The sequence below is a fragment of the Blautia acetigignens genome (assembly GCF_025566865.1).
GTDB classification, from domain to species: Bacteria; Bacillota; Clostridia; order Lachnospirales; family Lachnospiraceae; genus Blautia_A; species Blautia_A acetigignens.
Genome location: NZ_JAOQJM010000004.1, coordinates 119189 through 234531 on the forward strand (window position 1 = coordinate 119189; position 115343 = coordinate 234531).

At 46.4% G+C, this 115343-nt stretch carries 102 protein-coding genes, 1 tRNA gene, 1 other RNA gene, 1 pseudogene, 1 riboswitch and 2 other annotated features (1 of these 108 cut by a window edge); of the genes and pseudogenes, 16 read left to right on the plus strand and 89 right to left on the minus strand.

Translation table 11 applies throughout. From position 1 onward, the window contains the following. Positions 1 to 234 precede the first annotated feature (234 nt). From OCV70_RS07125 to OCV70_RS07135, 3 genes are all read right to left on the minus strand, one after another. Entirely contained in the window at positions 235 to 774 is a 540-nt protein-coding gene (locus OCV70_RS07125) for a DUF2284 domain-containing protein (RefSeq protein ID WP_262579479.1), read from the minus strand. A 17-nt stretch (positions 775 to 791) separates the two neighbouring features. Continuing rightward, positions 792 to 1733 carry a tRNA dihydrouridine synthase gene (locus tag OCV70_RS07130; RefSeq protein WP_195587322.1) on the minus strand — a complete coding sequence of 314 codons (942 nt, stop codon included), beginning with the start codon at positions 1731 to 1733 and terminating at the stop codon, positions 792 to 794. A gap of 122 nt (positions 1734 to 1855) precedes the next feature. After that, entirely contained in the window at positions 1856 to 3049 is a 1194-nt protein-coding gene (locus OCV70_RS07135; protein WP_195587321.1) for an ATP-binding protein, read from the minus strand. A 360-nt stretch (positions 3050 to 3409) separates the two neighbouring features. Between OCV70_RS07135 and OCV70_RS07140 the strand changes: the two genes are divergently transcribed. Then, complete coding sequence (locus OCV70_RS07140; protein WP_021924385.1) at positions 3410 to 4567, plus strand: pyridoxal phosphate-dependent aminotransferase; 1158 nt, start codon at positions 3410 to 3412, stop codon at positions 4565 to 4567. Positions 4568 to 4855: 288 nt separating this feature from the next. Here the strand turns inward: OCV70_RS07140 and rlmH are convergent, their stop codons facing one another. The 18 genes and pseudogenes from rlmH to OCV70_RS19670 all read right to left on the minus strand — a co-directional run bounded on the left by rlmH (position 4856) and on the right by OCV70_RS19670 (position 23939). After that, positions 4856 to 5335 (minus strand): 23S rRNA (pseudouridine(1915)-N(3))-methyltransferase RlmH, encoded by a 480-nt coding sequence (gene rlmH / locus OCV70_RS07145; protein ID WP_021924384.1) that lies wholly within the window; start codon positions 5333 to 5335, stop codon positions 4856 to 4858. Between the two features lie 6 nt (positions 5336 to 5341). Continuing rightward, positions 5342 to 5644: a Dabb family protein gene (locus tag OCV70_RS07150; RefSeq protein WP_021924383.1), complete on the minus strand. Its 303-nt coding sequence runs from the start codon at positions 5642 to 5644 to the stop codon at positions 5342 to 5344. 40 nt (positions 5645 to 5684) lie between these two features. Next, positions 5685 to 8624 (minus strand): FtsK/SpoIIIE family DNA translocase, encoded by a 2940-nt coding sequence (locus OCV70_RS07155; RefSeq protein ID WP_243280739.1) that lies wholly within the window; start codon positions 8622 to 8624, stop codon positions 5685 to 5687. A gap of 18 nt (positions 8625 to 8642) precedes the next feature. Further along, the gene (locus tag OCV70_RS07160; RefSeq protein ID WP_021924381.1) at positions 8643 to 9518 is read right to left on the minus strand and encodes an undecaprenyl-diphosphate phosphatase; all 876 of its coding nucleotides are present in this window, start codon (positions 9516 to 9518) and stop codon (positions 8643 to 8645) included. 212 nt (positions 9519 to 9730) lie between these two features. Next, positions 9731 to 11128 (minus strand): NADPH-dependent glutamate synthase, encoded by a 1398-nt coding sequence (gltA, locus tag OCV70_RS07165; protein ID WP_117849778.1) that lies wholly within the window; start codon positions 11126 to 11128, stop codon positions 9731 to 9733. Then, positions 11128 to 12015, minus strand: coding sequence for a sulfide/dihydroorotate dehydrogenase-like FAD/NAD-binding protein (locus OCV70_RS07170; protein WP_195587320.1), 888 nt, complete (start codon positions 12013 to 12015; stop codon positions 11128 to 11130). The genes gltA and OCV70_RS07170 overlap by 1 nt, the downstream gene beginning before the upstream one ends. Positions 12016 to 12177: 162 nt before the next feature. Next, positions 12178 to 12969: a ClpP family protease gene (locus OCV70_RS07175; RefSeq protein ID WP_195587365.1), complete on the minus strand. Its 792-nt coding sequence runs from the start codon at positions 12967 to 12969 to the stop codon at positions 12178 to 12180. Positions 12970 to 13070: 101 nt separating this feature from the next. Continuing rightward, positions 13071 to 13799: a YebC/PmpR family DNA-binding transcriptional regulator gene (locus OCV70_RS07180; RefSeq protein ID WP_195587319.1), complete on the minus strand. Its 729-nt coding sequence runs from the start codon at positions 13797 to 13799 to the stop codon at positions 13071 to 13073. Next, positions 13769 to 15106: a hemolysin family protein gene (locus OCV70_RS07185; protein WP_021926627.1), complete on the minus strand. Its 1338-nt coding sequence runs from the start codon at positions 15104 to 15106 to the stop codon at positions 13769 to 13771. Before OCV70_RS07185 ends, OCV70_RS07180 begins: the two co-directional genes overlap by 31 nt. Positions 15107 to 15253: 147 nt before the next feature. Continuing rightward, entirely contained in the window at positions 15254 to 15604 is a 351-nt protein-coding gene (locus OCV70_RS07190; protein ID WP_021926628.1) for a type II toxin-antitoxin system PemK/MazF family toxin, read from the minus strand. A gap of 94 nt (positions 15605 to 15698) precedes the next feature. After that, a complete protein-coding gene (gene alr / locus OCV70_RS07195) occupies positions 15699 to 16865 on the minus strand; it encodes an alanine racemase (RefSeq protein WP_021926629.1) in 1167 nt (388 codons plus the stop codon). Between the two features lie 69 nt (positions 16866 to 16934). Further along, entirely contained in the window at positions 16935 to 18485 is a 1551-nt protein-coding gene (locus OCV70_RS07200; RefSeq protein ID WP_186901865.1) for an NAD(P)H-hydrate dehydratase, read from the minus strand. Positions 18486 to 18605: 120 nt separating this feature from the next. Beyond that, positions 18606 to 19253, minus strand: coding sequence for a redox-sensing transcriptional repressor Rex (locus OCV70_RS07205; RefSeq protein ID WP_021926631.1), 648 nt, complete (start codon positions 19251 to 19253; stop codon positions 18606 to 18608). 254 nt (positions 19254 to 19507) lie between these two features. Next, a complete protein-coding gene (locus OCV70_RS07210) occupies positions 19508 to 19876 on the minus strand; it encodes a hypothetical protein (RefSeq protein ID WP_021926632.1) in 369 nt (122 codons plus the stop codon). A 132-nt stretch (positions 19877 to 20008) separates the two neighbouring features. Beyond that, positions 20009 to 22834, minus strand: a complete 2826-nt coding sequence (locus OCV70_RS07215; protein WP_021926633.1) for an ATP-binding protein — start codon at positions 22832 to 22834, stop codon at positions 20009 to 20011. A 33-nt stretch (positions 22835 to 22867) separates the two neighbouring features. Then, positions 22868 to 23118 (minus strand): annotated as a pseudogene (locus OCV70_RS07220) (response regulator); the annotation flags it as partial. Beyond that, entirely contained in the window at positions 23103 to 23345 is a 243-nt protein-coding gene (locus OCV70_RS07225) for a hypothetical protein (RefSeq protein WP_021926635.1), read from the minus strand. The gene OCV70_RS07225 and the pseudogene OCV70_RS07220, both read right to left, overlap by 16 nt. Before the next feature lie 391 nt (positions 23346 to 23736). Beyond that, positions 23737 to 23812, minus strand: a riboswitch (cyclic di-GMP riboswitch). A gap of 46 nt (positions 23813 to 23858) precedes the next feature. Then, complete coding sequence (locus OCV70_RS19670; protein WP_317259456.1) at positions 23859 to 23939, minus strand: DUF6783 domain-containing protein; 81 nt, start codon at positions 23937 to 23939, stop codon at positions 23859 to 23861. Between OCV70_RS19670 and OCV70_RS19675 the strand changes: the two genes are divergently transcribed. Continuing rightward, a complete protein-coding gene (locus OCV70_RS19675) occupies positions 23910 to 24014 on the plus strand; it encodes a DUF6783 domain-containing protein (protein WP_317259455.1) in 105 nt (34 codons plus the stop codon). The genes OCV70_RS19670 and OCV70_RS19675 overlap by 30 nt on opposite strands. A 215-nt stretch (positions 24015 to 24229) precedes the next feature. Here the strand turns inward: OCV70_RS19675 and OCV70_RS07230 are convergent, their stop codons facing one another. From OCV70_RS07230 to OCV70_RS07245, 4 genes are all read right to left on the minus strand, one after another. Further along, positions 24230 to 25561 carry a threonine/serine exporter family protein gene (locus OCV70_RS07230; protein WP_186901868.1) on the minus strand — a complete coding sequence of 444 codons (1332 nt, stop codon included), beginning with the start codon at positions 25559 to 25561 and terminating at the stop codon, positions 24230 to 24232. A 27-nt stretch (positions 25562 to 25588) separates the two neighbouring features. Next, positions 25589 to 26395 (minus strand): DUF4866 domain-containing protein, encoded by an 807-nt coding sequence (locus OCV70_RS07235; protein WP_117849759.1) that lies wholly within the window; start codon positions 26393 to 26395, stop codon positions 25589 to 25591. 166 nt (positions 26396 to 26561) lie between these two features. Next, the gene (locus tag OCV70_RS07240) at positions 26562 to 27035 is read right to left on the minus strand and encodes a DUF2284 domain-containing protein (protein ID WP_117849756.1); all 474 of its coding nucleotides are present in this window, start codon (positions 27033 to 27035) and stop codon (positions 26562 to 26564) included. Between the two features lie 56 nt (positions 27036 to 27091). Next, positions 27092 to 27985, minus strand: a complete 894-nt coding sequence (locus OCV70_RS07245; RefSeq protein ID WP_117849752.1) for a LysR family transcriptional regulator — start codon at positions 27983 to 27985, stop codon at positions 27092 to 27094. Positions 27986 to 28161: 176 nt separating this feature from the next. On the opposite strand from OCV70_RS07245, the gene OCV70_RS07250 reads away from it, so the two are divergent. The 4 genes from OCV70_RS07250 to abc-f all read left to right on the plus strand — a co-directional run bounded on the left by OCV70_RS07250 (position 28162) and on the right by abc-f (position 33564). Continuing rightward, on the plus strand, positions 28162 to 29463 hold the full coding sequence (locus tag OCV70_RS07250; protein WP_117849750.1) for an adenylosuccinate synthase: 1302 nt from the start codon (positions 28162 to 28164) through the stop codon (positions 29461 to 29463). Further along, positions 29460 to 30401 carry an aspartate carbamoyltransferase gene (gene pyrB, locus OCV70_RS07255; RefSeq protein WP_117849748.1) on the plus strand — a complete coding sequence of 314 codons (942 nt, stop codon included), beginning with the start codon at positions 29460 to 29462 and terminating at the stop codon, positions 30399 to 30401. Before OCV70_RS07250 ends, pyrB begins: the two co-directional genes overlap by 4 nt. Next, positions 30401 to 30826, plus strand: a complete 426-nt coding sequence (locus tag OCV70_RS07260; RefSeq protein WP_117849746.1) for an aspartate carbamoyltransferase regulatory subunit — start codon at positions 30401 to 30403, stop codon at positions 30824 to 30826. The genes pyrB and OCV70_RS07260 overlap by 1 nt, the downstream gene beginning before the upstream one ends. An 824-nt stretch (positions 30827 to 31650) precedes the next feature. Continuing rightward, the gene (abc-f, locus tag OCV70_RS07270; RefSeq protein ID WP_117849743.1) at positions 31651 to 33564 is read left to right on the plus strand and encodes a ribosomal protection-like ABC-F family protein; all 1914 of its coding nucleotides are present in this window, start codon (positions 31651 to 31653) and stop codon (positions 33562 to 33564) included. A 79-nt stretch (positions 33565 to 33643) separates the two neighbouring features. Here abc-f and OCV70_RS07275 read toward each other — a convergent pair whose 3' ends face one another. The 3 genes from OCV70_RS07275 to OCV70_RS07285 form a co-directional block, all read right to left on the minus strand. Then, a complete protein-coding gene (locus OCV70_RS07275) occupies positions 33644 to 34849 on the minus strand; it encodes an NADP-dependent isocitrate dehydrogenase (protein ID WP_021924537.1) in 1206 nt (401 codons plus the stop codon). Between the two features lie 237 nt (positions 34850 to 35086). Then, positions 35087 to 36478, minus strand: a complete 1392-nt coding sequence (locus OCV70_RS07280) for a hypothetical protein (protein ID WP_021924538.1) — start codon at positions 36476 to 36478, stop codon at positions 35087 to 35089. Positions 36479 to 36635: 157 nt separating this feature from the next. Continuing rightward, complete coding sequence (locus OCV70_RS07285; RefSeq protein WP_195587364.1) at positions 36636 to 37472, minus strand: S8 family peptidase; 837 nt, start codon at positions 37470 to 37472, stop codon at positions 36636 to 36638. A gap of 163 nt (positions 37473 to 37635) precedes the next feature. Here OCV70_RS07285 and OCV70_RS07290 point away from each other — a divergent pair, with 163 nt between their 5' ends. Continuing rightward, entirely contained in the window at positions 37636 to 38919 is a 1284-nt protein-coding gene (locus OCV70_RS07290; protein ID WP_021924540.1) for a chloride channel protein, read from the plus strand. Between the two features lie 40 nt (positions 38920 to 38959). Further along, positions 38960 to 40336: an NCS2 family permease gene (locus OCV70_RS07295; RefSeq protein ID WP_021924541.1), complete on the plus strand. Its 1377-nt coding sequence runs from the start codon at positions 38960 to 38962 to the stop codon at positions 40334 to 40336. Between the two features lie 98 nt (positions 40337 to 40434). On the opposite strand, the gene eno is transcribed toward OCV70_RS07295, so the two are convergent. Beyond that, positions 40435 to 41733, minus strand: coding sequence for a phosphopyruvate hydratase (gene eno, locus OCV70_RS07300; RefSeq protein WP_021924542.1), 1299 nt, complete (start codon positions 41731 to 41733; stop codon positions 40435 to 40437). A 519-nt stretch (positions 41734 to 42252) separates the two neighbouring features. Here eno and OCV70_RS07305 point away from each other — a divergent pair. Both OCV70_RS07305 and OCV70_RS07310 read left to right on the plus strand, forming a co-directional pair. Further along, positions 42253 to 42930 (plus strand): DUF6198 family protein, encoded by a 678-nt coding sequence (locus OCV70_RS07305; protein ID WP_021924543.1) that lies wholly within the window; start codon positions 42253 to 42255, stop codon positions 42928 to 42930. Positions 42931 to 43037: 107 nt separating this feature from the next. Beyond that, a complete protein-coding gene (locus OCV70_RS07310) occupies positions 43038 to 43190 on the plus strand; it encodes a hypothetical protein (RefSeq protein WP_021924544.1) in 153 nt (50 codons plus the stop codon). Between the two features lie 82 nt (positions 43191 to 43272). Here the strand turns inward: OCV70_RS07310 and spoIVA are convergent, their stop codons facing one another. The 22 genes from spoIVA to OCV70_RS07420 form a co-directional block, all read right to left on the minus strand. Further along, a complete protein-coding gene (gene spoIVA / locus OCV70_RS07315) occupies positions 43273 to 44742 on the minus strand; it encodes a stage IV sporulation protein A (RefSeq protein ID WP_195587313.1) in 1470 nt (489 codons plus the stop codon). A gap of 118 nt (positions 44743 to 44860) precedes the next feature. Further along, positions 44861 to 46549, minus strand: a complete 1689-nt coding sequence (locus OCV70_RS07320; RefSeq protein WP_195587312.1) for a [FeFe] hydrogenase, group A — start codon at positions 46547 to 46549, stop codon at positions 44861 to 44863. A gap of 14 nt (positions 46550 to 46563) precedes the next feature. After that, the gene (locus OCV70_RS07325) at positions 46564 to 48435 is read right to left on the minus strand and encodes an NADH-quinone oxidoreductase subunit NuoF (protein ID WP_021926214.1); all 1872 of its coding nucleotides are present in this window, start codon (positions 48433 to 48435) and stop codon (positions 46564 to 46566) included. Further along, positions 48432 to 48911 (minus strand): complex I 24 kDa subunit family protein, encoded by a 480-nt coding sequence (locus OCV70_RS07330; RefSeq protein ID WP_117849724.1) that lies wholly within the window; start codon positions 48909 to 48911, stop codon positions 48432 to 48434. The genes OCV70_RS07325 and OCV70_RS07330 overlap by 4 nt, the downstream gene beginning before the upstream one ends. 284 nt (positions 48912 to 49195) lie before the next feature. Further along, complete coding sequence (gene moaA, locus OCV70_RS07335) at positions 49196 to 50170, minus strand: GTP 3',8-cyclase MoaA (RefSeq protein WP_021926212.1); 975 nt, start codon at positions 50168 to 50170, stop codon at positions 49196 to 49198. Beyond that, positions 50163 to 50591: an MOSC domain-containing protein gene (locus tag OCV70_RS07340; protein ID WP_021926211.1), complete on the minus strand. Its 429-nt coding sequence runs from the start codon at positions 50589 to 50591 to the stop codon at positions 50163 to 50165. Before OCV70_RS07340 ends, moaA begins: the two co-directional genes overlap by 8 nt. A 312-nt stretch (positions 50592 to 50903) precedes the next feature. Continuing rightward, positions 50904 to 51758 carry a bifunctional 5,10-methylenetetrahydrofolate dehydrogenase/5,10-methenyltetrahydrofolate cyclohydrolase gene (locus OCV70_RS07345; RefSeq protein ID WP_021926210.1) on the minus strand — a complete coding sequence of 285 codons (855 nt, stop codon included), beginning with the start codon at positions 51756 to 51758 and terminating at the stop codon, positions 50904 to 50906. A gap of 29 nt (positions 51759 to 51787) precedes the next feature. After that, entirely contained in the window at positions 51788 to 52417 is a 630-nt protein-coding gene (locus OCV70_RS07350; protein WP_021926209.1) for a cyclodeaminase/cyclohydrolase family protein, read from the minus strand. Positions 52418 to 52434: 17 nt separating this feature from the next. Continuing rightward, the gene (locus OCV70_RS07355; RefSeq protein ID WP_173767585.1) at positions 52435 to 54120 is read right to left on the minus strand and encodes a formate--tetrahydrofolate ligase; all 1686 of its coding nucleotides are present in this window, start codon (positions 54118 to 54120) and stop codon (positions 52435 to 52437) included. A gap of 183 nt (positions 54121 to 54303) precedes the next feature. Next, positions 54304 to 54975, minus strand: coding sequence for a DUF3786 domain-containing protein (locus OCV70_RS07360; protein WP_117849714.1), 672 nt, complete (start codon positions 54973 to 54975; stop codon positions 54304 to 54306). Positions 54976 to 54981: 6 nt separating this feature from the next. After that, on the minus strand, positions 54982 to 56925 hold the full coding sequence (gene acsV, locus OCV70_RS07365) for a corrinoid activation/regeneration protein AcsV (RefSeq protein ID WP_117849711.1): 1944 nt from the start codon (positions 56923 to 56925) through the stop codon (positions 54982 to 54984). 167 nt (positions 56926 to 57092) lie between these two features. Beyond that, the gene (gene acsE / locus OCV70_RS07370) at positions 57093 to 57878 is read right to left on the minus strand and encodes a carbon monoxide dehydrogenase/acetyl-CoA synthase methytransferase subunit (protein ID WP_021926205.1); all 786 of its coding nucleotides are present in this window, start codon (positions 57876 to 57878) and stop codon (positions 57093 to 57095) included. 33 nt (positions 57879 to 57911) lie between these two features. After that, positions 57912 to 59258 carry an acetyl-CoA decarbonylase/synthase complex subunit gamma gene (gene acsC / locus OCV70_RS07375; RefSeq protein WP_021926204.1) on the minus strand — a complete coding sequence of 449 codons (1347 nt, stop codon included), beginning with the start codon at positions 59256 to 59258 and terminating at the stop codon, positions 57912 to 57914. A 24-nt stretch (positions 59259 to 59282) separates the two neighbouring features. Continuing rightward, the gene (gene acsD / locus OCV70_RS07380) at positions 59283 to 60224 is read right to left on the minus strand and encodes an acetyl-CoA decarbonylase/synthase complex subunit delta (protein WP_021926203.1); all 942 of its coding nucleotides are present in this window, start codon (positions 60222 to 60224) and stop codon (positions 59283 to 59285) included. A gap of 49 nt (positions 60225 to 60273) precedes the next feature. Beyond that, positions 60274 to 62400, minus strand: a complete 2127-nt coding sequence (acsB, locus tag OCV70_RS07385; protein WP_262579487.1) for an acetyl-CoA decarbonylase/synthase complex subunit alpha/beta — start codon at positions 62398 to 62400, stop codon at positions 60274 to 60276. 256 nt (positions 62401 to 62656) lie between these two features. Continuing rightward, on the minus strand, positions 62657 to 64786 hold the full coding sequence (acsB, locus tag OCV70_RS07390; RefSeq protein WP_117849706.1) for an acetyl-CoA decarbonylase/synthase complex subunit alpha/beta: 2130 nt from the start codon (positions 64784 to 64786) through the stop codon (positions 62657 to 62659). Between the two features lie 18 nt (positions 64787 to 64804). Continuing rightward, on the minus strand, positions 64805 to 65578 hold the full coding sequence (locus OCV70_RS07395) for an ATP-binding protein (protein ID WP_117849704.1): 774 nt from the start codon (positions 65576 to 65578) through the stop codon (positions 64805 to 64807). Between the two features lie 24 nt (positions 65579 to 65602). Further along, on the minus strand, positions 65603 to 67495 hold the full coding sequence (gene cooS / locus OCV70_RS07400) for an anaerobic carbon-monoxide dehydrogenase catalytic subunit (RefSeq protein ID WP_117849702.1): 1893 nt from the start codon (positions 67493 to 67495) through the stop codon (positions 65603 to 65605). 216 nt (positions 67496 to 67711) lie between these two features. Then, a complete protein-coding gene (locus OCV70_RS07405; protein ID WP_021924410.1) occupies positions 67712 to 68482 on the minus strand; it encodes an ATP-binding protein in 771 nt (256 codons plus the stop codon). A gap of 48 nt (positions 68483 to 68530) precedes the next feature. Further along, positions 68531 to 69463 carry a methylenetetrahydrofolate reductase gene (locus tag OCV70_RS07410; RefSeq protein ID WP_021924409.1) on the minus strand — a complete coding sequence of 311 codons (933 nt, stop codon included), beginning with the start codon at positions 69461 to 69463 and terminating at the stop codon, positions 68531 to 68533. A gap of 103 nt (positions 69464 to 69566) precedes the next feature. Continuing rightward, positions 69567 to 69749 (minus strand): CooT family nickel-binding protein, encoded by a 183-nt coding sequence (locus OCV70_RS07415; protein WP_021924408.1) that lies wholly within the window; start codon positions 69747 to 69749, stop codon positions 69567 to 69569. A gap of 39 nt (positions 69750 to 69788) precedes the next feature. Then, the gene (locus tag OCV70_RS07420; protein WP_021924407.1) at positions 69789 to 70184 is read right to left on the minus strand and encodes a DUF8180 domain-containing protein; all 396 of its coding nucleotides are present in this window, start codon (positions 70182 to 70184) and stop codon (positions 69789 to 69791) included. Positions 70185 to 70731: 547 nt separating this feature from the next. Here OCV70_RS07420 and OCV70_RS07425 point away from each other — a divergent pair. Then, positions 70732 to 71556: an aldo/keto reductase gene (locus OCV70_RS07425; RefSeq protein WP_021924406.1), complete on the plus strand. Its 825-nt coding sequence runs from the start codon at positions 70732 to 70734 to the stop codon at positions 71554 to 71556. A 190-nt stretch (positions 71557 to 71746) separates the two neighbouring features. Here the strand turns inward: OCV70_RS07425 and OCV70_RS07430 are convergent, their stop codons facing one another. The 4 genes from OCV70_RS07430 to OCV70_RS07445 are packed head-to-tail and all read right to left on the minus strand — an operon-like array spanning position 71747 to position 76085. After that, positions 71747 to 72748, minus strand: coding sequence for an NAD(P)H-dependent glycerol-3-phosphate dehydrogenase (locus tag OCV70_RS07430; protein ID WP_021924405.1), 1002 nt, complete (start codon positions 72746 to 72748; stop codon positions 71747 to 71749). A 10-nt stretch (positions 72749 to 72758) separates the two neighbouring features. Beyond that, complete coding sequence (gene plsY / locus OCV70_RS07435; protein ID WP_021924404.1) at positions 72759 to 73397, minus strand: glycerol-3-phosphate 1-O-acyltransferase PlsY; 639 nt, start codon at positions 73395 to 73397, stop codon at positions 72759 to 72761. 2 nt (positions 73398 to 73399) lie between these two features. Continuing rightward, positions 73400 to 74725, minus strand: a complete 1326-nt coding sequence (gene der, locus OCV70_RS07440; protein ID WP_021924403.1) for a ribosome biogenesis GTPase Der — start codon at positions 74723 to 74725, stop codon at positions 73400 to 73402. After that, the gene (locus tag OCV70_RS07445) at positions 74688 to 76085 is read right to left on the minus strand and encodes a DUF512 domain-containing protein (protein WP_173767246.1); all 1398 of its coding nucleotides are present in this window, start codon (positions 76083 to 76085) and stop codon (positions 74688 to 74690) included. Before OCV70_RS07445 ends, der begins: the two co-directional genes overlap by 38 nt. Positions 76086 to 76410: 325 nt before the next feature. Here OCV70_RS07445 and OCV70_RS07450 point away from each other — a divergent pair, with 325 nt between their 5' ends. Continuing rightward, entirely contained in the window at positions 76411 to 77583 is a 1173-nt protein-coding gene (locus OCV70_RS07450; protein ID WP_021924401.1) for a ribose-phosphate pyrophosphokinase, read from the plus strand. A 76-nt stretch (positions 77584 to 77659) separates the two neighbouring features. On the opposite strand, the gene pgeF is transcribed toward OCV70_RS07450, so the two are convergent. The 9 genes from pgeF to OCV70_RS07495 form a co-directional block, all read right to left on the minus strand. Continuing rightward, positions 77660 to 78523 carry a peptidoglycan editing factor PgeF gene (pgeF, locus tag OCV70_RS07455; protein ID WP_021924400.1) on the minus strand — a complete coding sequence of 288 codons (864 nt, stop codon included), beginning with the start codon at positions 78521 to 78523 and terminating at the stop codon, positions 77660 to 77662. A gap of 108 nt (positions 78524 to 78631) precedes the next feature. Continuing rightward, positions 78632 to 78991 carry a YraN family protein gene (locus OCV70_RS07460; RefSeq protein ID WP_021924399.1) on the minus strand — a complete coding sequence of 120 codons (360 nt, stop codon included), beginning with the start codon at positions 78989 to 78991 and terminating at the stop codon, positions 78632 to 78634. 52 nt (positions 78992 to 79043) lie between these two features. After that, positions 79044 to 79799: a ribonuclease HII gene (locus OCV70_RS07465; protein WP_021924398.1), complete on the minus strand. Its 756-nt coding sequence runs from the start codon at positions 79797 to 79799 to the stop codon at positions 79044 to 79046. Between the two features lies 1 nt (position 79800). Further along, positions 79801 to 80655 carry a ribosome biogenesis GTPase YlqF gene (gene ylqF / locus OCV70_RS07470; protein ID WP_021924397.1) on the minus strand — a complete coding sequence of 285 codons (855 nt, stop codon included), beginning with the start codon at positions 80653 to 80655 and terminating at the stop codon, positions 79801 to 79803. Between the two features lie 80 nt (positions 80656 to 80735). Next, positions 80736 to 81374 (minus strand): signal peptidase I, encoded by a 639-nt coding sequence (gene lepB, locus OCV70_RS07475; RefSeq protein WP_021924396.1) that lies wholly within the window; start codon positions 81372 to 81374, stop codon positions 80736 to 80738. Between the two features lie 200 nt (positions 81375 to 81574). Beyond that, positions 81575 to 81922 (minus strand): 50S ribosomal protein L19, encoded by a 348-nt coding sequence (gene rplS / locus OCV70_RS07480; RefSeq protein WP_021924395.1) that lies wholly within the window; start codon positions 81920 to 81922, stop codon positions 81575 to 81577. A 178-nt stretch (positions 81923 to 82100) separates the two neighbouring features. Next, on the minus strand, positions 82101 to 83033 hold the full coding sequence (locus tag OCV70_RS07485; protein ID WP_021924394.1) for a hypothetical protein: 933 nt from the start codon (positions 83031 to 83033) through the stop codon (positions 82101 to 82103). Positions 83034 to 83342: 309 nt separating this feature from the next. Continuing rightward, positions 83343 to 84218: a methionyl aminopeptidase gene (locus tag OCV70_RS07490; protein ID WP_117849691.1), complete on the minus strand. Its 876-nt coding sequence runs from the start codon at positions 84216 to 84218 to the stop codon at positions 83343 to 83345. A gap of 331 nt (positions 84219 to 84549) precedes the next feature. Further along, positions 84550 to 85326 (minus strand): ZIP family metal transporter, encoded by a 777-nt coding sequence (locus tag OCV70_RS07495; protein WP_117849688.1) that lies wholly within the window; start codon positions 85324 to 85326, stop codon positions 84550 to 84552. A 482-nt stretch (positions 85327 to 85808) separates the two neighbouring features. Between OCV70_RS07495 and OCV70_RS07500 the strand changes: the two genes are divergently transcribed. After that, positions 85809 to 87179 carry an MATE family efflux transporter gene (locus OCV70_RS07500; protein WP_021924593.1) on the plus strand — a complete coding sequence of 457 codons (1371 nt, stop codon included), beginning with the start codon at positions 85809 to 85811 and terminating at the stop codon, positions 87177 to 87179. A gap of 98 nt (positions 87180 to 87277) precedes the next feature. On the opposite strand, the gene OCV70_RS07505 is transcribed toward OCV70_RS07500, so the two are convergent. From OCV70_RS07505 to OCV70_RS07585, 17 genes are all read right to left on the minus strand, one after another. Next, on the minus strand, positions 87278 to 88255 hold the full coding sequence (locus tag OCV70_RS07505) for an OmpA family protein (RefSeq protein ID WP_021924592.1): 978 nt from the start codon (positions 88253 to 88255) through the stop codon (positions 87278 to 87280). 12 nt (positions 88256 to 88267) lie between these two features. After that, positions 88268 to 89890, minus strand: a complete 1623-nt coding sequence (locus OCV70_RS07510) for a MotA/TolQ/ExbB proton channel family protein (RefSeq protein WP_021924591.1) — start codon at positions 89888 to 89890, stop codon at positions 88268 to 88270. A 413-nt stretch (positions 89891 to 90303) separates the two neighbouring features. Further along, positions 90304 to 90915: a histidine phosphatase family protein gene (locus OCV70_RS07515; RefSeq protein ID WP_021924963.1), complete on the minus strand. Its 612-nt coding sequence runs from the start codon at positions 90913 to 90915 to the stop codon at positions 90304 to 90306. After that, complete coding sequence (pheT, locus tag OCV70_RS07520) at positions 90915 to 93332, minus strand: phenylalanine--tRNA ligase subunit beta (RefSeq protein WP_021924964.1); 2418 nt, start codon at positions 93330 to 93332, stop codon at positions 90915 to 90917. Before pheT ends, OCV70_RS07515 begins: the two co-directional genes overlap by 1 nt. Before the next feature lie 53 nt (positions 93333 to 93385). Further along, positions 93386 to 94405, minus strand: a complete 1020-nt coding sequence (pheS, locus tag OCV70_RS07525) for a phenylalanine--tRNA ligase subunit alpha (protein WP_173767240.1) — start codon at positions 94403 to 94405, stop codon at positions 93386 to 93388. Between the two features lie 272 nt (positions 94406 to 94677). Further along, positions 94678 to 94896 (minus strand) — a binding site (T-box leader). Positions 94897 to 94930: 34 nt separating this feature from the next. Next, positions 94931 to 95911 (minus strand): YihY/virulence factor BrkB family protein, encoded by a 981-nt coding sequence (locus OCV70_RS07530; protein WP_021924966.1) that lies wholly within the window; start codon positions 95909 to 95911, stop codon positions 94931 to 94933. Positions 95912 to 96084: 173 nt separating this feature from the next. Next, positions 96085 to 97344 (minus strand): SpoIID/LytB domain-containing protein, encoded by a 1260-nt coding sequence (locus OCV70_RS07535; protein WP_207743284.1) that lies wholly within the window; start codon positions 97342 to 97344, stop codon positions 96085 to 96087. A 161-nt stretch (positions 97345 to 97505) separates the two neighbouring features. Further along, complete coding sequence (locus OCV70_RS07540) at positions 97506 to 98564, minus strand: aldose epimerase family protein (protein ID WP_021924968.1); 1059 nt, start codon at positions 98562 to 98564, stop codon at positions 97506 to 97508. A gap of 21 nt (positions 98565 to 98585) precedes the next feature. Further along, a non-coding RNA gene (gene ssrS / locus OCV70_RS07545) (6S RNA) lies at positions 98586 to 98763 on the minus strand. 77 nt (positions 98764 to 98840) lie between these two features. Beyond that, the gene (gene thrC, locus OCV70_RS07550; RefSeq protein WP_021924969.1) at positions 98841 to 100331 is read right to left on the minus strand and encodes a threonine synthase; all 1491 of its coding nucleotides are present in this window, start codon (positions 100329 to 100331) and stop codon (positions 98841 to 98843) included. Positions 100332 to 100528: 197 nt separating this feature from the next. Then, positions 100529 to 101455 carry a cell wall hydrolase gene (locus tag OCV70_RS07555; protein WP_021924970.1) on the minus strand — a complete coding sequence of 309 codons (927 nt, stop codon included), beginning with the start codon at positions 101453 to 101455 and terminating at the stop codon, positions 100529 to 100531. A gap of 273 nt (positions 101456 to 101728) precedes the next feature. Then, positions 101729 to 103384, minus strand: coding sequence for a 2-isopropylmalate synthase (locus tag OCV70_RS07560; protein ID WP_173767228.1), 1656 nt, complete (start codon positions 103382 to 103384; stop codon positions 101729 to 101731). 153 nt (positions 103385 to 103537) lie between these two features. Next, positions 103538 to 103807: a binding site (T-box leader), on the minus strand. 57 nt (positions 103808 to 103864) lie between these two features. Then, entirely contained in the window at positions 103865 to 104272 is a 408-nt protein-coding gene (locus tag OCV70_RS07565; RefSeq protein ID WP_021924973.1) for a serine hydrolase, read from the minus strand. 618 nt (positions 104273 to 104890) lie between these two features. Then, positions 104891 to 104964 (minus strand) — tRNA-Pro (locus tag OCV70_RS07570). Positions 104965 to 105371: 407 nt separating this feature from the next. After that, on the minus strand, positions 105372 to 105881 hold the full coding sequence (locus tag OCV70_RS07575) for a Uma2 family endonuclease (protein ID WP_021924974.1): 510 nt from the start codon (positions 105879 to 105881) through the stop codon (positions 105372 to 105374). Between the two features lie 70 nt (positions 105882 to 105951). Beyond that, positions 105952 to 106260, minus strand: a complete 309-nt coding sequence (locus OCV70_RS07580; RefSeq protein ID WP_021924975.1) for a DUF2442 domain-containing protein — start codon at positions 106258 to 106260, stop codon at positions 105952 to 105954. Between the two features lie 14 nt (positions 106261 to 106274). After that, on the minus strand, positions 106275 to 106535 hold the full coding sequence (locus OCV70_RS07585) for a DUF4160 domain-containing protein (protein ID WP_021924976.1): 261 nt from the start codon (positions 106533 to 106535) through the stop codon (positions 106275 to 106277). A gap of 190 nt (positions 106536 to 106725) precedes the next feature. On the opposite strand from OCV70_RS07585, the gene OCV70_RS07590 reads away from it, so the two are divergent. After that, a complete protein-coding gene (locus OCV70_RS07590) occupies positions 106726 to 106923 on the plus strand; it encodes a hypothetical protein (RefSeq protein ID WP_021924977.1) in 198 nt (65 codons plus the stop codon). A gap of 2 nt (positions 106924 to 106925) precedes the next feature. Here the strand turns inward: OCV70_RS07590 and OCV70_RS07595 are convergent, their stop codons facing one another. The 4 genes from OCV70_RS07595 to leuC all read right to left on the minus strand — a co-directional run bounded on the left by OCV70_RS07595 (position 106926) and on the right by leuC (position 109528). Continuing rightward, positions 106926 to 107393 (minus strand): hypothetical protein, encoded by a 468-nt coding sequence (locus tag OCV70_RS07595; protein WP_021924978.1) that lies wholly within the window; start codon positions 107391 to 107393, stop codon positions 106926 to 106928. Between the two features lie 93 nt (positions 107394 to 107486). Next, the gene (locus tag OCV70_RS07600; protein ID WP_207743283.1) at positions 107487 to 107639 is read right to left on the minus strand and encodes a hypothetical protein; all 153 of its coding nucleotides are present in this window, start codon (positions 107637 to 107639) and stop codon (positions 107487 to 107489) included. Between the two features lie 116 nt (positions 107640 to 107755). Further along, entirely contained in the window at positions 107756 to 108244 is a 489-nt protein-coding gene (gene leuD / locus OCV70_RS07605) for a 3-isopropylmalate dehydratase small subunit (protein ID WP_021924979.1), read from the minus strand. 15 nt (positions 108245 to 108259) lie between these two features. Then, positions 108260 to 109528: a 3-isopropylmalate dehydratase large subunit gene (gene leuC, locus OCV70_RS07610; RefSeq protein WP_021924980.1), complete on the minus strand. Its 1269-nt coding sequence runs from the start codon at positions 109526 to 109528 to the stop codon at positions 108260 to 108262. Between the two features lie 240 nt (positions 109529 to 109768). Here leuC and OCV70_RS07615 point away from each other — a divergent pair, with 240 nt between their 5' ends. Then, a complete protein-coding gene (locus tag OCV70_RS07615) occupies positions 109769 to 110650 on the plus strand; it encodes a LysR family transcriptional regulator (protein WP_021924981.1) in 882 nt (293 codons plus the stop codon). 127 nt (positions 110651 to 110777) lie between these two features. Here OCV70_RS07615 and ilvC read toward each other — a convergent pair whose 3' ends face one another. The 3 genes from ilvC to OCV70_RS07630 all read right to left on the minus strand — a co-directional run bounded on the left by ilvC (position 110778) and on the right by OCV70_RS07630 (position 113644). Further along, positions 110778 to 111797: a ketol-acid reductoisomerase gene (gene ilvC / locus OCV70_RS07620; protein ID WP_117855136.1), complete on the minus strand. Its 1020-nt coding sequence runs from the start codon at positions 111795 to 111797 to the stop codon at positions 110778 to 110780. Positions 111798 to 111908: 111 nt separating this feature from the next. Continuing rightward, positions 111909 to 112406 carry an acetolactate synthase small subunit gene (gene ilvN / locus OCV70_RS07625; RefSeq protein WP_021925577.1) on the minus strand — a complete coding sequence of 166 codons (498 nt, stop codon included), beginning with the start codon at positions 112404 to 112406 and terminating at the stop codon, positions 111909 to 111911. 158 nt (positions 112407 to 112564) lie between these two features. Then, positions 112565 to 113644, minus strand: coding sequence for a tyrosine-protein phosphatase (locus OCV70_RS07630; RefSeq protein WP_021925578.1), 1080 nt, complete (start codon positions 113642 to 113644; stop codon positions 112565 to 112567). Between the two features lie 287 nt (positions 113645 to 113931). Between OCV70_RS07630 and OCV70_RS07635 the strand changes: the two genes are divergently transcribed. After that, entirely contained in the window at positions 113932 to 114876 is a 945-nt protein-coding gene (locus tag OCV70_RS07635; protein ID WP_021925579.1) for an AEC family transporter, read from the plus strand. A gap of 236 nt (positions 114877 to 115112) precedes the next feature. Here OCV70_RS07635 and OCV70_RS07640 read toward each other — a convergent pair whose 3' ends face one another. Continuing rightward, on the minus strand, positions 115113 to 115343 hold the 3' portion of the coding sequence (locus OCV70_RS07640; RefSeq protein WP_021925580.1) for a M20 metallopeptidase family protein. It continues 969 nt past the right edge of the window; only the last 231 of its 1200 coding nucleotides appear in the window; its start codon lies off the right edge, out of view; its stop codon occupies positions 115113 to 115115.

The window sequence follows — 115343 nt, forward strand, 5'->3', positions numbered from 1 at the left end:
TGTTTTCCCGGAAAGTGTAGGGATTTCGGGATGAATCCCTCTCTTTCTCAGGATTTTTGCGCACTCTTTTTCCAGACATAAAAAAATCCTCCCGGCCTTTATAACTAGCTTATGCGGGAGGATTTTTTTTATGCCGAAGCAGCCCCGTCAGGTATCCACACAGAAACAAACACCTGGCGTTTGACCTAAATTTTTTTCAGACGCTACTATTGTTTTTGACAATCATAATCTTTTTTACCGGAAAAGTACCAGGGAAAACCAGAGTATGGTGTTTCCGCCAAGATTGTATTCCATGGAATGTTTCTCTACCAGCTCGTTGGCGACTACGCCGTAGCTTTCCAGGCAGGGGTGCATTTTTTCCGGGAAACGGCAGGGCTTGCCGTCTAAGTAAGCGCAGTGTTCGCACAGGTCGCAGGATTCTGTGGAAAGGGTAAAGGTCTCGAAACCTTCGCCTTTCAGAAACTCTGCAACTTCGCAAGTCAGCTGTTCGTGTGCGTCCCGGGTGGACAGCATTTCTTCCATGTTCATAAGGTCGGAAACCTCTGCCACGCTGGAAAAAAAGATGCCGCTCTTGTAGCTGTGGATCCGGGCGGCGCATTCCTCAAGGGTGCCTACCGCAGGGGGACAGGCCCAGGTGGTGCCGTAGCGCTCGCACTCCTGTTTGCAGATGGTACGCACCCGCTCCCGCACTTGGATTTCAGCAGCATCCAGCACGCGGTATTCGTAAATGGGATACTGGGATATAAATTCTTCAAAACGATTTGTGTCTAACATGTTGTTCCTCTTTGTATTTAATCAACCAGATCCTGCTCTGCAAACAGACTGGATACAGCAGCCTGATAGTCGGACAGATGCTGGGATTTCTTGATTTTCTTTGCGTATTTTTCGTAGTTTGTGAAGCTGACTGCCATGTAGCTCCAGAGCTCTTTCATGCGGAAAAGCACGTTTCGCTCGCCAGATAAAAGCTCTTTGTATTCTTCCAGCAGACAGTCGTGGAACTGGCGGAGCACTGCTTTGCCCGGCTGCACGCCATCCCGGATCTCACTTACCAGGCCTGGGTTTGTGATCAGGCCTCTGCCATACATAAAACAGTCTGTGTCCGGGAAGCGCTGGGTAATGCGCTTATAATCTGCTGTGGAAAACAGGTTGCCATTGTAGCACAGGGGCATTTGCAGCCGGCTGACTGCCTTTTCGTAAGCACCAAGACGGGGGACGCCCCGGTACATATCTGTCTGGATCCTGGGGTGGATGATCAGCTCGTGGATGGGATATTTCTCGTAGATGGCAAGAAGGTAATCCCAATCCTCCTCGTAATGGGTGCCGATCCTGGTCTTGATGGAAATCTTCATGTCCAGTTTGCTAAAGATCTCGTCCAGAAAGGCATCTAATTTCTGGGGCTCTGCCAGAAATCCGGCACCTTTGCCTTTGGCGGTTACAGTGCCGGAGGGACAGCCAAGGTTTAAGTTCACTTCCTGGTGTCCGTAGTCCTCCTTCAAAAGCTGGGCTGTGCGGATGAAGTCCTCTGCATTGCAGGTCAGGATCTGGGGAACCACGTACATCCCCTCGTTCCGTTCCGGCGACACCTCGCAGATTTCCTGGAAGCTTAAGTTCTTCTTGGGTTTGGCGGAAATAAACGGGGTGAAGTATTTGTCCATAGGATGATAAAACCTGTGGTAGGCACGTCGGTATACAAAATTGGTCACTCCCTCCATGGGAGCCATGTAATCTTTCATTTAAGTCCTCGCATGTATTAATTTCTGAAATTTGTAGGGCACAAAAGCCACTGGGAACGAAATTTTCATAAAACCAATTATACACGTTTCTATCTTTTTAGACAATGGCTGATTCCTCAATATCAGCGGATTTTGTTCTCCTTTTTCCATTCCTGGTATTCTTCCAGTCTTCGCACGTATGCATCAAATTCCGGAACTGTGAAATCCAGTTCCTTATACCGCACGGAATAAATAATTCCTTTGCTGATCAACTGGGCCCTTGAGGTAGAAATAGAGTTTACCGTCTTGTTCATTATTTTTGCCACACTGGAAATCGTACAGGGAAGTTCCCCACAGGCTGTCATTGCAAAAATAAATTTCTTATCAGCCTCAGAGCACCGCTCATACCTGACTTTAAAAAAAACTTTATCCAGCGTTTTCAAAAACTCCTCTACATTTTTTTCCACGCATTTTCCGTCAATTACATCTGTGCTGGTATTTTGGTAAACGATCTGGCATAGCTGCTGGATAAAAAACGGATACCCTTTGGTAAGCCTGATAATCTTTGTTACTGCGTCATCTGTATAACGAACATGCATCTTCTCCGCCGGCTTCTCAATTGCCTCTCTCGCCTGTGTTTCTTCCAATGAGCCAATTTCTTTGTAAACAAATAATCTCTCCGAATAGGATTTCTCCTCGGAAAGCATGGAATAGATCTTCGGAAGTCCTGCTCCCACGATCATTACCGGATAGCCCAGCTGATTGGCCCGGTGAAGCGCCGCAATCAGTGCGCCAAGCTCATTGGATTTCATATACTGAATTTCATCTATGAAAAAACAGATGGGTGTTTCCGCTTTGCCAGCGGCTTCCCCGATGGTACAAAAAACGTCCGTCAGGCTCTGGGTCAGATTAACGGTTGTATACAGTTCTCTTTCCTGCACAGAAAGGGAAAAGGTATTTTCACCAGGGTCGAAAGACACCACCAGAGCTTTAATAGCATCCAACGGTTTCTGGATCAAATGTTTAAATTTCTCAACTGTACTTATTTTCCTTAAAAAGGCCTGGGAACAGCTTGCAATCTGAGAAATAAAGTCATTCCGCTCTTCTACCTCTATATGTCTGCAGAAAATCCCTTTTTCTTCCGCAATGGTCTGAAGCCTGTTGATCAGAACAGTTTTCCCCACACCGCGAAGTCCGCTGAAAATCACGGATTGTGTGGGAATATTCAGCATCAGCCCATCAAATAAATTCTCAATATTTTTTATATCTTCGTCACGGCCAGCCAGATAAACAGGCATCAATCCTGCACCAGGTCTGTATGGATTTACTTTAAACATTTCAGCACCTCCAAGCATAATGATGTTAGGGGCAAAAAATAATTCCCCCAGAGCTTTTTAACACGCTCTAAATTGCTCTATCACATATTATTCCATTAACCACCGTCTTCGTCAACACATTTCCGTGTAAAAGTATAAAAAAGTATGGTATATCTCAAATATAACCAGATAAGCATCATCTATTCCACCACAGACCTTAAAGTGCTATATTTTTCACAAATACATATGTCTTTCCCAGAAAATACAGTTTCCTGGCAAATTTCTCTTGCCACCTATACTTTGCCGTGCTAAAATGCAAAAGAACCTTTTCCTGTAATTGGAAGGGAAGGTTATTTTGACAGAAAGAAGGCATACAAAAAGATGAAATTTTCCAAGCGACTGGATTTATTTGGAGATGAAATTTTCGCTGCGCTGAATGAGAGGCGGCTTGAGCTTGAGAAACAGGGAAAGAAAATATACAACATGAGCGTGGGAACCCCGGATTTTCACACACCGGACCACATTAAAAAGGCACTTATGGAAGCGGCAGCCGACGACCAGAACTGGCGTTACAGCCTCCGTGACCTGCCAGAACTTCTGGACGCGGTCTGTGCTTATTACAAGAAGCGTTTCCAGGTGGACATTACACCGGATATGGTAATGTCTGTTTACGGAAGCCAGGAAGGTATGGGACATCTGGGCATGACCCTGTGTGATGAGGGAGATGTGGTGCTTCTTCCGGATCCCTGCTATCCGGTTTTTGCAGCGGGAAGCAAGCTGGGCGGCGCAGTGCCTTACTACTATCCGCTGGTTGCAGAGCATGATTTCCTGCCTTATGTAAAAGATATCCCGGAGGACGTAGCAAAAAAAGCACGCTACATGGTAGTTTCCCTTCCGGCGAATCCGGTAGGAAGCATTGCTACTCCCGGACTTTATGAAGAAATTATTGCATTTGCAAAAAAATATGACATTCTGATCATCCATGACAACGCATACAGCGACATTATTTTCGACGGCGTAAAAGGCGGAAGCTTCCTTGCCACTCCTGGAGCCAAGGAAGTGGGTGTTGAATTTTTCAGCCTTTCCAAATCTTTCAACGTAACCGGTGCCAGAATCAGCTTTCTCATCGGACAGCCGGAAGTAATCGCTGCCCTTAAGAAGCTGCGCAGCCAGATTGATTTCGGTATGTTCCTGCCCATCCAGAAAGCTGCCATTGCCGCACTGGAAGGACCTCTTGACAGCGTGAAGGAACAGTGCATCCAGTACCAGGCACGCCGCGATGCCCTTTGTGACGGGCTTGCCTCCATCGGCTGGGAAAAACCAAACGGCAAGGGAACCATGTTCGTATGGGCCCGCATCCCAGGCGGCCGCACAGACAGCATGGCATTCTGCATGGAACTGATGGAAAAAGCCGGCGTCATCGTCACCCCAGGCGCAAGCTTCGGACCTCACGGGGAAGGATATGTGCGCTTCGCACTGGTACTTCCGCCTGAGAAAATCAAAGAGGCGGTTGAGGCAATCCGTACAAGCGGAATTTAATGCATAAAAAACCGCCTAAAACAGCCAGCAGGAAGGGAGTTTTCCATTACAGATTTGAACCTCGAAACCAGGCTCACAATCCACAAGGCAGAAAATTTTCTGACTCATATTTGGTTTGTGCATTCAAACATAAGTACCAAAATCCAAAATAACTCAAGAAAAGAAAGGGCTTTTATAACTCATTCAAGTTATAAAAAGCCCTTTCTTGTTTCCAGAGCATGTTTGCAAAAGGCCTTCTGCAAGATGTACGTTACAATTTGCGGAAAGATTTTGGAGACACACTCTAAATTATTTGTGGTAGGGTTCGTGGTTCATGATGCGGTAGCCGCGGTAGATCTGCTCCAGGAGGATCATCTGCATCAGCTGATGGGGGAAGGTCATTCTGGAGAAGCTAAGCTTGTAGTCGGCGCGCTTTAACACTGCATCGGAAAGGCCCAGGGAGCCGCCGATCACAAAGACGATGCTGCTTTTTCCCTGTACCCCTAATCTGGCGATCAGGTCGGAAAGTTCTACGGAATCCAGCATTTTGCCGTCTATGGCAAGGGCGATCACATAGTCCTGCTCCCGGATGTGGGAAAGAAGACGGTTGCCTTCTGTCTCCTTGATCTGACGGTTCAGGGCATCGGAGGCCTTGTCCGGGGTTTTCTCGTCCGGCACCTGAATGAAGTTCAGCTTGCAGTAGCGGCTAAGGCGCTTGGCGTACTCGGCGATCCCGTCATTTAAATATTTTTCTTTTATTTTTCCAACTGTGAGAATACGAATTTCCATAGCAGATTACATTTCAAAATCCATTGCCACGCGGTCGCAGGTGTTTGGTCTTACGTAGGTGTCGGCAACTTTTACGTGATTTGGGTTTACAGCGTAGGCAGCAAGTGCCTCGGCGCTCTCAAGCTCTGTGATCAGGCACAGGTCACGGGAGCTGGATGTCAGGGGATCGGTGACTACCTTTGCGCTGATCAGGCCTGGAACTACGCCTACAAGACCTTCTAAGTGCTCTTTGATCTGTGCTTTTAATTCCGGCTTCTTCTCCTCCGGAATCTCCTCTTTAAATGACCACATTACCATATGTTTTACCATGTTTCTCTTCTCCTTTACTATTAGATTTTACCCGTTTCCATTACAAATGTTCTTCCACATAGGTCTGGAATTCTTCCATGGACATCAGGACTTTACGGGGCTTGGTGCCTTCTTCGGGGCCTACGACTCCGGCGTCGCAGAGCTGGTCCATGATCCTTGCGGCACGGTTGAAGCCGATCTTGTACATTCTCTGCAGCATTCCGATGGACGCTTTCTCCTTCTCGATAATGAATTTGCCGGCCTGCTCGAAATAAACGTCACGTTCCTCTCCGCCGGAGCTTCCTCCTGCTGTGAGAACCGCATTGTTCATCTGCTGCTCGATCTTGCTGTCATAGTCAGTCCTTGGGTTCTTGTCTGCTAAGAAGTTCACAATATCACTGACTTCATCATCCGAGACAAAAGCTCCCTGCAGTCTGGCAGGCTTCTGATAGCCCTGCGGATAAAACAGCATATCTCCTTTACCAAGCAGCTTCTCCGCACCGTTCATATCCAGAATAGTTCTGGAGTCCACGCCGGAAGTAACCGCAAATGCAATACGGGACGGCATGTTCGCCTTGATCAGACCTGTGATGACATTGACAGAGGGTCTCTGGGTTGCGATAACCAGATGAATGCCTGCTGCACGGGCCAGTTGTGCCAGACGGCAGATGGCATCCTCCACATCTCCAGGTGCCACCATCATCAGGTCGGCAAGCTCGTCTACGATAATGACGATCTGACACATTTTCTCCGGGCGCTGTTCGCCCTCCGGGAAGGTCATCTTGTCCAGCTTGCGGTTGAACTCCTCTAGATTACGCACGCCATACTCTGCAAAGGTATTGTAACGGTTGCTCATCTCATTTACCGCCCAGTTCAGAGCACCAGCTGCCTTCTTCGGGTCTGTGACAACCGGAATAAACAGATGGGGAATTCCATTGTAGACACTAAGCTCCACCACCTTGGGGTCGATCATGATCAGCTTCACCTCATCCGGTTTGGCTTTATATAAAATACTGATGATCAGCGTATTGATACATACGGATTTACCGGAACCAGTGGAACCAGCGATCAGAAGGTGAGGCATTTTCGCGATATCCGCAACCACAGTCTTGCCCTCAATGTCCTTGCCAGCTGCAAAAGCAAGCTTGGATTTGGCATTCTGGAACTCCGGTGACTGGATCAGATCGCGGAGCATCACGGCACTGTGCTCCTTATTGGGAACCTCGATTCCAACGGCCGCCTTGCCTGGAATAGGTGCCTCAATACGAATGTCCGGCGCTGCAAGATTCAGCTTGATATCATCAGCAAGGCCTACGATCTTGCTGACCTTCACGCCCATTTCCGGCTGAAGCTCATAACGGGTGACGGTAGGTCCGCAGCTTACATTGGTTACCTTGGCATTGACGCCGAAGTTGTATAAAATCTCCTGAAGTTTCTGCGCTGTCTTCCTTAAGTGAGCATCGGAATCTCCCTGGGATTTGCCGTTGCCCCTCTTCAGAAGGTTCACAGACGGGTACTGATATTCCCGCTTCACGGCTGCTTCCTGGGTGCTGATCTCGTGCTGGATATTGACGATTCCGCTCTCAATCTCCTGCCTGGAGGATTTGGGATTCTTGGCAGGCTGGCGGGATGCTCTCTCCTCTCCTGCAGAGGCGACACCATGAGAACCATCAGCTGTGCCAGACGAACCAGAAGTACTGGCAGCCCCTCCAGAGCCATGAGAACCTGAAACATCAGCTCCCGTGCCGGAACCGCCGGCACTTGTTGCCTGCATGGTTCTGGCAGTTGCCATGGCTTCCTTGAAATCTACGCCAGCGTAGCTGTCCTCATCTTCTGCATCCTGCACTGGATTCACTGCCTGAGGCTGCATTTCTTCTCCAAAATGCGCCAACTGCTGCTGCTCTTCCATCACAGTCTCTGGCAAAACTTCTTCCGTATCCACAGTCTCTGATCTGTGAATGGCAAAATCCAGTCCTGTATCCTCCGGAAGGGAAACCTGGTCATCCATTCCATCCCCGTAAGCCTCCATATCACTGAACAGATCCGTTCCCACAAGAAATCCAGTGGTCTCTGCCTCTGCTCCTCTTCTTGCCTGGCGTCTCACCGGCTGGCTGGCTTCTGTCAAACTGTCTCTGTTTTTCTGCTTCTTTTTCCCAAAGATGGAAGAAGTTTTCTTCGAACCGTCTTCTGACTCCAATTCTTCCTCTTCCAAATCCAGATCCTCTTCCGCCAGCGCAGCCTCCAGCTCCTTCATTCTTCTCTCCCGGCGTTCCTGGGCTGCCATCTGGCGCTGCTGGGCCTTCACCTGACGTCTTAACTCCCGCTCCGGTGCTCCCTCCTGGTAACGCTCATGAGTTCCCTTCAGCATCTCCAGGAGCTTATCGTAAAGCTTATAGAGAAATCCCAGAAAAGAATGCTGGGTGATCAAAATCAGGCAGACTAAGATCACAAGCACAATGATCACATAGGCTCCTACCGTTCCAAATGCGGAAATGGTAGAAATGCAGATGGCTCCTCCAATGGCGCCTCCGCCCGTGTGATACTGGGAACTAACCTTGTAGTACTCTGCCAGAGTGGTGCTCTCTGCGTACCCCTCTGTCAACAGCTGGAACACGCCGCAGAGCACCAGAAACAGAACAGCTGCTGCCGCGGTCTTCTTATAGGCAAGCACATTGCCCTTATTGGAAATCAGAAACACGGACACCCCAAACAAAACGAATGGAAATGCATAGGCCATCAGCCCCATCACTCCCATCAGTGCCCTGCTGATGCTTCCACCCACACTGCCTCCAAAGCCCAGGCAGCTTACCATCAGGATAATGGAAGCTGCGATCAGCACAAGAATCACGATCTCTGTCTGGAAACCGCTGGATATGGACTGCTTGGTATTTACATTTTTCCTGGTGGAAGGCCGTCCGGCGGTTTTCTTTTTGCCAGAGACATTCCCTTTAGCGGTTGATTTTTTCCTCGTATTAGATTTCTGCGTTTTTGACGCTGCCATTTAAAAGCTCTCCCTTCATCAGGCAAAATTACTGATCAGCGCTACCGCACCAGCCACAAAGCAATAGAATGCAAAATAGCGCAATTTCGTATGCTGCACGATCTGAAGCAGAAAGCGGATCATAAAATAGCCTACTACTCCTGCCGCAACCATGCCAAGAACATATGTAAATCCAAGTGAAACCGTCATCTTCGGTGTGGTAAACTGGCCAAGCTCCAGAATCAAGGAGCCAATTACAGCCGGAATACTGATCAGATAAGAATATTTCACCGCAAATTTCCTTCTGAAGCCGCACATCATACCGGCGCAGAGAGTCATACCGCATCTGGAAAGTCCTGGAAATACAGAGATTCCCTGGCAGATGCCGATCCACATGGCATGATCGTAGGTTGCGTCCTTCGGTGTCTTAATTCCGCCGATGTTGCTCAGATCGGTCACAAGAAGAAAAATTCCGGTGATCAGAATGCAGATGCCCGGAAGAAGCGGGGAAATGGCCGCCTTGGTCACCAGTCTTCTGCAGATGTAGCCAAGCATGGCTGTGGGAATAGATGATACCAGTATCAGCACCGTAAGCTTCCGATAAGTACCGGACACCAAACGGGCATACCCAAGCTGCTCTCCTGTCCTGCGGTTATGAAAATAGATGTTCAGATTGCCGATCACGTCCATAACCATTCCCAAAAGTTCCTCGCCGATCCTGCGGATATCCTCGTGAAATGCGAAAAAAATCGCCGCAAGGGTTCCCACATGAAGAAGCACCTCAAAAAGCACTGCCGTATTCCTGGTAATTCCCATGGCATTCTCTATGGCTGCCAGATGTCCAAAACTGCTGACAGGGAGAAATTCCGTGATTCCCTGCACGATTCCCAATAAAATTGCCTGTAAAACTGACATAACACTCAATTCCTTTTCTATTGTTAAGATCCGGCAGGCAAAAGCCCACCAAGTATTCCCATTATATCACAAACCCGCAGAAGATACAACTTTTAATCGAACAGCTGTTTATGGGGAAATATGGAACTAAGCATTTCCGCGCATAAAAAATCCCCGTCTGAAATCCCATAATGGAAAATCAGACGGGGAAAGCATACTCAAAGGAGTATTACTTATTTCGCATATTTGCTCTTAATGTACTCATCGATACCGCGGGCACCTGCTTTACCTGCTCCCATTGCAAGGATAACAGTTGCAGCACCTGTAACAGCATCTCCACCTGCATATACACCCTCTTTGGATGTCTTTCCAAACTCTTCATCAGCGATGATACATTTTCTCTTGTTCACATCAAGGCCGATTGTTGTGGAGGAGATCAGCGGGTTCGGGCTTGTACCAAGGGACATGATAACAGTATCAACGTCAATGGTAAACTCAGAACCAGGAATCTCTACAGGACGTCTTCTTCCAGATGCATCCGGCTCACCAAGCTCCATGCGGATACACTTGATTCCGGTTACCCAGTCCTTGTCATCTGTAAGGATCTCAACCGGATTGCAAAGAAGATCAAACTGTACGCCCTCTTCCTTAGCGTGATGTACTTCCTCCTTACGTGCCGGAAGCTCAGCCTCGGAACGACGATAGATGATATGTACCTCTGCGCCAAGACGAAGTGCAGTTCTTGCAGCGTCCATGGCAACGTTACCACCGCCTACAACTGCAACTTTCTTGCCGTGTGCGATCGGGGTATCATAATCCTCGCGGAATGCTTTCATCAGGTTGTTACGTGTCAGATACTCATTAGCGGAGAATACGCCGTTTGCCTGCTCACCCGGGATTCCCATGAACATAGGAAGTCCGGCACCGGATCCGATAAATACAGCCTCGAAGCCCTCATCCTTAAGAAGCTCGTCGATAGTTACGGATTTACCGATGATAACGTTGGTCTCGATCTTAACACCGAGAGATTTTACGTTCTCTACCTCAGCAGCAACGACTTTGTCTTTCGGAAGACGGAACTCCGGAATACCGTAAACAAGAACGCCGCCTGCTTTGTGAAGAGCCTCGAAGATAGTTACATCATAGCCCATCTTTGCAAGGTCTCCGGCACAGGTAAGTCCGGAAGGACCGGAACCGATTACAGCTACCTTGTGTCCGTTCTTCTGTGCTGCAGGAACTGGCTTGATGCCGTTCTCTTTCGCCCAGTCAGCAACGAAACGCTCCAGCTTACCGATGGAAACAGCCTCGCCCTTCATACCGCGGATACATCTTCCCTCACACTGTGTCTCCTGAGGACATACACGTCCGCAGACAGCCGGAAGAGCACTGGACTCACCGATGATCTGGTATGCTTTCTCGAAGTTTCCTTCTTTTACTTCATGAACGAAGCCCGGGATATTGATGGAAACCGGACATCCTTCCATACATTTTGCTTTCTTACAGCCAAGGCAGCGGTTCGCTTCTTCCATTGCCTCTTCTTTATTATAACCAAGGCAAACCTCTTCAAAGTTCGTAGCACGTACCTTAGGAGCCTGCTCTCTGACTGGTACCTTCTTTAATACATCTGCCATTATTTGTCACCTCCACACTGTCCGCATCCGCCGTGATGGGTATCGCCCTCCTGAAGCTTCAGAAGCGCACGTCCTTCTTCGGTCTTGTACATCTGCTGTCTCTTCATGGCAAGGTCGAAGTCAACTTTGTGTCCATCAAACTCCGGTCCGTCAACGCAGGCAAATTTTACTTCGCCGCCAACCATCAGACGACAGGCACCGCACATACCAGTTCCATCTACCATGATCGGGTTCATGCTGACAACGGTAGGAATATTCAGTTCTTTGGTTAACAGGCAGACAAATTTCATCATGATCATCGGTCCGATCGCAACGCACAGATCATACTCTTTGCCCTGGTTCTGTACAAGGTCGCGAAGTACGTCAGTACCCATACCTTTGCGTACATAAGAACCATCATCTGTAGTTACATACAGATTACATACTTCTTTCATCTTGTCCTCAAGGATAAGGAGATCCTTTGTCTTGGCACCAACAATGGCATCTGCAGTGATGCCATGCTCATGAAGCCATTTTACCTGAGGATATACAGGAGCTGTACCAACACCGCCGGCTACGAATACGATTTTTTTCTTCTTAAGCTCTTCAATGTCTTCATGGCAAAGCTCAGATGGCTGTCCAAGAGGTCCAACGAAGTCTTCGAAGTAATCTCCGGCTTTCAGCTCGGACATTTTGGTGGTAGATGCACCAGCCGGCTGGAATACGATTGTTACAGTTCCTTTCTCTGCGTCATAATCGCAGATTGTAAGCGGAATTCTCTCGCCTACTTCGTCCATCTTTACGATGACGAACTGACCAGGCAGACAATGCTTAGCCACGCGGGGTGCTTCCACGTCCATAAGAAAAACATTTGCAGAAAGTTTCTCTGCGTTGAGAATCTTATACATAGTTCCCTCCTGAAGTACTATATTTAACAAGCGCTAAAAATGTGCGTCCCCAGTGAGGACACATGTACGCTAGTCATATCCTATACCACTATAGCACAAAAAGATGGGTTAGTAAAATGAAATTCTACAGTTTCTCTTATATTTTTTCAAAAAAATGCCAGATCAGCTGTTTTTTTCCTTTTTTTCACCAATGAGCTGGTATAACTTCCCCAGAGCTTCCCGCATTCCGCCTACTTCATCGATCAGGCCCTCCTTTACTGCCTCCGGGCCTTCCAACATAGTTCCCACATCCTTTACCAACTGGGTGGTGTCCAGCATCAGCTCCTCCAGCCGCTTCTGAGAAGTATGGGAATGGGTGGAAATAAAGGTGGTGATCCGGTCCTGGATCTTTTCCATGTTGCGGTAGGACTGGGCCACGCCGATGAACATGCCGTTGGAGCGCACGGGATGGATCACCATGGTAGCGCTTGGGACCACAAAGGAATAATCTGCAGAAACTGCCATGGGAACGCCGATGGAATGTCCGCCTCCAAGAACCAGAGAAACGGTAGGAACGCTTAAGGAAGCGATCATCTCCGCAATGGCAAGGCCCGCTTCCACGTCACCTCCTACGGTGTTCAGAAGAACCAGAAGGCCGTCCACGGATTCGTCATCCTCGATCATGGCAAGCTTGGGCAAAACGTGCTCATATTTGGTGGTTTTGCTGTGGGACGGGGCAGACTCGTGGCCTTCCACTTCCCCGATGATGGTCAGAAGCTCCACCTTGTATCTTTTGGAATTCTCATGCAGGGTCACTTGTCCCATATCCCGGATCTGTTTATTCTGCTGCTCTTCCTGATCCAGGTTTTCCTTTTTTTCTGCTTTTTCCTGCTGCTGTTCTTTCTGCGGCTCTTCTTCCTGCTTTTTTCCTTTTACATAGCTCTTTTGCCCTGCTTTTTCCTGGCCTTTCCCCATGTTTTCTTCTGATTCTAATGGGTTTTCCTCTATTATTTCCAGCATAAAAAAATACCTCCACACATTCTTGTATGGAGGTATTATCTGCAATTCTTATAAAATTATTCAGCCCAGTTGTGCCATACGTCTGTAACGTCGTCATCATCATCCAGAAGATCAAGGATTCTCTGGATATCCTTCAGAGCCTTCTCATCAGTCAGCTCTACAGTGGTCTGCGGGATCATGGCAACCTGTGCCTCAAGAAGCGGAACGCCTGCTGCCTCAAGAGCCTCGCGTACTGCACCAAGATCATCCGGAGCTGTGAGAACCTCATAGCTATCCTCTTCCTCTACGAAATCCTCAGCGCCTGCGTCAAGAGCGGTCATCATCAGCTCGTCAGCGTCCACCTCGCACTCTTCCTTATCGATGATGATCTGACCCTTCTGGTCAAACATGTAGGATACGCAGCCCTGGGTTCCGATGCTTCCGTTACCCTTTGTAAATGCGTTTCTTACATTGCTGGCTGTACGGTTCTTGTTGTCAGTAAGAGTCTCAACGATGATGGCAACACCATTGGGGCCGTATCCTTCGTATACTGCCTTCTCGTAGCTGTCAGCAGAGTCAGCACCTGCTGCCTTCTTAATACCGCGCTCGATGGTATCGTTCGGCATGTTGTTTGCTTTCGCCTTGGCGATAACATCGCGAAGCTTGCCGTTGTTGCTTGGATCCGGACCGCCGGCCTTAACAGCCATTACGATCTCACGGCCGATGATGGTAAAGATCTTACCTTTTTTAGCGTCGTTTTTTTCTTTCTTGTGCTTTATGTTTGCGAATTTTGAATGTCCTGACATTTCTTATCCTCTCCTTTTGGTTCTTTTTTTATCTTTTCGGCCCGTACCTTTCCGATAGTCTTGTTTCCAAGGGAAAGGATTCTGAAACGGTAGCCGTTTACCACAATTTCTTTATCCAGATCATCCTCTGTGGGGATATGCCCCAGAAGATTGGTCAGATAACCGTTCAGGGTCTCAAACTCCACCTTCCCGAAATCGATGCCAAGCTCCTCGGATACATCCTCCAGGTAAGCCAGCCCGTCAATGATCACACTGTTGTCCTTCTGTGTGCGGAAGGTGCTGTCATCCTCATCATATTCATCCAGAATGTCCCCTACGATCTCCTCCAGGATATCCTCCATGGAAACGATTCCGGAAGTCTGTCCATACTCATCCACTACCACTGCCATATGGATCTTCTTCACCTGCATGGAGCCGAACAGATCACTGATTCCTCTGGTCTCCGGAATAAAAGAAGCTTCCCGGATCAGTCCCGGCAGATCCTTAAGGGGCTTAAATTTGGCCCAGGAATTCCGGGTAAGGAACTTCAGCGCATCTTTATAATGAATGATTCCCACAATATTGTCAATGGTTTCCTTATATACCGGATAACGGGAATTGCCCTCCTCCAGCATAGTATCCACAATAGACTGCAGATTCTCTTCCTGGTCAAAGGCGATCACATTCTTGCGGTGGGTCATAATATCCTTGGCTTCTGTGTCATTGAACTCCATGATGTTCTGGATCATCTCGGCTTCATTTTCCTCGATGACGCCCTGCTCATGGGCCTCATCTACCATGGAAATGATCTCCTCTTCTGTCACAGGCTCCTCTGCCTGGTTAAAGGCCACTCCGAAGGGGCGTGCCGCCAGCTTGGCGATAAAGGTAACGCACATGGTAAAAGGATATAAGATCCTGGTAAAAAATCCCACAACTCCCAGATAGCGGTAGGCATATTTCTCCGGATGGTAGGTTCCGATCCTTCGAAACGTAAGGATGCCAAGAGATGCAAGCAGGATCACCACAAGTGCAAGCACCAGGATCACTGCTGCCAGATGCTTTATGTAGGGATGAAAGGTCTTCGTAACCCACGGAACGATAAATGCTCCGAAGCTCACACCGGAAGCCATGACAATCAGCGGAATCGCATTGACAAACGTCATGGGACTGTTCATCAGGGATAACAGATAAGTGGATTTCTTATCTCCTTCCTGCGCCCGCTTCTCAACCTCGCTTCCGCTCAGATTGTGTACTGCAGCCGAGAACCCGTAAAAAATACCGTTCAGCCACAGCAGCAACAATAAAATAATAACGCCCGCCAGGGGCATACTACTGCCGTCCTCCATAAATAAACCCTTTGTTCCTCCGTATAAAACCAGTCAAGGGGATCTTCACCATCCGCCTTGCTATTTGGTTAAAATGCGGCTGCAAATGCCGCTGAGACTTAACAACTATATCACTAAACTTTCTTTTCGTCAAGAGAATGTAAGCTCCAGGCTGATCTCAAGGGCATGATTTACCTTGTCAAGCATGGGGCCGTCCAGGTGGCATACCTTATCCTTAAGCCTTCTCTTATCAATGGTACGAAGCTGTTCCAGAAGAATTACCGAGTCTTTTTCGATTCCGTAGGCGGACGCATCGATCTCAATATGGGTAGGCAGCTTCGCCTTGTTCATCTTGGATGTGATGGCTGCACAGATCACAGTGGGGCTGTGCCTGTTGCCCACATCGTTCTGAATAATAAGTACCGGGCGGATGCCTCCCTGCTCGCTTCCCACCACAGGGCGAAGATCCGCATAAAAAATATCCCCTCTTTTAATTACCACACAATTCACACTCCGTTTTACTTTAACTTTTTCACTTCTGAAAATAAGTATTTCCAACTTTTTTCCTGTGTATACATGTGTGGTGTTTTACTATTTAATCAAAATACGTTAATTCTCCGCATTCCTCTCCGTCCCTGATGTAGATCCTTGGAACGCGCTTGCTGATATCACAGACAAACTCATAGGAAAAGCGGCCGGACAGATCCCCGATGGTGTCTGCTGTGATCTCTTCCTCTCCGTCTGTGCCAAGGAGTGTCACCTCATCCCCTGTTTTTGCATCCGGAATGTGGGTTATATCTACCATAAACTGATCCATGCAGACTCTTCCGCAGATCGGCGCCTTTTTGCCGTGGATCAGCACCCAGCCCTTGTTGGAGAGCATTCTTGGGTATCCGTCTGCATAGCCCACCGGAATGGTAGCCAGTCTGGTGACGCGGTCTGTGGTGTAGGTTCCGCCATAGCTTACCTCCGTTCCCGGCTCCACGTCTTTTACATAGGAAATGTGGCTCTTTAAGGACATTACCGGCTGAAGCTTCACAATATCCTTCTCCACTTCCTCGGACGGGTAAATGCCGTAAATGGTGATTCCGGCGCGGACAAGGTTTAAGTTTGCCTCCGGCACACGGATGATTCCGGCGCTGTTAGAGCAGTGGTGAAGAGGAATATGGATGCCGTTTTTCTCCAGAAGGTCCGCGAAGTCAAGGTAGCGCTTCAGCTGTACCATGGCCGGGGTGCGGTCATACTCATCTGCCCTTGCAAAATGGGTAAACAGGCCTTCCACTTCCACATTGTCAAGCTCATAAATCCTGCGGATCTCTTCCAGACTCTCTTCGCTGTCCTTGAATCCGATTCTTGTCATGCCGGTGTCTGCCGCAAGATGGATCAGCGCCTTTTTGCCGCAGGAGGCTGCCGCCTCGCTAAATTTGCGGGCAGTTTCATAATCACAGACTGCCATGCGCACATCCTCTCTTGCCAGCTCTTCGTAGTACTCTTCAAACACAAGTCCCAGGATCAGAATCGGCCGGGTGATTCCTTCCCGGCGCAGCTGCAGGGCTTCCTGGGCAGTCGCAGTGGCAAAGCCCCAGATGTAATCCAAATTCTCCAGCATGGCCGCAATGGGGACTGCGCCATGTCCGTATGCATCTGCCTTGATCACGGCAATGATCTTCGTCCCTTCTTTTATGTTCTTTTTCATCTGTTCAAAATTATATTTCACGGCATCAAGGGAAATCAACGCCTTAATTCTGTTATATTTTTCCATAATGTTCTCCTCGTTACTGTTCACCGATGTAACCTGTTTAAAAAATCATTTCCGCTTTGGGAGTACGCTCTAATTTTCCCCCTCCGAAAGCTTCAATATTTCTGGAAGTGCTTCGATCAGATCCTGTGCGGTCATGCCGTGGGTTCCTTTTTTCCTGAGGGCAAAATCCCCGCAACGTCCATGGATATAAACGGCCATGGCTGCCTGATAAGAAACCGGCGGCTTTTCTTCCTGGCTGTGATACATGCAAAGCACTGCAGCCGTTATGCCGGAAAGTACATCCCCGCTTCCCGCAGTTGCCATTCCCGAATTGCCGGAAAGATTGAAATACAGGTGTTCTTCCTGGTCTGCGATTACGGTGCAGGCATCTTTCAGCACACAGGCGCCCCCGCTTCTGTCTGCAAATTCAAAGGCCGCGGCTGCCGGATCCTCTTTCAAATGAGAAATGCTGCTGCCTGTCAGACGGCTCATCTCTCCCATATGCGGGGTCAGAATTGTATTTTCATTTATAAATTCCTGCCATTCCGGATGCTCAGCCAGAAGGTTCAGCCCGTCCGCATCTATGACTACAGGCTTTTTCGCTGCCGCCCCGTTTTTCAAAAACCAGAGCATTCGCTCTCTGCCCACTCCGTCTGTTCCAAGTCCCGGGCCGATCACCAGCACATCGCACCAGCTTAGGTTCTTTTGGTTGGCTTCCTCGTTAAATTCACAGGTTACCATTGCCTCGGGAAGAAGGGTCTGAAGGGGAACGCGGTTCTCCTCCACGGTCTGGATCTTCACCATTCCTGCTCCGCCATGAAGGGCTGCGCTGGCACTTAGGCAGGCGGCGCCGCACATTCCAGGGGAGCCTGCGATAAGGAGGACTTTCCCGAAGGTTCCTTTATTTCCCCAGGGGGCTCTTAAAGGAAGCTCTGCCAGGTCTGTCTGCTCCATGTGACAGGCTGCTTTTTCTGCAATCTGGATGCCTTTCGGGTCCCGGTCGTAAATTCCAATGTCTGCTGTCACAACCTTTCCCGCGTACATTCTTCCTGGGTAAAGGCACAGTCCCCGTTTCCGGTATGCAAAGGTTACCGTCATGTCTGCCTTAAAAGCCACGCCGAGAATGGCTCCTGTATCACCATGGATGCCAGACGGAATGTCCACTGCCACCTTGCAGGCTTCTGCCTGATTCATGCAGTCGATGATTTCTCTGTATTTTCCCGCAATTTCCCGGGAAAGCCCCACGCCGAAAATCCCGTCTGCTATAACAGTATATTCACTCCATACCGGGTTATTCGTTACCGGCACCTGATAGCTGGCGGCAATTTCCCACTGGCGTCTGGTTTCTTCGGTCATTTTGTCCGGATTTCCTGCAAGAAAAATCTCCGTATGGATCCCGGATAAGTGAAGCAGCCTTGCAATGGCAATGCCGTCGCCGCCGTTGTTGCCGGAACCGCAGACTGCCAGGACACGTTCATGCTGCCAGCTGCCATCGGGATTTTTCCCCAGAAGGTACTTCACGATTTCATCTCTGACAGCCAGGGCTGCGCGCTCCATCAGCACCAGTGACGGTACGTGCATGCTGTGAATGGTTTCATGGTCCAGAAGCTTCATCTGGCTGCAGGTCACAACTTTTTTCATGATCAGCTCCTCATCTGACGCGTCAGGCAACAAATCATTTCCTTTCGCGTCTATATGCAAAACTGCTGCCCGGTCTCCTGTAAATCTTCCAGTGAGACAAGCAGCAGTCCTCTTTAACTTCTATTTCTCTGTATGTTCATTCCGATACTGGCTTAAATTGTAGGACAAAGCCATCAGACTCTCGGAAAGATGGACATTCTCCACGATTACGTCCTCCGGAGCGTCCAGATCTGTATGTGCGAAATTCCAGATTGCCTTGATTCCGTTCTCAATGAGAATCTTCGCCATCTCCTTGGCCTTGTTCTTGGGAAGTGTCAGAATGGCGATTTCCACCTGATTCTCCTTCATAAATTCCGGAAGCCGGCTGATCATCTGGATCTCAATGCCGCGAACGGAAATTCCTTCCAGAACCGGATTCACGTCAAAGATTCCTACAAGGCGGAATCCTCTTTTCTCAAAATCCCCATAATTGGCAAGTGCCTGTCCCAGATTACCTGCACCCAGAATGATCATGGGATGGATGGTGTCCAGCCCTAAGATCTTGCCGATCTCTGTGTAAAGATATTCTACATTGTATCCGTATCCCTGCTGTCCAAAACCGCCGAAGTTGTTAAGATCCTGACGGATCTGGGATGCAGTTACGTGCATTTTCTTGCTCAGATCATTGGAAGATATACGCTCTACCTTCTCTTCCATCAGTTCCCCCAGATAGCGATAATACCTTGGCAGTCTCTTAACCACTGCCTTTGAGATTTCTTTCGCCTCCAAAATGTTCCCCTCCTTGTTCCCGCTGCCTATACTTTTCCGCGATACACTACGTCAATTATACCGAAATGTTATTTTCTTGTCAATCAAAGTTGTGCAAAATCACAAAACTTTTTGACCACGCAGCACATAATGGTTCCAGCTGCCTTAATGGTCACTGCTTTGTAAGTATCATGCTTTGTATCCCGGTAAAGAACCATGTCCATGCACTCTATCTGTCTGTACCTCTGGGATATCGTATGTGGCAGAAAAAAGAGTCAAAGCTGAAACTGGCTGCTTCTATGGTACGGCGTCTCCAATGCCTTTGTAAGCTCTTCATCCCGTTTTTGGCTATAATGAAGTGCATTTGACAATTCTTCATTCTTCTGCAACAGCATCATCTGCTGCTTTACCCGGTTAAGATCCTCTGTATCACCAGATGCATAACGCATAATTTTCTCACAGATATAATCCTCAAACATCTGCTCATCCGACTCTGGGAAAATGTTTTCACCACTACGCAGCTTCGTATCCTGATGAAGCTTTATGCATTTTCCTGTATCTTCAAAATCAATATACAGAATTTCTATATAATGATTTTTAAGAGCTTTTTCATATATTGCAGACTGAACTGCTTTCTCTAACAACTGAATTTCTCCTACTTTTTTCAATATATTTTATTACTATCGCAACTAAATGATCGAAATCGTCCACTTTTTAGTACCAAATATTCAAGCTCCATTCCATGTTAAATTTTCAATCCATTTTTAACACCTGAATCATCGTTCTATATATTTTGTGATGACAGATATCAGAATCTCCATATCAACTGGCTTGGCCACATGATCATTCATCCCGGCATTCAAAGCAGCCTGTACATCCTCTGCAAATGCATTTGCCGTCATTGCAATAATAGGTATTTTCTTTCCGTCCGGACGGTCCGGCAGATTTCGGATGGCTTTTGTCGATTCATATCCATTCATTTCCGGCATCATAATATCCATCAAGATCAGATCAAAAGTCCCGGGAGCTGTATTGCAAAACTGTGTCAGAGCAGATTTGCCATCTACAGTCCTGGTTACAACCATCCCTTTTTCTTCCAATAAAACTACTGCTATCTCCGCATTTAAATCATTGTCCTCTGCCAAAAGAACATGCAAACCCTGTAAATCCATATCTTTCCTTAAATTTTCTTCCTTTTCAGTCAATACCTGTTCTGCTATAAGCAGGGGGATTTCTACCGTAAAGGTTGAGCCAATACCTTGTCTGCTGCTGACTTCAATTTTCCCACCCATAAGATTTACATACTGTTTGGCAATGGCCATTCCCAGTCCGGTTCCCTTATAACTGGTTCTTGCTCCATCATTTTCCTGACTGAACTCATCAAATATTCTTGCCTGGAATTCCTCACTCATACCAATTCCGGTATCCGATATACGATAGCGCACGATTATATGGTGCTCATCATTACCCAGACTGTTTTCTGCAATAAATGAAATAGTGCCTCCGTCTTTTGTAAATTTGACTGCATTGCTGATAATGTTGAGCAATACTTCCCTGATTCTGAGTTCATCTGCCATTACATAGGGGTTTTTAAGTTCTTCTCTTGAAACATAAAAATTAAGGTCACGGTTTTCCATATATCCCCTTGCAATCGACAAAACAGTATTTATCATATCCCTGAGATCTACCGGTACTGGTTTATATTCCAGTTTACCACTTTCAATGCGGCTGATATCCAACACATCGTTGATCAGTGTCATCAGATATTCGGAACTCTGCCTGATCTTTTTCAGACAATTCTCCACTTCTTCGTCCGGCTTCCTCTTCAGGGCAATATCTGTAAATCCGACAATTGCATTCATTGGTGTCCTGATGTCATGGGACATATGGTTCAGGAATGTTGTTTTTGCAATATTCGCCGCATTTGCATTCTGTGCTTCTTTCAACGCTTCCATTTGTTTTTTCCTGCTTACGGAAAGGAAATAGACCAGAAGAAGCAGTACAAAAATAATCACAAATGAAATTCCGATAGCGAAGTCGGCATACTCTGCAAGGACATCCTGCAAGGTCATTTTCTTTTCTGAAACGGAATTCTGCGCAAGGACAACGCCATTTAAAATATTGGATGACTGCTCAATTGCTTTATTGATAATGGTAGCTGCTCTTCTGTTTCCTCTCGTTGTAAACATCGCTAATTCCTGCCGTTTTGCCATTTCTGCAAATGACAGACTTTTGGTCAGTGGACTTTCATTAAGAAGATTGATTTTTGAAGAGGGAATAACCGTTGCTCCTACTTTTCCCTTTGCTACTGCCTCCAGGCATTCCTCTTGTGTGTCATATTGTTTGATCTCTGCATCTGGAAAAAGAAGGGACACCATCAATTCCGAATACAGTGAGGTCTCTGTCGCTGCGATTGCAGAGAGACTGCTGCTATATTCTTTCCCCTGGTAAATAACAACCGGCGTAATATCAAAGATTACATCCGTCAAAACCACCTGAAACTGTTCCTGCATATAAAGATCCTGAATGATAGGACCGGCAATATCTATTTCACCAGATTGCAATGCCTCGTTCATCTGCACTCCCGTGGAACAGGGAACTGCCTTGATCGTGATTTCATATTTTTCCTGGACAGTGTCCAAAACGGTTCCAAGGATTCCTGTCAGTTTCCCATTTTCTTCACCGCAAAAAGGAAGATTATCCTTTAGATATCCCACACGGATTGTATTTTCATGTGCATCCAGCCATTGTTTTTCTTCCTTGTTGAGTGCATAATTTATGACCGCTTTTCCTTCATAACGGGCATACAGCTTGCTGCTGTAGTCCGTTTCTGTGTTGTTGATTTCTTCCAGGGCAGAATTTAATTCCTTTAACAGATCTGGTCTGGATTTTGATACACCAAAATAACAGTCACTTGCCCCGATATTGGCAATGGCAATAAAATCGCTGTTGACAGACAGTGCCGGAATCACAAGAGCCTCCAGTTCATCTGCATCCAGTTTTTCTATCATTTCATCATAGCCTTTACAGGCAACAACCTCTGCCTGGATCTGATTGCTGTCCAGCCATTTTTCCAGAAGTTCTTTCTGATAGCTTCCATCTGCAACACCGATACGGCAGCCATTTATCTGCTTTAGATCACCATCCGTAAGGTCCGCATGGTCCTCTCTGGTATAGATCCAGTATCGTTCCGTTAGCTCCTCATAAGAAGAAAAATTGATAGCTTCTGCTCTTTCCTGTGTATAACTGACATTTCCAAGTATATCTATTTCTCCAGCTTCCAGCATATCCAGGCACTCTTTAAAGGAAGCATAGACATATTCATACTTCCAGCCGGTTATATAAGAAATTTTCTGAAGATACTCATAGCCTGCTCCCTGCTTGTGTTCCCCGGAACCTCCTTCCTGAAAATTGGAATATGGAAAATACCCGACTCTCACGGTTTTATTTTCTTCCTCCATTGCCTGAGTTGTTTTCCCGTCACTTTTTATTTCCGACGCATAAACAGAAGCTGATACAAAAAGCAGCATAATAATTGCAAAAATGCTCAAACATAATCTTTTATTCTTATTTTTTCCTATCTTTTTATTTATTCTTTTCATCTTTATTATCCTGCTGTTGTTCTTCCCAGTCTGTCAGTTTTTCTGTTTATTCAATACAGAAAGAATGGCCACTCTCAGTTTCTCAATATCAATGGGTTTCGCTATATGTTCATTCATGCCCGCATCAAATGCTCTTTTTTGTCTTCCTCAAAAGCATTTGCTGTCATGGCAATGATCGGGATCTCTGCCTTCTTTTTATCATTTAAATGCCGGATACACTGGGTTGCCTGATAGCCATCCATGTTTGGCATCTGGATATCCATAAGTATCAGATCATAAGTTCCCGATGACATTTTGCGACAGCTTCTGCTTTTCTTGCCTTTCTTAAAAGTACGAGTATATTTGTAAGTGGAACACTCTTGAAGTCTTGATCGTTATCATATATCAGTGCCTGAAGCATTTCATCATAATCATTGCAGTCCTGTATCTTAAATTTCAGTGTCTGATTCCCCAGACAGTCTTTGGCATAAGAGATATATTCTGCCAGCATACCCGTAAGTTTTTCTTTCACCCAGGATTTTTCTCCGCCTGTAAGACTCCGATTATACTCAAGCGTAAAGTACTTCTTATACAGATCTGCCTTAAAAAAAGGACTCTTTATTTATTGCAAAATATATGCCCGATTTGCCAATAGTAGTAACCGAAGATATTCCCTATTCAGACCAGATGGATTCCTCCAGAGATACAAAAGCATCCATCTCATGACTTCGCAGTTTATCTGGGAAGTCTTTTAGTCATGTCTAAATTTAAAAGCACCTACTTTTCATCTTAAGAATTCTGCGTTGCAGGATTCTTACCGCTTTTTAATCAGGATTGCGAACTTGTTTCGCAATTACCTATCATGTACTATTAATAATTCATGTTATAATAAAAGCACTGCCAAACAGACAGTGCACCTCACTTTATGCAACTGGCTACCATTTTACAGGTCCTGTAGCTTTGCGTCCCAAATTTTCATCTGGTTTGCCGATTTCCTTATTATAGCTTTTAAAATTATACAAAAAACTGATTTTATTATACCCCCTTACTCCGCTTTGCACAAGGAAAACATCCGGGCTACGTAGGCCGAATTCGGGTGAAATATACCGCAAAGTGGGGCGTGCAGATTGCAGGAATGATTTTTCAAACCCTTAGAACTTCTTTCTGTTTTTCTGTCAGATTCTCCGAATTACCTTCCTGAAAAAACTGTGATAATCTGTATTTACTGATATCACGTTTTTCACATAAAGATGTTATTTTATCCGCAATATACTTCTCTATCATATTCATAAGCGTCCCTAAGCGGTTTTCGCCTTTTTTTCGCCGTTTTCTTCAGCATAGGAAATCATACTTAACATATCAGCCACCTCCTTTTGCCGGACCGGTTTAGCAGCTTGCACCTGTTTGCAATTCAAGTCAGGTACAATACCGAAACGCCTTATCTGTCAAAATCCTTGCAAAGATCAGTCCCAGCGGAAGTGCTGCAATGATCAGAAGCGCAGCTGCAAACCAGGATGCGGAAAGGGATAAGGACATGATTCCAAGGTTATAAAATCCACGGTATAAATAAAGCCCCGGTACCATGATCACAATAGAAGGCACTGTCACGGAAATCCTTGGATAGCCCACCTTATTTTTCAGAAGGGAGGCCAGAAGCCCAGCTGTCAGAGCTCCGATAAATGCGGCCACTGCCGGAGGTAAGGTGGCGAGATCCACAAGCTCCAGCCGCAGGGTATTTGCAATTGCACCAAGTACTGCCGTAGAACAGGCAAGCCTTACCGGACTGTTAAACATGATGGAGAAACCGAACACGCCGAAAAAGCTTGCAATAAGCCGTGTGAGAATCCACATTGCAGCAGACATATGGATCTTTATAAAATCCACCGGCTGTAAGTGAAGAAGCATGGCCATGATCCAGGCAGACATAGTGGCTACCAGGACAATAATCAGTGCATAAGTAAGCCTTTCCATACCAGAACGCATATCCAGCTTTGCCAGGTCGATTCCGCTGGTAATAAAGGGGAAGCCAGGGATGATAAAAAGCATGGCACAGATATATCCTGCTTCATGCTGAATGGAAATCCCAAACAGGATTTCCCCTAATTTTAATAATCCTGCATATACAAAGCATGCCAGGGAGACAGATGTAACAATACCCAGAAACAAAGTAAAATGATGCTTGGTCAGCTTGCAGCGAAGGAAATTTCCAAGTCCTGCTCCAATAAAAGCACAAAACATCTCTACTGGTCCTCCGCCTAAAAGAAAGGTAAATCCACAGCATGCAATGGCGGCAGCCAGTCCCAGGGCTGCCGGGGAATAAAGGCCATGGATCCTTTCAATCTCATCCAGATAGCTGTGAAGCTCTTCCCCGGACATGTTTTTTCCCTCTGTTTCAAAGTTACGGATAAAATGCTCCAGCCGGTTCAGCTTTGACGTATTCACCCCTGTATTGGTAAGGCATAAAGACTGGGTAAAGCCGTTTTCCCCGTCAAAACAGGTGTACTCAATGGACATCAGTCCGATATCTGCGGTACAGGTAATTCCCATTGCTTCGGCCAGGGCATTCATGGAGCTTCGGACCCTCCAGGCTCCAGTCCCACAGGATAAAAACATGATCCCCACACGTCCGATAATGGAAGCCTTTTCGGTGATGCTTGCATTTATAACGGGGGTATTTTGGCCATTTGCATCGGTGTATTCATGCCACTCCACGTCCATATGATTTTTTCTGACCATCTCTGGCTGCATAAGCCCACTTCCTTCCGAAAAGTCCCTTTATAATTTCAGGCTGTCATTTCCTGCAAGTTCCATCATCCGCTCCCTGCAGGCAAGGACGATCCCGTCAATTTCCTCCATATGCTGGAGCATTTTCTTTTCAAATTCATGGATGGGAAGCAAAACGCCAAGTTCATCAAAGGGTTTCTCTGGATTTTCTTTTTTTACGCCGGTCTCCTGTCCATAAAAAACCACTGCACGGGGTGCTGCCTGCTGGATCTCCTGGAAAGTCTTCCATACAACCGCATAGGCCTGCGCCTCTGTAAGCCCCAGCTTGCAGGTATCCGGAAGTGCATAGAGGATTAAAATCCCACGCTGGCGCTCTTCTTTTTCCTCTTTAATTTCCAGCCCATCCGTGTAAGAGCGTACAATGTCATATCCATCTGCCAGGTAAAGTCTGGATCTTGGTACACATTCATGCCGGTCAAAGGTTTCCTTAAATTTTCCATAGTCATGGGCGGAAACCATCTTTCCAGCATCTTTAAGAAGCTCTCCTTCCACATTGGTAAGAAGGACCGGATTCTCTCCTGCCTTTCCGTGGAATTTTCTTGGGATCAGATAGGCTTCGCGGAGCAGATCAAACATACTTTTTCCGCACAATTCCAGAAGAAGGGCACTTACATCCCCGTTCTGGTAAGCGTGAAAGAGTACCTGCAAAAAGTGGTCCGGATCCTCATCCACCAGCATATGTTCATCATCCAGATACTGGTAAAACACTTCACGAAGTCTTCTTGATGCCTCCGGGGAAGCCAGGATTTTGGAAAAAATATCTTCTACAGCATGTTCTCTTGGTAAAACTGTTTTCATACTAAAACGCCTCTTTTTCTGTTTGGATCATGATGAGAGCTGTACTTATCTCTTTTCAGGAGGGATTATAGCATTGTTATAGTCATACCGCAATAGAATGAAAATTTTCTCTTTCATATCATATTTTTATGTCTGCCATATCATTGACCGTTGTATGTGTTTTCCATTACAAGTTTCCATGAAATAAAATTTGTGAAAAATACCGTATCTTATCATCGGTCCCCCAGCAGATCATTCCCACCGCATCTGCCATTTCCTGGGCATCAACACAGTAGGCGGACATGCAGGAATGGTGCCTGTAAGGACCAGCGGACATGATCAGCAGGTCTGTATTTCCAGATTCCATTATTTTAGAGGCCAGCTGTTCGGTGAGTTTATTGTGCGCAAGCTTCGCCATTTTGTAGTCCATATCCTTGTTTTGTATCGTCTGGAGAATAAGCGCTTTTTCATAGGCGAATACCCTTTGTTTCATAGATTCTACTGTTCCGCATTCAGGTGGACAGGCGGGATTCACGTTGTAACATCCACACTGATTTTCTTCACAAAACTTTCGATATTCCGGTTTGAACACAAGTTTTTGTGTATCCATGATTGCCGCATTTGAAAACCCAAGTTTTTTTGCTTCTTTGATGTAATCCATAGGATACCTCCTCCAAGTTTTTTACAACTCACTAAAATTTTCTCCATACGCTGGTTTTAAACCCGCCCAGCTACAATTGTGTTTTTTAATTCCCTTGCCGCAGCGCCCATAGGATGCTGGCTGTCATACACCAGACAGATCTGACGCTCCGGGATTTCGTCTTTTAGTGGGATCTGTACGATTTCTTTTTTCAGAAGGGATGGGGCTGCCATTGGCTGGGGCAAAAAGGCAAGGCCAAGTTCACATTTTACCAGCGGCAGGATCTGGTCCGCAGTGGCGGCTTCCGTATCCGGGGAAAGATCCAGGCCATGGGATAAAAATACACTGTTGTAAAATTTATAGGTCATAGTTTCCCGTCCAAGAGAAATCAGCGGATAGTTCTTTACCTCCCGAAGAGAAAGCTCCTGGCTTCCAAGGGCGGTAAACGTGGTACCGCCAACCAGGATCTCCTGGAAGGGCATGAGCATGATCTGTTTCAACGGGGAATCCACCTCTGCCGGAGTGGAAACTACTGCAAAATCGATCTTTCCACTTTTTACGGATTCAATGGCTTCCGGGGTAGAATGGTTATAAAGCTTCAGCCGGATTCCCGGATAAGTCATATGGAAGTTTTTTAATTTGTCTAACAGAAAAATATTCAGGGCAGTTTCACTGGCGCCAATGGCTACACTTCCGTGGGAAAGCCCGGAGCTGTCCGCCAGCTCCTCTTCTGCAGCCTGGAACTGCTCCATTGCACCAAGCACATGGGTATAAAGCCGTTCTCCTTCCGGGGTAAGCTGTACCCCACGGTTAGTACGGATAAATAAAGTGGTATTCAGCTGCTGTTCCAGACAGTTCATGGCCCGGGTGATGTTAGGCTGGCTGTTGTTTAAAGCCTGGGCTGCCTTGGTAAAGTTGTGGTATTTTGCCACATAATAAAAAATTTTGTAATATTCGAAATTTACGTCCATAATATTTTTCCTTTTCTTTTGACATATCATATGTTTATTCCAACTATATCAATTATAGTTTTTACTTATTCCTGCGTCAAGCGTATTATGTACCCGAATAAAAAAGAACACTGTGACAGGGCCAAAAGCTGTTCATTGTAATATGGCAGCCCGGACAGTTTTCAAAGGAGGAACAAATGCTTACAGCAGTAACCGGTATTAACTGGGGCGATGAAGGAAAAGGACGTGTGATCGATCTTTTAGCGGAGCAGGCAGATGTGGTCGTCCGCTACCAGGGCGGCAACAACGCAGGTCACACAGTGGTCACCGACCAGGGTAAATTTGTCTTAAATCTTCTCCCATCTGGTATCTTACATCCAGGTGTGGTATGTGTCCTCGGGGACGGAATGGTAGTCGATCTGGAACATCTTTCCCGGGAAATCCATGAAATAGAGAAAAAAGGAATCCGGGTTACACCGGATCATCTGAAGCTTTCAAAGCGTGCCACGATCTCCATGCCATGGCACAAGGTACAGGATGAGTTAGAAGAAAACCGGCTGGCAAAAACCGACAGCGCCTTTGGCTCTACCCGCCGTGGAATCGCCTATGCCTACAGTGACAAGTACCGTAAGAAAACCCTTCGTCTTGGGGATCTGCTGCATTTAAAAGAGGATTCCGTAAAAGCCAGATTAAAAACCATGCTGGAGGCAAAGAACCTGGAGCTTGCAGGCTGCTACCATCAGGAGCCCATGTCCTACCCTGCACTTCTTACCTGGTGTGAGGAACAGGCTGAACTCTTTGGTCCCTATATTGCAGACACGGGTGAGTTTCTGGAACAGGCACTGTCAGAGGACAAAAAGGTAGTGCTGGAAGCCCAGCTTGGCGCCATGAGGGATATTGATTATGGTATTTTCCCCTATACCTCAAGTTCCTCTACCATTTCTGCCTATGGCCCTATCGGTGCCGGAATTCCGGGAAAATCCCTGGATCATGTGGTGGGCGTTTTAAAAGCATATTCTACCTGTGTTGGTGCCGGTCCCTTTGTAGCAGAAAAAGCAATGTCCGATGCCTGGGAAGAAGAGCTTCGAAAAGCGGGCGGCGAATATGGTGCTGCCACAGGCCGTCCCCGCAGGGTTGGGCCCTTTGATGCCGTAGCCAGCCGTTATGGATTAAAATGCCAGAATGCAGATATAATTGCACTGACCAAAATGGATGTGTTAAGTTCCATGAAAGAGATTCCTGTGATTACAGGCTACAAACAGGATGGAGTTATAGTAATGGACTTTGATCCTATGGAGGAACTGGAAAGTTATACGCCGGTAATAGAAATGCTCCCGGGCTGGGATTGCGATATTTCCAGCTGCCGGACTTATGATGAGCTTCCGGAGAAGGCCAAATCCTACATCCGTATTCTGGAACAGCTTTTGAACCATGAGATCCAGTTTATTTCCGTCGGAGCCAGACGGGATCAGTTTTTAACAAAAGGAGCCTGGTTATGAGACATTTGATCGATCCACTTGATTTTACCCTTGAAGAAACTACAAAAGTTCTGGATTTGGCAGACCGCATTGCAGAAAATCCGGAAGTGTACAGCCATGTGGCAGATGGGAAAAAGATTGCCACTCTTTTTTATGAGCCAAGTACCAGAACCCGTCTTTCCTTTGAATCTGCCATGCTAAGCCTTGGCGGAAAAGCCCTTGGCTTTGCCGGGGCTGAACAGTCCAGTGCCACAAAAGGAGAAACGGTAGCGGATACTGCCCGGGTGGTAAGCTGCTATGCAGATATCATTGCAATGCGCCATCCCAAGGAAGGTGCACCCCTTCGCGCATCCATGTACGCCACAGTACCTGTTATCAATGCCGGTGATGGAGGACATAACCATCCTACCCAGACACTGATTGATCTTATGACCATCCGCCAGAGAAAAGGGCATCTGGATCATTTAACAGTAGGCTTTTGCGGTGACCTGAAATTTGGACGAACCGTGCATTCCCTGGTAAACAGCCTGGTACGTCATCCTGGAAATGAGTTCTACTTCATCTCCCCGGAGGAGCTTAAGATTCCGGATTACGTAGTTGAAGAAACGTTAAAGCCAAACCAGTCTTTTTACAAAGAAGTCACCAGTCTGGAGGAAACCCTTCCAAAGCTGGACGTGCTCTATATGACAAGGGTTCAAAAAGAGCGTTTCTTTAACGAGGAAGATTATGTCCGGTTAAAGGATACCTATATTTTGAACCAGGAAAAGTTAAATCTGGCACAGCCGGATATGCCGGTTCTCCATCCTCTCCCAAGGGTGGACGAAATTGCCACAGACGTGGACCAGGATCCAAGAGCCGCTTATTTTGACCAGGTGCAGAACGGAAAATATATCCGTATGGCATTGATCATGGCTCTGCTTGAAGTCCCGGATCCGCTGACAGGAAGGACGGTGCTGTAATGTTAAAGATTGAATCTATCCAAAACGGAATTGTGATCGACCATATCCCGGCTGGAAAAGGAATGGATATTTACAAGCTCCTGGAACTGGACTCCCAGAAGCAGTCCGTTGCTCTTCTGCAGTCGGTAAGAAGTGAAAAATATGGCTGTAAAGATCTGATTAAAATAGAAGGACTTACAGAGCCTAAGCGTCTTGAAGTCCTTGGTTACTTAAATGAGGGTGTCACATTGATCGTGATCTGTGATGGAAAGGTGGTAAAAAAATACCACCCTGTTCCGCCAAGAACCTTAAAAAATGTAATCAAATGCAAAAATCCCCGCTGCATTACCAGTACGGAAGCAAACTGTGAGCACATCTTTAAATTGTCCTCCAGTGGAAAATACAGATGTATTTACTGCAACCAGGAAGCTTCCCTCTTAAGATAGAAACTACCAAACCCTCCCTTGTATGTCGCTTAAGAGGAAAATACCCTTTAGGTTTATTTCTATTCCTAAAGGGTATTTAAAAAAATTATTTTCTTCCCGTATCAGTTAAATCATAACTCATATCTAAAAAATCCAGCGTTTTACCATCTCCAACAGAGCAATCTAATATCACAGATATCCAATGCGCCTTATTCATGTGGTACCCTGGCATAATCCCATAGGTTTGCGCGATAAACTGTGTCAAAGAAAAGCATTTAGATTTTCCATAATTAATGTCTCCCTATAAAAACAGGTGGAAATTCTTCAATTTCTAATTCTATAAAGGGCAATCCTAAACAGACCTACCTATCTTCAGTACATACAATTATTGCTAATATTATATTTCTAAATGTGCTTATATTTTGTGTAACTTTTTGTTTATACAAATTTTCATCGCTTAAAGCTAATTTTCTCATAGATAACTTTTTGCCTATCACATAAACTTCATGTGTAATTTAGAAAAAAGGACAAAAAAAGAGCATAAAAGCTATCTGATTTTCCGTTACTGTACCAATTACTACACCAATTTAACATCAAAATACGATATTTTACGATAAATGGCGATAAGTTTGTAATAAGCAGAAAATGCAGAAATACTATATTTTTCAGTGCTTTCATGGGATTACTTGTGCAGTCTTACAAATTTTTGCATATTTTTTTGTAATTCGACAATTATTCTTTCAAAAATGCAGGATTTCAAGTATAATATTAAGAATAAGGGTCTGGATGACGGCAGGAATGATTATATCTGCCCACATCCAGCACCTACAGTTAAGGAGGAACTTATGATTTTATCATGTCAGAGCATCTGCAAATCCTTTGGGGAGAAGGTCATTTTGCAGGATGCCTCTTTTCACATAGAAGAACGGGAAAAGGCTGCCCTGATCGGCAATAACGGTGCCGGAAAGACCACTCTCCTTCGCATTATCATGCAGGAGATTTCCGCAGATTCCGGTAATGTGGTTATTGCAAAGGACAAAAAGATCGGCTATCTTGCCCAGTATCAGGACATTCACGGCCATCACACCATCTACGAAGAGCTGTTGACCACCAAGCAGTACATTCTGGATATGGAGGAGAAGATCCGTACCCTTGAGCAGGAAATGAAATATGTGGCCGGAGAAAAGCTGGAGAGCCTTATGAACAGCTATACCCGTCTGACCCATCAGTTCGAGCTGGAGAACGGCTACGCCTACAAAAGCGAGATCGTAGGCGTGCTTAAGGGTCTTGGCTTTGAGGAAGAGGATTACAGCAAGCAGATTGAGAACCTTTCAGGTGGTCAGAAAACCCGTGTGGCTCTTGGCAAGCTTCTGATTTCCAAGCCGGACATCCTGCTTCTGGATGAGCCTACCAACCATCTGGATATGGAGAGCATTGCCTGGCTGGAAACCTATCTTCTCAACTATCCAGGAGCCGTATTTATCGTTTCCCACGACCGTTATTTCCTGGATAAGGTGGTTACCAAAATCGTGGAGATCGAAGCCGGACAGATGCGCATGTACGATGGCAATTATTCCGCCTACGCCCTTAAGAAGGCCATGCTTCGCGATGCCCAGTACAAGGCCTATCTGAACCAGCAGCGTGAAATCAAGCATCAGGAAGCAGTTATCACAAAGCTGCGCTCCTTTAACCGGGAGAAATCCATTAAGCGAGCAGAGAGCCGTGTGAAAATGCTGGATAAGATCCAGAGGATCGAAAAGCCTGTTGAAATTGACAACCAGATGCGCATTTCCCTGGAACCAAGATTTATCAGCGGAAATGATGTGCTTACTGTAGAAGGCCTTTCCAAGGCATTCCCGGGACAGATCCTGTTTACGGATATCAGCTTTGAGATCAAGCGTGGAGAGCGTGTGGCTCTTATTGGAAACAACGGAACTGGCAAGACCACCATTTTGAAGATTCTCAACGGAATCGTGGAGGCTGATGCAGGTCGTTTTGCCCTTGGCTCCAAGGTGCAGATCGGATACTATGATCAGGAGCACCATGTGCTTCATATGGAGAAAACTATTTTCCAGGAGATTTCTGACACCTATCCGACTCTGACTGAGACAGAAATCCGCAATATGCTTGCAGCCTTCCTTTTCACAGGGGATGATGTGTTTAAGCTGATTTCTTCTTTATCCGGTGGCGAGCGTGGTCGTGTTTCCCTTGCCAAGCTTATGCTTTCCGAGGCGAACTTCCTGATCCTGGATGAGCCTACCAACCATCTGGATATTGCTTCCAAGGAGATCCTTGAGGAGGCACTGAACAGCTATACCGGTACGGTGCTGTATGTTTCCCATGACCGTTATTTTATTAACCAGACAGCTACCAGGATCATGGATCTGACCAATCAGGCCATTGTAAATTACATTGGGGATTACGATTACTATCTGGAAAAGAAGGATGAAATGACCCAGATCTATGCTCCTGCACAGGAAACTGCTGCACAAGAGATAAAGGAAGCGGTTTCTGAAACCAAGCTGACCTGGCAACAGCAAAAAGAGGAGCAGGCTCTAAAGCGTAAGCGTGAGAATGAGCTTAAGAAGGTGGAGGCTCGCATTGAGGAGCTGGAAACCAGGGACAAGGAAATTGACGAGACTATGGTTCTTCCGGATGTTTGTACCAATGTAGCCGAATGCACCAAATTAAGCAGGGAAAAAGCGGCAATTGCAGAAGAACTGGAAGGGCTTTATGAGAGATGGGAGGAGCTGGCGTAAAACTGCCAGTCTCCTTTTATACAAAGAAAAGCAGGAGCAGAATTGGAATTCATTTTCCAAAGCTGCTCCTGTTTTCTTTTTACATATTCTCAAGCTTCTCTCTGATTGCCACAATAAATTCGCGGCTGTTGAGAACCTTTACATCCTTTAAGGTAGTAATAAGTGCCAGATCCTTGGTCATCTGACCGCCTTCAATCACGGAAAGGGTTGCCTTCTCAAGCTTATCGGCAAACTCCATAAGCTCCTTGTTATTGTCCAGCTCTCCACGCTTTCTAAGTGCTCCTGTCCACGCAAAGATAGTGGCAACGGAGTTGGTGGAGGTTTCCTCTCCCTTCAGATAACGGTAATAATGTCTCTGAACAGTTCCATGTGCAGCCTCATACTCATAGTAGCCGTCCGGGGAAACCAGAACAGAGGTCATCATGGCAAGGGAACCAAATGCGGAGGAGATCATGTCGCTCATAACATCTCCGTCATAGTTCTTGCATGCCCAGATAAATCCGCCCTCTGCTTTCATAACACGGGCAACTACGTCATCGATCAGGCTGTAGAAGAAAGTGATGCCTGCTGCCTGGAATTTCTCCTTGAACTCTGCCTCGAAGATGTCATGGAAAATCTCTTTAAATCTGCCATCGTAGGTCTTGGAGATGGTATCCTTGCCGCCGAACCACAAATCCTGTTTGGTATCCAGTGCGTAGTTAAAGCAGCATCTTGCAAAGCTTTCAATGGATTTGTCAAGGTTGTGAACGCCCTGGATCACACCCGGAGCGTCAAAGTGATGGATCAGCTCGCTTCTCTCCTCGCCGTCTGCTCCTTTAAATACCAGCATGGCATCTCCTGGCTTGTCGATGTACATTTCTGTGTTCTTGTAAACATCACCGTAAGCGTGACGTGCAATGGTAATTGGCTTCTTCCAGTTCTTGACGCATGGCTCAATGCCCTTTACCACGATGGGTGCACGGAAAACAGTTCCGTCTAAGATGGCACGGATGGTTCCGTTGGGGCTTTTATACATTTTCTTCAGGTCATACTCAGACATTCTGGCCTTGTTGGGGGTGATGGTCGCGCATTTGACTGCTACGCCGTATTTCTTGGTGGCTTCTGCTGCGTCTACGGTAACCTGGTCGTCTGTCTCATTTCTGTATTCCAGTCCAAGATCATAATACTCTGTCTTCAGATCTACAAAAGGAAGAAGAAGCTCATCCTTGATCATCTGCCACAGAATTCTGGTCATCTCATCCCCGTCCATCTCAACAAGAGGGGTCTGCATCTGAATTTTTCCCATTATATCCTCCTAAATATGAAGTGTAATTTAATGATACCAGTGTCAAAAGGTCAAAAAGCCGTTCGTGCTTGCACGATAAGGCGTTTGAACTTGCGACACGCCAAATATGAGAAAGTAGCGATTTACGTAGTAAATCAGCGGATTTCTCATATTTGGAGGATTGCGGGAGCCGCATAGCGGCGGAGCAATCCGGGGTATCAAATGAGTGGCAAAAGCCTTTTTGACACTCATTTCATTTTATTTTAACGTAATTCCAAGGCGTGTGCAAGTCTCTGCCACGATGTTCTCAAGCTCCTCGTCGCAGAGCACGGTCACACGTCCTTCCTCGTACTGTTTGTCTACCCAGGCTTTGATCATTTTCACGAGCTCGCTGTTCTTGTCAACCTTCTGCTCCCCTTTCAGGCGGTAGTGGCTGTCGATCCAGTGGGCGATTCCGGCTGCTCCGGAGGTGTTGGATACGGCGACCTCAACCGGGCGGTTCAGGAATTTCTCAGTGTCAAATACGTTGTAGATTTCCTCGTTTTTCAGAAGACCGTCTGCGTGGATGCCGGCTCTTGTTACGTTGAAGTTCTTGCCTACGAAAGGTGTTCTCTCCGGAATGTGGTAGCCGATCTCTTTCTCATAGTACTCTGCCAGCTCGGTGATCACCGTGGTATCCATGCCGCCAAGGTTTCCGCGAAGCTGTGCATACTCAAATACCATAGCCTCAAGAGGTGTATTTCCGGTACGCTCGCCAATACCAAATAAGGAAGTGTTGACGCCGCAGGCACCGTACAGCCATGCTGTGGTGGAGTTGCTCACTGCCTTGTAGAAATCATTGTGTCCGTGCCACTCGATCAGCTCGGAAGGCACGCCCGCATGAACCATAATACCATAGATAATACCAGGTACGGAACGTGGGATCACGGCACCAGGATAGTTGACGCCGTAGCCCATGGTATCGCAGCAGCGAACCTTAACCGGAATGCCGTACTGCTGGCGAAGCTTCATCAGCTCCAGGCAGAATGGGATGACATAACCGTAGATATCTGCTCTTGTAATGTCCTCCAGGTGGCAGCGCACGGAAACGCCGATTTCCAGGCACTCCTTGACAATGCTTAAATAATGCTCCATGGCCTGCTTACGGGTCATTTTCATCTTATAGAAAATATGATAATCAGAGCAGCTTACCAGGATACCGGTTTCTCTCATACCCATATCGCGGACAAGCTGGAAGTCTTTCTTGTTGGCACGGATCCAGCTGGTAACCTCCGGGAACTCGTAGCCTCTCTCCATACATTTCTCTACTGCATCCCTATCCTTTTTGCTGTAAAGGAAAAACTCGGAAGCACGGATTCTTCCTTCCGGTCCGCCAAGCTTATGCAGATAATCGTAGATCCTTACGATCTGCTCAGTGCTGTACGGTGCTCTGGACTGCTGTCCATCACGGAATGTGGTGTCTGTGATCCAGATGTCATCTGGCATATGATGCGGTACAACCCTGTCGTTGAACGCAATCTTCGGTACTTCGGAATATGGAAAAAGATTTCGGAATACGTTAGGAGTGGTAACATCCACAAGCGGGTACATATGCTCCTCTAACTGAAGCAGATTAGTGTGGCGGTTCATTGAAACACGTCTATTTTCCATTGATATTTCCTCCTCGTTGGCTGGGGCCTGACTTTTCTTTTGTAAAAAGCGGCTCTGAAACTATACTTGCTGTCCATTTTACTCAATTAAAGCGATTCAGTCAAGTACTTTTATACTGTAAAGTGATAATTCTTTATCAAGCTCGGAACAATTCTCCTCACATTCCAAGAAAACGGCGGCGGTTAAACCGTCCCCAGCCCTGCTGGTTTCTGGGAAGGCCAAGGTCGTCTGCGCTGTTCATCAGCATGGTTTTGATATCCGTGTTGGTAAGGGCGGGATCCTTTTCCAAGGCGCAGGCGATGGCGCCGGTGACCAGGGGTGTGGACATGGAAGTGCCGCTTTTCACCCCGTAGGAAAACGGCTTGCCTGGGACGCAGGACATGATCCGGTTTCCGGGCGCTACGATATCTGGCTTGCAGACGCACTCTGTGGTAGGCCCTCTTCCGGAGATGGCGCTCCGCCCTTCCAGAAGGTCGCTGGAGCCTACTGTGATCACCTTTTTGCTGCTGCCTGGTGCTGTGATGCTGCCAGGCCTTGGACCCTGGTTGCCCGCCGCGGTGACCACCACCATGCCCTCATCCCAAAGCTGCTCCACGCTTTCCACAAGCCGTACATGATCCTTTTTGGAATTGCAGGTGGTGCCAACGGAAATGTTTACCACCCGAATTCGGTACTGCTGCCGGTACTCCCGGATCCAGCGGATGGCACGCAGCACGTCCTCCTGGCTTCCGTTTCCGTAGCGGTCCAACACCTTCAGGGCAATGATCCCGCATCCCGGTGCCGCTCCCCTGTATTTTCCCATGGACGCAGTGCCATCCCCTGCCGCCAGGCCTGCCACATGAGTGCCGTGCCCGTTGTCGTCATAAGGAAGTCTTTTAAAAGAAAGAAAATCATAAAACGCCCAGATCCTGCCTGCAAAATCTATATGCTCATAAATCCCGGTATCCAGGATGCAAACGCCGACTCCTTTTCCCGTATAAAAGGATTTTTCCATCATTTCCCCCAATAAAAAGAAAGCTTATAATAAATTATGTTTGCATTTTCAAATCTGCGTCAAATTTATAGACAATTTTTGAAATTCTCAAAAATTTTTATCGCTTTTTCTGCATACATATAGTATAATGAAATTACTTATAACAAGGGGATGAAAGAGACTTATGGAAAAGAATACACAGACACCGGAGGACAAGCTTCATTATTACTCCAGCGCTATTCGCCGTGACATGGGAAACCTGCTGAAATGGCTGATTCTTGCTGCCATCGTAGGCTATGTGGCAGGGGCATTCAGCACACTGTTTTCCTTTGTGTTAAAGGCAGTTACCAGTTACCGCAAGGCCAATCAGTGGATTTTTTATCTGCTGCCGCTCTCCGGCCTTTGCATTGTATTTCTTTATGACAAGCTTGGCAAGGACGACGGGGGCACCAACCAGGTGCTTTCCACGGTGCGTTCCCAGGACGATGTGCCCTGGCTTTCCGGACCGCTGATCTTTGTTTCCACTGCACTGACCCATCTGACAGGAGGTTCCGCAGGACGTGAAGGCGCAGCCATCCAGCTTGGAGGAAGCATTGCCAATCTTCTGGGACGGTGGATCCATCTGGACGAGGAGGACCGTCATGTGATCGTGATGTGCGGTATGAGCGCCGCATTCTCCGCACTTTTTGGCACGCCTATGGCTGCAGCGGTTTTCTCCATGGAAGTGGTCAGCGTGGGAGTAATGTACTATACGGCGCTGATGCCCTGTATGATCGCGTCTTTGATTGCCTCCCGTTTTGCAGCGGGCATGGGTGTTACACCGGAATCCTTCCATGTGGTGAACATTCCGGCGTTCAATCTGGAAACCGGGCTGAAAATGGGCGTGGCAGCACTGGGATGCGCGGTGATCAGCATTGTATTCTGCATTATTTTAAATGAGACAGCCAGACTATATGGGAAATTTTTCCCAAACAAATACATCCGGGTTGTGGCTGGTGCCGCTCTGGTCATTGTGATCACACTGCTTCTTGGAACAACGGATTACATGGGCGCAGGCGCGGAGCTGATCGAGAAGGCTGTTGAGACCGGAGAGACGGATTACATGGCTTTCTTCTGGAAAATGATCCTTACTGCACTTACTATGCGGGCAGGCTTCCGCGGAGGCGAAATCGTGCCGTCCTTTTGCGTAGGAGCGACCTTTGGATGTATGGCGGGACAGATTGTGGGACTCTCCCCGTCTCTTTGTGCAGCCTGCGGAATGGCGGCTGTATTCTGCGGCGTGACCAACTGCCCTATTACTTCGATTCTGATCGCATTTGAAATGTTTGGATTTAAGGGCGTTTCTTTCTATCTGATCGCAGTGTCCATCAGCTATGCTGCTTCCGGATATTACGGACTGTATAAAGATCAGACTATTGTATATTCTAAGTATAAGGCGAAATATATTAACAAGCACACTAAAATGTAAAATCCGGCACAAAGTGCCGTAAAAAGAAGGGGGTACATTTATGAACCTAGAAAAACTTTTTCACCTGAAGGAACACCGAACTGACGTGAAGACTGAGGTAATGGCTGGAATCACCACATTCATGACCATGGCCTACATTCTTGCAGTCAACCCGAACATCCTTTCCGCAGCCGGAATGGATAGAGGCGCAGTATTTACCGCAACTGCCCTGTCTTCCTTTATCGCAACCTGCCTGATGGCGCTGTTATCCAATTATCCGTTTGTCCTTGCTCCTGGAATGGGTCTGAATGCTTATTTTGCATACACCGTAGTCCTTGGCATGGGATATTCCTGGGAACAGGCTCTGGTTGCCGTATTTGCAGAAGGTATTATCTTCATTCTGCTTTCCCTTACCAACGTGCGTGAAGCGATCTTCAACTCCATTCCTATGACATTGAAGCATGCTGTTTCCGTAGGAATTGGTCTTTTCATTGCCTTCATCGGTCTGCAGAACGCAAAAATCGTTGTAAACAATGATTCCACACTGGTAAGCATGTTTTCCTTTAAGGGCTCTCTTGCAGACGGTTCCTTCAATTACATGGGAATCACTGTTCTTCTGGCTCTTCTTGGTGTTCTTATCACAGCCATTCTTCTTGTTAAGAATGTAAAGGGCGGTATCCTTTGGGGTATCCTGATTACATGGATCCTTGGAATCCTCTGCCAGCTTGTAGGACTTTATGTGCCAAATCCAGATGCTGGCTTCTTCAGCCTTCTCCCGGATTTCTCCAACGGAATTTCCGTACCAAGCATGGCACCTACTTTTATGAAGATGGATTTCGCAGGGGTGTTCTCACTGGATTTCGTTGTCATTATGTTTGCGTTCTTATTCGTAGATATGTTTGATACACTGGGAACCCTGATCGGTGTTGCTTCCAAAGCCGATATGCTGGACAAGGATGGCAAGCTTCCGAAAATCAAAGGTGCGCTTCTTTCTGACGCAGTTGGTACCACAGTTGGTGCTATGTGCGGTACTTCTACTGTTACCACATTTGTTGAGAGTGCTTCCGGTGTTGCAGAAGGCGGACGTACAGGTCTTACCTCTTTAGTATCCGCTCTTTTGTTCGCCCTTTCCCTGTTCCTTTCCCCGATCTTCCTTGCAATCCCATCATTTGCAACTGCTCCGGCTCTGATCGTGGTTGGATTTTTGATGCTTACTTCTGTTACAAAGATCGATTTTGATGACCTTACAGAAGCTCTTCCGGCATTTATCACAATCATCGCAATGCCGTTCCTGTACAGCATTTCCGAAGGTATCGCACTTGGCGTTATCTCCTATGTAATCATCAATGTATGTACCGGAAAAGCAAAAGATAAAAAGATCAGCGGTCTTATGTACGCACTGGCTGTTATCTTTATTCTGAAATACGTATTCTTATAGCATTAAGCTAAAATACCTCCTGACAGGAAATATGCTTCCTGGCAGGAGGTGTTTTTTGTTTGCACTATATAGAGGTATATCGAATACGTAGCTTTTCTTTATCTTTTTACATTGAATGCGCCCATTCCCGGGTAAACAGCTGCATCCCCAAGCTCTTCCTCAATGCGGAGAAGCTGGTTGTATTTGGCAACACGCTCTGTTCTGGATGGAGCACCAGTCTTGATCTGGCAGGTGTTAAGGGCAACTGCAAGGTCTGCGATTGTAGTATCCTCAGTCTCACCGGAACGATGGGAAGAAATTGCAGTGTATCCAGCCTTGTGAGCCATCTTAATTGCCTCAAGTGTCTCAGAAACAGAACCGATCTGATTCAGCTTGATCAGGATAGAGTTTCCGCATCCAAGAGAAATACCCTTGGAAAGTCTCTCCGTATTGGTTACAAACAGGTCATCGCCAACCAGCTGAATCTTGTCGCCAAGTTCTTTGGTAAGCTTCTTCCAGCCTTCCCAGTCTTCCTCATCCAGGGCATCCTCGATGGAAATGATCGGGTATTTGTCAACCAGCTTTTTCCAGTGGTCGATCAGCTCATCAGATGTATAAACAGTACCAGCCTTTGGAAGCTTGTACTCGCCAAGCTTGCCTGTCTTCCACTCAGAAGAAGCAGCGTCCATAGCGATCATAAAGTCTTTTCCTGGCTCATAGCCTGCATTCTTAACAGCCTCGAGAATGGTCTCAATGGCCTCTTCGTCAGATTTTAATGCCGGAGCAAATCCGCCCTCATCACCAACGGAGGTAGCAAGTCCTCTGGATTTCAGGATTGCTGCAAGTGCATGGAACACTTCTGCGCACCATCTTAAGCACTCTTTGAAGCTTGGTGCACCAACCGGCATGATCATGAACTCCTGAACGTCAAGTCCGGAGGAAAGTGCGTGGCAGCCGCCGTTTACAATGTTCATCATCGGCACTGGCATACGGTTTCCGGAAATGCCGCCAAGGAAGCGGTAAAGCGGAATGTCAAGGGAGGCTGCAGCTGCACGGCAGCAAGCGATGGAAACAGCAAGGATGGCATTTGCGCCAAAGTTGGATTTGTCCTTTGTTCCGTCTGCCTTGATCATTGCTTTGTCAATTGCATAAATGTCAGATGCGTCCATTCCTGCGATCACATCGTTAATGGAGGTGTTGATGTTCTCAACAGCTTTTGTAACGCCTTTTCCAAGGTATCTGCTCTTATCATTATCTCTAAGCTCCAGAGCCTCGAACTCTCCTGTAGATGCACCGCTTGGTGCTGCTCCTCTGCCGATGGTTCCGTCTACCAGGTAAACTTCAGCCTCTACAGTAGGGTTTCCTCTGGAATCCATAATCTCTCTTCCAATGACTTTCTCAATTTCTAAGTAATCCATGGTATGTATACTCCTTTCGTTTTTCAAAGGAACTCCTTTTTTATTATGCCAGCGGTCTTTCTGTCATAATAAAAAGGAGTCCAAATGATTTACACCGTTAGGTTAGCTATTCCTAACTCTTTGGTTAGTATACACTAATCGGAGTGAGTTGGCAAGAGATTTAAATGATAATATTTTTCATTGGCGAGGGAGGGCTTTTTAGCGCTTAATTTTCCCCACCTCTTATCCATAGTATAAACCTCCTGTTGTAGCTGATTCAGTGAAAATGAATTTTCTAATATATTAGTTTTTCATAATCTGCTGTAACTATACCACTGCTGCCCCCAAAATTCTGTTGCTTTGACAATATCTTTATTTTTCTTTCCATTTTTCCCATAAAATTGGGTTTTCAATAAAAACACAATTGTATTTTCATGTATACGTAGTATAATAATTACCGTTTGCAGGAAATATTAGACATGTCTATTCATACATATTCCTCTTATTTTCTGTCAAAAAACTTAACAGGAGGCTTTTGTCTTGAATAACCAAACTACATCAAAATCTCTCCCTGTTTTTCGGGGCGAGCTTGCACTCTTAGTTGCAGTTGCGATCAACAGCTTCGGCGTTGTGCTGATGCTGTATTCCGGAACTGGAATCTCCGCGATCTCCAGTGTTCCCTACGCATTTTCCTGCGTATTTTCGGCAGTCACACTTGGCACCTGGACCTATATTTTCCAGGGACTTCTGGTGCTGACACTGATGATCCTGCGCAAAAAATTTGTTCCTCAGTACCTGTTCAGCTTCGTGGTCGGATTTGTGTTCGGTGAGCTGCTGGATGTGCACGAAATGTGGATCAATGTTCTGCCTACCGCCATCGGCTGGCGCGTGCTTTACTTTGTGGCAAGCTACATACTGATCTGCATCGGGATCGCACTTTCCAACCGCTGCCAGATGCCAATCGTGCCTACAGACCTTTTTCCAAGAGAGCTGTCCCAGATCACTTCCATCACCTACCCGAAGATCAAGATCAGCTTTGACGTCATTTGTCTGGCTGTCACTGCCCTTCTTACCGGAATCGGTCTTGGACATATCAAAGGACTTGGCGTTGGTACGGTAGCCGCCGCTTTCACCATGGGAAAAGGAGTGGGCATCGCAGGGGACTGGATGGACCGCCACATGGCATTTACGTCCTTCCTCGCTAAGAAGCAGGCTTAACTTTCATTATTTAAAAATAAAATACAATCTTTCTTTTTCCTGACATAAAATGTATAAATTGATATTATTTGCAAATACTACTCTCAGGGGCAAAAAGGAGGGATTGTATGATATTACTTATCATTTTGTTTTTTGCATTACAGGTTTTGATACTTTTCTGCTGTCTGGCTGCGGGAAACGATCCGTATTCCCAGCAGCTTTCCGACCAGGAACAGCTGGAGTTTCTTGCACGCTGGAAAAAAGAGCATGGACGGGAGTAGGTATTTTTTCCATGTAAACGATCCGCACAAAAAGGCAGCTGCCCGAAAGAGCACGCTGCCTTTTTGGCTGCGCGGGTTCTGGTCATATAATAATGCACACCAGCCCGCCTTTGCTGTCGTTGACGATTTTCTGCATGGTATCCTGGAGCTTTGCCTGGCTTTCCTCGCTGATGGAGGCCAGCTTGCTTCGGATACCGTCCTGCACCAGCTGTTCTATAGATTTTCCGAAAATATTGGTCTCCCAGATGCTCTCTCCTCTTGACGCGCTTTCCCCGATGTAGGCGATCAGATCCTTAGCCTGCTGCTCGGTGCCTACAATGGGGGCAATTTCTGTCTCAATGTTGGCTTTGATCATGTGGATGGACGGGCTCTTGGACTTAATCTTTACGCCGTATTTGTTGCCTTGGCGGATCACCGCAGGCTCTTCCAGCTGAATCTGGGAAAGCTCGGGAACCACAACGCCGTAGCCGCTGCCTGTCACTGCATCTAAAGCGTCGCGGACTTTTACATATTTTTCCTTCATGGCGGCAAGCTCTTTCATGGTGTGGATCAGCTCGTACTCGCTTTCCATGGGGATTCCGCTCATGTCACTGAGCATTTTGTAATAGTACTTGTCATTTACCTGGATGCGGATCTGTACGGTGCCGTCGGACAGATTGACGTGATCCAGAAGGGTTTCCTGGACATAGGGGCCTTCCAGCTTTACAGATTCCCTGGTGATGTCCCGGATGTGGAGCATGCGCTTCATGCAGGCTTTGATCTGGGAAAGGATCTGGGCTTTCAACTCGTGGTCAGCAGGCAGCATTTCCACCCATTTTGGCACGAAAAACTGGATCTGGGTAACCGGAAACTCATACAGGATTTTTTCCAGAATCTGGGCTACGTCCTCTTTTTTCAGCTGTTCACAGTTTACAGGTACTACAGGTACCAGATATTTCTGCTGAAGTTCCTTTGCAAGTTGTCTGGTTTCCTCCTTGTGGGGGAGCTGGGAATTTACCACTATGAGGAAAGGTTTTCCCTGTTTTTTCAGTTCTGCTACTGTCTGCTCCTCTGCCTGAACGAAATTTTCCCTTGGAATTTCCCCGAAGCTGCCATCTGAGGTGATCACAAGGCCAATGATGGAATGCTCCTGGATTACTTTTTCTGTACCCATTTTGGCGGCTTCGTGAAATGGAATGGCTTTTGTAAACCAGGGCGTTTTCACCATACGCTCTTTTCCGTCTTCGATATTTCCTGCAGCGTCTTTTACCAGAAAGCCTACGCAGTCGATCAGGCGAACCTGTACCTTCAGATCCTCCCCAAGGGTTACAGGCACTGCCTCTCTTGGGATGAATTTAGGTTCTACAGTTGTGATCATTTTGCCGGAGCCGGAAAGAGGGAGCTGGTCCCGGACCTCCTTCTGCATTTTTTCATCCATCCCAGGCAAAGCCACAAGCTCCATGAACCTGCGGATAAAGGTGGATTTCCCGGTGCGTACAGGGCCTACAACGCCTATGTATATATCACCGCCGGTCCTTGCCTGGATATCCCGGTAAATCTGAAAATTCTCCATACGAAAAAGCCCTCCTGCCTGATATTCAAAGGTTCTGCGGCGGCATAGCTGCCGCCGCTTCGCATAATCCTACACTCTTCCTCTAAATAATATGCAGTCGGGCTTTTTATTATTCTAATCAATAAAACTCATTATGCAGCAGCTTGTGCTCCTTGCCCTTGAGCAGTCCCTGGTAGAGTTCCATAACCATAGGGTTCTCGTCGGACTTCTTGATCAGCATGGTATTGTCTGCGCTGTATAGGCCTCTTGCTCTTGCAGCCTTGGTCCTGTCACCTGCACGTACAGGCTGGCCGCCTCCCATAATACAGCCGCGGCGGCATGCCATAACCTCGATCAGATGATAATTGGCTTCACCGTTCTTCACACGCTCCATAACCGTTCTGGCATTTGCAAGTCCGCTAGTTACACAAATGTTAATATCCATTCCCTTGTAAGGAATAGTAAATTCTTTGATTCCCTCATCGCCGCGCACGCCGCACTCTGCGATCTCGCGCATGGTCTCCTTGGTATGATCCGGGCTTAAGCGACGAAGAACCGCCTCTGTAACACCACCTGTAACACCAAAGATCACACCGCCGCCGGAACCAAATCCAAAAGGCATATCGCATGCTTCCGGCTCCAGCTGGCCGAAGTCCAGACCAAAGTTGTCGATCATTCGAATCAGCTCTGTAGTCGTGATAACAATATCCGTGTCCTGCTCTCCGTCTGTAAAGCTGTTTGGACGGATTGCCTCTGCTTTCTTGGCAGTACATGGCATAACAGATACCATAACCGTTCTCTTGCCTTTGGCATTTTCAGGGTCACGGAAGTACTCCTTAATTACTGCTGACATCATTCCCTGCGGGGATCTGCAGGTAGACAGGTTCGGAATATAATCCTTGTACTGGTCAGTAATAAATTTCACCCATGCCGGACAGCAGGAAGTAAGAAGAGGAAGATTCTCACCATTCTCGACCCTTTTCAGGAACTCTGCGGATTCTTCCATAATAGTCAGATCCGCGCTAAAGCTGGTGTCATAGATTTCATCAAAGCCCATTCTGTGAAGTGCATTGACAATCTTGCCCATTACACTGCGGCCCTTGGTCAGTCCATAGTGATCTCCCACAGCAACACGTACTGCAGGAGCAATCTGTGCAACCACCCGTACATCCGGATCTGCAAGGGCATCCCATACTTCGTCCATATGTGTCTTAATGGAAATAGCACCTGTAGGACAGAATACACGGCACTGTCCGCAGTTCACACACTGTGTCTCTGCTATCTTTTTGTTGAAGGCCGGAATCACAATGGCTTCTGTTCCACGGTATGCAAAGTTCAGGGCACCGATTCCCTGTAGCTCCTCACAGGCACGTACACAGTCACCGCAAAGGATACACTTATTTGGATCGCGGATCAGAGATGGTGAACTGTCATCAATCTCATAATGCTCTCTTGTGTTCTGGAAACGGATATTATGTACCCCAAGTCTGTGAGCCAGCTCCTGGAGCACGCACTCCCCGCTCTTAACGCAGGTAGTACAATCACGGCAATGTGCTGCGAGAAGCAGCTCCACTACCAGCTTCCTGTATTTCTTAATCTTTCCTGAGTTTGTATAAATAACCATGCCGTCTCTTGGTTCCTCAGAACAGGAGGCAAAGGTTCTTCCACGGTCATCCTCTACCGTACACAGACGGCAGGCTCCAAAGGTGGAAACCTCTGAGTGATAACAAAGTGTGGGAATATTGATTCCTGCCTTACGAATAACGGTCAGGACATTTCTTTCATCTGTAAATTCGACTTTTCTGCCGTCAATTGTCATTGTACCCATAATCTGTCCTCCCTTTACATTTCCACATAGATTGCATCAAAATTACAGTTGTCCTTACAGCTGCCGCATTTGATACATACATCATTATTAATATGATAAGGTGATTTGATCTTGCCGGAAATTGCCCCGGCAGGACAGTTCTTGGCACATTTTCCACAGCCAATACAGAACTCCGGATTGATGTGGAACTGACGGAGCGCAGTGCAGACCTTGGCACGGCACTTCTTGTCACGGATATGCTCCTCATACTCCTCACGGAAACGCTTCATGGTACTGAGAACCGGAAGGGGTGCACTCTTGCCAAGACCGCAAAGAGCCATACTCTGAACCATGGTTGCAAGCTCTTCCAGCTCATCAAGATCGGACATTTCACCTCTGCCCTCTACGATCTTCTCCAGAATCTCCAGCATTCGCTTGGTGCCCTCACGGCACGGAACGCACTTGCCGCAGCTCTCCCGCTGGGTAAAGCTCATGAAGAAACGGGCAACCTCTACCATACAGGTATTCTCGTCCATAACAACCAGTCCGCCGGAGCCCATAATGGCATCCAGCTTCTTCACAGAATCAAAATCAAGAGGCGCATCCAGCTGATCCTCGATCAGACATCCGCCGGAAGGGCCACCGATCTGTACACCCTTAAATGCAGCACCGCTCTTAAGACCGCCGCCGATATCATAGATGATCTCACGGAGCGTGGTTCCCATAGGCACTTCAATAAGGCCTGTGTTCTCAATCGCTCCTGTAAGGGAGAATGTCTTGGTACCCGGACTTCCCTCTGTTCCGATGGTACGGAACCAGTCGGCACCCTGCACAATGATCTTCGGAACATTTGCATAGGTCTCTACGTTATTCAGGACGGTCGGCTTGCCCCACAGACCCTTCTCAACCGTACGAGGCGGCTTCACACGAGGCATACCTCTGTTTCCTTCAATGGAGGAGGTAAGGGCAGAGCCTTCACCGCATACGAAAGCTCCTGCGCCACGATTGATGTGAAGGTGGAAGTTTACACCGCTGCCAAGAATATTATCTCCAAGAAGACCATATTTCTCAGCCTGGGAAATAGCAAGGCGAAGTCTTGCGACAGAAAGAGGATACTCTGCACGCACATATATGTATCCGTTCTCAGCACCTACTGCATAAGCGGCAATGATCATACCCTCGATCATCTTATATGGGTCGCCTTCCATAACGGAGCCGTCCATAAATGCTCCCGGGTCACCCTCGTCACCGTTACATACAACATAACGGGTCTTCTCAGCCTGTCTGGCTACCTGTGACCATTTCTTGCCAGCCGGGAAGCCGGCACCGCCACGTCCGCGAAGGCCGGATCTGGTAACCTCATCAATAACCTCCTGGGGAGTCATCTCTGTAACTGCTTTTGCAAGAGCAGCAAAGCCTCCTGCTGCAATATATTCATCAATGGATTCCGCGTCAATCTTACCGCAGTTCTCAAGAACGATCCTGGTCTGACGGTTAAGGAACGGAATGTCCTCTGGCTTGGGACAGACCTCATCCCCATGGCGGTAAAACAGACGGTCTACAGGCTGTCCGAGGCGTACAGTACGCTCTACGATCTCCAGACAGTCTTCTTCCTGAACATGTACATACTGATATCCGTAAGGCTCAATGCGCATCAGAGGTCCTAACTCGCAAAGTCCCTGGCAGCCGGTCTTGATCACGCCTACATGAGGAATGTCTTTCTCCATCTCGATCTGTACGCCATCGATTCCTTCACAAAGCCTTACCATCTCATCGTAAATCTTCTGTGCACCGGAAGCCATACATCCGGTACCGGAACAGACGAGAACACGGCAGGTAAAACCATTTATCAGCTGCTCGACCTCAGCTTTCTTATTCAGCAGTTCTTCTTTACTGTTTATTCTCATCCATTCTCACCTCTCAATCTGTTAATCAGCTCTACTACCTTCTCCGGTGTCATCTTGGCATGTACTTCTTCATTGACCATACAGGTGGGAGCAAGTCCGCAGGCTCCAAGACAGGATACGGTCTCCACAGTGAACATCATGTCGTCTGTGGTGTGCTTCTTATTGCTAAGTCCCAGTTCTTTCATAAAAGCTTCTTTTACGGGAATGGATTTCCTTACATGACAGGCTGTTCCGTCACACACCTTGATAATGTATTTCCCCTTGGGCTCAAAGGAAAAGTTCTCATAGAAGGTGGCTACGCTGAACGCCTTGGCTTCTGTTACGCCGATCTTCTCGGCAACGTAGGTCAGAAGCTCTGCAGGCAGATACCGGTATTCTGCCTGAATGTCCTGCATGATGGGAATTAATGAGGCCGCACATTTTTCATAATGCTCAATAATCTCATCTGCCTTTTTGTAACATGACTGATCTAACATTACTGTTAATCCTCCTTACCTGCCAGTTCTACCTCTGGCCCTTTTGTGAATGTTTCACCATAAGGTCTCCGGCATTGCGTATTTTTTAACAAACTTCACTATTTTTTGTAAGAAAATTATATATTTTTTTGTTCAATTTGGCAAGCTTTTCCTAATAAGTCTTTTAATTAACAATGTTTTTTTGCACAATTAACTCAGTGAAAAATATACCAAAGCGCACAAAAAGCCGGATTCTGCTGGATGTACGGAAAATACATCTGCAAAATCCGGCTTTTTATAGGTTCTCATCCGCCGATCTGCGCCATTATATGGGACTCTTCTGTCCCGTTCTTTTTTTCCTGGAAATTATGGCCTGCTGGCTTCTCATAAATGGTCTTCTGGATGGTTTCCTTCAGAAGCGCATCGGAAACGCCGCCTCTTAACAATGCTTTTAAGTCCGCTCCGTTTTCAAACTGAAGACAGCCCTTCAGATATCCGGTAGAAGTAAGGCGCACACGGTTGCACTGACTGCAGAACTTGTGGGACAAAGCACTGATAAATCCAATTCTGCCCTGGAAATTTTCAAGGGTATAATAATGGCAGGGCCCATTTCCAAGGGTTTCCTTCGTAGGCGTCATAGGACCGTAAGCACGCTCCAGAAGCCCTTTTACCGTCTCCTCGTCTCTCGCTGTAAACTCTTTTCCAAGACCAATGGGCATCATCTCGATAAACCGCACATGGAGCGGATTCTCCTTTGCCAGGACCGCCACCTGCAAAAGATCCTGCTGGCTCTGAAAAGTAGGAACACAGTTTACCTTCACCTTAAGCTCCGGATAGGAAAGTGCTGCCTCAAGTCCTTCCAGCACCTTTTTCAGCTCATCCCTTCTGGTGATTTTTCGAAAAGTCTCTGCATCCAAAGTGTCTAAGCTTATATTCACTGCATCCAATCCCGCTTCCATCAGCCCCGGCAGCTGCTCTTTCAGCAAAATGCCGTTGGTAGTCAACGTCACCTGCTGGATTCCGGGAAGAGCTTTCAGCTCTTTCACAAGGGGAACACAGATCCTGCGCACCAAAGGCTCCCCTCCTGTCAGCTTGATCCTGGAAATCCCAAGCTCACTGGCCAGGCTGCAGACTCTTAAGATTTCATCTTCACTTAGAACCTCCGTGCGGGGAATCTGACAGATTCCTTCCTCTGGCATGCAGTAAATGCACCGCAGATTACAGCGGTCTGTAAGGGAAATCCGCATGTAATCAATGATTCTTCCATACTGATCAAGCATAATCCATCTCGTCTCCCTCTGAGATCACGCCGCCGTGGATCACCCTGGCAAACACGCCCTCTCTTGGCATGATGCAGTCCCCCATGATCTTAAAAATCTCGCAGCCATTGTGGCACTGCTTGCCAATCTGGGTGATTTCCAGGATCACATCGTTGCATTTCAGCCGTGTGCCAACAGGCAAAGTTCTGAAATCAAACCCCTGCACAATGAGATTTTCCCCAAAGGCGCCATCCTGCACCGGGGCTCCCTTCGCCTTGAATTCTTCTATTTTCTCATAGGAAAGAAGGCTGACCTGGCGGTGCCAGTTCCCTGCATGGGCGTCATTCTCCAGTCCATAATTCTCGATCAGTTTCACAGTGTGGACATTGACCTTCTGAGTTCCTCGTTTCTCGCTGATATTTACTGCCATCACTTTTCCCATATCACACGACCTCCATATATCTGTTACTATCTATGATACAATATTTTTAAGAGAAAAGCAATTTTTTTGTAAATATTAAACATATTCTAATGGAAATCAGGTTACTGTTCACTTCGTGAGCAGTAACACGCTTCGCGATGCACAGAAATCATGCATTCGCATGATTTCGCGCTGCAATTCTCGGGTTTTCTGTGAACTTTGTTCACAAAAAACACCTCGCGGAATGTTACCAGTGAACAGTAACGAAATCAGCTTCTGAACTATACTATAAAAAGCTCCCCGGGTTTCCCCGGAGAGCTTTCTTTATGCAAATTATGCGTTTACCTTACGCATTGCTGCCTCCACAACATGTCCTACCAGAACAGAAGTTGTAACACTTCCAACTCCGCCAGGAACCGGTGTGATCGCATCAACGATCGGCTCTACTGCTGCGTAGTCAACGTCTCCGCAAAGCTTGCCTTCTGCATTTACGTTGATTCCTACGTCGATCACAACCTGTCCCTCTTTAACATAATCAGCGCCAACAACGCCTGCACGGCCTGCTGCTACGATGATGATGTCTGCTTCACGAGCTACAGATGGCATATCAACGGTTCTTGTATGGCAGATGGTTACAGTTGCGTTTTTCTTAACAAGCATCATTGCCGCCGGCTTACCAACAACAAGGCTTCTTCCGATTACAACTGCTTTTTTACCTGTGCAGTCGATTCCGTAATGATCCAGGATCTCCATACATGCCTGTGGTGTACATGGTGGGAAGCCGATCTTCTTACCTGTGAAAACACCGGACATGGAAAGGTCTGTCATACAGTCAACATCTTTTTCAGGAGCAAGTGCATTCTCGATCACTGCCTGGTCTAAGTGCTTCGGAAGCGGACGGAACAGAAGAACGCCATGGATATGGTCATCCTTGTTTACCTTGTCGATTACTGCAAGAAGCTCTTCCTGAGCTACATCCTCCGGAAGAAGAATCTTCTCGCAGGCAACTCCTAAAGTCTCGCAGCGCTTTGTTGCGCCTCTCTCATAGGAAATGTCGCTTGGATTCTCGCCTACACGGATAATGCAAAGTGTCGGGTTAACGCCTTTTTCCTGAAGTGCTGCCACATTGCCTTTGATGCGCTCATTTAATGCAGCAGTTACTTCTTTACCTAATAACTGTTTTGCCATTTTGAATGATCTCCCTTTCTGGTATCCTATTATTTCAGTCTTGCAAGAACGCTGTCAAATGTCTCATCTGCAAGCTTACAATATTTCTCAAGCATAGCATCTGCTTTCGCGTTGAGCTCTTCTGCATATTCTCTGTCTGCCATGGATTTGGTGTTAATGTAAACATTCAGGCTGGCACCCTTTAATGCAGCCTTGCAGAAGGTTGCCGCTACACCGGCATCGCTGATTGCAAGCTTGGAGCCCTTTGCAGCGAATTCCTTGATCAGATCAAGTGCTTCACAGCATTTCTCCATAATTTCCATAGGAACGGAGCAGGCATCCTTTAATACGATTGCCATAACTCTTGCTTTCTCAGCCTTCTCTTCTTCTGTCTCCTTTGGCATTCCATATGCCTTGGAAAGAGGCTCAAAAACTTCTGCATCCCGCTCAATAAGACGAAGGAAATCTTTCTGAAGCTGGTCGCATTTGCCCTTCAGCTCCCACATTTCTTCCTCAACATCTGCATATTTCTTTTTGCCAACAGTAAGGCTTCCTACCATGTTGCCAAGAGCAGTTCCTACTGCACCAACCAATGCGGATGCTCCGCCGCCGCCCGGAACCGGGGCTTTAGAAGCAAGAACTTCTACAAATTCTGTACATGTACTTGTTGAAAATCCCATTTTCGTTTATCTCCTTATTAGAACAGTCCTGTGATCTTACCTGTCTCGTCAACATCGATTCTCTCAGCAGCCGGAACCTTCGGAAGACCTGGCATAGTCATGATCTCACCGGTAAGAGCTACAATGAAGCCTGCACCAGCAGAAATTTTCAGGTTGCGAACGGTTACTTCGAAATCTGTTGGAGCACCAAGCTTTGTCTGATCATCCGTTAAGCTGTACTGTGTTTTTGCAACACAGATCGGGCAGTTTCCAAAGCCAAGAGCCTCAAGCTGTTTTGCCTGTTTCTGAGCATTTGCTGTAAGAACTACGTTCTTTCCACCGTAAACCTTCTGAACGATCTGGTTCAGCTTGTCCTCGATAGAGCCTTCAAGCTCATAAGCATAAGTAAAGTCGTTTGGCTCCTCGCACAGACGAATTACTTCCTCAGCAAGCTTCAGACCGCCTTCGCCGCCTTTTGCCCATACTTCGGAGAGCGCAACATTGACACCAAGCTCTTTACATTTTGCTTCTACAAGATCAAGCTCTGCCTTGGTATCTGTTGGGAATGCATTGATTGCAACTACACATGGAAGCTTGTAAACATTCTTAATATTGTTTACATGTTTCAGAAGGTTCGGAAGACCCTTCTGAAGAGCCTCAAGGTTCTCATTATTCAGATCTGCTTTTGCAACGCCGCCATTGTATTTAAGTGCACGAACAGTAGCAACGATAACAACTGCATTTGGATGAAGGTCAGCCATACGGCATTTGATGTCAAGGAATTTCTCAGCACCAAGGTCAGCACCAAAGCCAGCCTCTGTAATTGCATAATCAGCAAGCTTCATAGCCATCTTTGTAGCTGTTACAGAGTTGCAGCCATGAGCGATGTTTGCGAATGGTCCGCCGTGAACGATTGCCGGTACATGCTCAAGAGTCTGAACCAGGTTTGGTTTGAGGGCGTCCTTTAAAAGTGCAGTCATAGCGCCTTCTGCGTGAAGGTCACCAGCTGTTACAGGCTTCTGCTCTGATGGTTTGCCATATGTATAGCCAACGATCATTCTTGCAAGTCTGTTCTTCAAATCTGTGATATCGCTTGCAAGACAGAGAACTGCCATGATCTCAGATGCTACTGTGATATCGTAGCCATCCTCACGTGGCATACCGTTTGTTCTTCCGCCAAGACCATCGATTACGTTACGAAGCTGACGGTCATTCATATCCACACATCTTCTCCATGTAACCTTACGTGGGTCAATGTTCAGTGCATTGCCCTGGAAAATGTGGTTGTCGATCATTGCTGCAAGAAGGTTGTTTGCAGCGCCGATTGCGTGGAAGTCACCTGTGAAGTGAAGGTTAATGTCCTCCATCGGAACAACCTGTGCATAGCCGCCGCCTGCTGCACCGCCCTTTACACCAAATACCGGTCCAAGAGATGGCTCACGAAGCGCAACCATTACGCTCTTTCCAAGCTTCTGCATTCCATCTGCAAGACCTACAGTTGTAGTTGTTTTTCCCTCACCTGCCGGGGTAGGGTTAATTGCTGTTACAAGGATCAGTTTTCCGTCTTTTTTATCGCTCTCTTTTAAGAGATTGTAGTCGATTTTTGCCTTATACTTTCCATACTGCTCCAGGTATTTGTCATCAATACCAGCCTTCTGTGCAATCTGGGTAATCGGCAGCATTTCGCATTCCTGTGCGATTTCAATGTCACTCTTGTATCCCATTGTAACTTACCTCCTTTTTACGTCACCGCTACCTGAGCAGGACGCCTCCGCATAATTTGAATTTATCAAAACGGCTTCCGAAAGGGTATTAAGGATCATGCCCCTGTCCGGATCCGCTTTAATCATGAATATACCGCTTTTACATTTAACAGCCTTTAAATTCCGGTTAATTTATATGCAGGATCATTTCGCCTGCGCTGCCTTTAAAAAGGCTTTCAAAGAGCCGATGATCACATCTCCCATAACCGCCATATCTTCCGCAGCAAAGGATACGGGGAAATTATCTGAAAACAGAATCTGGGAGGATGGTGGAAATTCCTCATCTCCCTCCCACAGAATCATCTGGATCTGATATCCGGGATAAATGGATAACTCATATGCCGCATCTCCGAATTTCACAGGAGTGCATTTCATATGATCCATTACCAGCCTGAAATCCTTCAGTCTGTTACCATAAGTAAATGCAAGACGCTTAATGCATCTTCCGTCAAACTGGCGTAAATACACTTCGCCCCAAGGCATTTCACGGTAGGTTTTATACTTACCGGTTCCCATGGAAGCAGAACCGTTTAACAGAAAACGGATCGTCAGGATTTTCGCATAGATCATATCCTCAAGAGGATAGCATTTCTTCTCATCCTCCACATGCTTTACCTGAAAATCCGGGTATGTGATAGTATAATCAGAGCCCAGAAATGTCAAAGTAAAGGCTTTCGCACTTTCATCATATGGAATAGAAAGTCTGGCTGCGATTTCCTTAGGATCAGCCTTTGCATACAGCTCAAGATAATGCTCCCAGGGCATTCTCTCCTTGCTGTCTTTATCATAGTTTAAATCATCAATGGTAAATGGCATTTTTGTTTACTTCCTGTTCTGTAAATCTTTCATTACGTCCGGGAACATTCCGGTGTCTGTGTGCGGAATAAAGCATGCGCCCACAAACTCGTCCATATAAGTCGGTACTGTGGAAAGCTCCATGTATGTCATGTTTGCAGCAAGCTCATAGGTCTTCTTCTCTGCTGCTGTAGAAAGAAGCATCAGGTAGGAGCCTGTCAGGGAAGAATTGCCGATATAGTGGAATTTCTCCAGAGGGATATCCGGGAACATTCCGATATTTACAGCATTTCTCATATTGATACCGCTTCCGATACCTCCTGCTACATAAACATCATCAATCATGCTTACATCAAAGTCCAGACTGTTGAGCATAGTGCGGATTGCAGAAAAAATAGCACCCTTGGCACGGATAAAGTTATCAATATCCACCTCTGTGATCTCAACATCCTTCACAGAGCCTGCTTCGCTTTCAAATGCGATCACATAGCTTCCCATTCCATATTTGTCGTGGCGGATTCTCTCACCCTCGCGGACAAATTTACCCTTAGGGTTGATGATTCCACACATGAAAAGCTCACTGATCACGTCAATGATTCCGGAACCGCAAAGTCCGATCGGCTTGGTTCCAGGATTTCCTACTACCTTGTAGGTAGGAATCATAGTTTCCTTGTCAATGGTACAGGCCTCAATGGCACCGTCTGTTGCACGCATACCGCAGCTGATGTCACCACCCTCAAAGGCAGGTCCTGCTGAACATGCACAGCTCATCATAAAGTCAGAGTTTCCGAATACCAGCTCTCCGTTGGTACCAAGGTCAATAAACAGGGAAAACTCCGGTCTGTTCCAGATCATACTTACTAAGGTTCCGGCAGTAATGTCACCGCCTACATAGCTTCCGATATTCGGCGCAATAATAATATGCGCGTCTTTATTAATGGCAACTCCCACATCAGAAGCAAAAAGGGAGTTGGTCTTAAAGAATGCAGGAATGTATGGCTCCATACGGACCGGATCCGCATTGATTCCTGCAAACAGATGATTCATGGTTGTGTTTGCGCCTACAGACATTCTGTAAATATGGCTGGCTGAAATACCGGCGCTTTTGCACATCTGCGCAATAAGAGGGTTGATGGTCTCTTTAATTACGGCATCCTGCAGCTTCTTCTTTCCTCCTGGCTTCTGCTGCTCGATGATACGGTTGATAACATCTGCGCCGAAACGGATCTGTCCGTTTCCGGAGGAAGCCTTGGCAAGAATTTCTCCTGTCTCCATATTGATCAGAACTGCGGACACGGTGGTAGTACCAATATCTACTGCCAGACCACCGACTACTACATCCTCATCTTTTCCGAAAATATCGTATACAAAAAGATCATTTGGTGCAGTCCGGACTACACATTTCACTTTGAAATGGTTCTCCCGGAGCACATCCGGTAATTTTCTTAAAACAGCATAAGGAATCCTTACCTGCTTCAGATTCATGTATTTCTTTAAAGCTCTTGTAAGACGTTCATTGTCCGGCATTGTATCATCCAGACTTGGCTCGTCCATCTCCAGTTCAATTACGTCAAGACTGTTCCGAAGCTCAATTCCGGTCATCTCCACATCATTCTTGGAGTTTTCAAAAATGGCAATTTCCTCTTTGGAGCTCAGGTCTGCAACCTTCATTCTGCTCTTGTAAGCAGACGCAATATCAGGAACAAGCACAGTCACATCAGCACAGATCTTGCTTACACAGGCAAGACGCCATCCTGCCTGATATTCTTCATCACTGATATGCAAGGTTTTCTTGCTGTCCAGTTCTCCCTTTATCAACTGCACCCGGCACTTTCCGCAAGAAGCATTTCCGGAGCATGGTGCGTCGATGGCCACATTGGCCTCTCGCGCTAATTCAAGTAAATTGTCCCCCGCATTGGCAAAATGTTCTACCACACTGCCATCTTCAAAAGAAAATGTTACCTTAAACATTCGGCACTCACCTTTCTCATATGGTAATATCTGCCAAAACAGACATTTAATTTGTTAAAAAAGGGACTGAGGCCCAAGCCCCAGCCCCTCTTTGTATCTTACGTCCCTATTCAAGCACGGAAATATCCGCTTACGCAGACAGCTTATAAAAGTCAGCTACTCCGTGATTACAGCTCAAGATAGGAATCAGCATACAGGGTGTTGCCCTTGAATACATCGCAGGATTTGATTGTTTCCATAAGACGAAGGTCGTTAGGGTTAACAATTGCAGATGTAAGACCCTGCATCATAGCCATAGCAACTAATGCGGAATCCATGATCGGACGGATATTCTTCGGCATACCGTTACTGTTGTTGGACAGACCGCCTGTAGAATTCAGTCCCATATCGGAGAACATTTTGATAGCCTCCAGAACTTCCATCTGTTTCTCCTGCATTCCCTTAACAACCAGGAATAACGGATCAAACCACAGATCAGAAGGATCCATGCCAAGTCCCATACCTCTTTCAAGCATGTTCTGGCAGTGCATCATACGCTCATCATTGTCTGCTGCAATACCGTCAGCGGAGCAAAGAGCGATAACGATAGCATCGTTTGCTGCTGCAAGGTCGATGTTCTCGATTCTTCCGCCAGCATCTGCGGAGTTAACGATCGGTTTTCCTTTGCTTCTGTTATATACAGAAATACCAGCCTCGATAGCTTTCTTATTGGAAGTATCAAGTGCAAGCGGAACATTATCGAAGTTCTCCTGAAGAAGCTTAACAGCCCATTTCATCAGGTCTTCTCCATCGTTCTCAGCTGGTCCGATGTTTACATCAAGATATACAGCACCAGCATCAAGCTGCTGTTTTGCTCTTTTTAAGATCGGCTCAGGATCTCTCTCTGTAAAAGCTTTGTTTACAGATGGTGCTGTTGTGGAAAGTCTCTCACCAATAGTAATAAATTTTGCCATTGTAGTGTTCTCCTTTTTGATAGATTTAGTTGTTTATGCGTCCAGGTCCTTTAAGAACTTAACAAGCTGTACAGCTTCTCTTGGTCCGACAATAATCTCCCATCCCGGAAGCTTTGCTTCCAGATCGCCCTTAAGTACGGCAACCTTTCCAGGGATTACAAGTCTTCTGCTCTTAACCTTAGGCTCTACGTTCTCTTTGAAGAATGCGGAAATGCTGTTTCCGGAGAACTTACCAGCAGCCCAGGAGGTCAGTACGGATAATCCGCCTGCATCATTGATAACAAGGTTAAGCGGAACACCGGAACGCTCCAGCTCACCAGATACAAGGAAGTATGTAAGAGCAAAGTCTACAGTTGTAACAACAAGAGAATTCTCGTCAGCACCGTTCATTGGGTAGATGCCTGGCTCTACACGCATTGGCTTCTGCGGGTCAGTAAATACGTTCTGACGCAGACCGTATAACGGAAGTGCCTCTGCATATGTCATACGCTCCATAACGATAATGGAACCATATTTCATAGTGAATACAGCTGCAAGTGCTGCCTGAAGATGATAATCTCCGCCAGCAATCTTAGCAAGATTTACAATAGAAGGATATCCAAAGGTTCTGTCCTGATCTTTGAGAGCTGCACGACGAACCTGAACAGCATTTCCGAAGGTCTCTTTTACATCAGCACCTGTTACATCAAGTACCAGGTTCTTGTTTCCGAGCTTCTCAAGAGCTGCTGTGGTGTCATATAACTCGTTTAAGTCTTTGCCGGATACACCAAGAACTACACCTGCTGCTGTAGCAACAGCGTTCATAGCCTCGTAGTTGGAAGCATTTGCTCCGTTTAATACCGGCTTGTTGTCCTTGCATACTTCAAGGGCTGCTTTTGCGATCTCAGGATCAGAGCATCCAAGGATCATAGTACGTCCAAGTGCTGCTGCTTTCTGAACGAGAGCTGTATATTTGTCAGCTGTTGCCTCAGCATCACAGTTCACATAAACAAGCTCTGCGTACATTCTCTCACCGATACGGTCGTAATCAACCTTCGGGATCTCAGCCAGCTTCGCATCAACAGCAGCATCGTCCATGCATGTGCACAGCTCTACTGCATATCTGGATTTGTTTACAAATGTCTTCTCATGTCTGAAAAGAACTGTCTCACCGCCAAGGGTAAGCTCCTCTGCGCCAGTTCCGATCTTGATTGTCTTCATTGGCGGAGCTGTTGCCTCAGAAAGGGAAGCTAATGCGTCCTCGGACATATGTGGACACTGCTCAATTTTCATAGCGCCCTGTGCAACCTTCATAGAGAAAGCCATACATGTCGGGCATCCACATTCCTTACAGTTTTTCTTTGGTGTTAATTTAAAAATCTGAATACCATTCAGTGCCATATCAATTATTCCTCCTAAAAATTATTACACAAGTGCGTCAATCATCTTAGCGATGGTCTTTACAGACTGTGGATGTCTTAAGATAACTGCATCAGAACCTGCTGCAAGGTCTGCTGCTGCTGTCATAACTTCCATGTTGATACCACGCTCATCCTCTGATCCCCATTCAGGCATATCTTCCTCAGTAGCAACTGATTCTTTTACGCCCCATGTCTCAGAAGAAACCGGTGTAATAATTGGCATCTGCAGCATGTTATCATTCTGGGATAAAGCTGCTCCTTTGATACGGTCCATAGTGGAAACAACGTACTCATAACCGTAACCTACTGTTGCGGTACCTACGTTCATAACGATCTTCTTCGCATCAACACCTAACTGTGTTGTAACTACGTTCAGCTGTTTTGCAAGGTTGATATCATCAGCAGACTCAGCACCTACGATCTGGTTGTAAGCAAGACCTGCTGCTGCACCGATTGCCTTGTAGTTTTCTTCCTTCTCAGACATAACGATTACGTTTCTGCCCTGAAGTGCTTCTGCAACCTTTGGAAGAAGTTCCGCATCCTTCTCCACATTCTTGCAGCCTTCAACTACTAATGGACAGTCGATTGCTTCTGCAACCTCTTTCACTACTGCAATAAGCTCTTCTGTAGATTTGTTTACTCCGTTTGGATCTCCGCCATCCAGATTGAGTACAACAAAATCTCCACCTTCCATAGCTGCTGCTTTCTTAGCGATCTCAGCCATAGTGGTGCATCCTTCATAATATGCTTTGATTCCCGGCGCAAATTCGTCAAGTCCCATATCAGTGATTTCTACACCGATTTTCGGACGGTTCTCGGTTGGTGCATCAAATGTATAGAACGGAAATGTGGAATTTCCTCCAATAGTAACCGCTTTATCACCAGTTCCAACCGTAACAGTGTTGATCTTTGCGTTGAACTTCTGTGGTTTCTGATTAAATGGCATTTCTTAAAGCCTCCTTGAAAATTTTGTAAAAGTATACAGAACCATTATACTACATCATCGGATCCATTGACAATGCAGGATGATTATGTTCTGTTAAAAATGCAACAAGAACTTCCGGATCTGTGGCAACTGTCTCATCACCGACCATATCAGTGAAGTTGTCAATGCCATAGAGTTCTTTTGCAGTTCTGTTGAGACGCTCCGCCACGGTCTCTTTTAATTCCTTCGGCATCCATACGATACGCTCAATTCCGCCCTCTGCCTTCATGAATTTCTTGGATGAAATAAAGTGTTTTCCATGTCCCATAAAGCCTGGTGTCTGAACACCGCCTCCGGTCATGGAAGCCATCTCGGAGAACGTCATTCCAAGAGGTGTCATGCCTGCATACTCACGGTTTGCGATAACCACGCCATTGGAAAATGGCTCGATACCGCAGATACACTCGAAGCATCCGCAGGAGGTCATAGGATCCTGCATGATGGAGTACAGAGTAACATGCTCCAGAGCACCCTGGGAATATTTCTTTACTGCTTCATCAACATCCTCGTAAGAGCCCAGATTTACATCAATCGGGCGCTCCTTGGTGATGATCTGACATGGGCCGTTTGGATCCAGCTCATTTGTGGCTTTTGCATCAAGCCATGAAACGGCTCCGCAAAGTCCAAGTCTCTCCGGTGTTACTACGCAGACATGTGACGGAGAAAATGCCTGACACAGGATACAGCTGTAATAAACGTCTACAGACTCATCGGTAAGGGTTTCCAGACGTGCATCACGTTTGTCGAAAGTAGGAATTGCTACTTCGTGACGGATTCTGGTACACTCAGCCGGGTCCGTGTAAACGGTTACCTGACACTTATCTACAACCGCCTCAAACTCATTCTTTACCTGTGTGTAAAGAACCTCGCCAAAATGTCTGGCTCTGAAGCCTGCTGCAAATGCGTCATTGCTGATACGGATACGGAACATATCCCTTTGTCCTGTATGGTATACACCTTCAATGCAGTTTATATAATTGTGGAATTTACGCTCGATAACCGGCTCAAAATCCGGCTGCATCTTCTTGCCTGCTACTTCTACCACGTAGGCAAGACTGTGCTTGCTTCCAGGCTCAAAGCTATCGACCTCAGGACCTACGACAGTGATCTTGTGATCTTCGACCTCGTTCATTTCCTTAGTCTGCACAAGTTCTACGCAGTCCACACGGGAACCGTCAAATTCCACACGCATATCTTTACGACGAATGATCTCGCCCTCAAAAGCGGATGCAAACGCAACCGGAATATCCACTTTTGTAATCTTGATCTTGATTCCTCTGGCTTCCAGGGAAACCTTGTTAAAATCAGCAACGTTCGGGCATGCGATCAGTGCGCCTGGTACTTCCGCAATGTTCTCATCCTCATTGGAGATAACCGGGAAGCCAAGCTTGATAGCACCTGCACCTGCTGCGAGAATTACATCATCAACAGGATTGAAGGCATTTACAAATGCCGGGACCCTGTCTTTGGTGTATGTAAGAAGGCTTGCTGCATCACCAGGTGTTACGTTACCGAAGATCAGTGCTGCACGAAGTGCAACGGATACAACGTGGATTACACTTGTTACGTCTTTTCCCAAAGGAACGATTCTTAAATTATAGCCCATCTTCAGGCCAAGCTCCTGTGCCTGGTCGATGATACCGCCAACCAGTGTTACAAGAATACCCTGTGCCTGGTAGCTCTTGATCAGGTCAACACCTTCCTGTGCAGTAGGTGCGCTGCCAAGAATAACTGCTACTCCGGGGATATCTCCTGTTACAAGCGGTACACCAAGCTCACGGATAATGGAGTCCGGAAGATGTCCATAGCATGGCTCCTGATAAGGCTCTGCCCCATCAAGATATTTCAATGCTTCAATAAATTCCGCGCAGAGAGCGGTGGCTACGCCTGACATAAGAGCATCCTCCAGTGCATGCTCTCTTGTCATAAGAGATTTGACGACGCTAAGAGCTGCCTGCAGTTCTCCAAGTGTCTTGATCTTAACACCAGTTACTGCATAATAGCATGGCAGGCAGTAAGCAGTATGGGGAAATCCCACCGCTTTGTCTGCACCATGCTGTTGTACAGCATCGTTTACGGCTTTTTCTGTCAGACCGTATACTGCATCATTTCCGCTGAAAATTCTGTTAATTAACAATTTTCTGCATCTCCTTTTCTGTTAATCTTCTATCACAAACCATCACAGGCTTCAACACCTTTTGTGGATTTGCTGCTAAATAAATTATCAGACATGGATTCTTTCATTCCGCAATAAAACAATCCATTGTATTCGCCCTCCGCAGCGAAACGATCAAGCTGTCAAACAGTATCCTGCCTGGAAACAAATTTCCCGGAGCCTGCCAGACGGCAGACCCCAGAAAATGATTTTCCCTCAGCAGGATTTACTGAATCTATTACATCATCGGATCAAGTCCAAGTGCCGGATGTCCTTTCTCTGTAAGGAACTCTACCAGTGCCTCAGGATCTGTAGCAACAGTCTCGTCACCGATCATATCTGTGAAGTTGTCGATTCCGTAGAGATCTTTTGCAGTAGCATTCAGTCTGTCTGCGATGAACTCTTTTAATTCTTTCGGCATCCAAACGATACGCTCGATACCGCCCTCAGCCTTCATGAATTTCTTGGAAGCGATGAAGTGTTTTCCATGTCCCATGAATCCAGGAGTCTGAACTCCACCACCTGTCATGGAAGCCATCTCAGAGAAGGTCATTCCAAGAGGTGTCATGCCTGCATACTCACGGTTTGCGATAACTACACCATTGGAGAACGGCTCGATACCGCAGATACACTCGAAGCATCCGCAGGAGGTCATAGGATCCTGCATGATGGAGTACAGGGTAACGTGCTCAAGAGCACCCTGGGAGAACTTCTGAACTGCTTCATCAACGTCCTCGTAAGCACCAAGATCCTCATTGATCGGACGCTCTTTGGTGATTACCTGGCAAGGTCCGTTCGGATCAAGCTCGTTGGTAGCTTTTGCATCCAGCCATGAAACGGCACCGCAAAGTCCAAGTCTCTCAGGTGTAACAACACAAACATGAGACGGGGAGAATGCCTGGCAAAGGATACAGCTGTAATATACGTCTACAGACTCATCAGTCAGGTTTGCAAGACGGTCATCACGTTTCTCGAAGATCGGGATAGCAACCTCATGACGGATTCTTGTACACTCAGCAGGATCTGTGTAGATCACAACCTCACACTTGTCAACAACAGCGTCGAACTCGTTCTTAACCTGTGAGTAAAGAACCTCACCGATGTGTTTGATACGGAAGCCTGCATCATATGCTGCATGGCTGATACGGATACGCTGCATATCTCTCTGTCCTGTGTGGTATACACCCTCGATGCAGTTGATGTAGTTGTGGAATTTACGCTCGATTACAGGCTCGAAGTCTGGCTGCATGTTCTTTCCTGCAACCTTAACAACGTATGCGATGCTGTTCTTGCTTCCCTCTTCCATCTCGTCAACTTCCGGTCCTACAACTGTGATCTTGTGATCCTCAACCTCAGAAGCGTCACAGGTATGTACAAGCTCTGCACAGTCTACACGGGAACCATCGAACTCAACCTGCATGTCTTTACGACGGATGATCTCGCCCTCGAATGCGGATGCAAATGCAACCGGGATATCGATGTTTGTGATCTTGATCTTAATGTCACGAGCCTCAAGGGAAGTAGCGTTGAATTTGCTTACATCCTCCTGAACGATAAGACTCTTTGGTACACGGAAGATATTCTCTGTCTCGTTTGTGATTACCGGGAAGCCAAGTGCGATAGCACCAGCTCCGCATGCAACTACAACGTCATCCAGAGGTCCGAATGCGTTAACAAATGCCGGAACACGATCCATTGTGTATTTCATAAGTGTGCCTGCATCTCCAGGTGTTACATTACCGAAGATAAGAGCTGCACGAAGTGCAACGGATACAACGTGGATAACAGAGGTAACGTCTTTTCCAAGAGGAATAACACGTACGTTTGCTCCTGTGTTCATGCCGGCTTCCTTAACCTGATCAATGATACCGCCAACCAGTGTTACAAGAATACCCTGTGCCTGATAGCTCTTTACAAGAGCAACACCCTCTTCTACAGAAGGAGCAGATCCAAGGATAACGGCTACACCAGGAATATCGCCTGTTACAAGCGGTACACCAAGCTCACGGATAACAGCATCTGCAAGATGACCATAGCATGGCTCCTCATATGGTGTTGCTCCGTCGATATATTTCAGAACTTCGATGAACTCTGCGCAAAGTGCGGTAGCAATACCGGACATAAATGCGTCGTTCAGTCTTTTCTCTCTTGTCATAAGAGTTTTTACAACGCCAAGAGCCTCTTTTAACTCTTTTAAGGTTGTAACCTTTGTTCCTGTTACAGAATAGTAGCAAGGAAGGCTGTAAGCGGTATCAGGGAAGCTTACTGCTTTGTCTTCGCCGTGCTGTGCGATGGCTGCATCAATAGCACCCTCTGTTAATCCATAAACAGCGTCATTTCCGCTGAATACTCTATCAAATAAAGTCACTGTAGTACCTCCTATTATTTACAGACTGTTTTCATTGTCTATCTTTTCTTTAATCTTTCTGATTTCGGATGTTACGGTCTCACTGAAATCATAGGGAGATTTGCCCTGGCGGTCTGCGTCCATAACTTCAACATTATAGTGGATCATACCAAGAAGATCTTCAGCCGGAATCTTTGCCCTGATGAACTCTTCATCCTCAGCATTCCGGACTTTGTTTGCAACCACCTTGACCTGGGTGATTCCAAGATCCTTTGCAAGGCGTTTTACATTCTTGTAGGTCTGTACGCTTCTTGCGCCCGGTTCGATCACAACAATAAATTCGTCCATACTTTCCGTGGTTCCCCGGCCCAGATGCTCCAGACCGGCTTCCATATCCATAATCACCACATCATCCCTGTGTACAACAAGGTTGCTGATGATTCTCTTTAACATGACATGCTCAGGGCAGACACATCCGCCGCCGCCTGTCTCCACGGTTCCAAGTACAAGCAGCTTTACGCCATTACAGACCTTTCCGTAGGTATCCGGAATATCGTCCACCTTTGGGTTCAGTGTATAAAACTGGTTCTGACTGTTGGCTCCGGTACGCTCCTCCACCAGCTTACGCATTTTTGAAATTGGAATAATGGAATCAAGAGTTTCCTCATCAAACCCAAGGGCAAGTCCCAGGTTTGCGTCCGGATCAACATCCGCTGCAAGGACCTTCTTCCCTTCATCTGCATATAATCTGGCAAGTGTTGCCGCAAAAGTTGTCTTTCCTACTCCGCCTTTACCGGTTACTGCTATTTTCATAAGTTAATCGCGCCTTTCTTTGGATCAGATTCCGAGAGCGTCACGTTTCTCTTCGATTCTCGCAATCATAAGATCGCCTAATTTATCAATATCTTTCTCAACTGTATATGCTGCTTCTACCCAGTCACGTACACCCTCTGTAAGGAGGCTTGCAACCTCTGTAGAACCGGAAACATATGGGTCTACACCAAGATATGTATCAAGACCAGTTGCTACTACATAGTTTCCAATGGAAACTGCCTTCTCAGACATCCATTCAGGAGCACATCCTACTACTGGAAGCTGGGAAATATTCAGTCCGGAATCCTTGGCAAGCTCAGCTGCAAGGATCAACATACGGCTGATATCCACACAGGATCCCATATGTAATACTGGCGGGATATCTGCAAGCTCGCAAACACGTTTCAGACCAGCACCGCAAAGATCCTTTGCAGCTTTGTCCATAAGTCCTGCACGAGCAGCTGCCTGAGCAGAACATCCGGAAGCGATGATCACGATATCGTTTGCGATCAGCTTCTTCATAAGTTCGATGTGAGCTGTGTCAGGTCTGACCTTCGGGTTGTTACATCCAACCATAGCAACAGCACCACGGATAACACCGGATGTAATACACTCAAGGAGAGGTTTGGTGGTACCGGTTTCGTCTACCTGAGAGTTTGTTACGCCGTCAAGTGTCTTAACGATTGCTTCTACAGAGTAACCAACTGTAGCTTTATGTTTCAAATCCGGAATATGTACAAGCTCTGGTTTTCTGTTCTTGAAGTTTTCACATGCAAGTTTTACGATCTGTTTTGCTTTCTCACCTGCTGTACCTGCATCAAATTCAATGAAATCGGAATCTGGCATCTGGCAGATTGGAGAAGTTGTGATGAATTTTGTATGGAAGCATTTGGAAAGAGGTCCAAGTGCCGGGAAAATACACTGAACGTCAACTACGATTGCCTCACAGGCACCTGTCAGTACAACATTCTCCTGCTGTAAGAAGTTACCAGCCATCGGAATACCCCGACGCATAGCAACCTCATTTGAGGTACAGCATACACCGGAAACAGTGATTCCCTTAGCGCCCATGGATTTCGCATAATCGATCATCTCTTTGCTGTCTGCATACTCACAGATCATCTCAGAAAGACTCGGGTCATGTCCATGAACAACGATGTTTACATTCTCAGCGTTCATAACACCAAGGTTAGCCTCGGTATCAATTGGCTTTGGAGTTCCGAAAAGAACATCGGAGAACTCAGTTCCGCACATGGAACCGCCCCATCCATCGGAAAGACCGTTACGAAGTGCCTGACGGATCAGAGCCTCCGGTTTACTTGTGTTACCCATATGAGTCATATGAAGTGCACAGGAAACCTCACGGTCGATTGCTCTTGGCTCAATTCCAGCTGCATGCCACAGATCCTGTGTATGCTGAGGTGCTCTCTTCAGCCATCTGGAAACGCCTCTGATCTTTCCGTACTCTTCCTGAGCAAGATCAGACATTTCATGAGCCAGATCATAGATGTCTTTACCCTCTGTCTCAACGCCCCACTCTTTTGCAATACGGATCAGCTTCTCAGGATCTTTTACCTGGTAATCGCCGCCCTCTTTTGCATGTCCAAGTGTGATACAGATTTCACGTCCATGATCAGAGTGTGTAGCTGCGCCGCCTGCTGTGAAACGAAGGAAGTTTCTTCCTACGATACCATGTACATCACAACCGCAGATACCTCTCGGTGCCTTAGGTGTAATACGGCACGGACCCATTGAACAGATTCGGCAGCATACACCCTGCTCACCGAATTTACAGTGTGGAGTCTGATTCTTAACACGCATCTGCCAGGAATCAGCGCCTACCTTTGCACCAGTCTCAAGAAGACGGGCTGTGGCAGCTTCGAATTCTTCCACTGTAGTTAATTTGAATTCACTCATTATTGACCTCCTCTAAGTATATGTTACTTTTGTATTTGATGATGTCTGCATGGGCAGACTTAAATGTTTCGTCCGATATTCGGAACCCATCCCCTCCCATGGGATATGGTTCTGATGAAAAATTCCGCAGCAGCGTTCCCGCTTACTGCGGAATTACCAGTCCATTTTTCATTTCCCTGCTGCACATAGCATAAAGGCAGGGGGAAAGCTTTTCAATTATAAGCCAAGCTTGTCAACGATCTCACGAAGAGCCATCTTCACCGGATTATTCTCCGGCAGACTGGCGGTTGGTTTACCTTCACAGTCATATTCATAAACAGTTTCATCCTGGGGAACAACGCCCAAAAGGTTGAGTCCCTGCTTCTCGATCTCTTCTTTGATTCCGTCATTCAGCTTTCCGCCCGGAGCACGATTGATGATAAGGCCCACTTTATCAGGATGCATATCGCATTCTTTGATAAGCTCTGCAATACGGCCTACGGCCTGAACGCCTCTTCTGGAACAGTCACTGACCAGAATTGCTGTCTGCATGGACGGAAGCACACCTCGGCTGATATGTTCCATACCAGCCTCATTATCTACTACAATGTAAGGATAATTATTCTGGTATTTGGCAAGCTGTGTCTGAAGAAGTCCGTTCACGAAGCAGTAACAGCCTTTCCCCTGAGTTCTTCCCATAACAAGAAGGTCGAAATCATCATCTTCTACCAGGGCGTCTTCGAAGCGTCTTTCTGCATAATCTGCCTTAGACATTCCTGCAGGGATCGGATTCTCACTTGCAAGCTCTGCACGGGCAATTTCTTCCCTTACATCACCAAGTGTAGTCTCCACTTCCACTCCAAGAACTTCATTCAGATTAGAATTTGCATCAGCATCTACAGCAAGGATCGGGCCTTTGCCCTTCTCGCAGAGATACTGGATCAGCATTCCGCATAATGTGGTTTTTCCAACGCCGCCTTTTCCTGCGACAGCAATTACATGTGCCATAATATAATCAATTGCCTCCCAAAAATTTATAAGTAGTCAGATAAACGCTTAGATTAAAGTTCTAAGTCCGGATCTGTCGATGATCTCAGATACATCTTTCCATTTGTTCAGTGCGTACAGATGGATACCATCTACGCCGAGAGCACGGTACTCGTCGATCTGTTTGATTGTGTACTCGATTCCCTCTTCCTTGAATCTCTTGATCTTGTCATCATAGAACATATCAAATGGCTTGCCGTCTGCATCTTTTGCTGCAAATGGGTTCGGGAACAGCCAGTTTCTGGAGATGAGTCTGCAAAGCTCGCTATCCATTACGCAGCCGTTACGGGAAAGTGCCATATTGATTGTTGCAGACATATCAAGGATTGGCATAACTCCAACATCTACAGGCATTGTAACACCAGCCTCACGGATTGCATCCAGCCAGTATTTGAACTGCTCCATATCCCAGCAAAGCTGAGTCATGATGTAGTCAGCACCATTGTCCTGTTTCTGTCTGAGAACTGCGATGTCAGCATCAAGGCTGCGGCATGCAATATGTCCCTCCGGTGATCCTGCAACAGCGATCTCGAATTTATCGCCAAACTCGTCACGAACGAATTTAACAAGGTCTGTAGCATAGTTGAAATCTCCACAGGTAGTTGTCTCGCCAAGGGGGATATCTCCGCGAAGTGCAAGCATGTGGTCAACGCCCTCTGCAAGATACTGATCCAGCTGCTCCTTGATTCCCTCTTTGGTATTCTTGATTACTGTGAAATGAGTTACCGGAACTGTTCCGGCTTTCTTGATCATCTGACATACTTCTCTGTTAGCACCTACATTTCCGCCGCCTGCACCATATGTACAGGAGATGTACTCTGGTTTGTACTTCATAAGATGATCGATTGTTCCAGGAAGGTTCTCCATTCCTTTCTCTGTCTTCGGCGGGAAAAGCTCGAAGGACAGAAGCATTTTTTCTCTCATAGCTTCTGACAATTTCATAATTACATACCTCCACGTATTAAGTAATTTTATATTCTAAAGGCCAGAGCCTGTTGAACCGATTATTCAAACACACTCCAGTGCCTGAAGATCCGCTAAAAAATCAGTCGCATTTTACTTTGACAATACTGTTAGCAAGGTCTACCATAAGGATAGAACCCTCTACAACTCTCTCGTCACCCATAATGTCACGAAGGATCAGCTTATCTCCTTCCACATTAATGCGGCTCACATTCTTGAAAATAACAGAATCATCATTTTCTTTGTAAACAGTTGCTAAACACATATTAATGCCTCCTTTGTGTCACACTGTAACGTCAAATTCTTATTTCATTTCCTCTTTCACAAGGGTAAGGGCAAGCCCAAGACGCATATTGCCCTTCTGGAAATCGGAAACGCTTTCTTTAATGGTCTTTGCAGCAGCATCCATTCCCATCTTGGCCAGGTTGTCTGCCATCTGGTCAAGCTCGGCTGCGTGATGCTCATTGTGCTGCAGCATATAAGTCAGGAGTGCCACTGTCTCATTCTTACAGTCTCCTCCCTGGCAGGAGCCGCAGCCTGTGCCGCAGTTCTGCTCGTCAGTATGTGTATGGTCATGGCCTTCAGATCCCTCGTGGGTATGAGCATGAGTATGGCTCACGCCGTCAGCGTGTGTGTGCTCATGAGTATGCTCATGTCCATGCTGAACCAAATTGCCGTTTTCGTCTTTGATCAAATGCATTGCAATACTCCTTTCGCCTGATGGACAGGCAGATGTTTACGCCACAGTCTGCTGCCGGTTAAATCCAGACAGCCGCCTTATCACATTTTCAGCAATAAAAATGGGGCACGAAAAAAGCTCACGCCGTCAGCGTGAGTAAGCATATAAAAGGATATTCTATTCCCTTAATTGTGGTAATGAGATTCCGCTTATCTCTTCCTTCATGCATAGCGCAGTTCCTTTCTTCTACCTAAAAAGATGCAGACTAATGACATAAATTTATCAATTTTTCTTTTATTATACATCCTTTCTCATTAATACGCAAGGATATAATTATAAAATTTTACCAAATTTCAACGCTTTATCACACAAATATATGTTTTAATTTCTGTACAATTTTACCAGTTCTTACAAGAAATCGTTTAAAGATTAACGAACTGCCCGTTTTTGCCCTTTCTTCCCCAAAACAGGTGTGATTCTTGTAAAATTTCAATAAAAAACAGGTGATTCTTTTCCGATTATATGATATAATGATTAAAGTTTATTTTTCAGCAAGGAGGAATTAGCTTTGAGAGAAACCGTATTCCTGAATAACGACAGAGAAATGCCCCTTCTCGGGCTTGGAGTATATAAGACAGCAGACAATGAAGCAGAGACAGCCATAAATGCAGCAGTGGACGCAGGATACCGCCTGATTGACACTGCATCCGCCTACAAGAACGAGGAAAGCGTTGGCAAGGCCATTGCCAGATGCGGCGTTCCCCGCAAGGATCTTTTCATCACAAGCAAGATCTGGAACAATGCACAGCGTCTCGGGGATGTGGACGGAGCTTTTTACCGAAGCCTTGAGAGACTGAAGCTGGATTACCTGGATCTTTACCTGATCCACTGGCCAGTTCCTGGCTGCTACACAGGCACCTGGCTGGAGATGGCCAAGCTTCTGGAGACCGGACGGGTATTGTCCATCGGAGTCAGCAATTTCCAGATCCATCACTTGGAGGAGCTGAAGAAGGTTTCCGGCATTGTTCCCGCTGTGAACCAGATCGAATGTCACCCCCTGTGCTATCCCAAGGAGCTGATCGAATACTGTCAGTCCGAGGGCATTCAGGTACAGGCTTATGCCCCGTTGGCAAGAGGGGCTTACCTTGACAATGATGTAATGTGCGTCCTTGGCACCAAATACGCCCACACGCCTGCACAGGTCGGGCTTCGCTGGGCCATCCAGAAGGGAATTTCCGTAATTCCCAAATCCGTGAACCCGGACCGCATTGCTTCCAATGCCAATATTTTTGATTTCAATATTGAGGATGAGGATATCGCCATTATGGATACCCTGAATGAGGATCTTCATACTTCCCATGTACCGGATGATCTGAAGGATGTTATTTTCTGACATGGCATGTTGCGCACCCAGGCAAGTAATTGGTTCTCTTAAATTTTAATTATGCAAAGCAGAACTACAAAAACCGGAAAATTTCCAACTGCTAAAATGGAAATTTTCCGGCTTTCATTTTTATTTTTCTAAATTACTTATACTGTCCGTGAGAATCATCCGCATACATAAGGGTGCGTCTGAAGCATTTTTACTCCCAGGAAATTTCCCCCTGCTTCTCTCTCTGCATCAGATCTTTCACCGCCTCAGATGCAGGCTTGTTCTCAAACAGAAGCTTGTTCACTTCCATGACAATGGGCATCTCCACATCATATTTCTCTGCAAGGGCTTTGGCTGCCTTGGCGGAATACACGCCTTCCACAACCATCTGCACTTCCTTCATGGCCTGCTCCATGGTATACCCCTTTCCCATAAGATAGCCAGCGCGCCTGTTTCGGCTGTGCACACTGGCACAGGTAACGATCAGGTCTCCGATTCCGGAAAGTCCTGCAAAAGTCTCCAGCTTAGCGCCCATTTTCACCCCAAGCCTTGTCATCTCCGCAATTCCCCTGGTGATCAGGGCCGCTTTAGTATTGTCACCATATCCAAGTCCGTCGGCAGTACCGGCCGCCAGGGCAATGACATTTTTCAGTGCGCCGCCAAGCTCCACGCCCAGCATATCCGGCGTTGTATACACACGGAAAACCGGACTCATGAAAAGTCCCTGGAGATATTCCGCTGTTTCTTTCCTGCGGGCACTGACCACGCAGGTGGTAGGAAGCCCCCGGCTTACCTCCTCCGCATGGCTTGGTCCGGAAAGCACGCACACATCTGCCTGGGGAATCTCTTCTTTAATAATATCGCACACAGGCATCAGAGTATTCTCTTCCACACCCTTTGCCACATTTACAATGATCTGCCTCTGGCGCACATAAGGTGCCAGGCGTCTGCTTACTTTACGGATATAGGCAGAAGGAGAAGCAAACACTGTCACATCCACATCTGTAAGAGCCGCTTTGTCATCGGAAGTTATTACGATTCCTTCCGGGATCTTCACCCCGGGAAGCTTCCCACTGTCCTCGCGGGTCTCATTCAGGCTGACTGCCTTTTCCGGATGTGCAGACCACAGCATAACCTGATGGCCATTGTTGTAAAGCAGTATTGCAAGTGCTGTTCCCCAGCTTCCGGTCCCCATTACACTGATTTTTGCCAAATCCATCACCTCATCTTTTCTTCGCTCCCAGCTTATTCTCAGTGCCGTTCATAAGACGGGAAATATTGGCTCTGTGCCGGTAAATGGCAAGAGCTGTCATAAGGGCCATGATCACATTCATTTCCACCACATGGGAAGGATCCATGCCATAGCTTCCTGCTGCGCCAAAGGCAATAAAGCAGATCAGCGCACCTACATAAGCTGCCATGGAGCCCAGGGAAACATAGCGTGTAACCGCTACAAGCCCGATAAAGATCACAGCACAGATCAGAAACACTCTCCAGTCAAGGGCAAGGAGCATTCCGGCAGAAGCTGCAATTCCCTTTCCCCCTCTGAATTTCAGATAGATGGGGAAATTATGTCCAAGGACACAGCCTGCTGCCGTATACATTCCAAGCAGGGGCAGAATATCCCCGTACTGATTTTTGAAAACCGCGTCCACCACCAGAATGGCGATCACGCATTTTAACATGTCCCCGATCAGGGTCATAGCTCCCGCCTTTTTGCCTAGGGTACGAAGGGCATTGGTGGTTCCCGCATTGCCGCTTCCGTACTGGCGGATATCCATGTGATGGTATTTTCCAATAAGATAGGATGTCTGAAACATTCCAAACAAATACCCGATAAACAGGCAAGCAATCCGTTCCATAATTATTCCTTCTCTCCGCGCTCTCTTACAATAAATCTCAGCGGTGTGCCGCCAAAATCAAATGCATCGCGGATCTTGTTTTCCAGATATCTGGTGTAGGAGAAATGCATAAGTTCCTTGTCGTTTACGAAAATAACGAATGTAGGCGGCTTCACTGCCACCTGAGTCATGTAGAAGATCTTCAGGCGCTTGCCCTTGTCTGACGGCGGCTGCTGCATGGCAACGGCTTCTGCAAGGATCTCGTTGAGCACGCCTGTCTGGATACGCATGGTCTGGTTCTCGATCACTGCATCCAGAGTCTCAAACATTCTGGAAATTCGAAGGCCGGTCTTGGCGGAAATAAATACGATCTCTGCATACGGCATAAAGGAAAGAACCTCACGAATGCGGTTGGTATGCTTGTAAATGGTCTTATCATTTTTCTCGATGGCATCCCATTTATTCACCGCAATGATCACGCCTTTACCCTTCTCATGGGCAATTCCGGCGATCTTGGCATCCTGCTCGGTAACGCCCTCGGAAGCGTCGATCATCACTACCACAAGGTCTGCCCGCTCTACTGCGGTTACGGTACGAATCACGCTGAAGCGCTCAATCTCTTCCTTCACCTTGGCCTTGCGGCGAAGTCCTGCAGTGTCGATAAAAATATATTCCTTGCCGTTCCAGGTCACCTTGGTATCAACCGCATCACGGGTGGTTCCGGCAATGTCGGATACGATCACGCGGTCCTCTCCAAGGAGTTTATTTACAAGGGAGGATTTACCTACGTTCGGCTTTCCTACAATGGCGATCTTCGGAATATCGGAATCCTCATCCTCGCCTGTATCCTCTGGGAAATACTTGGTTACTTCGTCCAGCATATCTCCAAGTCCCTGACGGTTGGCTGCAGAAATGGCAAATGGCTCTCCGATTCCAAGATTATAGAATTCATAAACATCCATCATGTATTTCTGGACGCTGTCCACCTTATTTACCACAAGCACAACCGGCTTGCCGCTGCGGCGGAGCATGTCTGCTACCTTGGCATCGGAATCCACAAGACCCTGATGCACGTCTGTGATGAAAATGATCACATCTGCTGTGTCAATGGCGATCTGCGCCTGCTCTCTCATCTGGGAAAGAATGATGTCGCTGCTGTCCGGCTCAATACCGCCTGTATCGATCATGGTGAACTCCTTGTCCAGCCATGTCACATCTGCATAGATTCTGTCTCTTGTTACACCTGGCGTATCTTTTACAATTGAAATTTTATCTCCTGCCAGTGCGTTAAACAATGTGGATTTTCCAACATTAGGCCTGCCCACTATTGCTACTACCGGTTTGCTCATACATTTGTCTCCTTTTCTGTTTCTTATGCTGGGGCGGATCAAGAACGGCTGATACAAGGTCAGCGCCTCCTTCATCCACAATTACGATCTCTACATTCAGTTCTTTGGAAAGCTCCTCTACCGTTACATCATCCAGAAAAACATTCTCATCGTTTTTCAGCATGCTGCAGGGGATCAGAAACTTTTCCCCGAGGTTCTTTCCCTTTAACTGCCGCATCAGGTCGCCGCCTGTGATCAGTCCGGCTACGGTAATGGTCTCTCCGAAAAATTCATTCCGTATGGTGACCACCTCTACATTGACATTTGGGAATTTCTCATGGATCATTCCCATATAGCGGGCAATATAAGGCGCCGCCAGGGCTCCTGTGGCACTGACTGCCTGAACCTTCCGGTCATCTCCATCCAGCTCAGCCAGTGTGTCCTGCACCTCTGTTCCAAGCAGCCGCAGCATTCCCACGCCGTTTTCCAGCTGAAGATAGCCATCGTAGGAATCCTCCTGGGGAAGTTCTCTTCCTGCCATAATATACCATTCATCAGAAGCATGGATAAAATGGATGCCAAATTTCTCCATCATCTTTTGCTGCCAGCCATGGATCTGATCCAGCACCTGGCAGGCATCCTCTTTGTTAAAAAGTTCCAGGGGATACAGTCCCTTGCGGAACTTGGTAAGCCCTGCCGGAACTACGGAAACGCTCTGGATCACAGGCGCATAGGCAGAAAGCTTGCGGATGCTTTCATCCAGCTCTTCCCCGTCATTGATTCCCTTGCACAAAACGATCTGACCGTTCATGGTGATGCCTGCATCGTAAAGCTTCTGCACCTTCTCCAGGGCATCCCCTGCAAAACGGTTGTGAAGCATTTTGCAGCGAAGCTTCGGGTTCATGGTTTGGAAGGAAATATTGATGGGTTCCAGATGATAGCGGATGATTCGCTCAATATCATGGTCACTCATGTTTGTCAATGTTACATAGTTTCCCTGGATGAAAGACAGTCTGGAATCGTCATCCTTGAAATAGAGGGTATCTCTCATTCCCGGGGGCATCTGATCAATGAAGCAGAAAATGCAGTGGTTGGAGCAGGAGCGGTAATCGTCCATCAGGTCCTTGGCAAATTCCACGCCCAGGTCTTCTTCGTATTCCTTCTCTACCTCAAGCTCCCAGATTTCTCCGTTGGCTTTCTCTACCTCCAGTACCACATATTCCTCATTCATCAGATAGCGGTAATCAAATATATCTTCAACAGGCTGGCCGTTTACACTAAGCAGGGCATCCCCAGGCACAATCTCCAGTTCCTGGGCAATGCTCCCCTCCTGCACTGTCGAAATCACATGTTTTTTTTGCTTTTTCACATTTATCTCCATCGTTTCAAAGAAATCAAAGTCACTGCTCACACCGCGCACAGTGGCCGGTCATGCATCCTGTTTTTCCTTTGAATGCATTTGTCTATGGCACCGCATACGATAGCCATTATTTTTAATATACCAAGTTTTTTCCCAAAACACAACTAAAAATTTCTGGTTCAATATGAAATTCGCGTTTTTTCGAAGTAAAAATAAATAAATTCCTTGACGTTATTTAGGGCAAATGTTATAAATATAAGGAAGAGGTCTGCAAATGAAGGACAGCTGTCCTATTTTGATGCAGCAAACTGAATCGACAATTAGCATACTACTTAGGAGGAATATCATGCCGAACATAGAATTGCTCGAGAAATCTATGCCTGTCGCACCAATCCGTATCGCAGCGCTGGAAGGCTGCCGCGATCTTGCAGAGGAGGTCGACAGAAAACTGGTAAAATTCCGTAAGGAACTGGTAGAAAAAAAAGGTCTGAACAACATTCCCCAGGGCTACAGTGAGAAGTCTTTCCTTGTAGACTGTGAGTGCCCCCGTTTTGGTACTGGTGAGGGCAAGGGAATCATTAAGGAATCTGTCCGCGGTACAGACCTTTACATTATGGTAGACGTTACCAACTACAGCTCTACTTACACTGTCTGCGGTCATGTAAACCATATGTCTCCGGACAACCATTTCCAGGATCTTAAGAGAATCATCTCCGCAGCTACCGGTAAGGCTCACCGTATTAACGTTATCATGCCGTTTCTTTATGAAGGCCGTCAGCACAGACGTAAGAAGAGGGAATCTCTTGACTGTGCAGTTGCGCTTCGGGAATTAAGCGATATGGGCGTTTCCAATATCATCACCTTTGATGCCCATGATCCCCGTGTCCAGAACTCCATTCCGCTGAACGGATTTGACAACTTCTTCCCTACCTATCAGTTCTTGAAGGCTCTGGTGAAGAATGTAGACAATTTCCAGGTGGACAACGATCACCTGATGATCATCAGCCCGGATGAGGGCGCTATGTCAAGAGCGGTGTACTTCTCCAATATCCTTGGCGTAGACATGGGTATGTTCTATAAGAGACGTGATTATTCCACCGTTGTAAACGGCAAAAACCCGATTGTAGCACATGAGTTTCTTGGTGACTCCGTAGAGGGCAAGGACGTTGTCATTATTGACGATATGATCTCCTCCGGTGAAAGTATGCTTGATGTTGCCAAACAGATCAAGGAGCGCCACGCAAACCGTGTATTTATCTGCACCACTTACGGTCTGTTTACTGAGGGCATGGATAAATTTGACGCTTACTATGAGAAGGGCTGGATCGACAAGGTTATCACTACTAACCTGAATTACCGTATCCCGGAGCTTCTGACCAGACCTTACTATATAGAGGCAAATATGAGCAAGTATCTTGCAAGTATTATTGATATTATCAACCATGACGTTTCCGTTGAGAAGGTTCGTTCCAGCAACGAGAAGATCATGGATCTGATGAAACGGGTAAACCAAAAATAAGGATCAAAAAAAGGATAGAGGACGGAGCTGATGGCTCTGGTCTTCTATCCTATTTTTTTTAATCATTTTCCTGGTATTATTCTTTTTCTTTCCTGCGAATTCCAAGGAAGGCAGCCAGGTTGCCGCGTTTGCCGTGGGAGACACGATGGGAAAAGAGAAAATCTGGATTGCAGCAGGTGCAGATTCCAGGCATGGAAATGTGTTCCTCCTGGATTCCTGCTTCCAGGAAAATAATGCGGTTGGCTTCCCAGAGATTCAGCTGATACTTTCCATTGTCTTTTTTGTAAAAAAGACGATTCCAGTATTTTTCATTAAAAGCATTCTGAAACTCAAGGATCACATCTTCGCTTACTTCATAGCAGTCCTGGCAGATGGACGGGCCGATGGCGGTAAGAAGTTCTGCAGGATCGGAGCCGAATTCCTGGTGCATTTTCTCTATGGTTACTTTTCCGATTTTGCCCACGGTTCCGCGCCAGCCGGAATGGGACAGGCCAATGGCATGATGAACCGGGTCTACGAAATACAGGGGCACACAGTCTGCATAGTAGGTGGCCAGCACCACACCCGGGACGTTGGTGATCATTCCATCTGTATCATGGAAGGTTCTCGGACGGGTGATGCCGTTTCCTCTGTCTTCTGCCCCTACCAGGCGCACATTCGTGGTGTGAGTCTGATCCGATGACACAACATCCTCCGGGGCAAAGCCTACGGCTGCACCCAGTCTTCTGTAATTTTCTTTTACCGCATTCTCATTATCGCCTCGGGTGAAGCTTAAATTCATAGAGGAAAAAATCCCCTCACTTACACCGCCCAGCCTTGTGCTGAAGCAGTGAATGATCTCCGGGAGGTTCTCAAATGCAGGGTAAGTGAGAAAGGTAACACCATTCTTCTCTCTCACCTGCATGTGTGTCTCATCACTGCTGTGCCATTTGATATCCATAATGTTCTCCTTATGTTTCAGTATATGAACTCTAACAAGCATCTGCATATTCATCGGGCAGACACGCTCTAATCTTCTTAAAACAGTCTGCCAGTTCTGGTACCGCGCTTATCGAAATTCAAAGGCATTCTTTATCCACCTGATCTCACTGCCCTCGATTCCCACTACGTCAAACCTGCATTTTACATCCAGACTTCTGTAATGAGTCATTAAATATCCGGCAGCTACCTTGGAGATGATCCATTGCTTGCGCTCATCGACTGCTGCCAGAGGATTGCCGGAGTACTCCGAGCTTCTGTACTTCACTTCCACGAAGATAAGCCATCCATCCGGGTCCAGCCCGATCAGATCAATCTCGCCTCGCTTGTTACGGTAATTCCGCTCCAGGATCATAACATTCTGATTTTCCAAATACCTGGCAGCCAGATTCTCATAAAAGGTGCCAACACTTCTCTTATTGATCTCCACGAAAACTCCAAATTATTTTGTGTCGGTATCTTATGTACTTTCGAAATATTTTCTACACAAAGTTCTTAATAAACGTTGCCCTATGTATGGGGCTTGGCCCGTATTTCTTCAGCGCTTCAATATGCGCAGCCGCGCCGTACCCCTTGTTAGATGCAAAGCCATATTCCGGCATGGTCTTGTCGTATTCTACCATCATCCGGTCTCTTGTTACCTTCGCCACAATGCTTGCCGCAGCAATGGACACACTCTTGGCATCTCCCTTTATAATCGGCACCTGTGGGATAGTCACCTGGGGAATGGTCACCGCATCATTTAAAAGAATCTGTGGCACCGGATCCAGCTTACTGATAGCTTCCCGCATAGCCTCATAGGTAGCCTGAAGAATATTGATCTCATCAATCCGCTGGGGACTTGCCATTCCAATTCCCACTGCCACCGCATTCTCCATAATCACATCATACAGCTCTTCTCTTTTCTTTGCACTTAACTGCTTGGAATCATTAAGATACAAAATCTTGCAGTCCTTTGGCAAAATTACCGCACCTGCAACCACCGGACCGGCAAGAGGACCTCTTCCCACCTCGTCAATGCCGCAGATATAACCCAGGTCTTCATATTTATGCTCATAGACCTTCATCGCTTCCGTGCGGGCAAGCTCCTTCTGGTAAGCAGCCTCCTTCTTATGAAGCTGTTCCAGAAGCTTTCTGACACCGTTTCTGGTATCATCCTTGTATTTTTCAAAAAAGGCATCGTACTCTTCCGGCTGCAGTGCCTGAAGCTCTGCCTTGATTTCTCCAATTTTCTGCATGTTATTTTTCCTCTTGGGGCACCCATTCCAAGGTAATTCTTCCAATTTTGCCGGAACGGAAATCATCAAAAAGGATCAAAGAAGCCTTGGCATAGTCAAGCTCCTCGCCTTTTTTCAGGCAGCCTCTGGATCTGGCAATTGCCTCTAACACCTGTACAGCGGTTCCCTCTTCTGCAATCTGATAGCGTTTTTCCAGCGCTCCTGCATATTTTTCCCTGAGAAAATCGATCAGGGTCAGGGAAAGCTCTTCCAGGTTCAGAATATCATCCTTGATGGAACCAATGTACGCAAGACGCATTCCCACTTCCTCATCCTCAAATTTGGGCCACAGGATTCCAGGAGTGTCAAGAAGCTCCACATTCTTGTTCAGGCGAATCCACTGCTTGCCCTTAGTCACGCCAGGCTTGTTGCCTGTTTTGGCGCAGGCTCTTCCTGCAAAAGTATTGATAAAAGTGGATTTGCCAACGTTGGGGATTCCCACTACCATGGCGCGGATGGGACGGTTCTTGATTCCTCTTCTTCTGTCCCGCTCTGTTTTCTCCTTGCAGGCTTCCTGGATGGCAGCCTGAATGGCTTTCATTCCAGCGCCGCTTCTGGAATCCACCTTCACCACATAGAATCCTTTCGCCTGGAAATAGGCCTTCCAGGCTTCATTCTGGCGTTCATCGCCAAGATCAGATTTATTCAGAAGGATCAGTCTGGCTTTGTTTCTGCCAAGCTCGTCAATGTCCGGATTGCGGCTTGCAAGGGGAACTCTGGAGTCCACAAGCTCAATGATCAGGTCGATCAGCTTGATATCCTCCTGCATCTGTCTTTTTGCCTTGGTCATATGACCAGGATACCACTGTACGTTCATATTTACCTCGCTTTATTGTTCTGCAAAATTTTTCAAGTAAGTTAGAAACAGAGCCCTTTCCAGGCAGGCCCTGCGCTCTACTATTGATCCAGCAGGCCGATCTCTTTTCTTGGGGAAATCTGGAACCACAGCTTGCCGGTTATGTATTTCTTATTTACCTTGCCGATGTCAGCGTAACGGCTGTCCTCGCTGTTGTTTCGGTTGTCTCCTAGAACAAAGTACTCTCCTGCTTCCAGAGTAATGGCATTGGCTGCCATTCCCGGATTGTTGATGGACGGAAAATCCTTGCCTTCTTTGTAGGCCTCTCCATTAATCAGGATCCGTCCGTTGACAATCTGGATCGTCTCACCTGGAAGTCCGATTACCCGGCGGACATGAAGTGCCGCATCGTCGCTTCCGTTGGTGCGAAAAACAATGATGTCGCCCCGCTTCGGTGAGGAAGTCTTATAGGCAAGTTTATTTACAAAATACTGGCTGCCAACGGCCAGTGTAGGCTCCATGGAGCTTTCCTGCATGGTTACGGACTGAAACAGCATCATGGAGGTGAGCACCGCAAAAATAAGGGTGACCACGATCTCAAATACCCAGATCAGCACCTTTCTTAACTTACTGTCTTCTAACTTCTCTCTGGCACTGGACAGGGCTTTCTTCTCCATCCGTGTGATCTCCGGCATATTAAAAAGCTGCTCCGTCTCTTTCTTGTTTCTTCTTTCGCTCATAATTACTCCGTTTACATACTGGTACCGCGAATATTCCAGCGCTATTGTACCAGGTTGCAAAATTTATACCACTTGCTGCTACATTAGATACACGATTTCATTCTAACACAGTTTCCGGTAAAGAAAAAGAAAAAAATGCTGCACAGACAGTGATCGCCATCTGTGCAGCAAATTTCATTCACGATTGAATACGTCCAAAATTATCTAACCAGCTCTTTAACCTTAGCTGCTTTACCTACACGGTCTCTTAAGTAGTTAAGTTTTGCACGACGTACTTTACCACGACGAATAACCTCAACCTCTTTTACGTGTGGGGAATGAAGCGGCCATGTCTTCTCAACGCCAACACCGTTGGATGCTTTTCTTACTGTGAAAGTCTCACGGGTGCTTCCGCCCTGTTTCTTTAATACAGTTCCCTCGAAGATCTGGATACGCTCACGGTTACCCTCTTTGATAAGAGCGTGTACTCTTACGGTATCTCCTACGTTGAACTGCGGTACTTCTTTTTTCAGCTGCTCTGCTTCGATGTTTTTAATAATTTCGTTCATGTTATTCTCTCCTTATTCTCTGGATGTTCTTAATACCCATCACGGTAACAGCGGACCATCTTTTTTCACAACATAAGTGATTATACTATAGTTGTTCCCGTATTGCAACCATTATTTTTGCAAATTTTGTTTCTCACCAGGTTTTCTGAAGTTTTTTCGCATTCTTTACAAATAGCCATTATTTTTCAAGCCATTGTCGAAGCATATTCTCATTCACTTTAAGGATAGCCGCTATCTGCGATTTCGCCATCCCCACTTTTGTCAGTTCTATTGCCGTTTCTTTTGCCTTACGTATTTCACCCTCTGTAATACCTAATTTCTTTCCATCATCGTACCCGGCCTCATATTCTGCCTTACGGAGCTTTTTCTCCTCTTCCTCTTTGTCGTATTCAAATATACTCACAGCAATCACCTCTGCTCTATTTTTCTTCAGGAATTCTGCAAGGATCCCACTTTGAATGCATTCGTCCACTGCACATTTGACAGCTGCATCCAGTTTCATTTCTTTCTTGTATTTTCTTACCAATGCAACGTATTTTGCATATTCTCTCAGTGTCTGGCACTGCTCCATCAGTTCTTTGTTATGCCCTTCATTCATATTTAATGTCAGTACCTTTAATTCAAGCCTTGGTTCTTTATCCGGCGTTTCATACGCATCTGACAATGCATTTTCCCATCGGTCTTCTTTTTTCTCTGTTCCATTGTAGAACACAATAAAATTCGGAGCCGGTATTTTCTGCAATACAGAAGAATATAAAGACTTATGGTCAACCAGCTTTTGATACTCACTGGAAATATAAAACAAATCCCTTAACGGCATGTTTGGATTATATGTAGACTGGTGTTCATACAAAAATAGATTCGTAGCAATGATAAACGCAAGATCATTCTTCATCCCCATATAAATTGCATTTTCCAGTGTCACGATTTCCAATTCTTCCGGATTTTTGTAGGAAGTCCCATTTACTGCATTATACAATGACAGCAAATTCTTCCTGTCAGAAAAAATCATTCGAAATACGGTATCTTTATAGTTTCTGTTTGCTTTCAGATTCTTTTCTGTAATCTGCTTTTTCTTTACAGTACCAGCGTTATTCTTTCTTTTTGCCATAGGCTTATACCTCCTGTTCCTCCAGGAGTATGGGAATATGCCGCACTGCTATTTTACACCTCAAACCCCTGCCCTGTTTTTTGATTGAAATTAAAAGCATGGATTTCTGAAGTGATGATTTAGAATAACAGATGGCAAGAATGCCTAGACTTATAGAAATATGCTTTGAAATTATAGTACCATTTGCTCTAAACTTTTTCAAGAGCCTTTCTAAAAAAAGCCATGTATACAAGTAAAGAATTTCACCTGTACACACGGCTTATTGTTTTATGAAACTTTCTGTAGATGCCTTTCCCTTTCAGTAAAACCTTACCAGCAGATGACCTCGCAGCCGTCTTCGGTTACCAGGACGGTTACTTCCCACTGGGCGGAGGGCAGGCCGTCTTCGGTACGGACGGTCCAGTCATCTTCCTCGTCGGTATAAACCTCGTCGCTTCCCATGTTTACCATAGGCTCAATGGTGAACATCATGCCAGGCTCCATGATCACACCGCTGTTTTCCTCAGAGGTGTAGCTAACCCACGGATCTTCGTGGAATTCCAGGCCTACGCCGTGGCCGCCGATTTCTTTAACGATGGTGTAGCCATTCTCAAGAGCATGCATATGCACCGCATGTCCCATGTTACCGATTGGCTCCCATGGTTTTACCTTGGAAATACCGATTTCCACGCATTCCTTGGTAACGCGGACCAGCTTCTCCTTCTCCGGGCTTACGTTTCCGATGCAGAACATACGGGAAGAATCGGAGAAATATCCATTATAAATAGTAGAAACATCTACGTTTACAATATCGCCATCCTTCAAAATCTCATCCTCGGAAGGAATGCCGTGGCACACTACCTCATTGATGGAAGTGCAAACGCTCTTTGGAAAACCTTCATAATTCAGCGGGGCCGGGATTCCGCCGTGGCGTACGGTCTCCTCATGAACCCAGCGGTCGATCTCCTCTGTGGAAACGCCGGCTTTGATGTGTTCTGCCACGTAGTCAAGAACTGCAACGTTGATCTTGCAGCTCTCCTTAATCTTCTCGATCTGCTCCGGAGTCTTGATCAGCTTGTGGTCCAGGACCGGATAGCCTTTCTGTCTGAGCATCTCCACCTTCGCATCAAAAGCCTCATGACATTTTTTGTATTTCTTTCCACTGCCGCACCAGCAGGGATCATTTCGTCCGATTTTTGTTGACATTTTACTCTCTCCTTCAAATTTCAGCTGCCAAATGGGGCAGTTTGTTTTTCTTTTGTAAAAATTGCTCTGGTGTCTATTTTATACTTGAAATATGCAAATTGCAACAGTATTTCCAAATATGAAAGTCAGTTGTTCCGCGCTGGTTACTGTTCATAGGTAATATTCCGCGAGGTGTTTTTTGTGAACAAAGTTCACAGAAAACCCGAGGATTGCGGCGCGAAATCATTCAAAGCATGATTTCTGTGCATCGCGAAGCGTGTTACTGGGCACGAAGTGAACAGTAACCCGCGCTGAGCGCTCCCACAACTGCCGACCGCATTCGTAATCCGAGCTATCCAAGTGCCACATCCAGCACCATCATCAACACAAATCCGCCTGCGAATGCCAGGGTTCCGATGTTGCTGTGTTCGCCCTCGCTGGCTTCGGGAATCAGCTCTTCCACTACCACATAAATCATGGCACCTGCCGCAAAGGCCAGCAGATAGGGAAGCACCGGAGTAATGTACTTCGCAAGCAGAAGTGTCAGACCGCCCGCGATAGGCTCCACCGCACCGGATGCAGTTCCATAAACAAAGGATTTTCTCCGGCTCATTCCGTTGCCGCGAAGGGGCATGGAAATAATGGCGCCCTCCGGAAAATTCTGTATGGCAATTCCAATGGCCAGGGCAAATGCGCCCGCCATGGTCACCGTCTCATTTCCGGACAAAGCTCCCGCAAACACAGCTCCTGCCGACAGCCCCTCCGGAATATTATGCAATGTCACCGCAAGTACAAGCATTGTTGTTTTTTTTAAATTGCATTTTGGTCCTTCGTTTTCCTCACTGTCCAGATGAAGATGAGGCACTGTGCGGTCCATAAAAAGCAAAAATCCAATTCCAATCAAAAATCCAACTGCCGCAGGAATAAAAGCCAACCGTCCCATCCTAGCATTCATATCCATTGCCGGAATCAAAAGGGACCATACCGAAGCCGCCACCATCACGCCCGCCGCAAAACCAAGAAACCCTTTTTGCACCAGCGGATTCAGTTCCTTTTTCATAAAGAAAACACAGGCCGCCCCCAGGGTCGTTCCAAAAAAAGGGATCATCAGTCCCCAGAATACATTCATACGCACAAAACTCCTTTATATTCTACAATAGCTTATGCCGGAAAAAAGGTTCTGTACCAGATCTCTGCCGCATCCACGCGGCCAGGTACCATTCCTGCCCTTTTTATGTCCGGTCAAAAGCAGTCTCATTTAGTTAGAATATCCTAACTCATAATATCATATCACATTTCCCTCTGAATTCCCATACTGCTTATTGGTAATTTCTATCATCAATCCATCCAAAACATTTTCGTATGCCGCTCCAATGGTACGGAATCATTCTTGCCTAATATTCGTCCCTATGTTATACTTACTCCTTGCGGGTTACTGCATATTCAGGCAGTCCTGCGATCCTTACAAATTACTTCTCAGCACCTGGCAGATACACAGTTTAGAGCGTGCCCCCAAAATCAATCCCGCAATCTGCACACCCCCGCTTTGCGGTATATTTTGCCCGAAGTCCGTTGCTGCCCGGAGGCTGAGTTTTAGAAAAGAGGTATTCCATGGAACAGACAAAAGAACAGAAACTTGGCACAATGCCCTTGCCCCGTCTTATGGCTAGCCTTGCAATTCCTTCTGTAATTGCCCAGCTGATCAATGTTCTTTATAACATTATTGACAGAATGTACATTGGGCATATCCCCAAAGTTGGACCAATCGCACTGACAGGAGTAGGACTTACCTTCCCCATCATTATGCTGATCTCCGCATTCAGCGCATTTATCGGTGCAGGAGGTGCTCCCCTGGCTTCCATTGCCCTTGGAAAAGGTGACAAAGAACGTGCGGAAAAAATCCTGGGAAATGGTGTCAGCGTCCTTCTTATTTTCTCCATTTCCCTGACAATTATTTTCATGATTTTTAAGCGTCCCCTTCTGTTTTTGTTCGGGGCAAGTGACCAGACCATCACCTATGCGGTAAATTACATCACCATTTATCTCATGGGAACGATTTTCGTACAGTTTGCTCTGGGACTGAACATGTTTATTTCCTCCCAGGGACAGGCGCGGACTGCCATGCTTTCCGTACTGATTGGAGCCGTGATCAACATCATCCTTGATCCCATTTTCATTTTTGTATTGAATATGAATGTACAGGGCGCTGCCCTTGCCACGATTATTTCCCAGGCAGTGAGCGCAGTGTGGGTAGTAAAGTTTCTTCTCTCTGAGAAATCCGCCATCCGCATCCGCAGGAAAAACCTTGCCATTGACTTTTCCATTCTGAAAAATATTATGGCACTTGGAATTTCTCCTTTCATCATGCAGGCAACAGAAAGCGCCATCAACATTGTATTAAACCGCGGACTTTCCATTTACGGCGGAGACCTTTATGTAGGATCCATGACCATCCTGCAAAGCGTAATGCAGCTTGCGGTAGTTCCCATCCAGGGCTTTACCCAGGGCGTACAGCCGATTATCAGCTATAACTTCGGTGCCCGTAAGTTTGACCGTGTGAAAAAGACCTATCGTCTTACCATCAGCTTTACCTTTGCGGTTTCCACTATTTTCTGTCTTCTGACCGTATTTTGCCCGGGTATGTTCGCCGGAATCTTTACCTCTGACCCTGAACTGCTTGCACTGGTGAAAAAAGTAATGCCAATCTTCATGGCGGGAATTGCCATCTTTGGTATTCAGATGGGCTGCCAGACTACTTTCATGGGACTTGGACAGGCGAAAATTTCCCTTTTCATTGCCCTGCTTCGTAAGGTGATCCTACTGATTCCGCTGGCACTGATTCTTCCGAAATTCTTTGGTGTTATGGGAATTTATTACGCAGAACCAATTTCCGATATCACCGCGGCAACCACAGCCTTCACTATTTTCCTCTGCGTCCGCAAGAAAATCGTGTCCGAGGAAGCCCTTTCCAGGCTGGGATAAAACACAACTATCATAAAAAGAGAGTATCTTCTTACCTTCCCCAAAAGGAAAATGGTAAAGATACTCTCTTTTATATTTCATAAATTTCAGCCGAATTATTAATTACCGCTGTCCGTTCCTGCATCCGCAGCCCCATCTGTACTTCCCGCGGTGTCCTCGCTTCCGGACATGATCTTGCTCAGCTCATCGATCATCTCGTCATCCTTCAAGCGGAACTTAACCTCAACACGGCGGGACGCTTCCTTATCTACGTTTCCATTGGCATCCAGAATAGGGTTCGCCATGGAATGTCCGTTTACGGTAAGGTAATCCTGCAGATCCAGACTCTGGTCTGCAGTCAGGAATTCTCCCTGGATGTCCAGAAGATACTGTGCCACTGCAAGGGAACGTCTCTGTGACAGTTCCAGGTTGTACGCATAATCACCATCTGTATCCGTATAACCGTCAATGATGATCTCTGCAAGATAGCTCTTATATGTATCCTCCATCAGAACCTTGCAGTAAATGGGAAGTACGTTTCGAAGTGCTTCCTTACCAGCATCTGTAAGCTCTGACTCATTTACATCGAACAGAACGCTGGCATCCAGTGTAAGGGCACCAGTCTGGGAATCCAGATTTACATTGATGTTGTTGTTCTTGAACTCTTTCTGGAGAGCCTCTACAACCTCAGCTTTGACACCGATAATATTATCGATCTTGGTCTGCTGTTCACTGAGCAGTGTAGTCTTCTCATCCAGATCTGTCTGCTGCTGATCCAGAAGAGCCTGCTGCTCTTTCAGCTTGGCTTCCTGCTCTGCCAGTGTCTGGGCAAGGGCCGTGAGCTTCTCATCCTTGGTCTTAATGGTGCCTTCCTGTTCCTCAATGGTATTCTGCTTGGCAAGAAGATCTGCTGTATACTCTGCCTGAAGGGCCAGCTTCTCATCTCTCTCCTGAATACTCTCGTCGTAGCTCTTCTGAGCCTGAAAAAGCGTCAATGACATGATCAGTATGAAAAGAAGCAGAACACCGGCCATAACATCGGAGTAGGAGCGCCATACATTAAAGCCGTCCTCTCCTGATTTTCTTTTTTTGCGCATGTTTCTCTCCTCTTATCTGAATAAGCCGAATTTCCCTTTCTGTGCAGCTTTGGAAAGCTCCTTCATGTTCTTGTTGATCTCTTCCAAAAGAGCCTGCTGTCTCTCATTCTGCTCTGCGATCAGGTCCGCAAGCTTGTCCATGGAATCATTTCTTCCGCTTGCGATCAGAGATACATCTCTTGTGTTGGCTGCAGAAACCTCGCTAAGGAGACGTCTTACCTGCTCCATAGTCTTATAGGAAAGCCGCTGATACTGGGCAAAATCTTCCATCTGCGCGGTGAAATTCTCCGCCATCTTCTTGTTGGCCTGGATCAGATCTGCACTTTCCTGACCTGCAGAAGACACCTTCTCAATAGAAGCAGCTGCTGTCTCCACATATTTCTGCATTGCCTGATTACATGCAACCCAGAACTTGGCTGCGGATTTCTCTGCATCCTTCAGGTAATCCACAACATGCTGGTAATCCTGCTGCTGCATCTTCTGGATCTCCTGATTCTCGGAAAGGATGCGGTTGGCTGTGGACATATACCGTGTCTGCATGCCGCCCATCTCCTTCACCATATCGGTGATGGCCTTATCCTGCTTCTCATAGGTCTCAGAAAGCTTCTGACTCATAGTCTGATACATGGCAGAGGTATAAGCCGTATTCTCCTTCTGGGCCTTCTTCAGCTGGTCAAGAGCCAGGTTGAAATCACGGAACTGCAGATGGAAGGAATTGTTCATCTGCTTCAAAAACTCATCGGAAATATCCCGGATGGCATCCTCCTGGCATCTGGTCACAGAAGCCACCAGCATATCCAGAGAATCGTTCATCTTCTGGAAGGTAGGGGTAATGACCTTTTCAAAGCTGTCTGCCATCTGAACGGAAAATTGCTCTGCCATCTGCTTCATGGCACTTGTCTGCAGCTTCTGGCTTGCAAGAAGCAGGTTCCTGGATTCATTCTCCGCAGTAGGCATTACACAGGAGTGGAATTTCTCAAGGAATGCCTGCAGTTCCTCTGTCATGGAAGAATACTCTCCTTTCATGCCAAAGGTATATACAATGGAAAAAGAAATACCATAAATAGAGGTAAGGAACGCTACCTTAATACCTTCTACCAGCGCTGCCACAGAGGAAGTCATGGCGCTGTAGTCTGTAGGCTGGAAATCACGAAGTCCCCATACCAGACCAAGGAAGGTTCCCAGAATACCGATGCTGGTGAAAATATCCGGCACCATTTCCAGAAGCTTCTTGTGGATGTGGATATCCAGCTCGTCTTCATTGATAAACTCCTCGATATCTCCAAGACCTTCCTTACTGTTGTTGATGCTGTCTGTGAAGCTGTCCATCTTCTGATCCAGATATTTATCATCAAACAGTTCTCCTAAGTAAGTGAGATTCTTCGGGTCGGTCTTGCCCGGAGTCTTGAACATGCTGTTCAGTTCTTCTACTGCCCTGTGAAATGCAGAGCCAAGATTGTTCATGCGGAACATTCCGCCGAACATTGCGATCATGTACAGTACTGCGATCACCGCCAGGAATACGAAATTGTAAATGGTGGATGATACATTTCCTCTGCCTGCGTATAATGTCAGCGCAGTGGTACCTGCAAGGACCGCAACAAACAATACAGAATGTGTTATTTTTTTCTTCATTGTCTGCCTCCCCATGTTTAATTTTGATGTTAGGGTCAAAAGGTCTTTTGCCCCTAACTTGATATCCACGAATTGCTCCGCTGCAAAGCAGCTCCCGCAATTCTCGAACATTCGGAATCCGCTGATTTACTACGTAAATCGCTACTTCCTCATGTTCGGCGGGTCCCAAGTTCAAAAGCCTTATCATGCAAGCATGAACGGCTTTTTGACCTTTTGCCCCTGATATCATCATATATTGTGAATTATAGTATATTTTTATTATAATATCACAATTTTCTAATAATAACAAGTCGCCAGGCATAATTTGCATTACTATAAAAAATACCAGGCTAAAAAAATACCCCTGTCCGGTAAAAAGGCCTGTTTGACTGTCTTTTCACATAGACAAGGGTATTATAACATATCACATATTTTCAGGCGTAAACCTTATCTTCCTCCAGGAATCTGGCTTTGCCATCTTTTACTTCTACTAAATTGATGCTGCAGTTGGGCGGCACGCATCCATGCCAGAAATGCTCCGGATCCTGATACAGATTCTGAAGCAGCGCCCGCACTGCACATCCGTGGGAAGATACCAGCACGGTCTTATCTGCCAGAGAAGGATCCGTGGTTTTCTCCACCCAGAAATCCCTGGTCCGCTTCAGCACATCCTGAATATTTTCCCCATTGTTGGGACGTGGGAATTTCAGAGGATCCTTGAAAAACAGATCAAATTCTCCGCAGTCTGACTCCATGGCATCGCCTTTTCGCATCACATGGCCTTCCAGATCTCCGAAATTAATCTCCTGGATCCGCGCATCCGGTATCGTTGGAACATCCCTGCCCCCAAGTACCAGAGCCGCTGTCTGTCTTGCCCGGGTAAGAGGGCTGGTAAAACAGATGTCAAAATCCACATCCCGCAACACCTCTCCCGTCTTTTTCGCAAGGTCGATTCCCTCCTGTGCAAGAGGAATATCCGCTGCCCCCTGGGCCTTATGCAGATGATTCCAGGGAGTCAGCCCATGTCTTATCACATATAAAAGCATCAGCTTCTCAACTCGATTCCAAGTCCTTCCAGACCATTTAAGATTTTCTTCATTGCTGCAGAAATCTCGCTCTCCTCCAGAGTCTTGTCATGATCACGGAATACAAGGGCATAAGCCATAGACTTGTAGCCGCCTCTGATCTGGCTTCCTTCGTAGATATCAAACAGCTGATAGCTCTCCAGGATCTTTCCGCCGCGCTGTACCAGAATATCCTCGATCTGTCCTGCAAGAACGTGCTTCGGAACCAGCATACTGATGTCACGGGTTACAGCCGGATATTTGGCAATTCCAGTGAACTTGTGGTTGAAGTTTGCAAACTCCAGAACGCTCTTAATATCAATCATTGCAATATATGCACGGTCGCCGATTCCGTAATTGTCAGCAACCAGCGGATGAACCTCTCCAAGGTATCCCACAACAGTGCCTTCATAGATCATGTTGGCCTGTCTTCCAGGATGAAGGAACGCCTTCTTGCTTGCAGGATCATATTCCATTTTCTTCTTCATGCCGATCTTTTCAAAGAATTCCTCGCAAACACCCTTCATGTCAAAGAAATCACCGTTTCCGTACATTCCAAGTGTGAACATGGTTCTCTCATTCGGCAGTTCTGTAAGCGGCAGAGCCTTTGGCAGATAAACATTTCCAAGCTCGTACAGGCGAACGTCTTTGTTTCTTCTGTTGTAGTTGGTTGCAAGGGAAGAAAGCATTCCGTTCAGGGTGCTGGTACGCATGATGCTGTAGTCCTCACCAAGCGGATTGCTGATGGTGATCACCTGGCGGAGCATATCATCCTCCGGGATTCTTAACTTGTCAAATACCTTCGGGCTTTCGAAGGAGTAGGTCATGCCTTCGGAAAATCCGCAGTACTCTGCGATATCTCTTGCAATGTTCTCAATGCGAAGCTTAAATGGCATTTTTCCTGTGGTAGCTTCACCGGACGGTAAAGTAGTCGGGATCTTGTCATATCCGTAGAAACGTGCAACCTCCTCAGCAACATCTGCCATGCAGTGGATATCCTGACGGAAGGTAGGTGCTACGATCTCATTTGTTTCCTCATCATAGGCAAGCTCAATTTTTGCAAGATAGCCAAGCATCTCTTCTTTGGAAAGATTGGTTCCAAGAAGTCCGTTGATGCGGTCTGGCTCAAATTTCACACGGGATGGCTCACTTACTTTGCTGCAGATGTCAACCATTCCTCCAACAACCTCGCCGGCGCCAAGCTCTTCCATCAGCTGGCAGGCTCTGTCGATTGCGGCTTTTGCATTGTTTGGATCAAGGCCTTTCTCGAATTTACCGGAAGCATCTGTACGAAGTCCGATTCTCTTGGAGGAAAGTCTGATGTTGGTTCCGTCGAAGCATGCTGCCTCGAAAAGAACGGTGTGCACATTGTCTGTGATCATGGAGTTCTCGCCGCCCATGATACCAGCGATTCCAACCGTCTTCTCGCCGTCGCAGATCATCAGCACGTTCTCATCCATGGTACGCTCCTGGCCGTCAAGAGTGACGAATTTCTCGCCCTCGCCAGCACAGCGGACAACGATCTCATGGTTTGCAATGGTGTCAAGGTCGTAAGCGTGCATTGGCTGTCCGAACTCTTCCATTACATAGTTTGTAATATCAACCAGGTTGTTGATCGGGCGGATTCCGTTGGAAGCCAGGCAGCGCTGCATCCATTTCGGGGACGGTCCGATCTTTACATTTTTTACCACTCTTGCACAGTAACGCGGGCAAAGCTCCGGTTTCTCTACAGTTACTTTCACGTAGTCGGATGCTTTCTCATCGTTTCCTGTCACCTTTACTTCCGGCGGGCAGAATTTCTTGCCGAAGGTAGCGGCTGCTTCTCTTGCGATTCCAAGAACGCCGTAGCAGTCTACACGGTTGGAAGTAATCTCATATTCAAATACAACGTCGTCAAGTCCAAGTGCCTTGATTGCACTCTCGCCCACAACTGCATCTTCCTGGAAAATATAGATTCCGTATTCCGGAGCTTCCGGATACATGTCGCGGTTGCTTCCAAGCTCTTCGATGGAGCACATCATACCGTTTGACGGAACTCCGCGAAGCTTGCCGGCTTTGATCTTGATTCCGCCAGGTGTCATTTTGCCGTCATGGCCGCCGGCTACACGTCCGCCGTCCAGAACAACCGGAACCTTGTCTCCTTCTTTAACATTTGGTGCACCGGTTACGATCTGAATGGTCTCGCTGCCGATATTTACCTGGCAGATGATCAGCTTATCAGCATCCGGGTGCTTCTCGATCTTCTCGATCTGTCCGATGACGATTTTGTCAAGGTCTGCGTCAAGCTTGGTAAATCCCTCTACCTTTGTACCTGACAGGGTCATTGCATCTGTATATTCCTGTGCGGTTACATCGAGATCCGGCACATACATTTTCATCCAAGATAATGAAGTATTCATTTATTTAATCCTCTTCTCACTTTTTATTTATTAGAGCCTTTTTCAAACATGCTCTAGAACTGTTTCAGGAAACGGATATCGTTCTCATAAAGCAGGCGCATGTCATCGATCTCATATTTCAGAAGGGCAATACGCTCAAGACCTACACCGAATGCAAAGCCTGTGTACTCATCCGGGTCAATGCCGCACATGCGAAGTACGTTGGGATGAACAGTTCCGCAGCCAAGGATTTCAATCCAGCCGGAGCCTTTACAGAAACGGCAGCCTTTTCCGCCGCACTTGAAGCAGGAAACGTCAACCTCTGCACTTGGCTCTGTGAATGGGAAGTGGTGCGGTCTGAATTTGGTTTTTGTCTCAGGTCCGAAAAGCTCTTTGGCAAATACTTCCAGAGTTCCTTTCAGATCTGCAAAGGTAATGTTCTTGTCAATGACAAGTCCCTCGATCTGATGGAAGGATGGAGAATGGGTTGCATCCACCTCATCAGAACGGAATACACGGCCAGGTGCGATCATACGGATTGGCAGCTTGCCTTTCTCCATGGTACGGGCCTGTACCGGGGAAGTCTGGGAACGAAGAAGGATGGAGTCATTGATAAAGAAAGTATCCTGCTCGTCTCTTGCCGGATGGTTCTCCGGGATGTTCAGTTTGGTGAAGTTGTAGTCTGCATACTCCACTTCCGGTCCTTCTACAATCTCATAGCCCATTCCGATGAAAATACGCTCCACCTCTTCCAGGGCGATGCTGTTGGGATGACGATGACCGATTCTGGATTTCTTTGCAGGAAGAGTTACGTCGATGACCTCGGCTTGCATTTTCTCTTCTCTGACTGCTTCCTCTAATTTCTGTCTGGATTCTTCCAGAAGACCCTCGATCTTGGCTCTTGTCTCATTTACAAGCTGTCCTACTTTCGGTCTTTCTTCCGGTGATACGTCCTTCATTCCTTTTAAGATTGCGGTCAGTTCACCTTTTTTTCCAAGATATGCAACGCGCACATCGTTTAACTTGTCCAGGCCTTCGGATTCCTCGATCCGGATTCTGGCGTTCTCAGCCAGTTCCTGAAGTCTCTCTTTCATATCCATGGTTCATTTCTCCTTTATTCTTATGATCTGCCAGAAGAGTGGAAGGAAGGAAAGGAAATCTCGGCATAGCCGATATTTCCTATTGTAAAAGTGGATTGCTCCGCGCTTCGCGCTCCCGCAATCCACCCCATATTCACAATCCGGCCTATCGGCCTACTTGTTCATATGGGGTAGCCTGGGCAATATCTGTGCCTGCGTGCAAGCAAGCTTTCACGCAGGCACAGCTGCTGCCCAGACTTTTACAATAAAAAAGCTCCGTCCCCAGCTAAAGGGACGAAGCATATCCGCGGTACCACCCTGATTCCTGTGTATACAGGCTCTCTCGCCGCTTAACGCGCAGCATCACGTCGCTTCCTACTGAATCTTTCAGAAACGCGGCTCCGGTGCGAAACTCAGAAACTATCTGAACTTAAGGAAGCTTACAGCCGATGACTTCCTCTCTCTGGAAGAAAATAATTTCCTAAAAACACCTTCCTGGCTTTTTCTCTTTTATTACTATGCCACAGGAAAGCAAATCTGTCAAGGGCTTTCTTTTTCTTTCTTTTTGGCTTCGGAGGATTGTGTTTTCTTCTCCGGCACTTTCTCCAGAAGCTTTCTTTTCTCTTTTTCGATTTCTTTTTCCGCTTCCTCGTGCTCCCGGCTTAACATTTCCCGCACAGATGCCTGGGCCAGCCGGAACTGTTTCTCAAAGTAAGAATTGATCTCCGCACCGTACAAAAGCAGGTTCATGCAGATGTACAGCCACAGCATTACCATGATCAGTGCCGTCAGGCTTCCGTACATATTGCTGAAGCCTGGAAACAGCTCGAAATACAGGGAAAAGAAATAGGAAAACAAGGACCATCCCGCTGCGATCAGCACCGCTCCCGGCACCTGGCTTTTGAAGGTTGCCTTGCGGTTGGGAAGCATTTTATACAGAATCAGGAAGATCAGAAACAGGCCGGCAAACACAAGGGCTGTCCTGGCTCCGATCACCTTGCCGATGATTTTTCCCACAAAAGGAATGTATTTCAGCGCCATGGCCTGGATCTGGTTTCCCAGTACCAGAAGAAGGAGGCTGGCAATGATGGCAACGCTGAACATAAAAGTATATACCACTGCATACAGCCGGGTCATCAGCCAGTTACGGGTCTCCTTTACATGGTAAATGGTGTTCAGCCCATTGGTAAGGGACTGCATGGCTTTCCCCGCAGACCACAGTGCCATGATAGCGGAAATAGGCACCACTGCCGTGCTTCTTCCATAAACCTCAGATACAATGGTAAGCACAAAATTCTGTATATTATGGGGCACAAATGCCCGGATGGCCTCGCTGACCATGTTGTACGTCAAAGGCGTGTAACGGATCATAGTTGTAAGAAACAGAATAAACGGAATGAACGACATGATCAGAAAGTACGCAGCCTGGGCTGCATATGCGCCCACATGATCCCCGTTTGCCCGCTGCATGAACCCACGGATCAGCTGGACAACGCTCTGTTTTTCTTTCTTCTTATCCATACAATTGCTCCTGCTGTTACTGCGATAGGCGGTGCAGGACCTGATATAGCAAACATTAAACATCTGCTGCATTTAAGTACCCCTGCCAGTCTATCGCGCAATTTTTTTGTATCATACCATGAAATGGGATTTCTGTCTACTGTCTGCCTGGATATTGCCTGCCATCGGAAAATTTATTCGTACCTGTCCAAGGTAATGTCCCGGAAAAAATATTCCAGGATTTCCTGCCAGCTGTAACCTTCTTTTGCCATCTCATTGGCTGCCGTCTGGCTCATTCCCACGCCATGCCCGAAACCGCCGCCTGTGATTTCCACGCAGCCGCCTTTATTTGCCTTCAACTGAAAATAAGAGCTTGGCAGAAGGCTTCCCCCAGTCACGGTGCTTCCATCTTTTTCCGTGATGGTCTGGCCCTGCGGGGACAAAAATTCCCGGATTTCGTATTCCCCTTCTAACTGCACCGCCTCCTTTTCTGTGGTGATCTGAAGCCCGGTTACGGCACCGCTTTCACTTTTTTTCACCACCTGTATGGATTCCAGGCTTTCACTGCCGGTCAGATTCCTGGTTCTCTCTTCCAGAACCGTCCAGGGAATTGTCACCTTCCAGCTACTCCAGGGAGCGTTCTGATCAAACTCGCATTCCACGCTTTTCAGATAGGAGGATGACGTCCCGCCCCAGATTTCGTCCGTGCTGGTTCTGCCGGATGAGGTGGAAAAATAATAGGCAGTTACTGGCTTTCCGTCCTGGCACATGATCTGGCCGCTGGTTTCTCTTACTGCCTGGCTGGTTTTGTCTGTGGGCGCAATGTTGCCATAGACCTGGAAATTCACGCTGTCATCCACATCTGCCCCGTATTCTTCCTGAAGGCTGCCCTCTTCCATCTGGCATACAGCATAGGTTCTGGCACATACTGCCTGTGCCATCAGGGCCTGGCCTTCGTAGGAGGCCGGCATCTCGCTTGGAACCACGCCTTCCAGGTAGGTTTCCAGGGGAAGTTCATTGATCAGAAGCAAGCCCTGGGGCGTATTTTGAATTTCCAGGGTTCCGTAGTAAACCGGCGGACTCTCCTGTCTTTCTATGGAAGTGATGGTGATTCCCGCTTCTCCGCCGCCCAGGACAAGTTCGCCCTGGGAAAGTTCGGGGGAATCTGGAGTATACTCATAATCTGCTCCGTTTAAATTCAAAGTCACAGAGGAATGATAATAAGATTGATAGCCTGAATCCATGAGAAGCACACGGATTTTTCCTGACAGCGTAGAAAGTCTCTCATCCCCAGATTCAGCAATTTCTGGAAGGTCATCGTTCTCCGTTGCCTCAGCGCTTCCAGTATTCTGCATACCAACCGCCATTCCGCTCTCAATCCCTCCCGCCCCGGCAATTCCCAGCACACATCCTGTCCAGGTTTTCCAGCCTTCTTTTTCCCTGGCGCGGTTCACCTCCGCCGCCTTATGAAACAGCAGCAGCCACCCCAACAGCACAATGAGAAAATAATTAATTTCATAAAAAAATCTGGTCTTCTTCATACAGTAAATATATGAAGAAGACCAGACAAACATGTCCTTATATATGGGAATATTGCCACAGGCAGCCTGTCCTTTTATTTGCGCACGCCAAACTTATATGCAGTAAAGGACTGGTATTTCTCTCCGACTTCCAGTACAGGAGAATGGAAGGTCTCCACATTCACTGCGTTTGGCTCCACCTGTGTCTCCAGACAGAAGCCCTCACGCTTGTTGTAAACATGTCCGTTCTTGCCTTTCTCATCAATGACGAAATTGCCTGCATAGAACTGCACGCACGGACAATCAGAAATTACATCCATCGTAATACCAGATGCCTCATTATAAGCAGATGCGATCACTCTTCTGCTGCCCTTGGCGTAATTGTCGGTCACATAGTTGTGGTCGTAGCCGCCAGTAAACTTCAGCTGCTGGAAATCGGCGTCAATCTCGTCACCAATCTTCTTAGCCTTGTTAAAGTCCATTGGAGTGCCCTCTACCGACGCATACTCACCTGTAGGAATGGAAAATTCATCCACCGGAGTGTAATCCTTGGCATGAATGGTAACATATGTATCCAGAACCTTGCCGCTGCCCTCTCCTGCAAGGTTAAAGTAAGAGTGGTTGGTCATGTTGGCCACGGTTGCCTTGTCGCTGATGCCGCCGTAATAAATCTGGATGGCATTGTCCTCAGTCAGCTCATAAGTAACGGAAACCTCAAACTCTCCCGGAAATCCGTTCTCCCCGTCCGGGCTGACCCTGAAAAAAGTAACTGCATTTTTATCCTGATCGGTATTCTTCACAGTCCAAATCTTCTTCTCGAAGCCATTGGGACCGCTGTGAAGATTGTTGTCATTCTCATTCTTTCCTAACTGATATTCCTGTCCATAAAGGGAAAATTTCGCGCCTCCGATACGGTTGCCGCTTCTTCCGATAATGGCTCCGAAAAAGCATCCGTTCACCTCATACTGCTGAACGTCATCATAGCCAAGCACTACATCTATAAGCCTGCCGTCCTTATCCGGAACAACCACCTTCACAAGGATGGCACCGTAATCCATAACCTCTGCATAAGCGCCCGACTGATTCTCAAGATGATAGAGAGTAATCTCCTCGCCGGAGGTTAATTCCCCAAATTTCTTTGCTGTAACACCCATGTTACCTGCCTCCTGATTCTAAAAAATCCCAGAATGCCGTTCCCTTTCTTTTGACGCCTAGCTTGCCGCTAGGTGGGTATCCTCAACAGGACTTCTGCCTACCACAACGAGAGGTCTGACATCCGCACTGCGATCTTGGATTCCCTTGATGTCAATGTAGGTTCAAAAATAAAAGGGGCCTCGCACATCCCAGGATTCTTTTTTTCTAAAAGTTATTATACTCTAGTATATGCCGTTTTTCAACATAAAATGCAGATTTTTCAGCAGACATTTCCTTTATTTGATTCCGAGAATATCCTTCACGGTCTTCGGCATATCCTCTGCATCCACTACGCGGTCATGAAGAACCGGTGCGGTACGGATATCGTTGACAGCTTTCGGCACTGCTACGCCAGAGAGCTTCTCCAGGGCGTCTGCAAGTCCGAAGTCATCCAGATTCTCATGTCCCTCTGAAATAGCATCCATAACGCTTCTTGTAAATTTGTACGGGCTTGCTGTGGAAGCGATCACTGCCGGAACATCGTCCTTTGTATCTGCCACATATTTCTTATATACGCCTGCCGCAACTGCAGTATGCGTATCAATGACATAATCACTGGCCTTATAAACCTCACGGATGGCATCCTTTGTCTCCTCTTCTGTACAGAAGTTGCCGTAGAAGTCTGCAAGCTGTGCTTTCATCTCAGGTGTAATGGTGTACTCGCCGCCTTTTGACAGTGCTTCCATCAGCTGCGCGCAGGTATCCGGATTCTCGCCTGTAATACGGTAGATCAGACGCTCCAAGTTGCTGGAAATCAGAATGTCCATAGACGGAGAGCTGGTAAGGATGAAATCTCTCTTACGGTTATAAGTACCAGTGGAGAAGAAGTCAAACAATACCTTGTTCTCATTGGATGCACAGATCAGCTTCTTCACCGGAAGTCCCATCTGTTTCGCATAGAATGCTGCCAGAATGTTTCCGAAGTTTCCTGTAGGTACTACCACGTTGATCTCCTGGCCGGCCTGGATCTTGCCCTGGCGGACCAGTGTGGCATAAGCGTATACATAATATACGATCTGCGGAACAAGACGTCCGATATTAATGGAGTTGGCGGAAGAAAACTGGAAGCCTGCATCGGCAAGCTCTGCTGCCATCTCCTTGTCATTGAACATTTTCTTCACTGCTGTCTGGGCATCGTCAAAGTTGCCTGTGATGCCGACTACGTAAGTATTGGTGCCCTTCTGGGTCACCATCTGCTTCTCCTGGATGGGGCTTACGCCGTGCTTCGGGTAAAATACAATAATTCTTGTGCCCGGAACATCCGCAAAACCAGCCAGTGCAGCCTTGCCGGTATCTCCTGAGGTCGCTGTAAGAATGACGATCTCATTTTTCACGTTGTTCTTCTTCGCAGCGGTGGTCATCAGGTATGGCAGAATAGACAGTGCCATATCCTTGAACGCAATGGTCGGTCCGTGGAACAGCTCCAGGAAATATGCACCGTCTGCTTCCTTAAGAGGTGCGATCACATCTGTATCAAATTTCTTATCATATGCACTGTTAATACAGGTTCTTAATTCTTCCTCTGTAAAATCTGTAAGAAGACGGCTCATTACCTGATATGCTGTCTCCTGATAAGACATCTGGGAAAGCTCTTCCATAGAAACATCAAGGGATGGAATGCTTGTGGGTACAAACAGACCTCCATCTTCAGAAAGTCCCTTCAAAATAGCCTGGGAAGCGGTTACCGGCTCCCCTTTTCCTCTGGTGCTCTGGTACATTACCTGCATGTTGTCATTCCTGCCTTTCCTTTATTGTCACAGGGCTAACGCATTTCTCCTGTTCTGGTACAAAATTCTCTTATTTTTTCTATCATTTTGACCTTACAGGTATTATACATACTTCACCGTGCTAAATCAATAGGAAATTTTAAAAAGCCACCCAGGCGGCAGATGCGCCCGGTATGGCTTCCCGTTTTTCCAGAATATTATTTTTTCGCCAGCTGAACATCGGCTTCTTCCCCGGAGTCCTTGATCCCGTCTTTTCCCGAATCATTCTCGTCTGGATAGGTGTAAAATTCGTGAACGCCGTACTTAAACAGCTTCTTAAGGTCTTTATCAAACCAGACCACGTTCTGTTTCTCCGCTGCGGAGCGCTGTATAAAAAACAAAGCTCCCTGGGAGTAGTCCACTCCCTCCAGGGCCTGCTTTACCGCCTCTTTCGTCTCATCTGTGACCGTTACCTCATAGAACCTGCCGTCATAGATGGGGGAAAACTGGGGCACTCCGTTTTTCCGGTCCATGATCACATCCGTAACCGTATTAGGAAATTCCTTGTTTGCCACACGGTTCATAATTACATTGGCAATCAGTACCTTGCCCTTAATATCCTCGGTTCCTGCCTCTGCCTCCACAATATGGAGCAGATTGTCGTAGTCCGAATCGGACATCATCTTGGCACTTGAGGAAACAGACACGGCTGCGTCAAAGCTGTCCACGGTGTCCGCCATGGAATCTCCTACATCCAGCTCGTCCGCATTTCCTGTTACCTTTTTCACACGCTGACCTACCATTACGTTCTCACAGGAGGTTCCGATCCGTGTTACAGCAGATCCGGCCAGAGGGGTATCTGCAACACTTGTCACCATACCTGCAATTCCTGTAGGCAGGGTATACTCCAAAGTTCCCGAAACGATCCCGGCAAGCTCGGTCTCGTTCTCTGCATCCGAAGCTGCGTATACCTGGCTTCGTTCCCCGGACCCTGCTGCCTTTGATCCAACTGCCAAAATCATCGCCAACGCGGCACAGGCACTAAGAGCTACAAAATTATGTATGGGAGAATGATCCGGCTTTTCCAAAGGAATCTTATTATCCTCATCAGTTGTTACATCATGTAAACTTCTTTTTAATTTCATATTCTTCTTTCCTTGCACTTTTGTTATGTTTTGATTTCTTTAATTATTTATTTCGTAACATTTTTGTAATGTATGAGAAAATTATATTTAATAAAGGCTAAAATGTCAAGGTTTTTTTATTACAAATGTATTATACCCTGTGATTTTCTTTCTGGTCAACGCTTTTCCATCGTATTATTCGGACAAAAAAAGCCACCGCAGCTTCCTTTTTCGGGAAAATCTGCGATGGCTTTTCTTCTTATTATAATAATACGACAGCGTCCGTCAATATTTTCAGCGATTGTTGATGGCTGTTACAAGTGCGTCAATGGAGGCACGGATGATATCCGGGTCTACGCCTGCGCCCCATGCCATGGTGCCGTCTGGCTTCTTGATTCCAACATAGGCAATGGCCTTGGAACTGGAGCTGCGCTCTAAGGCATGCTCCTGATATACTTCCAGGGTATATTTCAGCTCGTATGCTTTCTTCAGTGCGTTGCTTACCGCGTCAAGACGGCCGTTTCCAGTGGCTTCTGTTGTAATGGTCCTGCCGTTAAATGTGGAGGTAACCTTAGTTGTGATTCCAACCTCTTTCTGCTGGAAATGAACCTCGTTGATGCTGTACGGCTGTGCCACGTTCTCGAAGGTTTTCTTAAACAGGTCAAAAATCTCATCCGGGTGAAGCTCTTTGTGAAGGTGATCGGAAACACCTTTGGCTGTGTAGCCCATTGCCTCACGCATTTTCGGAGGAAGGTTCAGGCCGTATTTGGTCTCCAGGATGTAGCCTACGCCGCCTTTACCGGACTGGCTGTTGATACGGATAACGTCTGCATCGTAGTTGCGGCCAACATCGGTCGGGTCGATCGGCAGATAAGGAACGGTCCAGCGGTTCGGGTCTTTTTCCTCGATCCAGTGCATGCCTTTTGCGATGGCATCCTGATGGGAGCCGGAGAAGGCTGCAAATACAAGAGCGCCGCTGTATGGGCTTCTCTCTCCTACTGACATTCCCGTGCAGTGCTCGTATACCTCGCAGATATGCGGCATGTCGGAGAAGTCAAGCTTCGGATCAACGCCCTGGGAATACATGTTCATGCCAAGGGTTACAATATCAACGTTACCGGTACGCTCGCCGTTTCCAAATAAGGTTCCCTCAATACGGTCTGCGCCTGCTAAGATTCCCATCTCGGAATCTGCTACGCCGCAGCCTCTGTCGTTGTGCGGATGCAGGGATACGATCACGTTCTCACGGTGCAGCATATGCTTGCACATGTACTCAACCTGGCTTGCGTATACATGAGGCATGGAATGCTCTACGGTTACCGGAAGGTTGATGATGCATTTGTTCTCCGGGGTCGGCTGCCATACATCGATGACTGCGTTGCACACTTCGAGAGCATATTCCGGCTCGGTTCCGGTGAAGCTCTCCGGGCTGTACTCAAACTGGAAGTTTCCTTCTGTCTGCTCAGCCAGCTCTTTTAATAATTTGGCACCGTCTACAGCGATCTTTAAGATTTCTTCTTTGGATTTTTTGAATACCTGTTCACGCTGTGCAACAGATGTGGAGTTGTATACGTGGACAATGGCTTTTGGAGCACCTTTGACTGCCTCAAAGGTCTTGCGGATGATGTGCTCTCTGGCCTGAGTCAGTACCTGGATGGTAACATCCTCCGGGATCAGGTCGCGGTCGATCAGGGTACGAAGGAAGGTATACTCTGTCTCGGAAGCTGCCGGGAAACCAACCTCGATTTCTTTGAAGCCAATTTTTACAAGAAGTTTAAAAAACTCAACCTTCTGCTCCAGGCTCATTGGGATTACAAGTGCCTGGTTGCCGTCACGAAGGTCTACGGAACACCATGTTGGTGCTTTGTCAATGTAGTCCTTCTTTGCCCAGTCCATGCAGGTTTCCGGTGGAAGGTAATACTGTCTTTTGTACTTGCTTGCGTTCATCATTTTTCTGTTCCTCCATATTGTAAATTTAAGATCTGGCTTTTGCGGATTTTTCGTGAATGTCAAATATAATCTGCTTACTTGGGAAAAATATTCTCGTCTTACAGGAAAGCAGTTTCTGTAAACAAAAAAGTCTTCCGCCCCGCACATATCTGTGCAAGAGACGGAAGACATTATGTCCTACGCGGTACCACTCTTATTTCATGAAAAATCATACACTCAACGGATACGGGATCACTCCTTATATCCTCTCCTGGTAACGGTGGAAGCCGTCTGCGTCTACTCTTGCCGACAACCGAAATATGTACGGGCAATTTCAAGCAGCTGCTCCAAGGCGAGTTCTACAGATTCCTTCCGCTGTCTTACACCGACCGACAGCTCTCTGCGCTCTGGTTCCTGTATACTATTCCTTATCAAAGCATTTCTCTTATTATCCTGTGGTTAATACATTAACATTTTTGCCGCATTTTGTCAATGAGAAATTTAAGCGGCCGGTTGGCAGCCATTCAGGTAGTGGTGCACGCCTGTTCCTGTGTGGCCTTTCTGCTTGATGTAATTGTTGATGTAGCTGCAGCCTGCAGAGAAATTTCCCTTTCCGATCACACGGATCAGGGAATTGTAGCTGGTGTTGTCGCTTTCGGTGATCATCTCACGAAGCAGGGTCTTTACGTTGGCAGTCAGGGCGATTCTTTTTTCCCTGACGCTGGCGTAGGTAGCTTCCATGACAAACAGCTTGATGATGCTGGCCGGGTACATGCTGGTGTCGTTGATGGTGAATGAAGTGTTGGTCTTTAAGTCTTTTACATAGACAGACCAGCCGCTGCCGTAGCTGTTCAGTACGGACTGAACGTTTTTCTTCAGGGTGCCAAGGTAGTTTTCCAGTTGGTCCAATTCCGTAGTTCACACCGCCGACCCGATACCATCCGTACTGCTGATGAAGTCTTCCATTCACTTCCCCGAAACAGTAAGTTCCCTTGAAACGTGTGCTGCCAATTCTGGTATCCAGGTCATGAAAGGTTCTTCTTCTGTCAAGCCTTCCCTGGGTATTAAAGTAATAGTATCCAGTGGTGATTTTACATCCCTTCGGAGTCTGCAGATGAACAATTCGTCTCAAATAATTGAGTCTCTTGAAATTCACTTTACTGCAGTTAAGATACCATTGTGTTCCATCCAAAGTCAGGGTTCCGCTATATTTCTCATTTACCTTGACTTTCCAGGTGGTCGTGTTCTTGGTGGCTGCCTGCGGTGTTGCTGTTGGCATGAAAAACAGAACCGTAAGCAGCGCAGCCAGACCCACAAACCACTTTTTCCATTCCTCTCCTGTAAAATATGTATACGAACCATATTTTACCGCAAAGAAATAGAAATTTTAATTTTTCTCGAGAATTTTCGACATTTTTAGTAATTTTTCGTTACGATCTACTGACAGCATTTTTGTTTTATGTAATTTTAGAAAATAAAAAAGAACCTGAAGTCAACTGCTCCAAGTTCTTACATCTCTGCTTCTAATCGGGGCAACAGGATTTGAACCTGCGACCTCACGGCCCCCAGCCGTGCGCGCTACCAAGCTACGCCATACCCCGAAACGATTAATAGTATATCAAATTCCAAATAAGATTGCAACTATTTTTTTCAAAACATTAAATATTTTTACATAAAACGTGAAGCCCATTCCTGGAGCTTCACGTTTTATAGTTGATGTCATGGGACAAACCGCCACATTCTCAAAAGGGGCAAAACGCCCATCCTCCAACCTCACACTATCCAATTATCAAGGAGAATTTCAAAATCAATAAAACTACAATTTTATTCAGTCAAAAGCCGCATTTTTTCGCTCCATATATCTGTTTCTTAATTCCTGAAATTCTTTTCCGTCAATCCCTTTCCAATCACCTCCATCATTCTGCCATGTCAATAAATTGCTATTGGCGGCTTAAATGGCTGTGGCAATTCCGCCTACCATATTTGCTGCTGCCTTTGTTACAAGTCACTAATCAATTTCATCAAATAATTCGTCAAAAGTAATCTTTATCTTGGGAAAATGTAATAATTGTAACTCGTCTTTGTTTTCTTCCGTAATCGTTTTTAAAAGGTAGTATTTTGGAGTCTCTCCCTCATAGTCCAGCTCATAAATTTCAACTGTTCTTTTACGCCAGTCAACAATCCAATATTCTTCAATCTCCTGCTCACAATACAACTGCATTTTCTCTGTTCGGTCATAATTTTCTGTTGATGGTGACAAAACCTCCATAACAAAACGCGGCGCATCTGTAAATGTATTTCCACGCCTTGATTTTGTACGGCAATTTATGGAAGCATCAGGCATTACAATCTTGTCCCTACCCTGATTATCTTTGAAACGATATTGAACATTATCCGAATATACATAACATGTACTGTTTCTTAACTGGTGTCTGACTGCTGCAACAAAGTTTACAATTACAGAAGAATGTTCTGGCGAAGCTCCTGCCATATCTGTTATTTTAAGATTCCAATCCATATTTCCACATCCCTTTTCGTTTTTGATAACATAAATATTTATTTGTGTCTGTTTTATTGTATTGAAGTTTCTACATTTCAGGAATATCCGGGACGATTGGACATTCAAAAATTGTCATGGGATCAATATCAATACACTCATACTCATTCCGCTTTCCAGCTATGTCCCACGCAACTGTCCCATTCAATACGGTCAGCGTATTTTTAAATACTGTTTCATCCTCGATCTTCTTGAAAATACCGCCTTGCTTTATCAGCGGCTTAACATCAAATTCTCTTACGCTTCCATCATTCATATAGGCATAGACTGTATAGTTTTCTCCTGCCACTGCCTGGTAAACTTCTGGATAGAATCGTTGATCAAGTTTATTATCACCCATTCCATTCACCCCTTTTAGATTAACGGATTTATTCTGTTTAATGGCTTGCCATCCTTTGACAATTCCCAGTTCTGCATTAATTCGTCTTTATGGATTTCCGTCCATGCCAGAACAAATTTCAGCTGACGGCTGGGTAAATAACCTTCACTGATTACTCCATCTTCTATCAATACCACAGCTTTATTATTTCCGTATTGTGCATGAAAATGTGGCGGATTGTGATCGTTCCAATCCATCGTAATGCGTATTCCATAAAATAAACTAATCTCAGGCATTGGATAATCCCCCCTTATATTGAATGCAATTATTTATTTTAGTCTACTCTATTATAACATCATTCCCATTGATTAGAAAAGTAATTTTTATCCGCCTCCTGTATTGGTATAATTTACTATCGATTTTGCCCGGTTTGCGGTATAATTAGGGTACTGCCACTAATTCTTATACCATTACAGGAGGTTTATTATGGACGCTAATTCAGTACTTATTGACGCATTAGATTCATATTCACTGAATCTTGGAGATTACAAAGGGGACACTGCTGCTATAGCCAATGCCATTTCTAAATGTAAAGATTATCTATCACATAATACTGTCACTACCGATTGGGTAAAAAGGAACTGGGGTAACAGGCTGAATATTATATTTTATCCCCTTATATAGAGCTATTTAAAACGTTTCCTAATTTCCTCCATTGAGTTAAAAACATGGAAATCTGTGCCGTTTCGGATTCGCTCCACAACACGTTTTTGTCTGTCTGTTAATGGCTCTTTATAGCCGTGGTCTTTGATTGTAAATGCCGCCATCTTTCTTGCTTCCTTCGTAGCATCTACTTTATAATCCCTGACTGTCCACTCTTTTCTTGGTTTAGGGTTGCGGAAATTCCGTATGATGTAACCGAAATACTCCGTAAACGGCACATCCTTTGGGATTTCCTCACCTATGTGTTTATACTTTTGGAGGCAATCTAAATGCCGCCACATGTCCTTATCATATTGCTCAAGCTCTTTTTCTAGCTCTTTTAATTCGGCATCTGATAAATCGTCTATTTCTCTTCGGTTGTCGATTATTTGGATGGGTGGTTCTGCCACAACTTCTGTGTTACTTGTTTCTAATTTCTTATTTTCTTTCATTGGTTGATCCTCTCTTTTCTGTTTTTGCCTTTTATGTTTTGTCCAAGAGAATCGTTTTTCCTATTATTTTCTTTCACCAAAAACTCGAATCACTTAAATTATTTCAATCTTAAATGGGTACGAGAAAATTATTTTTAATTTTTCTTCTGAGGTCAAATTTTTGCACTCAGGCATTGTTCTTATTTTATCCGCAAATTTGTAAATTTCTTCTATGTTTGCGATTATTGCTTTTTTCGTTTCCGCCATTTTTCTCCTTATAGAAAAAGACCTTGCGCCTAGTAAAACTAGGTACAAGGTCAATATGTGAGGCTGTGGAATTTGCCCCTTAACAGGATATTTTACTTTGCCTGTTGACAAAAATATCAGTGCTGTGCATTAATATAATTTACAAGTCCCTCTGCCTTAATAATCTTCTGCATAAACTCCGGGAAGGCCTGACCCTTGAACTGGGTTCCTTTGGTACGATTGTAGATCATACCAGAGTCGAAATCCACTTCCACCTGATCTCCGTCATCAATTCCCTTGCTCGCTTCCGGGCACTCGATGATCGGAAGTCCGATATTGATGGCATTTCGGTAAAAAATTCTGGCAAATGTCTCAGCGATTACACAGCTTACACCAGCTGCCTTGATAGCGATAGGCGCATGCTCACGGGAGGAGCCACAGCCAAAATTCTTGCTTGCTACGATAATGTCACCCTTCTGCACTCTCTTCACGAAAGTGTTGTCGATGTCTTCCATACAATGGGTTGCCAGTTCAGCCGGATCTGAGGAATTCAGATAACGGGCCGGGATAATAACGTCTGTATCTACATTGTCTCCATATTTAAATACTCTGCCTTTTGCCTGCATGATGGGTACTCCTCCTTATAATCCTAATTCTTCCGGTGCACAAATATATCCGGTTACAGCACTTGCAGCGGCTACTGCCGGGCTTGCAAGATAAACTTCAGAATCCACATGTCCCATGCGGCCTACAAAGTTACGGTTGGTAGTGGAAATGCAGCGCTCTCCTGCCGCAAGAATTCCCATGTATCCGCCAAGACACGGTCCGCAGGTCGGTGTGCTTACCACTGCGCCAGCCTCAATAAAGATCTTCAGAAGACCCTCTTCCATTGCCTGCAGGTAAATAGCCTGAGTAGCCGGGATCACGATGCAGCGAAGTCCTTTCTTCACTTTGCGTCCCTTCAGAATCTCTGCGGCAACACGAAGGTCATCAATACGGCCGTTTGTACAGGAACCAATCACAGACTGATCCACAACAACTGGCTCTTTGATCTCGGAAATGGTCTTGGTATTCTCCGGTAAATGCGGGAACGCAACTGTCGGCTCAAGTGTACTGAGGTCGATGGTATACTCAGCCTCATAAACAGCATCCTCATCTGCTTCATATGCAGAAAACGGACGTTTGGAATGCTCTTTCATGTATTCAATGGCAAGGTCGTCAACCGGAAAAATTCCGTTCTTTCCGCCTGCCTCGATAGCCATGTTGGCAATTGTGAAACGGTCATCCATAGACAGGTTCTTAATGCCCTCGCCTACGAACTCCATAGATTTGTAAAGGGCTCCGTCTACACCGATCATTCCGATAATATGAAGGATCACATCCTTACCGCTTACCCATTTCTTAGGTTTGCCCACAATATTGAATTTGATTGCGGACGGAACCTTGAACCATGCTTTACCGGTAGCCATTCCAGCTGCCATATCAGTACTTCCAACACCTGTGGAAAATGCTCCGAGAGCTCCGTATGTACAGGTATGGGAGTCTGCTCCGATGATCACATCGCCAGCTACCGTCAGGCCTTTCTCCGGAAGAAGGGCATGCTCGATTCCCATCTGTCCTACATCAAAATAATTGGTAATATCGTGACGACAGGCAAATTCACGGACACATTTGCAGTGTTCTGCAGACTTGATATCTTTATTTGGAATAAAATGATCCATAACAAGTGCAATTTTATCTTTATCAAATACAGTATCTACGGTCATCTTATCCATCTCATGGATTGCAACCGGAGAAGTAATATCATTTCCAAGAACAAGATCAAGCTGTGCCTCTATAAGCTGTCCTGCTTCTACATGATCCAGGCCTGCATGAGCCGCCAGAATCTTCTGAGTCATTGTCATTCCCATTTTTATATTCCTCCTAGTTATTGTATAATGGTATGATACCAAGGGCAAAAGGTCAAAAAGCCTTTTGACCCCAACATCATGGTATTTTTCAGCAAATATATACCGCGAGGTGATTCTTTCCTTCTTTATCACTGTATGTTGCTATTTTAGCACATTCTCTGTTATAATAACAATACATATTAATCATATTTATTATAACCAGTAGTTATATTAATATGAATAAAAAAGGGAGAATCACATATGCAGGAAAATCTATCGCTTTATTATATTTTCTATATAGTCAGCCGCACAGGAAATATTTCCCAGGCTGCCAAAGAGCTATACATCAGCCAGCCGGCTATCAGCCGCGCCATCAAAAAATTAGAAGATAATCTGGACACTATTCTTTTTAAGCGCAGCTCCAGAGGTGTCACTCTCACTCCGGACGGACAGCTTCTGTATGAAAAAGTAAAAGCAGCCTTCGAGCTTCTTTCGGAAGGAGAAGACTCCATTTTGCACAATCGTTCCAGGGAAATTCCAAGACTGCGTATTGGTGCCAGCACCACACTGTGTAAATATGTGCTGATGCCAAGGCTGAAAAATTTTATTTCTGCAAATCCGCAGATGCGCATTACTATTTCCTGTCAGTCTACTTACCAGACACTGCGCCTTCTGGAGGAAGACAGAATTGATATTGGTCTTATTGGGCGTCCCGGAAAATTATCCGGATGTGAATTTCTTCCTCTGCTGCAGATCCAGGATACCTTTGTAACTACAAAGCAATATCTGGAAAATCAGCACAGGCTTTTCCCTTTGGAGCCTCTGTCCCATACTGCAACCTTCATGCTTCTTGATGAACAGAATATTACAAGGCAGTCTGTAAATATCATGCTTCACGACCATCAACTTCAGCTTGGACATATTCTGGAGGTTTCATCTATGGATCTTCTGATCCAGTTTGCCCAGGTAGGTCTTGGAATCGCATGCGTGATCAAGGAATTTGTGCAAAAAGAGCTGGATGAGGGTGCCCTTGTTGAGGTACCGCTGGGACTTATATTCCCCTCCCGTGAAATCGGCTTTGTTTGCCGCAGTGGAGCAAAAGCACAGGAGCTGGTGACATCCTCCCAAAGCCTGTTCATATAATTTGATGATACCAGGGTCAAAAGGTCAAAAAACCGATGCAATGTTTTGAATGTAACAGGAAATTACACCATGAAGCTTCTGTTATATAAAAAAATCCGGGTCGCCCCGGATTTCTTTATAGTTAAAATTAGTTGTTGATCAGCTTATCTTCGCCGTTCCAGCTGTAAAGCTTACGAATCTCTTCGCCAACCTTCTCTGATGGATGCTCAGCAGCTTTCTTTCTCATGGCTTTGAAGTGAACCTGACGTCCAGCTGGGCTCATGTCAAGCAGGAACTCTTTTGCAAAAGTACCGTCCTGAATGTCGGAAAGGATCTTCTTCATAGTCTTCTTGGTCTCTTCTGTGATAAGCTTCGGTCCTGTGATGTAATCGCCGTACTCAGCTGTGTTGGAGATAGAGTATCTCATTCCAGCGAAGCCTGACTGATAGATCAGGTCTACGATCAGTTTCATCTCATGGATGCACTCGAAGTAAGCGTTTCTTGGGTCGTAGCCAGCCTCGCAAAGAGTCTCAAAACCAGCCTGCATAAGTGCGCAAACACCGCCGCAAAGAACTGCCTGCTCACCGAAAAGGTCTGTCTCTGTCTCTGTACGGAAGGTTGTCTCAAGAACACCAGCTCTTGCTCCGCCAATACCAAGTGAATATGCAAGTGCAACGTCAAGAGCTTTTCCTGTGTAATCCTGCTCAACAGCTACCAGACACGGAACACCTTTGCCTGCCTGATACTCACTTCTTACTGTATGTCCAGGTCCCTTAGGAGCGATCATGGTAACATCTACGTTCTTCGGCGGAACGATACATCCGAAATGGATATTGAAGCCATGAGCGAACATAAGCATGTTGCCTTCCTCAAGGTTTGGCTCGATATCTTTCTTGTACATATCAGCCTGTTTCTCATCATTGATCAGGATCATGATGATATCAGCTTTCTTTGCAGCCTCTGCTGCTGTATATACTTTAAATCCCTGCTCTTCAGCTCTCTTCCAGGATTTGCTGCCTTCGTAAAGACCGATAATGACATCGCATCCGGACTCCTTCAGGTTCAGTGCGTGAGCATGTCCCTGGCTGCCGTAGCCGATAATTGCGATTGTTTTTCCATCTAATAAAGAGAGATTACAATCTTCCTGGTAAAAAATTCTTGCTGACATTTTCGTTTCCTCCTACTGTATTAAAACTTAAAAATATATATCGTTAAGGGAATAGATATGCATATTCCGTGTATGTATATTCATTCTCCAAAATACGCACCCCTTAGCAAACTATAAGAACTTCACTCCGTGAGAGCCTCTCTCAAGTCCCATAACACCGGCTCTGGCCAGCTCTAAGATCTCGTAGTCTCCCATCAGATCAATAAATGCTTCCAGCTTGGTCTTGCTGCCTGTCATCTCTACGATCAGGGAATCCTTGCTTACATCCACAACCTTAGCGCGGAAAATATCTGCAATAGAAACAATTCCCTGGCGCTGCTCCGGTGCTGCCGCAACCTTCACAAGAACGGTCTCGCGGACTACGCTGTCTGCCGGGTCAAGGACCTTGATATCCCTTACATCCACAAGCTTGGCAAGCTGTCTCACGATCTGGTCGAGAATGGCATCATCCCCGCTGCACACCACAGTAATACGGGTGTAATTCACATCTGCTGTAACTCCAGCAGTGATACTGTCAATATTATAACCACGACGGCTGAACATTCCGGCAACCCGGCTGAGCACGCCTGAAGTGTTGTCAACTAATAATGATAAAATCTTATTCTGCATAAAATAATCCTGCTTTCGTGCTTCAGATTGATATGCTTACCATTATAACAATTTAATTTTTTTTGTCAATGCTACACACTAAAAAAATTTTAATGTTTTATTGTATTAAAGCATATTTATACATAATTATACCGTTCCAAAGAGGCTTCTGCAATTTTTCAGATCAGATATTTGTTCTGCATATCGGAAACGGTCTTTGGATTCAGGTACAATCCCCTGCGCAAAAAGCGCTCCACCTTGCCATACTCTGCATAGATGGCTGCAAACAGCCGGTCCAGATATTCTTCCTTTACCTTAAACAGCGCGGATACCTTGTTTACATTATCAATGCTGTCCAGCTTATTGGCCTCCAGGTAGCGGAGCATATAATCCAACTCTCCTGCCAGACAGATATTGGAGCGCATAAAATCCTCCCGGATCTCGTCCCTGTGCACCCCAAGAACGCATAGAAGAAGGGCTGTCATCACCCCTACCCGGTCTTTTCCAAGACTGCAGTGCCATAATACAGCACCGTTATCATGGTGGAAAAGCACATCCATAAATCTGGCGCACTGCTTCACGGAATACTGATCCTTCACGAAATTCTCGTACTGCTTCCCGATCAAAGCCTCAATGTCCCCGTCATATTCCAGGATCTGGCGAAGCCTTGTGCTTCCCTGTAAAATGCCAAGGGTACTTTCCGGCATGTCCGCAACAGTCTCCTCATCGATCATGGGGATGTGATAATATTCCACCCCCTTCATCACGGCATCCGGCTTTTCCTTTTTCTCCGTCTGGTCCCGAAGGTCGATCACAGTCTTCAGGCGATAATCCTCCAAAAGAAGGTTCTGATCCTGCAAAGAAGCGTGATACAGGTTTCCGCTTCGAAGAAGCCTGCGGGGAATAATATGCCGTCCGTCCTTTGTGGCAAGGGCGCCAAGGTCCCTTGTATTGGGCAGGTTCAGAAGCGGCAGCCTGCCCCCTCTTGGAAAGCCGGTGGCCATGTCCGGATTCAATATTTTCAAAAGGCGTAGGCAGTCCTGGGCCTCATGCTCTGTCATCTCAAAACGATATCGTTTCTTTCTTCTGGTTATGATCACAAGATAATTGGAAATCATCTGCTTCACAGCAGCTTCTGCGTTTTCGCCTTCCCGATGGATGTATGCCCAGACAATGTCCCTGCATGGGAGATTGTTCTGTATCATATGCCTGAGAAAGATCAGGTTGCCATCTTCTATGCGAATTTTACCGTATCTCATAATTTTCCTCCATTCGTCCCCCCGTTTGTTATAAGATACCACAGAAAACAATATTTGACAATTATAGGAAAGGGTTTATAATCAAAAAAGATATTTCGCAGTTACTGTTCATAGGTAATATTCCGCGAGGTGTTTTTTGTGAACAAAGTTCACAGAAAACCCGAGGATTGCGGCGCGAAATCATGTTTTGCATGATTTCTGTGCATCGCGAAGCGTGTTACTGGGCACGGAGTGAACAGTAACATTTCGCACTTTATTGCGGCAATTTCAGAAAGGTGTTTTTGATTATGGAAAATCTGGTTTTTTGTCTTAATGCTACTATCCCTATTTTTATAACCTTAATGCTGGGATATCTTTTTCGGAAAATTGGACTTTATGATGACTCCTTTGTGTCCCAGATGAACAAGTTCGCATTTAAGGTTGCCCTGCCTGCCATGTTGTTTCTGAACATTGCAGAGGCAGATTTCTATGAAGTGTGGGACACCAAAATGGTCGTCTTCTGCTTTGTGGCTACGTTTTGCAGCATCGCCATTTCCATTGGGCTTTCCTTCCTTTTGAAGCCCAGGGATATCCAGGGGGAATTCGTACAGTCCTCCTACAGAAGCAGCGCCGCCATTCTGGGAATGGCTATTATCCAGAACCTTTACGGGAACGTGGGAATGGCTCCGCTTATGATCATTGCCAGCGTGCCTCTTTACAATGTGATGGCAGTTGCGGTGCTTTCCTTTCTGAAGCCGGGAAGCCATGGGATGAGCCGGCAGATGGTTATGAGGACCCTGAAAGGAATTGCTGCCAACCCGATCATTCTGGGAATTGTGACAGGGCTTGTGTGGTCAATGCTTCGCCTGCCCCTTCCAACCATTCTTTACAATACAGTAAACAATCTGGGAAAAACAGCGACGCCTCTTGGTCTTATGGCAATGGGCGGTGCCCTTCATTTTGGAAAAGTATTTTCACGGCCGAAGGCGACCATTGCATGTACTTTCTTGAAGCTGGTTGGATTCTGCGCCATCTTCCTTCCTATTGCCATCCATCTTGGGTTCACCCATGACAAGCTGGTTTCCATTTTGATCATGCTTGGCTCTGCCACCACAGTGACCTGCTACATTATGGCGAAAAACATGGGACATGAGGGTTCCTTTTCTTCCAGCGTGATCATGCTCACCACCCTGCTCAGTTCTTTTACACTTACAGGATGGCTGTTTATCTGCAGAAGTCTGGGGCTGATTTAATAACATAGAAAACAGAATATTTTTAAATCTAGGTGTTATTTCATAACAATATTATTAAAAAGCCCGTGCATGTATCATTGAGCTATACATGCACAGGCTTTTCTTATCTCGATATTGACTTATCTGCATTTTCATATACCGCAAAACGGGGCGTGCAGATTGCTGGAATGATTTTGGGAGCACGCGCCAGAGCGTACTCCCACAGCTGCCGACCCCATTGGTTTCTCTTTGCCGAATCAGTTCTCTTCTTCCCTGGAAATTCCCGCAAGGATTTCGTACAAAGCTTCCAGACTATAAGGCAGCACCGCCTCGTCAATCTGGAATTTGGGATGGTGAAGGGGATAGGTTTTTCCTGGAATCCCAGCGAGAAATACGCTGAAAAGTCCCCTGGATTTCTGGAAATACCTGTAGGCATTATCCCCGGACAAAAACAGCTGGTTCTCATCTTCCAGGATAAAATGTTCCCC

Bases quoted from the DNA above. Each gene is read 5' to 3' on its own strand.
- acsE (WP_021926205.1), bottom strand. From the start codon at position 57,878: ATGGCAAAATTTATTACTATTGGTGAGAGACTTTCCACAACAGCACCA.
- leuD (WP_021924979.1), bottom strand. From the start codon at position 108,244: ATGCAGGCAAAAGGCAGAGTATTTAAATATGGAGACAATGTAGATACA.
- OCV70_RS07235 (WP_117849759.1), bottom strand. From the start codon at position 26,395: ATGAAAACAGTTTTACCAAGAGAACATGCTGTAGAAGATATTTTTTCC.
- acsC (WP_021926204.1), bottom strand. From the start codon at position 59,258: ATGGCACTGAATGGTATTCAGATTTTTAAATTAACACCAAAGAAAAAC.
- OCV70_RS07130 (WP_195587322.1), bottom strand. From the start codon at position 1,733: ATGAAAGATTACATGGCTCCCATGGAGGGAGTGACCAATTTTGTATAC.
- ilvC (WP_117855136.1), bottom strand. From the start codon at position 111,797: ATGTCAGCAAGAATTTTTTACCAGGAAGATTGTAATCTCTCTTTATTA.
- OCV70_RS07200 (WP_186901865.1), bottom strand. From the start codon at position 18,485: ATGAAAAAAGTTGTGACCTGCAGCCAGATGAAGCTTCTGGACCATGAA.
- OCV70_RS07580 (WP_021924975.1), bottom strand. From the start codon at position 106,260: ATGGGTGATAATAAACTTGATCAACGATTCTATCCAGAAGTTTACCAG.
- OCV70_RS07405 (WP_021924410.1), bottom strand. From the start codon at position 68,482: ATGGCACATGTAATTGCTGTCGCAGGAAAAGGCGGCGTTGGAAAAACC.
- OCV70_RS07180 (WP_195587319.1), bottom strand. From the start codon at position 13,799: ATGTCAGGACATTCAAAATTCGCAAACATAAAGCACAAGAAAGAAAAA.
- OCV70_RS07320 (WP_195587312.1), bottom strand. From the start codon at position 46,549: ATGGGTACAATGACAATTGACGGCAGAAAAGTCGAATTTACAGATGAA.
- OCV70_RS07310 (WP_021924544.1), top strand. From the start codon at position 43,038: ATGATATTACTTATCATTTTGTTTTTTGCATTACAGGTTTTGATACTT.
- OCV70_RS07530 (WP_021924966.1), bottom strand. From the start codon at position 95,911: ATGGATAAGAAGAAAGAAAAACAGAGCGTTGTCCAGCTGATCCGTGGG.
- spoIVA (WP_195587313.1), bottom strand. From the start codon at position 44,742: ATGGAGAATTTTCAGATTTACCGGGATATCCAGGCAAGGACCGGCGGT.
- OCV70_RS07635 (WP_021925579.1), top strand. From the start codon at position 113,932: ATGGAAAATCTGGTTTTTTGTCTTAATGCTACTATCCCTATTTTTATA.
- eno (WP_021924542.1), bottom strand. From the start codon at position 41,733: ATGGATTACTTAGAAATTGAGAAAGTCATTGGAAGAGAGATTATGGAT.
- pgeF (WP_021924400.1), bottom strand. From the start codon at position 78,523: ATGGATATCAAATGGCACAGCAGTGATGAGACACACATGCAGGTGAGA.
- cooS (WP_117849702.1), bottom strand. From the start codon at position 67,495: ATGAGTGAATTCAAATTAACTACAGTGGAAGAATTCGAAGCTGCCACA.
- OCV70_RS07160 (WP_021924381.1), bottom strand. From the start codon at position 9,518: ATGTCAGTTTTACAGGCAATTTTATTGGGAATCGTGCAGGGAATCACG.
- OCV70_RS07245 (WP_117849752.1), bottom strand. From the start codon at position 27,985: ATGGACGTAAATTTCGAATATTACAAAATTTTTTATTATGTGGCAAAA.
- OCV70_RS07450 (WP_021924401.1), top strand. From the start codon at position 76,411: ATGCCGAACATAGAATTGCTCGAGAAATCTATGCCTGTCGCACCAATC.
- OCV70_RS07555 (WP_021924970.1), bottom strand. From the start codon at position 101,455: ATGAAATTAAAAAGAAGTTTACATGATGTAACAACTGATGAGGATAAT.
- OCV70_RS07515 (WP_021924963.1), bottom strand. From the start codon at position 90,915: ATGCTTTTATATGTGATAAGACATGGGCTGACTCCCTGGAATCATCTG.
- OCV70_RS07170 (WP_195587320.1), bottom strand. From the start codon at position 12,015: ATGTATAAGATTCTCAACGCAGAGAAACTTTCTGCAAATGTTTTTCTT.
- thrC (WP_021924969.1), bottom strand. From the start codon at position 100,331: ATGCAGGTAATGTACCAGAGCACCAGAGGAAAAGGGGAGCCGGTAACC.
- OCV70_RS07575 (WP_021924974.1), bottom strand. From the start codon at position 105,881: ATGGATTGGAATCTTAAAATAACAGATATGGCAGGAGCTTCGCCAGAA.
- OCV70_RS07510 (WP_021924591.1), bottom strand. From the start codon at position 89,890: ATGAAGAAAAAAATAACACATTCTGTATTGTTTGTTGCGGTCCTTGCA.
- OCV70_RS07410 (WP_021924409.1), bottom strand. From the start codon at position 69,463: ATGAAATTGTCAGAAGCTATGAGAGAAAAAATGCTTCTGTCCTTCGAG.
- OCV70_RS07485 (WP_021924394.1), bottom strand. From the start codon at position 83,033: ATGGCAAAAAGAAAGAATAACGCTGGTACTGTAAAGAAAAAGCAGATT.
- OCV70_RS07260 (WP_117849746.1), top strand. From the start codon at position 30,401: ATGTTAAAGATTGAATCTATCCAAAACGGAATTGTGATCGACCATATC.
- lepB (WP_021924396.1), bottom strand. From the start codon at position 81,374: ATGAGCGAAAGAAGAAACAAGAAAGAGACGGAGCAGCTTTTTAATATG.
- OCV70_RS07290 (WP_021924540.1), top strand. From the start codon at position 37,636: ATGGAAAAGAATACACAGACACCGGAGGACAAGCTTCATTATTACTCC.
- OCV70_RS07140 (WP_021924385.1), top strand. From the start codon at position 3,410: ATGAAATTTTCCAAGCGACTGGATTTATTTGGAGATGAAATTTTCGCT.
- alr (WP_021926629.1), bottom strand. From the start codon at position 16,865: ATGGAAAAATATAACAGAATTAAGGCGTTGATTTCCCTTGATGCCGTG.
- OCV70_RS07465 (WP_021924398.1), bottom strand. From the start codon at position 79,799: ATGCAGAAAATTGGAGAAATCAAGGCAGAGCTTCAGGCACTGCAGCCG.
- OCV70_RS07415 (WP_021924408.1), bottom strand. From the start codon at position 69,749: ATGTGTTTAGCAACTGTTTACAAAGAAAATGATGATTCTGTTATTTTC.
- OCV70_RS07615 (WP_021924981.1), top strand. From the start codon at position 109,769: ATGCAGGAAAATCTATCGCTTTATTATATTTTCTATATAGTCAGCCGC.
- OCV70_RS07445 (WP_173767246.1), bottom strand. From the start codon at position 76,085: ATGGAGATAAATGTGAAAAAGCAAAAAAAACATGTGATTTCGACAGTG.
- OCV70_RS07125 (WP_262579479.1), bottom strand. From the start codon at position 774: ATGTTAGACACAAATCGTTTTGAAGAATTTATATCCCAGTATCCCATT.
- OCV70_RS07185 (WP_021926627.1), bottom strand. From the start codon at position 15,106: ATGCCCCTGGCGGGCGTTATTATTTTATTGTTGCTGCTGTGGCTGAAC.
- OCV70_RS07325 (WP_021926214.1), bottom strand. From the start codon at position 48,435: ATGAGAATAAACAGTAAAGAAGAACTGCTGAATAAGAAAGCTGAGGTC.
- OCV70_RS07500 (WP_021924593.1), top strand. From the start codon at position 85,809: ATGGAACAGACAAAAGAACAGAAACTTGGCACAATGCCCTTGCCCCGT.
- leuC (WP_021924980.1), bottom strand. From the start codon at position 109,528: ATGGGAATGACAATGACTCAGAAGATTCTGGCGGCTCATGCAGGCCTG.
- OCV70_RS07540 (WP_021924968.1), bottom strand. From the start codon at position 98,564: ATGGGTGTTACAGCAAAGAAATTTGGGGAATTAACCTCCGGCGAGGAG.
- OCV70_RS07285 (WP_195587364.1), bottom strand. From the start codon at position 37,472: ATGGAAAAATCCTTTTATACGGGAAAAGGAGTCGGCGTTTGCATCCTG.
- OCV70_RS07360 (WP_117849714.1), bottom strand. From the start codon at position 54,975: ATGCCATTTACCATTGATGATTTAAACTATGATAAAGACAGCAAGGAG.
- abc-f (WP_117849743.1), top strand. From the start codon at position 31,651: ATGATTTTATCATGTCAGAGCATCTGCAAATCCTTTGGGGAGAAGGTC.
- OCV70_RS07355 (WP_173767585.1), bottom strand. From the start codon at position 54,120: ATGGGATACAAGAGTGACATTGAAATCGCACAGGAATGCGAAATGCTG.
- OCV70_RS07150 (WP_021924383.1), bottom strand. From the start codon at position 5,644: ATGGTAAAACATATGGTAATGTGGTCATTTAAAGAGGAGATTCCGGAG.
- pheS (WP_173767240.1), bottom strand. From the start codon at position 94,405: ATGAAAGAGAGACTTCAGGAACTGGCTGAGAACGCCAGAATCCGGATC.
- rplS (WP_021924395.1), bottom strand. From the start codon at position 81,922: ATGAACGAAATTATTAAAAACATCGAAGCAGAGCAGCTGAAAAAAGAA.
- ilvN (WP_021925577.1), bottom strand. From the start codon at position 112,406: ATGCAGAATAAGATTTTATCATTATTAGTTGACAACACTTCAGGCGTG.
- OCV70_RS07215 (WP_021926633.1), bottom strand. From the start codon at position 22,834: ATGAAAAGAATAAATAAAAAGATAGGAAAAAATAAGAATAAAAGATTA.
- OCV70_RS07295 (WP_021924541.1), top strand. From the start codon at position 38,960: ATGAACCTAGAAAAACTTTTTCACCTGAAGGAACACCGAACTGACGTG.
- OCV70_RS07275 (WP_021924537.1), bottom strand. From the start codon at position 34,849: ATGGGAAAAATTCAGATGCAGACCCCTCTTGTTGAGATGGACGGGGAT.
- OCV70_RS07630 (WP_021925578.1), bottom strand. From the start codon at position 113,644: ATGAGATACGGTAAAATTCGCATAGAAGATGGCAACCTGATCTTTCTC.
- OCV70_RS07585 (WP_021924976.1), bottom strand. From the start codon at position 106,535: ATGCCTGAGATTAGTTTATTTTATGGAATACGCATTACGATGGATTGG.
- OCV70_RS07600 (WP_207743283.1), bottom strand. From the start codon at position 107,639: ATGGCGGAAACGAAAAAAGCAATAATCGCAAACATAGAAGAAATTTAC.
- OCV70_RS07590 (WP_021924977.1), top strand. From the start codon at position 106,726: ATGGACGCTAATTCAGTACTTATTGACGCATTAGATTCATATTCACTG.
- OCV70_RS07345 (WP_021926210.1), bottom strand. From the start codon at position 51,758: ATGGCAAAACAGTTATTAGGTAAAGAAGTAACTGCTGCATTAAATGAG.
- acsD (WP_021926203.1), bottom strand. From the start codon at position 60,224: ATGCCATTTAATCAGAAACCACAGAAGTTCAACGCAAAGATCAACACT.
- OCV70_RS07230 (WP_186901868.1), bottom strand. From the start codon at position 25,561: ATGCAGCCAGAGATGGTCAGAAAAAATCATATGGACGTGGAGTGGCAT.
- OCV70_RS07595 (WP_021924978.1), bottom strand. From the start codon at position 107,393: ATGAAAGAAAATAAGAAATTAGAAACAAGTAACACAGAAGTTGTGGCA.
- OCV70_RS07155 (WP_243280739.1), bottom strand. From the start codon at position 8,624: ATGGCAGCGTCAAAAACGCAGAAATCTAATACGAGGAAAAAATCAACC.
- pyrB (WP_117849748.1), top strand. From the start codon at position 29,460: ATGAGACATTTGATCGATCCACTTGATTTTACCCTTGAAGAAACTACA.
- acsV (WP_117849711.1), bottom strand. From the start codon at position 56,925: ATGTTTAAGGTAACATTTTCTTTTGAAGATGGCAGTGTGGTAGAACAT.
- rlmH (WP_021924384.1), bottom strand. From the start codon at position 5,335: ATGGAAATTCGTATTCTCACAGTTGGAAAAATAAAAGAAAAATATTTA.
- gltA (WP_117849778.1), bottom strand. From the start codon at position 11,128: ATGGCAGATGTATTAAAGAAGGTACCAGTCAGAGAGCAGGCTCCTAAG.
- OCV70_RS07330 (WP_117849724.1), bottom strand. From the start codon at position 48,911: ATGTTAGATCAGTCATGTTACAAAAAGGCAGATGAGATTATTGAGCAT.
- OCV70_RS07240 (WP_117849756.1), bottom strand. From the start codon at position 27,035: ATGGATTACATCAAAGAAGCAAAAAAACTTGGGTTTTCAAATGCGGCA.
- moaA (WP_021926212.1), bottom strand. From the start codon at position 50,170: ATGCTTGATCAGTATGGAAGAATCATTGATTACATGCGGATTTCCCTT.
- OCV70_RS07175 (WP_195587365.1), bottom strand. From the start codon at position 12,969: ATGGGGAAAGGCCAGGAAAAAGCAGGGCAAAAGAGCTATGTAAAAGGA.
- OCV70_RS07420 (WP_021924407.1), bottom strand. From the start codon at position 70,184: ATGCATTTGATCAAAGACGAAAACGGCAATTTGGTTCAGCATGGACAT.
- OCV70_RS07280 (WP_021924538.1), bottom strand. From the start codon at position 36,478: ATGGAAAATAGACGTGTTTCAATGAACCGCCACACTAATCTGCTTCAG.
- OCV70_RS07495 (WP_117849688.1), bottom strand. From the start codon at position 85,326: ATGAATGTATTCTGGGGACTGATGATCCCTTTTTTTGGAACGACCCTG.
- OCV70_RS07395 (WP_117849704.1), bottom strand. From the start codon at position 65,578: ATGAAAATAGCAGTAACCGGTAAAGGCGGAGTAGGAAAGACAACTTTT.
- OCV70_RS07560 (WP_173767228.1), bottom strand. From the start codon at position 103,384: ATGATGAACGCAAGCAAGTACAAAAGACAGTATTACCTTCCACCGGAA.
- der (WP_021924403.1), bottom strand. From the start codon at position 74,725: ATGAGCAAACCGGTAGTAGCAATAGTGGGCAGGCCTAATGTTGGAAAA.
- OCV70_RS07505 (WP_021924592.1), bottom strand. From the start codon at position 88,255: ATGCGCAAAAAAAGAAAATCAGGAGAGGACGGCTTTAATGTATGGCGC.
- OCV70_RS07350 (WP_021926209.1), bottom strand. From the start codon at position 52,417: ATGGGATTTTCAACAAGTACATGTACAGAATTTGTAGAAGTTCTTGCT.
- OCV70_RS07490 (WP_117849691.1), bottom strand. From the start codon at position 84,218: ATGTCAACAAAAATCGGACGAAATGATCCCTGCTGGTGCGGCAGTGGA.
- OCV70_RS07135 (WP_195587321.1), bottom strand. From the start codon at position 3,049: ATGTTTAAAGTAAATCCATACAGACCTGGTGCAGGATTGATGCCTGTT.
- OCV70_RS07340 (WP_021926211.1), bottom strand. From the start codon at position 50,591: ATGGGAAAAGTGATGGCAGTAAATATCAGCGAGAAACGAGGAACTCAG.
- OCV70_RS07250 (WP_117849750.1), top strand. From the start codon at position 28,162: ATGCTTACAGCAGTAACCGGTATTAACTGGGGCGATGAAGGAAAAGGA.
- pheT (WP_021924964.1), bottom strand. From the start codon at position 93,332: ATGAATACTTCATTATCTTGGATGAAAATGTATGTGCCGGATCTCGAT.
- ylqF (WP_021924397.1), bottom strand. From the start codon at position 80,655: ATGAACGTACAGTGGTATCCTGGTCATATGACCAAGGCAAAAAGACAG.
- plsY (WP_021924404.1), bottom strand. From the start codon at position 73,397: ATGGAACGGATTGCTTGCCTGTTTATCGGGTATTTGTTTGGAATGTTT.